103 protein-coding genes and 2 pseudogenes (1 of these 105 running past the window's edge) are annotated in these 115,343 nt (G+C 38.3%); 35 read left to right on the top strand and 70 right to left on the bottom strand.

Annotated features, from left to right (window positions below):
• The 11 genes from BT1A1_RS16335 to BT1A1_RS16385 all read right to left on the bottom strand — a co-directional run.
• Positions 1-525 (bottom strand): Rho termination factor N-terminal domain-containing protein (locus BT1A1_RS16335; RefSeq protein WP_034773435.1); only part of this gene is annotated, 525 nt, incomplete at its 3' end.
• A 573-nt stretch (positions 526-1,098) separates the two neighbouring features.
• Positions 1,099-2,061 (bottom strand): class II fructose-bisphosphatase, encoded by a 963-nt coding sequence (glpX, locus tag BT1A1_RS16340; RefSeq protein WP_034773232.1) that lies wholly within the window; start codon positions 2,059-2,061, stop codon positions 1,099-1,101.
• 353 nt (positions 2,062-2,414) lie between these two features.
• Complete coding sequence (locus tag BT1A1_RS16345) at positions 2,415-3,701, bottom strand: UDP-N-acetylglucosamine 1-carboxyvinyltransferase (RefSeq protein WP_034773233.1); 1,287 nt, start codon at positions 3,699-3,701, stop codon at positions 2,415-2,417.
• 357 nt (positions 3,702-4,058) lie between these two features.
• On the bottom strand, positions 4,059-4,916 hold the full coding sequence (locus BT1A1_RS16350; RefSeq protein ID WP_034773236.1) for a class II fructose-bisphosphate aldolase: 858 nt from the start codon (positions 4,914-4,916) through the stop codon (positions 4,059-4,061).
• Positions 4,917-5,090: 174 nt separating this feature from the next.
• Positions 5,091-5,474, bottom strand: coding sequence for a response regulator (locus tag BT1A1_RS16355; RefSeq protein ID WP_034773437.1), 384 nt, complete (start codon positions 5,472-5,474; stop codon positions 5,091-5,093).
• 505 nt (positions 5,475-5,979) lie between these two features.
• Entirely contained in the window at positions 5,980-6,426 is a 447-nt protein-coding gene (locus tag BT1A1_RS16360; RefSeq protein ID WP_034773237.1) for a NisI/SpaI family lantibiotic immunity lipoprotein, read from the bottom strand.
• 35 nt (positions 6,427-6,461) lie between these two features.
• Positions 6,462-7,250: a lantibiotic immunity ABC transporter MutG family permease subunit gene (locus tag BT1A1_RS16365; protein ID WP_034773239.1), complete on the bottom strand. Its 789-nt coding sequence runs from the start codon at positions 7,248-7,250 to the stop codon at positions 6,462-6,464.
• Position 7,251: 1 nt separating this feature from the next.
• The gene (locus BT1A1_RS16370) at positions 7,252-7,998 is read right to left on the bottom strand and encodes a lantibiotic immunity ABC transporter MutE/EpiE family permease subunit (RefSeq protein WP_034773241.1); all 747 of its coding nucleotides are present in this window, start codon (positions 7,996-7,998) and stop codon (positions 7,252-7,254) included.
• A 15-nt stretch (positions 7,999-8,013) separates the two neighbouring features.
• A complete protein-coding gene (locus tag BT1A1_RS16375) occupies positions 8,014-8,706 on the bottom strand; it encodes a lantibiotic protection ABC transporter ATP-binding protein (RefSeq protein WP_034773243.1) in 693 nt (230 codons plus the stop codon).
• A gap of 446 nt (positions 8,707-9,152) precedes the next feature.
• Complete coding sequence (locus tag BT1A1_RS16380; RefSeq protein WP_034773246.1) at positions 9,153-10,604, bottom strand: HAMP domain-containing sensor histidine kinase; 1,452 nt, start codon at positions 10,602-10,604, stop codon at positions 9,153-9,155.
• Entirely contained in the window at positions 10,591-11,289 is a 699-nt protein-coding gene (locus BT1A1_RS16385) for a response regulator transcription factor (RefSeq protein ID WP_034773250.1), read from the bottom strand. Before BT1A1_RS16385 ends, BT1A1_RS16380 begins: the two co-directional genes overlap by 14 nt.
• A gap of 1,618 nt (positions 11,290-12,907) precedes the next feature.
• Here BT1A1_RS16385 and BT1A1_RS16390 point away from each other — a divergent pair.
• Complete coding sequence (locus BT1A1_RS16390) at positions 12,908-13,441, top strand: DUF2529 family protein (RefSeq protein WP_034773253.1); 534 nt, start codon at positions 12,908-12,910, stop codon at positions 13,439-13,441.
• A 214-nt stretch (positions 13,442-13,655) separates the two neighbouring features.
• On the opposite strand, the gene BT1A1_RS16395 is transcribed toward BT1A1_RS16390, so the two are convergent.
• The 9 genes from BT1A1_RS16395 to BT1A1_RS16435 form a co-directional block, all read right to left on the bottom strand.
• Positions 13,656-15,263 (bottom strand): CTP synthase, encoded by a 1,608-nt coding sequence (locus BT1A1_RS16395; protein WP_034773256.1) that lies wholly within the window; start codon positions 15,261-15,263, stop codon positions 13,656-13,658.
• 202 nt (positions 15,264-15,465) lie between these two features.
• A complete protein-coding gene (gene rpoE, locus BT1A1_RS16400) occupies positions 15,466-16,047 on the bottom strand; it encodes a DNA-directed RNA polymerase subunit delta (protein WP_034773260.1) in 582 nt (193 codons plus the stop codon).
• A gap of 653 nt (positions 16,048-16,700) precedes the next feature.
• Positions 16,701-19,979, bottom strand: a complete 3,279-nt coding sequence (gene icmF / locus BT1A1_RS16405; protein ID WP_034773263.1) for a fused isobutyryl-CoA mutase/GTPase IcmF — start codon at positions 19,977-19,979, stop codon at positions 16,701-16,703.
• 148 nt (positions 19,980-20,127) lie between these two features.
• Positions 20,128-20,790, bottom strand: coding sequence for a TetR/AcrR family transcriptional regulator (locus BT1A1_RS16410; protein ID WP_034773265.1), 663 nt, complete (start codon positions 20,788-20,790; stop codon positions 20,128-20,130).
• 33 nt (positions 20,791-20,823) lie between these two features.
• Positions 20,824-21,957: an acyl-CoA dehydrogenase gene (locus tag BT1A1_RS16415; RefSeq protein WP_034773267.1), complete on the bottom strand. Its 1,134-nt coding sequence runs from the start codon at positions 21,955-21,957 to the stop codon at positions 20,824-20,826.
• Between the two features lie 47 nt (positions 21,958-22,004).
• Positions 22,005-23,135: an acyl-CoA dehydrogenase gene (locus BT1A1_RS16420; RefSeq protein WP_034773269.1), complete on the bottom strand. Its 1,131-nt coding sequence runs from the start codon at positions 23,133-23,135 to the stop codon at positions 22,005-22,007.
• Positions 23,136-23,189: 54 nt separating this feature from the next.
• Entirely contained in the window at positions 23,190-24,041 is an 852-nt protein-coding gene (locus BT1A1_RS16425; protein ID WP_034773271.1) for a 3-hydroxybutyryl-CoA dehydrogenase, read from the bottom strand.
• A 223-nt stretch (positions 24,042-24,264) separates the two neighbouring features.
• The gene (locus BT1A1_RS16430; RefSeq protein WP_034773273.1) at positions 24,265-25,452 is read right to left on the bottom strand and encodes an acetyl-CoA C-acetyltransferase; all 1,188 of its coding nucleotides are present in this window, start codon (positions 25,450-25,452) and stop codon (positions 24,265-24,267) included.
• Positions 25,453-25,866: 414 nt separating this feature from the next.
• On the bottom strand, positions 25,867-27,981 hold the full coding sequence (locus BT1A1_RS16435; RefSeq protein WP_034773275.1) for a (Fe-S)-binding protein: 2,115 nt from the start codon (positions 27,979-27,981) through the stop codon (positions 25,867-25,869).
• A gap of 371 nt (positions 27,982-28,352) precedes the next feature.
• On the opposite strand from BT1A1_RS16435, the gene BT1A1_RS18290 reads away from it, so the two are divergent.
• The 3 genes from BT1A1_RS18290 (at position 28,353) to BT1A1_RS17565 (ending at position 29,445) form a co-directional block, all read left to right on the top strand.
• Positions 28,353-28,709, top strand: coding sequence for a hypothetical protein (locus BT1A1_RS18290; RefSeq protein WP_034773277.1), 357 nt, complete (start codon positions 28,353-28,355; stop codon positions 28,707-28,709).
• Positions 28,637-28,870 carry a phospholipase D-like domain-containing protein gene (locus BT1A1_RS18295; RefSeq protein ID WP_231553356.1) on the top strand — a complete coding sequence of 78 codons (234 nt, stop codon included), beginning with the start codon at positions 28,637-28,639 and terminating at the stop codon, positions 28,868-28,870. Before BT1A1_RS18290 ends, BT1A1_RS18295 begins: the two co-directional genes overlap by 73 nt.
• Positions 28,871-28,977: 107 nt before the next feature.
• Positions 28,978-29,445, top strand: coding sequence for a hypothetical protein (locus BT1A1_RS17565; RefSeq protein ID WP_051989204.1), 468 nt, complete (start codon positions 28,978-28,980; stop codon positions 29,443-29,445).
• A gap of 120 nt (positions 29,446-29,565) precedes the next feature.
• On the opposite strand, the gene argS is transcribed toward BT1A1_RS17565, so the two are convergent.
• Positions 29,566-31,239 carry an arginine--tRNA ligase gene (gene argS, locus BT1A1_RS16450; protein WP_034773279.1) on the bottom strand — a complete coding sequence of 558 codons (1,674 nt, stop codon included), beginning with the start codon at positions 31,237-31,239 and terminating at the stop codon, positions 29,566-29,568.
• Entirely contained in the window at positions 31,236-31,682 is a 447-nt protein-coding gene (locus tag BT1A1_RS16455) for a YwiB family protein (protein ID WP_034773281.1), read from the bottom strand. Before BT1A1_RS16455 ends, argS begins: the two co-directional genes overlap by 4 nt.
• Positions 31,683-31,964: 282 nt before the next feature.
• On the opposite strand from BT1A1_RS16455, the gene BT1A1_RS16460 reads away from it, so the two are divergent.
• A complete protein-coding gene (locus tag BT1A1_RS16460) occupies positions 31,965-34,034 on the top strand; it encodes a transglycosylase domain-containing protein (protein ID WP_034773283.1) in 2,070 nt (689 codons plus the stop codon).
• Between the two features lie 225 nt (positions 34,035-34,259).
• Here the strand turns inward: BT1A1_RS16460 and BT1A1_RS16465 are convergent, their stop codons facing one another.
• Complete coding sequence (locus BT1A1_RS16465) at positions 34,260-34,778, bottom strand: YwhD family protein (protein WP_034773287.1); 519 nt, start codon at positions 34,776-34,778, stop codon at positions 34,260-34,262.
• A 94-nt stretch (positions 34,779-34,872) separates the two neighbouring features.
• Positions 34,873-35,526, bottom strand: coding sequence for a site-2 protease family protein (locus tag BT1A1_RS16470; protein WP_034773290.1), 654 nt, complete (start codon positions 35,524-35,526; stop codon positions 34,873-34,875).
• Between the two features lie 147 nt (positions 35,527-35,673).
• Here BT1A1_RS16470 and BT1A1_RS16475 point away from each other — a divergent pair, with 147 nt between their 5' ends.
• A complete protein-coding gene (locus BT1A1_RS16475) occupies positions 35,674-35,859 on the top strand; it encodes a 2-hydroxymuconate tautomerase (protein WP_034773292.1) in 186 nt (61 codons plus the stop codon).
• Positions 35,860-35,956: 97 nt separating this feature from the next.
• Here the strand turns inward: BT1A1_RS16475 and BT1A1_RS16480 are convergent, their stop codons facing one another.
• From BT1A1_RS16480 to BT1A1_RS16495, 3 genes are all read right to left on the bottom strand, one after another.
• Positions 35,957-36,478 carry a YwgA family protein gene (locus BT1A1_RS16480; RefSeq protein WP_034773294.1) on the bottom strand — a complete coding sequence of 174 codons (522 nt, stop codon included), beginning with the start codon at positions 36,476-36,478 and terminating at the stop codon, positions 35,957-35,959.
• A gap of 69 nt (positions 36,479-36,547) precedes the next feature.
• Positions 36,548-37,852: an HD domain-containing protein gene (locus tag BT1A1_RS16485; RefSeq protein WP_034773297.1), complete on the bottom strand. Its 1,305-nt coding sequence runs from the start codon at positions 37,850-37,852 to the stop codon at positions 36,548-36,550.
• Positions 37,853-38,918: 1,066 nt separating this feature from the next.
• Positions 38,919-39,143 carry a YuzB family protein gene (locus BT1A1_RS16495; protein WP_034773301.1) on the bottom strand — a complete coding sequence of 75 codons (225 nt, stop codon included), beginning with the start codon at positions 39,141-39,143 and terminating at the stop codon, positions 38,919-38,921.
• 253 nt (positions 39,144-39,396) lie between these two features.
• On the opposite strand from BT1A1_RS16495, the gene BT1A1_RS16500 reads away from it, so the two are divergent.
• Entirely contained in the window at positions 39,397-40,122 is a 726-nt protein-coding gene (locus BT1A1_RS16500) for an RsfA family transcriptional regulator (RefSeq protein WP_034773303.1), read from the top strand.
• A gap of 71 nt (positions 40,123-40,193) precedes the next feature.
• Here the strand turns inward: BT1A1_RS16500 and BT1A1_RS16505 are convergent, their stop codons facing one another.
• Together BT1A1_RS16505 and pta are read right to left on the bottom strand one after the other, a co-directional pair.
• A complete protein-coding gene (locus tag BT1A1_RS16505) occupies positions 40,194-41,033 on the bottom strand; it encodes an octanoyl-[GcvH]:protein N-octanoyltransferase (protein ID WP_034773305.1) in 840 nt (279 codons plus the stop codon).
• Between the two features lie 149 nt (positions 41,034-41,182).
• Entirely contained in the window at positions 41,183-42,154 is a 972-nt protein-coding gene (gene pta / locus BT1A1_RS16510) for a phosphate acetyltransferase (protein ID WP_034773307.1), read from the bottom strand.
• Positions 42,155-42,401: 247 nt separating this feature from the next.
• Here pta and hemQ point away from each other — a divergent pair, with 247 nt between their 5' ends.
• The 3 genes from hemQ to gerQ all read left to right on the top strand — a co-directional run bounded on the left by hemQ (position 42,402) and on the right by gerQ (position 44,947).
• Positions 42,402-43,151 (top strand): hydrogen peroxide-dependent heme synthase, encoded by a 750-nt coding sequence (gene hemQ / locus BT1A1_RS16515; protein WP_034773310.1) that lies wholly within the window; start codon positions 42,402-42,404, stop codon positions 43,149-43,151.
• Between the two features lie 636 nt (positions 43,152-43,787).
• Positions 43,788-44,210, top strand: coding sequence for a cell wall hydrolase (locus BT1A1_RS16520; protein WP_034773313.1), 423 nt, complete (start codon positions 43,788-43,790; stop codon positions 44,208-44,210).
• A gap of 215 nt (positions 44,211-44,425) precedes the next feature.
• On the top strand, positions 44,426-44,947 hold the full coding sequence (gene gerQ, locus BT1A1_RS16525; protein ID WP_034773316.1) for a spore coat protein GerQ: 522 nt from the start codon (positions 44,426-44,428) through the stop codon (positions 44,945-44,947).
• Positions 44,948-45,082: 135 nt separating this feature from the next.
• Here gerQ and BT1A1_RS16530 read toward each other — a convergent pair whose 3' ends face one another.
• Both BT1A1_RS16530 and BT1A1_RS16535 read right to left on the bottom strand, forming a co-directional pair.
• Positions 45,083-45,454, bottom strand: coding sequence for a DUF423 domain-containing protein (locus BT1A1_RS16530; RefSeq protein WP_034773318.1), 372 nt, complete (start codon positions 45,452-45,454; stop codon positions 45,083-45,085).
• A 170-nt stretch (positions 45,455-45,624) separates the two neighbouring features.
• The gene (locus BT1A1_RS16535; RefSeq protein ID WP_034773320.1) at positions 45,625-45,912 is read right to left on the bottom strand and encodes a YwdI family protein; all 288 of its coding nucleotides are present in this window, start codon (positions 45,910-45,912) and stop codon (positions 45,625-45,627) included.
• A gap of 187 nt (positions 45,913-46,099) precedes the next feature.
• On the opposite strand from BT1A1_RS16535, the gene speE reads away from it, so the two are divergent.
• The gene (gene speE / locus BT1A1_RS16540; protein ID WP_156103286.1) at positions 46,100-46,966 is read left to right on the top strand and encodes a polyamine aminopropyltransferase; all 867 of its coding nucleotides are present in this window, start codon (positions 46,100-46,102) and stop codon (positions 46,964-46,966) included.
• A gap of 56 nt (positions 46,967-47,022) precedes the next feature.
• Here speE and BT1A1_RS16545 read toward each other — a convergent pair whose 3' ends face one another.
• The 6 genes from BT1A1_RS16545 to BT1A1_RS16570 form a co-directional block, all read right to left on the bottom strand.
• Positions 47,023-47,763 (bottom strand): DUF4230 domain-containing protein, encoded by a 741-nt coding sequence (locus tag BT1A1_RS16545; RefSeq protein WP_034773325.1) that lies wholly within the window; start codon positions 47,761-47,763, stop codon positions 47,023-47,025.
• A gap of 153 nt (positions 47,764-47,916) precedes the next feature.
• Positions 47,917-48,594: a YesL family protein gene (locus BT1A1_RS16550; protein ID WP_051989205.1), complete on the bottom strand. Its 678-nt coding sequence runs from the start codon at positions 48,592-48,594 to the stop codon at positions 47,917-47,919.
• Positions 48,595-48,868: 274 nt separating this feature from the next.
• Positions 48,869-49,702 carry a carbohydrate ABC transporter permease gene (locus BT1A1_RS16555; protein WP_034773327.1) on the bottom strand — a complete coding sequence of 278 codons (834 nt, stop codon included), beginning with the start codon at positions 49,700-49,702 and terminating at the stop codon, positions 48,869-48,871.
• Positions 49,702-50,577: a carbohydrate ABC transporter permease gene (locus tag BT1A1_RS16560; RefSeq protein ID WP_034773329.1), complete on the bottom strand. Its 876-nt coding sequence runs from the start codon at positions 50,575-50,577 to the stop codon at positions 49,702-49,704. Before BT1A1_RS16560 ends, BT1A1_RS16555 begins: the two co-directional genes overlap by 1 nt.
• Before the next feature lie 287 nt (positions 50,578-50,864).
• Positions 50,865-52,124 (bottom strand): sugar ABC transporter substrate-binding protein, encoded by a 1,260-nt coding sequence (locus tag BT1A1_RS16565; RefSeq protein WP_034773331.1) that lies wholly within the window; start codon positions 52,122-52,124, stop codon positions 50,865-50,867.
• A 55-nt stretch (positions 52,125-52,179) separates the two neighbouring features.
• The gene (locus BT1A1_RS16570; RefSeq protein WP_051989206.1) at positions 52,180-54,480 is read right to left on the bottom strand and encodes a glycoside hydrolase family 65 protein; all 2,301 of its coding nucleotides are present in this window, start codon (positions 54,478-54,480) and stop codon (positions 52,180-52,182) included.
• 155 nt (positions 54,481-54,635) lie between these two features.
• Here BT1A1_RS16570 and BT1A1_RS16575 point away from each other — a divergent pair, with 155 nt between their 5' ends.
• The 3 genes from BT1A1_RS16575 (at position 54,636) to bshB2 (ending at position 57,121) form a co-directional block, all read left to right on the top strand.
• The gene (locus BT1A1_RS16575) at positions 54,636-55,382 is read left to right on the top strand and encodes an AraC family transcriptional regulator (RefSeq protein WP_231553355.1); all 747 of its coding nucleotides are present in this window, start codon (positions 54,636-54,638) and stop codon (positions 55,380-55,382) included.
• 560 nt (positions 55,383-55,942) lie between these two features.
• Entirely contained in the window at positions 55,943-56,290 is a 348-nt protein-coding gene (locus BT1A1_RS16580; RefSeq protein WP_034773334.1) for a YojF family protein, read from the top strand.
• 159 nt (positions 56,291-56,449) lie between these two features.
• Positions 56,450-57,121 (top strand): bacillithiol biosynthesis deacetylase BshB2, encoded by a 672-nt coding sequence (bshB2, locus tag BT1A1_RS16585; RefSeq protein WP_034773457.1) that lies wholly within the window; start codon positions 56,450-56,452, stop codon positions 57,119-57,121.
• A gap of 253 nt (positions 57,122-57,374) precedes the next feature.
• Here the strand turns inward: bshB2 and BT1A1_RS18910 are convergent, their stop codons facing one another.
• From BT1A1_RS18910 to BT1A1_RS16610, 8 genes are all read right to left on the bottom strand, one after another.
• The gene (locus BT1A1_RS18910; protein WP_156103287.1) at positions 57,375-57,557 is read right to left on the bottom strand and encodes a hypothetical protein; all 183 of its coding nucleotides are present in this window, start codon (positions 57,555-57,557) and stop codon (positions 57,375-57,377) included.
• Between the two features lie 3 nt (positions 57,558-57,560).
• Positions 57,561-57,713: a hypothetical protein gene (locus tag BT1A1_RS18915; protein WP_156103288.1), complete on the bottom strand. Its 153-nt coding sequence runs from the start codon at positions 57,711-57,713 to the stop codon at positions 57,561-57,563.
• Between the two features lie 8 nt (positions 57,714-57,721).
• A complete protein-coding gene (locus BT1A1_RS18920) occupies positions 57,722-57,901 on the bottom strand; it encodes a hypothetical protein (RefSeq protein ID WP_156103289.1) in 180 nt (59 codons plus the stop codon).
• 45 nt (positions 57,902-57,946) lie between these two features.
• Positions 57,947-59,626: an acyl-CoA dehydrogenase family protein gene (locus BT1A1_RS16590; RefSeq protein WP_034773336.1), complete on the bottom strand. Its 1,680-nt coding sequence runs from the start codon at positions 59,624-59,626 to the stop codon at positions 57,947-57,949.
• Positions 59,626-61,140, bottom strand: coding sequence for a class I adenylate-forming enzyme family protein (locus tag BT1A1_RS16595; RefSeq protein WP_034773338.1), 1,515 nt, complete (start codon positions 61,138-61,140; stop codon positions 59,626-59,628). Before BT1A1_RS16595 ends, BT1A1_RS16590 begins: the two co-directional genes overlap by 1 nt.
• A gap of 1 nt (position 61,141) precedes the next feature.
• Positions 61,142-61,531 (bottom strand): MerR family transcriptional regulator, encoded by a 390-nt coding sequence (locus tag BT1A1_RS16600; RefSeq protein ID WP_034773341.1) that lies wholly within the window; start codon positions 61,529-61,531, stop codon positions 61,142-61,144.
• Positions 61,532-62,041: 510 nt separating this feature from the next.
• Positions 62,042-63,718 carry a glycoside hydrolase family 13 protein gene (locus tag BT1A1_RS16605; RefSeq protein WP_034773344.1) on the bottom strand — a complete coding sequence of 559 codons (1,677 nt, stop codon included), beginning with the start codon at positions 63,716-63,718 and terminating at the stop codon, positions 62,042-62,044.
• Between the two features lie 236 nt (positions 63,719-63,954).
• A complete protein-coding gene (locus BT1A1_RS16610) occupies positions 63,955-64,980 on the bottom strand; it encodes a LacI family DNA-binding transcriptional regulator (RefSeq protein WP_034773459.1) in 1,026 nt (341 codons plus the stop codon).
• A 452-nt stretch (positions 64,981-65,432) separates the two neighbouring features.
• Between BT1A1_RS16610 and BT1A1_RS16615 the strand changes: the two genes are divergently transcribed.
• From BT1A1_RS16615 to BT1A1_RS16625, 3 genes are all read left to right on the top strand, one after another.
• Complete coding sequence (locus BT1A1_RS16615) at positions 65,433-66,785, top strand: ABC transporter substrate-binding protein (protein ID WP_034773346.1); 1,353 nt, start codon at positions 65,433-65,435, stop codon at positions 66,783-66,785.
• A gap of 246 nt (positions 66,786-67,031) precedes the next feature.
• On the top strand, positions 67,032-67,877 hold the full coding sequence (locus BT1A1_RS16620; protein WP_034773348.1) for a carbohydrate ABC transporter permease: 846 nt from the start codon (positions 67,032-67,034) through the stop codon (positions 67,875-67,877).
• The gene (locus BT1A1_RS16625; protein ID WP_034773350.1) at positions 67,877-68,716 is read left to right on the top strand and encodes a carbohydrate ABC transporter permease; all 840 of its coding nucleotides are present in this window, start codon (positions 67,877-67,879) and stop codon (positions 68,714-68,716) included. The genes BT1A1_RS16620 and BT1A1_RS16625 overlap by 1 nt, the downstream gene beginning before the upstream one ends.
• A 163-nt stretch (positions 68,717-68,879) precedes the next feature.
• Here the strand turns inward: BT1A1_RS16625 and BT1A1_RS16630 are convergent, their stop codons facing one another.
• The 3 genes from BT1A1_RS16630 to BT1A1_RS16645 form a co-directional block, all read right to left on the bottom strand.
• Positions 68,880-69,197: a DUF3784 domain-containing protein gene (locus BT1A1_RS16630; protein ID WP_034773352.1), complete on the bottom strand. Its 318-nt coding sequence runs from the start codon at positions 69,195-69,197 to the stop codon at positions 68,880-68,882.
• A 555-nt stretch (positions 69,198-69,752) separates the two neighbouring features.
• Positions 69,753-70,541: an NAD(P)/FAD-dependent oxidoreductase gene (locus BT1A1_RS16635; RefSeq protein ID WP_051989207.1), complete on the bottom strand. Its 789-nt coding sequence runs from the start codon at positions 70,539-70,541 to the stop codon at positions 69,753-69,755.
• A 1,283-nt stretch (positions 70,542-71,824) separates the two neighbouring features.
• Positions 71,825-72,592 (bottom strand): trypsin-like serine peptidase, encoded by a 768-nt coding sequence (locus BT1A1_RS16645; RefSeq protein WP_051989208.1) that lies wholly within the window; start codon positions 72,590-72,592, stop codon positions 71,825-71,827.
• A gap of 276 nt (positions 72,593-72,868) precedes the next feature.
• On the opposite strand from BT1A1_RS16645, the gene BT1A1_RS18925 reads away from it, so the two are divergent.
• Together BT1A1_RS18925 and BT1A1_RS16655 are read left to right on the top strand one after the other, a co-directional pair.
• Positions 72,869-73,123 carry a hypothetical protein gene (locus BT1A1_RS18925; RefSeq protein ID WP_041845918.1) on the top strand — a complete coding sequence of 85 codons (255 nt, stop codon included), beginning with the start codon at positions 72,869-72,871 and terminating at the stop codon, positions 73,121-73,123.
• 110 nt (positions 73,124-73,233) lie between these two features.
• Positions 73,234-73,905, top strand: coding sequence for an ABC transporter ATP-binding protein (locus BT1A1_RS16655; RefSeq protein ID WP_034773360.1), 672 nt, complete (start codon positions 73,234-73,236; stop codon positions 73,903-73,905).
• A gap of 140 nt (positions 73,906-74,045) precedes the next feature.
• Here the strand turns inward: BT1A1_RS16655 and BT1A1_RS16660 are convergent, their stop codons facing one another.
• The 4 genes from BT1A1_RS16660 to BT1A1_RS16675 are packed head-to-tail and all read right to left on the bottom strand — an operon-like array spanning position 74,046 to position 77,771.
• Entirely contained in the window at positions 74,046-75,047 is a 1,002-nt protein-coding gene (locus BT1A1_RS16660; protein ID WP_034773362.1) for a FecCD family ABC transporter permease, read from the bottom strand.
• Positions 75,037-76,044, bottom strand: a complete 1,008-nt coding sequence (locus BT1A1_RS16665) for a FecCD family ABC transporter permease (RefSeq protein ID WP_034773364.1) — start codon at positions 76,042-76,044, stop codon at positions 75,037-75,039. The genes BT1A1_RS16660 and BT1A1_RS16665 overlap by 11 nt, the downstream gene beginning before the upstream one ends.
• Before the next feature lie 19 nt (positions 76,045-76,063).
• Positions 76,064-76,975, bottom strand: a complete 912-nt coding sequence (locus tag BT1A1_RS16670) for an iron-hydroxamate ABC transporter substrate-binding protein (RefSeq protein ID WP_034773366.1) — start codon at positions 76,973-76,975, stop codon at positions 76,064-76,066.
• On the bottom strand, positions 76,926-77,771 hold the full coding sequence (locus tag BT1A1_RS16675) for an ABC transporter ATP-binding protein (protein ID WP_034773368.1): 846 nt from the start codon (positions 77,769-77,771) through the stop codon (positions 76,926-76,928). The genes BT1A1_RS16670 and BT1A1_RS16675 overlap by 50 nt, the downstream gene beginning before the upstream one ends.
• Before the next feature lie 379 nt (positions 77,772-78,150).
• Here BT1A1_RS16675 and BT1A1_RS16680 point away from each other — a divergent pair, with 379 nt between their 5' ends.
• Together BT1A1_RS16680 and BT1A1_RS16685 are read left to right on the top strand one after the other, a co-directional pair.
• Positions 78,151-79,197, top strand: a complete 1,047-nt coding sequence (locus BT1A1_RS16680) for an NAD(P)/FAD-dependent oxidoreductase (protein WP_034773370.1) — start codon at positions 78,151-78,153, stop codon at positions 79,195-79,197.
• A gap of 130 nt (positions 79,198-79,327) precedes the next feature.
• Positions 79,328-80,206, top strand: a complete 879-nt coding sequence (locus BT1A1_RS16685) for a fumarylacetoacetate hydrolase family protein (RefSeq protein WP_034773373.1) — start codon at positions 79,328-79,330, stop codon at positions 80,204-80,206.
• A gap of 86 nt (positions 80,207-80,292) precedes the next feature.
• Here BT1A1_RS16685 and BT1A1_RS16690 read toward each other — a convergent pair whose 3' ends face one another.
• Positions 80,293-81,348: a M42 family metallopeptidase gene (locus tag BT1A1_RS16690; RefSeq protein ID WP_034773376.1), complete on the bottom strand. Its 1,056-nt coding sequence runs from the start codon at positions 81,346-81,348 to the stop codon at positions 80,293-80,295.
• 213 nt (positions 81,349-81,561) lie between these two features.
• Here BT1A1_RS16690 and BT1A1_RS16695 point away from each other — a divergent pair, with 213 nt between their 5' ends.
• Positions 81,562-81,777, top strand: a complete 216-nt coding sequence (locus tag BT1A1_RS16695; RefSeq protein WP_034773377.1) for a hypothetical protein — start codon at positions 81,562-81,564, stop codon at positions 81,775-81,777.
• A gap of 90 nt (positions 81,778-81,867) precedes the next feature.
• On the opposite strand, the gene BT1A1_RS16700 is transcribed toward BT1A1_RS16695, so the two are convergent.
• From BT1A1_RS16700 to BT1A1_RS16710, 3 genes are read right to left on the bottom strand one after another with little or no spacing between them, the layout of a single operon-like run.
• The gene (locus BT1A1_RS16700) at positions 81,868-82,635 is read right to left on the bottom strand and encodes a CPBP family intramembrane glutamic endopeptidase (protein WP_034773379.1); all 768 of its coding nucleotides are present in this window, start codon (positions 82,633-82,635) and stop codon (positions 81,868-81,870) included.
• Between the two features lie 15 nt (positions 82,636-82,650).
• Positions 82,651-83,742, bottom strand: coding sequence for a DUF1648 domain-containing protein (locus BT1A1_RS16705; RefSeq protein WP_034773381.1), 1,092 nt, complete (start codon positions 83,740-83,742; stop codon positions 82,651-82,653).
• On the bottom strand, positions 83,729-84,133 hold the full coding sequence (locus BT1A1_RS16710) for a GntR family transcriptional regulator (protein ID WP_034773383.1): 405 nt from the start codon (positions 84,131-84,133) through the stop codon (positions 83,729-83,731). Before BT1A1_RS16710 ends, BT1A1_RS16705 begins: the two co-directional genes overlap by 14 nt.
• Positions 84,134-84,612: 479 nt before the next feature.
• On the opposite strand from BT1A1_RS16710, the gene BT1A1_RS16715 reads away from it, so the two are divergent.
• From BT1A1_RS16715 to BT1A1_RS16735, 5 genes and pseudogenes are all read left to right on the top strand, one after another.
• A complete protein-coding gene (locus tag BT1A1_RS16715; protein WP_034773466.1) occupies positions 84,613-85,269 on the top strand; it encodes a LytTR family DNA-binding domain-containing protein in 657 nt (218 codons plus the stop codon).
• 139 nt (positions 85,270-85,408) lie between these two features.
• Positions 85,409-86,923: an acetyl-CoA hydrolase/transferase family protein gene (locus tag BT1A1_RS16720; RefSeq protein ID WP_034773386.1), complete on the top strand. Its 1,515-nt coding sequence runs from the start codon at positions 85,409-85,411 to the stop codon at positions 86,921-86,923.
• 328 nt (positions 86,924-87,251) lie between these two features.
• Positions 87,252-87,664 (top strand): annotated as a pseudogene (locus tag BT1A1_RS18300) (hypothetical protein).
• 185 nt (positions 87,665-87,849) lie between these two features.
• Positions 87,850-88,035, top strand: a complete 186-nt coding sequence (locus BT1A1_RS16730; RefSeq protein WP_034773391.1) for an SE1832 family protein — start codon at positions 87,850-87,852, stop codon at positions 88,033-88,035.
• A 95-nt stretch (positions 88,036-88,130) separates the two neighbouring features.
• Positions 88,131-89,375 (top strand): MFS transporter, encoded by a 1,245-nt coding sequence (locus BT1A1_RS16735; protein WP_034773393.1) that lies wholly within the window; start codon positions 88,131-88,133, stop codon positions 89,373-89,375.
• 464 nt (positions 89,376-89,839) lie between these two features.
• On the opposite strand, the gene BT1A1_RS16740 is transcribed toward BT1A1_RS16735, so the two are convergent.
• Together BT1A1_RS16740 and BT1A1_RS16745 are read right to left on the bottom strand one after the other, a co-directional pair.
• Positions 89,840-91,504: a peptide ABC transporter substrate-binding protein gene (locus BT1A1_RS16740; RefSeq protein WP_034773395.1), complete on the bottom strand. Its 1,665-nt coding sequence runs from the start codon at positions 91,502-91,504 to the stop codon at positions 89,840-89,842.
• 451 nt (positions 91,505-91,955) lie between these two features.
• The gene (locus tag BT1A1_RS16745) at positions 91,956-93,287 is read right to left on the bottom strand and encodes a hemolysin family protein (protein ID WP_162835731.1); all 1,332 of its coding nucleotides are present in this window, start codon (positions 93,285-93,287) and stop codon (positions 91,956-91,958) included.
• 241 nt (positions 93,288-93,528) lie between these two features.
• Here BT1A1_RS16745 and BT1A1_RS16750 point away from each other — a divergent pair, with 241 nt between their 5' ends.
• The 5 genes from BT1A1_RS16750 (at position 93,529) to BT1A1_RS16770 (ending at position 98,540) form a co-directional block, all read left to right on the top strand.
• Positions 93,529-93,954, top strand: a complete 426-nt coding sequence (locus BT1A1_RS16750) for a universal stress protein (protein WP_034773398.1) — start codon at positions 93,529-93,531, stop codon at positions 93,952-93,954.
• A 97-nt stretch (positions 93,955-94,051) separates the two neighbouring features.
• Entirely contained in the window at positions 94,052-94,237 is a 186-nt protein-coding gene (locus tag BT1A1_RS16755; protein ID WP_034773400.1) for a hypothetical protein, read from the top strand.
• Positions 94,238-94,271: 34 nt separating this feature from the next.
• The gene (locus BT1A1_RS16760; RefSeq protein ID WP_051989209.1) at positions 94,272-95,978 is read left to right on the top strand and encodes a DUF6044 family protein; all 1,707 of its coding nucleotides are present in this window, start codon (positions 94,272-94,274) and stop codon (positions 95,976-95,978) included.
• Position 95,979: 1 nt separating this feature from the next.
• Positions 95,980-96,987 (top strand): glycosyltransferase family 2 protein, encoded by a 1,008-nt coding sequence (locus BT1A1_RS16765; RefSeq protein ID WP_034773402.1) that lies wholly within the window; start codon positions 95,980-95,982, stop codon positions 96,985-96,987.
• 161 nt (positions 96,988-97,148) lie between these two features.
• Entirely contained in the window at positions 97,149-98,540 is a 1,392-nt protein-coding gene (locus tag BT1A1_RS16770; RefSeq protein WP_034773405.1) for an L-cystine transporter, read from the top strand.
• Between the two features lie 126 nt (positions 98,541-98,666).
• Here BT1A1_RS16770 and BT1A1_RS16775 read toward each other — a convergent pair whose 3' ends face one another.
• The 10 genes and pseudogenes from BT1A1_RS16775 to BT1A1_RS19390 all read right to left on the bottom strand — a co-directional run.
• A complete protein-coding gene (locus tag BT1A1_RS16775) occupies positions 98,667-100,196 on the bottom strand; it encodes an acyl-CoA carboxylase subunit beta (RefSeq protein ID WP_034773407.1) in 1,530 nt (509 codons plus the stop codon).
• A 76-nt stretch (positions 100,197-100,272) separates the two neighbouring features.
• Positions 100,273-101,055, bottom strand: coding sequence for an enoyl-CoA hydratase (locus BT1A1_RS16780; protein ID WP_034773409.1), 783 nt, complete (start codon positions 101,053-101,055; stop codon positions 100,273-100,275).
• Positions 101,033-101,968, bottom strand: a complete 936-nt coding sequence (locus tag BT1A1_RS16785) for a hydroxymethylglutaryl-CoA lyase (protein ID WP_034773410.1) — start codon at positions 101,966-101,968, stop codon at positions 101,033-101,035. Before BT1A1_RS16785 ends, BT1A1_RS16780 begins: the two co-directional genes overlap by 23 nt.
• Before the next feature lie 11 nt (positions 101,969-101,979).
• The gene (locus tag BT1A1_RS16790) at positions 101,980-102,192 is read right to left on the bottom strand and encodes an acetyl-CoA carboxylase biotin carboxyl carrier protein subunit (protein ID WP_034773412.1); all 213 of its coding nucleotides are present in this window, start codon (positions 102,190-102,192) and stop codon (positions 101,980-101,982) included.
• A 150-nt stretch (positions 102,193-102,342) separates the two neighbouring features.
• Entirely contained in the window at positions 102,343-103,707 is a 1,365-nt protein-coding gene (locus tag BT1A1_RS16795; protein ID WP_034773414.1) for an acetyl-CoA carboxylase biotin carboxylase subunit, read from the bottom strand.
• Positions 103,708-103,728: 21 nt separating this feature from the next.
• Positions 103,729-105,363 carry an AMP-binding protein gene (locus BT1A1_RS16800; RefSeq protein ID WP_072012717.1) on the bottom strand — a complete coding sequence of 545 codons (1,635 nt, stop codon included), beginning with the start codon at positions 105,361-105,363 and terminating at the stop codon, positions 103,729-103,731.
• Positions 105,364-105,523: 160 nt separating this feature from the next.
• Positions 105,524-106,666 (bottom strand): acyl-CoA dehydrogenase family protein, encoded by a 1,143-nt coding sequence (locus BT1A1_RS16805; RefSeq protein ID WP_034773416.1) that lies wholly within the window; start codon positions 106,664-106,666, stop codon positions 105,524-105,526.
• Positions 106,667-106,773: 107 nt separating this feature from the next.
• The gene (locus BT1A1_RS16810; RefSeq protein ID WP_034773418.1) at positions 106,774-107,418 is read right to left on the bottom strand and encodes a TetR/AcrR family transcriptional regulator; all 645 of its coding nucleotides are present in this window, start codon (positions 107,416-107,418) and stop codon (positions 106,774-106,776) included.
• A 286-nt stretch (positions 107,419-107,704) separates the two neighbouring features.
• On the bottom strand, positions 107,705-108,604 hold the full coding sequence (locus BT1A1_RS16815; RefSeq protein WP_034773420.1) for a LysR family transcriptional regulator: 900 nt from the start codon (positions 108,602-108,604) through the stop codon (positions 107,705-107,707).
• A 235-nt stretch (positions 108,605-108,839) separates the two neighbouring features.
• Positions 108,840-109,052 (bottom strand): annotated as a pseudogene (locus BT1A1_RS19390) (multidrug ABC transporter ATP-binding protein); the annotation flags it as partial.
• A gap of 149 nt (positions 109,053-109,201) precedes the next feature.
• Between BT1A1_RS19390 and BT1A1_RS16820 the strand changes: the two are divergent.
• Together BT1A1_RS16820 and pepT are read left to right on the top strand one after the other, a co-directional pair.
• Positions 109,202-110,011 (top strand): glycosyltransferase family 8 protein, encoded by an 810-nt coding sequence (locus BT1A1_RS16820; RefSeq protein ID WP_034773423.1) that lies wholly within the window; start codon positions 109,202-109,204, stop codon positions 110,009-110,011.
• A 149-nt stretch (positions 110,012-110,160) separates the two neighbouring features.
• Positions 110,161-111,396, top strand: coding sequence for a peptidase T (pepT, locus tag BT1A1_RS16825; protein WP_034773425.1), 1,236 nt, complete (start codon positions 110,161-110,163; stop codon positions 111,394-111,396).
• 175 nt (positions 111,397-111,571) lie between these two features.
• On the opposite strand, the gene BT1A1_RS16830 is transcribed toward pepT, so the two are convergent.
• Both BT1A1_RS16830 and BT1A1_RS16835 read right to left on the bottom strand, forming a co-directional pair.
• A complete protein-coding gene (locus BT1A1_RS16830; protein ID WP_034773427.1) occupies positions 111,572-113,104 on the bottom strand; it encodes a solute symporter family protein in 1,533 nt (510 codons plus the stop codon).
• Positions 113,101-113,442: a DUF485 domain-containing protein gene (locus BT1A1_RS16835; protein ID WP_034773430.1), complete on the bottom strand. Its 342-nt coding sequence runs from the start codon at positions 113,440-113,442 to the stop codon at positions 113,101-113,103. Before BT1A1_RS16835 ends, BT1A1_RS16830 begins: the two co-directional genes overlap by 4 nt.
• A 624-nt stretch (positions 113,443-114,066) precedes the next feature.
• Between BT1A1_RS16835 and uraA the strand changes: the two genes are divergently transcribed.
• Positions 114,067-115,343, top strand: partial view of a uracil permease gene (gene uraA, locus BT1A1_RS16840; RefSeq protein ID WP_034773433.1) — the 5' portion only. Its footprint extends 7 nt past the window's final position; 1,277 of the gene's 1,284 nt are visible here — the first part of the coding sequence; it begins with the start codon at positions 114,067-114,069; its stop codon lies beyond the right edge, outside the window.

The following is a 115,343-nucleotide window of genomic DNA, read 5'->3' on the forward strand; positions in this document are numbered from 1 at the left end:
TAGAACGGTTTTCCCTGCTTTAGGCGGAGCAACAATCAAACCCCGTTGTCCAAAACCAACCGGTGTAACTAAGTCCATAATCCGTGTCGACAAGATATGAGGTTCGGTTTCTAACTTGATTTGCCGGTCCGGATATAGCGGAGTAAGTGCCGGGAAATGAACACGTTCTTTCGCAGTTTCAGGGTTTTCACCGTTTACCGCTTCTACATGTAAAAGTCCGAAATACCGTTCATTTTCCTTTGGCGGCCGTACTTTTCCGGATACTTTATCCCCGTTTCTGAGATCAAAACGGCGAATTTGCGAGGCTGAAATATATATGTCTTCTGAGCTTGGCGTATAATTGATCGGACGTAAAAAACCGAAGCCCTCTGACTGGATAATGTCCAAAACGCCTTCCATGAAAAAGAAACCTTCTTGCTCTGCACGTGCCTTAAGAATTGAAAAAATCAGTTCTTTTTTGGTCAATTTACTGTAATAAGAAACTTGATATTTCCGTGCAAGCTCGTACAACTCTTTCAGTTTCATATTCTCCAACTGAGCAATATTTACATTTACATTTACTTCTTCCAAAATCTACACCACGCTTTTCAAATTTACATAGAATGTTTATTTATTTCTGTTTGTTAATAAATTGGGTTGTTCTTTTGAAGGGAATAAAGAAGTGATGATTTGGTAAGCTGTTGGGGCAGCTTGTTTACTTCTTCATAGAATTATTGGTATTCAAAGGGAAATTATTTTCTCTACTGTTTGGCAAATAGTCCAAAACTATATTACCATATTCTTTTAAGAAGCTAAAGTAGTAATATGCCTTAAGTCGAGAAAATTTTTTTACTTTTTTTGACAAAATTCTTAAAAATACCCAATCATGGGTTGATTTACATGATTGGGGTTTATCACAGACTGGATTAACGCAAGCTAAAATGAGTTTTATTCGTGCTTTTCCAACCGAAAAAAGTTCAACACGCATTTTGTCGTCCAAGTTTTTTTCGCAACAAGCATTTACGTCTTTTATTACTGAAAAGGTTTCAAAATCGCTTCACACCCTGATTAATCAACTACCGAAAAAAGTTTCAAAGTCGTATAGACGCCCAATTTTCTTTATTGCATAACAAGGTCCGGTTTTTTCTTAAAGCTATGTCTTCCGTCAATAAAACGAACGGTTCCTGATTTTGCCCTCATAACGACAGAATGAGTTAATCCGTAAGCACCTTTTAATTGAACACCTTTGAGCAATTCTCCATCGGTAATTCCTGTTGCCGCAAAAATTGCATCATCCCCGCAAACTAAATCATCCATTAGTAATGTCTTGTTATAATCGACACCCATTTGTTTACATCTCTCAACTTCTGAATCATTTTGCGGCTGGAGTCGACCTTGTAACTCTCCGCCCAGACATTTCAAAGCAACCGCAGCAATAACTCCTTCCGGTGCGCCGCCAATTCCAAACAGGATATCGACACCGGTATGATCAAACGCGGTGTTAATCGCTGCGGCAACATCTCCCTCATTAATAAGTTTAATTCGTGCACCGGCTTCCCTGATTTCGTGGATAATTTTTTCGTGACGCGGTCGATTCAAAATTGTTGCAACAACGTCTTCAATATCTTTATTTTTTGCTTTTGCTACCGCACGTAAATTATCGATAACCGGTGCATTAATATCGATTTGTCCGACAGCTTCGGGACCGACGGCAATTTTATCCATATACATGTCAGGCGCATGTAACAAATTCCCTTCATCGGCAATGGCAAGAACTGCAAGCGCATTCCAGCTCCCGGAGGCTACGATATTTGTTCCTTCAATCGGATCAACGGCAATATCAACACACGGGCCATTTCCTGTACCAAGTTTCTCACCTATATAAAGCATTGGGGCCTCATCCATTTCCCCCTCGCCAATGACTACGGTTCCTTTCATAGGGACTGTGTTTAAAACTTGTCGCATTGCTTGAGTTGCAGCATCATCCGCTTCATTTTTCTTTCCCCGTCCCATCCATCTGGCTGATGCTAATGCGGCGGCTTCCGTCACTCGAACTAATTCCATTGACAAACTTCTTTCCATCCGGTAATCCCCCTGAAAAACTATTTTTTAACGAATAACATAGATCCAATATATTATAACACATTTTTTTATTTTGTAGGACACAATTGAAACAAAATAATGGAAAAGATTGTTATGTCTGTCAGCGAAGGTTAATAAAATGTTAAAAAAACCGTGTAAGCGGATTTTTGACGCACACTATCTTACGGATTGAGGTTAAAGAAAAGTCGCTTGATTGGACGGGTCATGATGTCAAGCGACTGCTGAGTGAAGGGAGAACCGGGATTCAATCGACCTTATTTATGAATTTTTTGAGAGGCATGTGGTCAGACATTTTTTCATATGCCTCGGTCAACCCCTAGCTATGACAAACATCAGGAGTTTTTCACCTGCTCCATTTCTTCTTCCGTCAGCGTTTCCCTCCAAACGTTGGCCCCTAAACCTTGAAGCTTTTCGACAACATGACTGTATCCGCGATCAATATGTTCGACACCGGTTATTTCCGTTAACCCCCGTGCCATTAAACCGGCTATTAAAAGTGATGCACCGGCCCGTAAATCAGTTGCTTTTACTTTCGCTCCGTTTAATTGGACGGGACCGGTAATAATGGCTGATCTGCCCTCCACTTTAATATTTGCATTCATTCTTCTTAATTCGTCAATATGTTTGAATCGGGCAGAATAGATCGTATCTGTCACCACACTAGTTCCTTCCGCATTAGTTAGTAATGCTGTCATCGGCTGCTGAAGATCGGTAGGAAATCCGGGATATACCAATGTCTTTATATCAGCGGCAACGAGCTTTTTCGCCTTTGAGATATAGACTTGATCATCTGATGTTTCAACAGACACACCCATTTCTCTTAATTTTGCAATGAGCGACTCCAGATGGTAGGGAATAACATTGTCGACAAGAACTCCTCTACCCATTGCCGAGGCTAAAATCATATATGTACCCGCCTCAATACGATCGGGAATGATCGTATGTCGGCATCCGTGTAAATGGTCTACTCCTTCAATCCGGATAATATCGGTACCGGCACCTTTAATTTTTGCCCCCATATTGGTTAACAATGTAGCAACATCAATAATTTCCGGTTCTTTTGCAGCATTTTCAATTACTGTCTTTCCTTTTGCCCGAACTGCTGCCAACATAATATTGATCGTCGCCCCGACACTGACTACATCAAGATAAATGCGTGCTCCTTTCAATTCATCGGCACGTAAATAGATGGCGCCCTGTTCATTCGTTACTTTTGCACCAAGCGCTTCGAAGCCTTTAATATGTTGATCAATTGGACGGGGACCTAAATGACAGCCGCCCGGCAAACCAATGACAGCTTTTTTGAAACGTCCGAGCATGGCACCCATTAAATAATAGGAAGCGCGCAGTTTTTTCACCTTGCCATTCGGGAGCGGCATTGATGTCATCATTGATGGATCGATTGTTATATCTTGATCTTCTAAGTGTACAACACCACCGATTTCTTCTAACAATTTTTTCAAGATTTCAACATCTGAAATTTCCGGTAATCCTTCGATGGTTACAGGAGATTCAGCGAGAATACTTGCCGGGATTAATGCAACGGCACTATTTTTTGCACCGCTTATTTTGACAGATCCTTTTAATGTTTTTCCACCAATGACTTTTATTTTATCCATGGTTATCTCCCTTCCTACTATAGGTATGACAGATTCATTTATAATCAAGTAATCGTTTTCTCCACTGCTTCTATTTTATCAATTAATTACATATTATCCAAATTAGGATTTATTAACACAGTTCTGTCTACGTTATAACATTTCTGCATGACTAGTTCAACTATATTATTTTTTTGATATTAAATATATATAAATAGAGTAGATAAGTATTAATTATACACGCAACTACTAGCAGCTTTCAAAATATTTGCCAGTACTATAAAAAAGGCTATCCTGATCGGGACGTTGTACTCCCGTTATACGGATAGCCTTAAAATTTATGATTCGATTGGTCAGTGCTAAAGCCAATTCAACAACTTAAGCTTTACCGACAGAGCCAAATTCTTTCATTTTACCTTTTACCGTGTCTTTAATGGTTTCTCTTGCCGGTCCAAGATATTTTCTTGGGTCGTAAAGATCAGCGTTTTTCGCTAGTACTTCACGAACTGTTTTTGCAGAAGCGATTTGGTTTTCTGTGTTCACATTGATTTTTGCAGTTCCAAGTGAGATAGCTTTTTGGATATCATGTGTTGGAATACCGGTTCCGCCATGAAGAACAAGTGGTTTTCCAGTTAATTTTGCAATTTCTTCCATTTCCTTGAAACCTAAGTTTGGTTCACCATGGTAAGGACCGTGTACAGAACCTAAAGCCGGTGCTAGAGCATCAATACCGGTACGATTAACCAGTTCAACACATTCGTTCGGATCCGCATAGATAATTCCTTCGCCAACAACATCATCTTCTTGACCGCCGACAGTTCCTAATTCAGCTTCAACAGATATCCCGTGCAAATGAGCCAATTCAACAACTTTTGAAGTGATTTGAATATTTTCTTCAAATGGGTGATGACTTGCATCGATCATTACCGATGTGAAACCTGCGTGAATTGCTCTTGCGCATGATTCAAAGCTGGAACCATGGTCAAGATGGATGGCAACAGGAACCGTAATTTTATACTCTTCCATTAAAGCTTTTACCATTGCTGTTACTAGCTTGAATCCGCCCATATAACGTGCGGCACCTTCAGAAACACCCAGAATAACCGGGGATTTTTCTTCTTCAGCAGCCTGTAGAATTGCTTGTGTATATTCCAGATTATTGATATTGAATTGACCTACAGCATATTTGCCTGCTTTTGCTTTTTCCAACATTTCGGTCATTGATACTAACGGCATAATGCAATCTCCTCCTACATCAAATTACCAATTTCCACACCCATGAAAAAATATGTAAATGTTCAATAGAAAATGGCTCTTATTTCACACAATTATTATGATACCAAAATCACAAACATTTTACCATGTGATTAAAACTACAAAATAAAAAATTTAGTGAACACCATTTATATTTTACATCTTTTCTAATATTTTATCCGATAAAATTTCCTTAACTGTTTTAGCCAATTCTTCTATATCAAAAGGCTTTGCAATATGGGTAAGTGCCCCTAATTCCTTTGCCTTATGAATCATTTTCAGATCTCCGTCTGCGGTCATAATAATTACACGAATGGATGGATCTATTTCTTTCATTCGTTTCAAAATTTCAATTCCATCCATTCCCGGAATTTTTATATCCAAAACAACTAGGTCAGGTGAATGCATACCCGCAAGTTCCAAAGCAATTTGGCCGTTTTCCGCTTGATAAGTTTGATAACCTTCCTTTTTAAATACCTCATTAAGTAATAAGCGAATGCCAAACTGATCATCCACGATTAAAATTTTTCCATTATCCATTTTCGCTTCTCCCCTATCCTTTAAAATTCCCTTTATCCCAACGGATTCCCCTTCATTTATATTCGACAAAAACTTAACTATTCCTTCTTCGTTATAGAAGGAATAGCGATGTTATAGATTGCTTGTAGCCCAAGGACTTGGAAAGGAGAGATTAAAAACTTGCCCCCTAATGCCAATGCAATAAAATGCAATAAGTTTTTATATAATCTCCTTGTCCCATATTCAGTAAAGTTTGAGTGGAATTATTTCAAGAAATATTTACTCTTCGGGCTGGAAAATATATCGATTCGTTCCTATAAAAATAGTTTTGTCTACCCTTGTTCATGAATTTACAGGATGGCGTTAAGACGATTTTCGGTTGAGTAATCGGTTGTCTTTCTAGTATGTACGGATCAAACGCTGGAAGCAACAGACATCAGCCGCCTATATGATGAGCACCGCTTTCAGATAGTAATGAGTGGCTTAATGATCCCTTTTTGTTTATCAGGATTAGAACTATTGAAAATTATTCATCTACAAGTTTTATTTTTGCTACACGAAATTGATTGTTTATAACTACCGCAACTTCTTCATCCGGACTTACATCTTTTATGCTGTATACCCAACCATAGTTTAAATGCGTTCGTTTCTCATCTTTTCCCTTTGGAACCACTTCAACTTTTTTAAGCTCTTTTTTGCTTAGTATCTCATTATTTTCATTAATCGTGATCGTTTCCGTAACCTTTCCAATCGGTTCATCCAAATCTTCTTTCGTAACTTCCGCTTCTTGAATCACATAGGTTTTACCCTCATAGCTGATTTCCTTAAAATTTTCCATATTCAACTTATATTTCGGCAACTTTTTATCAATCTCCATATTCTCGGAGGCGGTATGTTTCAAATCTTTTAATAGGGAACATCCTCCCAAAAGAATGACCCCGGCAACAGCCATAAGCAGGATGGAATTTTTCACTTTTCTTTTCTCCTCCTTCCCCTGTATTTTTTCCTTTATTCATAGGACTTGCCCCCTTCCCAACGATTAAACCAAACGAAGCCTAGTAATGTTACGAGAATAAAACATATACTTGCGGGTATGATCCCTTTCATCAACTCTTGAAAATACAAGTCCGACAACTCCATTCCGAATGCATGTTTGACCTTAAGCATCAATAACATAGGAACTTGCGAAAGGCGAACGGTCCAAGCCCACGGAATATATGGCCAAATATGATCGCCCACAACCGTTGCCCCAATAATTGCTGAAACAAGGAATCCTCCGCCACCGATCGCAATAGACGCACCCATCCCGAATGCAAAACTGATCAGCAAATGCAAGGAAAAAAGAATAAGTGATCCGACCAAGGACAAAAGCGCTCCTTGCAAAAATAAATCGTAATGCACATTTTCTATGTTCAAAATATATCTCATCCCTAACAACATAAGGAAAGTTGCCAAGAATATATCCGCAATGGCGGCAAAAATAAGTAAAGAAAGTTTTCCAAAGTAAAATTTCGCTCTTGAAACAGGACCCGTCAACACATTCATGAAACTTCCCGACTTTTCTTCTTGATAGGCCATCAAACCGGTAAGTAAAGAAATCACAATCGGTAACGAAACGCTCAATACCTCAAAAAATCCTCCATATATTTTCACTTGCCAAAAAGATGGATCCTTATATCTGGAAAAATACCATAACATAAAAATTGGATAAATAATCGGCATCACAAACACGATCAGCCTAATGGTTGTACGCCTTGTCTTTAGCCATTCGGATGACAAAACATGCAAAAAAGACAATTCAGTTCACCTCTTTTCTCGAAAACCAAAACGCGGTAACAAGAGATAATAAAACAAAAATAACAATGGAGGCAAGAATGCCTATTGGAATAACAGAAGGATCCAACAAAGGATTCCCTTCTTTCAACGGTACACCGTTCGGATGAACACCGACTATCGGTGACATCAATCTCATCCCCCAACTCCACGGAATAAACATCCAGTATGATTCCGGAGCCATGACTACCCCCAAAACAATCCCGATCAAACTGACAATTATGGAAATAACGGTTCCGAATCGGTCAGCAAAAAACAACCCGATTGGGATGTATGCCAACGATGTGATCCATATGGTAAGACTGGCCATTACAACGACAGCAGCTGATGAAATGCTGTTGGGTAAAAATAATTTTAACAGGATCAACAAAATCATCAATTCAATGGATGAAAGCAATGTATAATAGGCAATCACAATGATTTTACTGAACCACATTCGCGGAATGCTGATATCGTGACAACGTAAAGCTCTGTAATTTCCTGACTTTTTTTCTCGCATGGCGGCCAGTGACGCGATCAATGCCGTCCCCAAAGGAAGAAATAGTAACGGCCACCAATTAAATACCGTGTATTCGAAATAATTATATTTGGATTGGATCGTAGGCATGGTAATAATGGCGTATAGTACAAAGAAAAGAGGTGCAATATATACAAGCTTTTTCGCAAAAGTCCGCTTATATTTTAAACGTTCAGATTGTATCATATTCAGCATGATTTACAGCCTCCCTCATAATCCGCTGACTACATCGATAAAGAATTTTTCCAGATCTTGATCTTCCTTTATTTCTCCTTGATATTTAAGTTTTCCGTTTTGGATGATGCCAATGTGATCGGCCAATTGTTTTACTTCCGGCAAAATATGACTGGATAAAATGACCGTCATTCCTTGTTTCGGGAAAGATCTGATAAGTTTTCGTAATTCTTGAATACCAAGCGGGTCCAGTCCATTGGTTGGTTCATCGAGAATCAGAAGCTTCGGATCATTTAAAAGTGCTTTGGCAATCCCTAATCGTTGCTTCATCCCGAAGGAAAACTGCGAGGCTTTCTTTTTCCCTGTATTTTCCAAATCCACGATTTTCAGCACTTCTTTAATTCTTGAATCCGGAAGATTTAATAATTTTGCATGAACCAGCAAATTTTCATAAGCCGTTAAATTGCCGTAAAGGGCCGGTGACTCAATAAGCGCGCCGATCTCCTTAAGATCTTTTCTGCTCCACAGATGCCCATTAAAGAGAATTTCGCCTTTTGTCGGCCGCAAAAGACCCGTTAACATTTTTAAAATGGTTGATTTCCCGGCTCCGTTCGGTCCAAGCAATCCGTAAATCGTTTTTTCCTTGACCCTGATTGATACATGGTCAACGGCAAGTTGTTTGCCGAAAGCTTTGGTTAATTGTTTCGTTTCCAAAAAATACGCTGACATGGTTCTTCTCCTTTCACTTTAAAAAATGAAGTTTTAACTTTTATTCGGTCTTGAATTCTCTCCCTTCCAAATCTTGCACAGTTTGATAAAAGTGAGAATTGATTTTACTTCAGACCTTCAAACAAAAAGCAACTCGTAATGTGATGAAAGTGGCATTTGTCGTGCAATTGAAAAACTCCCATTTCAAGTGCGAGCGTTCTCAAATTTCATACTACCTCTTCAATATAAAGTTTTTATAATGATTTTGATTTAAATTTGACACACTCTACGCATAAGAAACTGAATAATCAGATAAATTTGGAACGTAAACGCCAAATGATCCTCGCCTTAACTAGGTAGGAACGCATTTGGCGCTTGCCAACTTTTTGAAACTTAAAAATAGGGGGAGATACCTCTTTTTATAACAGCTGGAATCTGTCAACATCCTTATTATAAAAATCCTTCTATCAAAAAGATGATTTTTCACTCAATTGATAACAAATAATGGATTGTTCCTTGATATAAAACTCAACGGTTGCACCACCGTTTTCGTTATTGTACGCCTGAATCTGTCCATCAAAATTATTGACAATTTTTTTCGAAATATAAAGACCTAAGCCGACATGGTCTTTATATTGCACATCTTGATAAAATGCTTTAAATAACTGAGAAGTGTCTTTCTCCTTAAATCCAGTCCCCGTATCCGAACATTTAAAATAAATTTTGCTTGAATGACCGTCGGATTCATCATGTACTTCAAGTTTAATTTCCCCGCTGGTTGTAAATCTCAGACTGTTATACAAAATATTATCCAAAACCCTCATTAACATGGCTTCATCAAGAAAATAATATCGTTTGCTTAAGTGGACATCAAAATGAATATGAACGTTTTTTTTATAATGAGCCATGGTTGATATTTCTTGTTTTTTCTCATGAAGCATTTTACCCAAATCAACTCTTTTAATATTCAACAAAAAGTCGACGTTTTCCACTTTATAAAGAAGCGACAAATTGTCCGTAAGCATGCTCATTTTGCTGCAATTTTTCCGAATAATATCCAAATGCGGGGTAATATCAAATTTTTCTATGTCTTTCAAATCGTTAATTAAATCCATTTGCCCTTGAATAACAGTTAACGGCGTTCGTATGTCGTGGGCAATCGACGACACCATGATTTTTCGTTCATCATCGATCTTGGATATGCTTTCAATCATCTCTTTCAAAGCGTCGATCATCGTATTAAACGAATCTTGGATCCTCATAAACTCTTTTCTTTTCAATCCCGAGATCTTAAAATCAAAATCTCCTTTGGAAATTTTATCCGAAGCCTGAAGCAACACTTTAATATTATTAAACAAGGATTTATACAGCTTGGACGTATAAAAAATTAAATAAATCACAAAAAATATTAACGGAGAAATCAACAACACAACATAAATAAACACGATTCCGAGGCGATCCTGATTATTAATGATAAACCCGAAAGGAGCTTTCAGCACATACACCGCTTGAATGGCATTATCATGTTTAATGGGGATAAATCTGTAAACGTAGCTTCCTTTTACAATCTCACGATTAATTACTTCACCGACTTTCACTTTATATCCCGCAACATCCTGATCGCCGTAAAGATGATTGCCATTGATATCCAATACTTCCCCTTCAATTTTTTCACTGTACTGATCTAGATTAATTAGCTCCCCGTTTAAAATGTCCGGAGCGCTTTCTTCAATCTTTTTTTCAATAACATCCAAATATTTCACAAAATAATCCGTCGGTTTAATCGTATTATTTTCGGCAAACATAAAGATAAAATAGATTAAACATAAATAAGTAACTGCCGAAGACAAAATCGTTGATAAAAAGACCTTTACAACCAATAAATAAAAATCTCTTTTTATTGTTTTATCCTTTTTCATTTGTAACATCCCATTTATAGCCTAATCCGTATAATGTTTTAATATAGGAGTTTTCCTTATCCAAAGACCGGATTTTCTTCCGAATGTTTTTAATGCTTTCCGTCACCGTTTCTAATTGACTTTCCGAATCCAATCCCCATACCCGTTCAAAAATTCTATCCTTAGAAAAGACCATATTTTTATTCAACATTAACAATTTAATAATCTCATATTCCTTTTTTGTTAAATGCAATTGAACCCCTTTACAAAAGACTTCATTGGCCAAAAGATCGATGGTAATATTTTTAGAACTTAACAAATGCCTGTCATTCGAACGGATCCGCTCTTCCCGTCTTAAATGGGAATCAATTCTTGCTTTCAACTCTTTTAAACTGAAAGGTTTGGTCATGTAGTCGTCCCCGCCGATGGATAGAGCTTGAACTTTGTCTTCCTCCAACGTTTTTGCGCTGACAAAAATAATCGGACAATTCACTTTGTCACGGATAATCCCACACAATTCCATTCCATCAAGGCCTTCCATCATAATGTCCAAGATAATCAAATCAAAATCATTGTTAATGATTTGCAATGCCTCGGTGCCGTTATGTACATATTCCACCGTGTAATGATAAAGTTCCAAATATTGCTTGATTGTAAGACAAATATCTTCATTATCATCTACAACTAAAATTTTCTTCAAATGCATGCTTCCAGATCCCACCTTATCGTTCATTGAAGTTGGAACACGCTTGTCAAGTCATTCACTATTCATGCAGAACAGATACCCTCTTAAAATATCAGAAAGAATACTCTTATCCATATATAATCTTTTGATAATAGCTTATCCACGTTCTCAAGTTGTTTTCTTTCGTTTTGGATCTAATAACGTTATCAAAATTCCTACGCTCCGTCTAGAATCCAATCACAATGTTTTTTCCTTCGCTGCTCACAATATTTAGAACCAAGTATATTTCTTATTGTAATCTTTCATCATATCCTTAGGAAGTGTAAGATTTGGTTTGTTGAAAATCAATGCTTTGTAATCGATTGCAGATGTATGCCACACTGCCCAAACCTTTGCAAAGGGAGAGAGTAAAAATGTCATAAAGCTACTTGCTTGCCCGTTCCATTCCGCTTTAAGGCTGAGTTCCCATCTGCTAGACAAACGAATACGTTTGCACGAACGAAGTCTGACACTGTCCGCAAGGCTGCACACCGTCAAAAACCATAAACAGACGATTTGATTCCAATCTTTGATCATATACCATTGCGATCTTTCCGTCGCTTGCTTTCATTTTTTGACTTGTTCTATGCGAATAATATGATCAAGTTCACTAATTTTCCTTAAGTTAAACTCCTTTTTCATAAATATTGGAACAGCGCTGCAATTTTTTCTTCATTGAACTTTACTTTCATCATTCTTGATATCAATTAGTAACTACAAATAAAGAAAACTCGGGCGTCCGAGGCTTTAGGCAACCAAGAGCCGTCGCAAGCCAACATTTTCGCTTGCGAGGTCATGCGACCGAAGCTTCTCTATTCACCGAAAAAAAGAGAACCTTTTTCGGCTGCGATTGTATACCGGGAAGCTTTCCTTATACACTTATACGTAACTCTTAACATTTCCCATCACGTCAAATTCGATTCTTTGCTGGATATTTATCCTTTCTTAACGTGTACCAAAAGGTTTATGATTCATCCTCTCATCAAGTAGTTCACAACGAAACGGAAACATCTTTTTATATTACATTAAATAGCAAACCTAATATTTTTCTAATGTTTTTTGGTTATTTTAGCAAATAGGAAAGTATTTCTTTGGCGTTCACTTAAATGCTATTGAATGTAGATTTTCAAAAAAACATTTGTGATCATGGCATAACTGAAAATTCGTACAGCTTCTGGTTATGATAAATCATTTGGAAGAAGCCCCTTGCTTCTAATTATTCAGTAACCCAAAATAAAAAGAGAAGGCGTATGAATTTATTTCATGCGCCTCCTTACAAATCGACATGCACAACATGAAAACCACACACTTCCACCATGCACAGTTGCTCATTTGTCAAATCTGCTGTCAAGTGCTCCCATAATCAACAAAAAGAGGTTGGTCAATCACAGGGTGCGTAAATTATTTCTGATTTTTTCAAAAATAATTTATAAAATTCAACGCGTCGTTGGTTGATTTTTAAAAAAAATCAGATGGGATAAGCCGCCACCTTTTTCTTGAAACAAGATAAAAATTTTTACATTGCAAAAAGCTTAGTATAGATTTATTCTTTTTTAGAGAAGGTGTTTTTGTTAAAATGGGGTGAAAGGAGTGAAGCGGTTTGTCGAAAATATTTACTACGCAATTGATTGGGCGTTTACAAAAAATTAGTGAACAAGAACTTGATATAGAGGATGCAGCCAGATTGTTGGCTCAGGCATTAGTTGGTGAAGGTTCGATTTATATTTTTGGTGAAAATGATTTGAGAAGTGTTTTTTTGGAGGCTAAATATGGACAAGAGCCTTTGCAAAGAGTGCAAGAATGGACCGGTGATACATTTGAACAGCTATCGACGGCGGATCGTGTGTTAATTTTTTCACGAAATATTGCTAATGAGCAAGTTGTGGTGCTGGCTAAAAAACTGCGTTCGCTTCAGGTGCCGTTTGTTGTTGTCGGTTCAATATCTGTGAAAGACGTAAATCCAGTAGAAAATTTAGCTGATGTATGTATCAATCTCCATATTGACACCGGCCTTGTTCCGGATGAGCGGGGTGGCAGAACGATGTATCCGCATGCGATAGCCGCATTATATGTTTATCATTCGTTAAAATTCCGAATTGATGAAATAATGGAAGATTATGCATTTGGTTCTTAACATAATAACCGGTTTATTGGACAGTTTTCGCTTGATGATTTCGCATTTTGTCCATAATAGCCCCTCTATTAAAAAACACCCAAAAAGGCTTAAAGAAAAATTTCACTAAATGTAGTGAATAAGCTTTTTGGGTGCGAACCTATGGTAGTTTCATTATTTTTTGAACAATTCTCTTTCTAATTTAGCGTTGGCGAAGGATGCCAAATGAACAAACTTATTTTCCTTCCCGATTATTTAAAGATGAACGGATAAACTCTCTGAACAATGGATGTGGTTTTGTCGGTCTCGATTTAAACTCCGGATGAAATTGCGATGCGACGAACCATGGATGATCTTTTAACTCAATAATTTCAACTAAACGGCCGTCCGGACTAACTCCTGAAAAAACAAAACCTTTTTCTTCCATTATTTGACGGTATTGGTTATTAAACTCATAGCGATGACGATGACGTTCATAAATGAGTTCATCTTCATACGCATTAAATGCCTTCGTTCCTTCTACAATTTTACATGGGTAAAGGCCAAGGCGTAATGTTCCTCCCATATCTTCTACATCTTCTTGTTCCGGTAAAAGTGCTATAATCGGATGTTTTGTGTCCGGATTAATTTCAGAACTATGAGCACCGTTTAATCGAACGACATGACGAGCAAATTCAATGGAAGCTAATTGCATTCCTAAGCATATCCCAAGGAAAGGAACTTTGTTTTCACGAGCGTATTGAATTGCTGTAATCTTCCCTTCAATTCCGCGATCACCAAAACCGCCCGGTACCAAAATACCGTCTGCATCACCAAGTAATTCCGCCACGTTTTCTTCAGTCACATGTTCAGCATTAATCCAATGAATATCTATATCCGAGTCAAATACATAACCGGCATGCTTTAATGACTCTACAACCGATATATAGGCATCTTGTAATTCGACATATTTACCGACCAAGGCAATTTTGACCGTCTTGGACAAGTTTCGAACTTTATTTACCAATGCTTCCCATTCGGACATATTCGGTTCATGGCTGACGATTTTTAAATAATTGCAAACAATGGTATCCAAACCTTGGGACTGCATAGAAAGGGGAATTTCATATAAAGTATCCGCATCCCTTGATTCAATTACTGCTTGCGAATCGATGTCACAGAATAAAGCGATTTTATCTTTCATCTCTTGGGAAATTGGCATTTCTGTTCGTACAACGATGACATTTGGTTGAATCCCGAGACTGCGTAACTCTTTTACACTATGTTGTGTTGGTTTTGTTTTCATTTCACCGGCTGCTTTAATATATGGAACAAGCGTGCAGTGAATATACATAACATTAGATGAACCAAGATCGCTCTTTAACTGGCGAATGGCTTCCAAAAATGGTAATGATTCAATATCTCCGACGGTCCCGCCAATTTCTGTAATGACAACATCAGCATTTGTTTCTTTTCCGGCACGATAAACTTGGTCTTTGATTTCATTCGTAATATGCGGAATGACTTGAACAGTAGCCCCAAGATAATCCCCGCGACGTTCCTTTTTTATTACCCGTGAATAAATTTTTCCTGTCGTAACATTGGAATATTTATTTAAATTAATATCGATAAAACGTTCATAATGGCCTAAATCGAGGTCTGTTTCTGCACCATCATCGGTAACAAACACTTCACCATGTTGATACGGACTCATGGTTCCCGGGTCCACATTGATATATGGATCAAATTTTTGAATGGTTACTTTTAAACCGCGATTTTTTAGTAAGCGGCCGAGTGATGCTGCAACAATCCCTTTTCCTAAAGATGAAACAACCCCGCCTGTGACAAATACATATTTTGTCATAATGAAATCTCTCCTTACTATTTTTTCTAATCATAGTTTACAAAACCAGTGGTTACTTTATAAAAAAAAGAAAAAACAAAAAAGCCCCACTTACTGATGTAAGGGAGCTATTTGCTTTTTTAAAATGAACAAATATATTTTTATTTTTTATTGAGCCCAAATAGAATAATACATAGGAAAAGTTAAAATGTCAAGAATGTGCTCACGATTCTTCGTCTTCTTCAATATATTCGTCTTCATCTATATCTTCTTCATCGTCCAACTCTTCCTCAAATTCCTCATCGATGATTAGTTCCTCATCTTCTTCCTCAACAATATCTTCGTCATCTTCAAATACATCATCAACATCTTCAAGGTCATCTTCTTCTATAAATTCATCCTCATCTTCATCCTCATCGATGAATTCATCTAAATCTTCTTCGTATTCAACAAGATCCTCTTCCAATTCCTCAAAATCGTCTTCCACTTCATCAACTTTTGCCTTTTTCTTTTTCGAACGGACTGTCGGAACAAAATCATCTTCATATTGTTCAACCGGATACCATCCTTTATATCCCCAAATATTACCGCCGACATTTAAAAACCGACCGTCAATGTTCAAATCCGTATAAAATTGAGCAATATTTTCCTGGACTTCTTCCTTTGTTGCACCCAATAATTTAGCAACCTCATCTACTAAATCATTTAGGTGCATAGGTTGTTTTCTGTCATACAAAAGTTCATATGCAATTTCGATTAATGACATTTCCTGTAATTGTTCTTGGGTTAAATTTTCTAAACTCACTTGTGCACGTCCTTTCTCTCTTAACAAAAACAGAAAAGATTTCTTTATGGAATGATTGCTATAAAAACTGGATACCCACTCTTCATGCATATTATTCATTATAAACAAAAGTTATCTGTTTATGCTAGTCTGTGTCATTCGTCAAATAATGATATTTTATGGCGTGGAATTAGTCACCTTTTTTATATTCTTGCCAGGCAATATAGATAAAAAATATAGAGAGAATTAAAAATGGAATAGCACCCAGCTGCATATCATAGAAAAAAGATATTCCATATATAGAGAGAATAATTATAACGACGATTAGAAGATATTTCAAGTTCATTTCACTTCCCAATAACGACATCTTGGGGTAGAGATAATCTTATTTATAAAATCCCTATTTCCTTCTTTCCTACCAATTTTATTATAAAACAATTTATTGTCAATTTTTAGATGTCCGGCGAAAATATTTTTATTCGTATGGTGAAACATTAAAGTTAGTTTTAAAGTTCACTTCTTTAATTATACCCGGCTAAACTGACTCTGAAAAGCGTTGGCTTCACACCTGAAAAACTGAAAAATGAAAGCAGGGGATTCCGACTTTGCATCATATGAGTCGGTACTCCCCTTTTAATATCTTATTTTAGTTATCATTTTTTGCCGTATCCGGTTTATACATTCCTTCGATACTGACCGCCGACTTCGTACAGGGCATTGGTAATTTGCCCGAGGCTGGCGACTTTTACCGTTTCCATCAATTCTTCAAAAATATTCCCCCCGGAAAGAGCCACCTGTTTTAGTTTCCGCAATGCATCTTCCACTTTATCTTGATTTCGTTCTTTAAATTTCATTAAGTTTTTAATTTGAGTTTCTTTTTCCTCTTTTGATGCCCGGGCTACTTGGATATTATCTATTTCTTCTTCTTTTGGCGGATTCGGATTTAAATATGTGTTCACGCCAATGATCGGCAGTTCCCCTGAATGCTTTTTCGTCTCATAGTATAGTGATTCATCTTGAATTTTTCCGCGTTGATATTGACTCTCCATCGCACCGAGAACACCACCGCGATCATTCAGTCGCTCAAATTCCTGTAATACTGCTTCTTCAACAAGATCTGTTAATTCCTCAATGATGAAGGAACCTTGCAACGGGTTTTCATTTTTAGCTAGCCCATATTCTTTTGTAATAATCATTTGAATGGCCATCGCCCGACGTACCGATTCTTCTGTCGGCGTTGTAATTGCTTCATCATAGGCGTTTGTATGGAGCGAATTGCAATTATCATAAATCGCCATTAATGCCTGTAAAGTGGTGCGAATATCATTAAAATCAATCTCTTGAGCATGAAGGGACCGACCGGATGTTTGAACATGATATTTCAATTTTTGACTCCGTTCATTGGCCCCATATTTTTCTTTCATGACAATCGCCCAAATTCTCCTTGCTACACGGCCGATAACACTATATTCCGGATCGAGCCCGTTTGAGAAAAAGAATGACAAGTTTGGAGCAAAGTCATCAATATGCATGCCACGGCTTAAATAATATTCTACATACGTAAAGCCGTTCGCCAAGGTGAAGGCCAATTGGGTGATCGGATTGGCACCGGCCTCGGCTATATGGTAACCGGAAATGGATACCGAGTAATAGTTTCGAATTTGATGATCGATAAAATATTGTTGAATATCCCCCATCATACGTAAGGCAAATTCAGTCGAAAAAATACATGTATTTTGTCCTTGGTCTTCTTTTAAAATATCCGCTTGTACCGTACCCCGAACGGTTGACAATGTGTAGGCTTTAACTTTTTCATATTCTTCTTCGGTTAATGGTCGCCCTAATTCTTTTTCCTTAAGTTCAACTTGCTGTTCAATGGCGGTATTCATGAACATAGCAAGAATAATCGGTGCCGGTCCATTAATGGTCATCGAAACGGATGTTAACGGATGGCATAAGTCAAATCCTTGATACAATTTTTTCATATCATCTAAGGTACAAACACTGACACCGCTCTCGCCAACCTTTCCATAAATGTCAGGTCGATAATCCGGATCCTCACCGTACAATGTAACGGAATCAAACGCCGTACTTAGTCGTTTGGCCGGGTCATCTTTTGACAAATAATGGAAGCGCCTGTTGGTTCGCTCCGGTGTCCCTTCTCCGGCAAATTGACGTTTCGGGTCTTCTTCTTTCCGCTTAAACGGGAACACTCCAGCCGTAAAAGGAAATGCACCCGGAACATTTTCTTTATATACCCAACGTAAAATTTCCCCATAATCCTTGTATTTTGGTAAAGCGACTTTCGGAATCCATAAACCTGAAAGACTTTTTGTTCGTAATTCAGTCGTTATTTCTTTATCACGGACTTTAGTTACGAGCCGGTCTTTTGCGTATGTTTCTTTTGTTTGATCCCAGTTTTCAATAATTTTTTTCGAAGTATCGTTCAGCTTGTCGGCCATCTTGTTTTTCCAAGCTTCTAATAAATCAATGAGCGCCCCTTCTGTTTCATTTCCTTTAGTTAGCTCGATGGTACCTTCGATTTGGAAAAGTTTTCGGGCATATTCAACTTGTTCTTCAACCCTTTTATGATAATTTCTGACAGTATCAGCAATCTCCCGTAAATAATACCGTCTACTGTTTGGGATGATAATATCATGTTTTTCAACAACCTCTTTTTTAGAATAGGAGGTTGACCAGCCCAAGTGCAGCACCTCATTAAATTTCTCAATGATAGCTGCAAATAATGCGTTTGTTCCCGGATCGTTGAATTGACTGGCGATGGTCCCATAAACAGGCATTTTTTCGGGCGATACATGGAAAAGTTCATGACTGCGTTGATACTGTTTTTGTACTTGCCTTCTTGCATCCTCTGATCCTGTTTTTTCAAATTTGTTAATGGCGATAAGATCAGCATAGTCAATCATATCGATCTTTTCTAATTGGGACGGTGCTCCGAACTCACTGGTCATAACATAGAGGGCGACATCGCTAATTGCGCGAATTTCGGCATCACCTTGGCCGATCCCGCTCGTTTCAACAATGATAAAATCAAATCCGGATGCTTTTGTAATTGCTAAAGCATCTCGAATGGCGAGTGACAATTCACTTTTGGAGTTACGGGTAGCCAAAGAACGCATAAATACACGCGGTGAAAAAATGGCGTTCATTCGAATGCGGTCACCAAGAAGCGCACCGCCGGTTTTTTGTTTCGTTGGATCAACCGACAAAATGGCCAATTTTTTTTCGGGAAATTCACTTAAAAAACGAAGGACCAATTCATCTATTAGGGAACTCTTTCCGGCCCCGCCTGTACCGGTAATACCAAGAACCGGTACCGCTTTTTCCGCTTCCTTGACCTTTTCTAAAATCGTTTCAAGTCCTGGAGCCAATTCACCAACATTTGTTGCGATCCGTTTGTCTGATAAATATTCCGCCAATGTAATCATTTTGGCAATTGCGTATTGGTTTTGGTTTTGTAAATTCACAACTTGGTTGGCTACTTCCTCATTGATTGTTGGAAAATCGCATTGTTCGAGCATGAGGTTAATCATTCCCTGCAACCCGAGCACACGTCCATCTTCCGGTGAAAAAATGTGAGCGATTCCATATTCATGTAATTCTTTTATTTCTTTTGGCAGAATTACACCGCCACCACCGCCAAAAATCCGGATTTGTCCGGCACCCTTTTCATGAAGGAGATCATACATATATTTAAAAAATTCCATGTGTCCACCCTGATAAGAAGTAACCGCAATTCCTTGAACATCTTCTTGGATGGCGGCGTTAACAATTTCCTCAACAGAGCGGTTATGTCCCAGATGGATGACCTCGGCTCCACTCGCTTGAAGAATCCGCCGCATAATATTAATGGTCGCATCATGACCATCAAACAGACTGGATGCTGTCACAAAGCGAATCGGATGTTTTGCTTGGTAAACCTTTGTCTCCATGCTTTCTCCCCCTATCCCCTTATATGAAAAAATGTTCTTAATTAAAACCCGTAACTCGTAGTAACGAATACTTTTTGAACTACGTGTCAAAAATTGTTTTCTGGTCAGATTTATACCCGCAACACGAAAAATGCTTTTTGCCTTGCGTTTAAGCTGGCTTAAATGGATGATCTCTCTTTTTCCCGGAGAAAGTTTGCACCCCTTGGATAAACAGTTCAACCTGCATATTGGTATATTCATCTAGTGTGTATATTTTTTGTAATGCCCACCGGCGGAAGCTCCACATTTGCCCATGAACAAAAATATTATGAGCCAACAATTTTATTTCTTTATCATTTAAAAGCAGCCCGTAGTTTTCACTAAACAATTGAATCAACTGTTCAAACATAGCCACCATTTGCATTTCCTTTTTCAAAACATATGGCAACGATTCTTTTGTCAATGATTTCGCCTCTTGATATAACACCAAAACCTCATCCTGCATTTCATCAATCACCAGGAAATATGAAGTAATTCCTTCCCGAATCGTTTCAATGGTGACTTTTTTCAAATCAAGTGCGTCCTGAATTTTCGACTGAACTTCATCATATATTTGATCACAAACTAAATATAAAATATCTTCCTTTGAACGAATGTATTCATAAAGGGTTCCAATACTGAAACCGGCTTTGCGGGCAATCTCCCTTGTCGTCGTACGATGAAATCCCTTCTCCTTAAAAAGAGAGATGGCCCCTTTAACCATTTGCTCCCGGCGAATATTAATCAATCGCTCATCTTTTACGGAAGCGTAGACTTTTTGTTTTTCTGCCAAAGGACCACCTGCTTTCCGTTAAGACTTTCTTAATTAGAGCATCCGGGAAATGACTAAACGCTGAATTTCTTGGGTACCTTCATAAATTTGAGTTATTTTTGCATCACGCATAAATCTTTCCACTGGATATTCTTTTGTATATCCATAACCGCCGAAAACTTGAACAGCTTCGGTCGTTACCTTCATGGCTGTATCTCCGGCAAATAATTTAGCCATGGCAGACGCTTTTCCATAAGGCAGTCCGGCCGATTCCAACCAAGCTGCTTGATATGTTAATAGTCTTGCCGCTTCAATATTTGTTGCCATATCTGCTAATTTAAACGATATCCCTTGATTGGCGATAATCGGTTTCCCAAATTGGACCCGTTCTTTTGCATAACTAACGGCAGCATCTAATGCACCTTGGGCAATACCGACTGCTTGAGCCGCAATCCCGTTTCTTCCTCCATCTAATGTCATCATTGCAATTTTAAAGCCTTGACCTTCTTCACCTAAAACATTTTCTTGCGGCACGATACAATCTTCAAAAATGATTTCCGTTGTCGGGGATGAACGAATACCCATTTTCTTTTCTTTTTTCCCTACTTTAAATCCGGAAAAGTTGCTTTCTACAATAAATGCAGTCGTCCCTTTATGTTTTGACTCAGGGTCCGTGGTGGCAAAAACGACATAAATTTCAGCAACTCCGCCATTGGTAATAAATATTTTCGAACCGTTTAAAACGTAATGATCCCCTTCTTTTCTTGCCATTGTTTTCATCCCGCCTGCATCTGACCCCGAGCCGGATTCCGTCAGACAGTAAGCTCCGATTTTCTTCCCTTGCGCCATCGGTTTTAAATATTTTTGTTTCTGTTCTTCTGTTCCAAATTTAAAAATCGGCCAACCGGCAAGCGATGTATGTGCAGATAATGTAACGCCCGTCGAAGCACAAACCCGGGATAATTCCTCTACCGCAATGGCATAGGCTAAAAAGTCGCTGCCAATACCGCCGTATTCTTCCGGCCATGGAATTCCGGTTAAACCAAGCTCGGCCATTTGATCAAATATTTCCCGATCAAATCGTTCCTCTTCATCCCGTTCACTGGCGGTAGGTGCTACTTCATTGATGGCAAAATCACGGACAATTTTTCGAATCATTTCATGTTCTTCAGATAATGTAAATTGCATAGATATCCCCCTTTTTTTTAAAAACTGATACGATTATGAATGGAAAATTATAAATATTTTGTAATCACGACTTTTTGAATTTCATTTGTTCCTTCGTATATTTGGGTTATTTTTGCATCACGAAAATAGCGCTCCACATCATACTCTTTTATATACCCATAGCCGCCAAAAATTTGGATCGCTTCGGTCGTTACCTCCATTGCCGTATTGGAAGCAAACATTTTCGCCATGGAAGCTTCTTTTGAACAGTTTATTCCTGTCCCTTTCAAGTAGGCAGCTCGATAAACGAGTAATTTCGCCGCTTCAATCTGTGTCGCCATCTCAGCTAATTTAAAACTAATGCCTTGGTTTTCAATAATCGGAACCCCGAATTGCCTCCGCTCTTTTGCATAAGCGTTGGCTTGTAAAAATGCCCCTTCTGCAATACCTAAAGCTTGGGCGGCAATTCCAATTCGTCCCGCATCAAGGTTGGCCATGGAAATTTTATAGCCTTCTCCTTCTTTGCCGAGCCGTTGACTTTCATGGACACGAAGATGATCAAACATAATTTGGACTGTTTTGGAACCATGCAAGCCCATCTTTTGCTCATTTTTACCGATGATAAAACCCGGTGTATTTTTTTCGACAATAAATGCGGTAATTCCTTTAGAACCGAGGGCGGGATTTGTTTTTACGAAGACAATATATACATCCGCTTCCCCGCCGTTTGTTATAAATATCTTACTGCCGTTAATGACATAATGATCGCCATCTTTAACCGCCCTTGTTGAAAGACTGCCTACATCCGAGCCGGCATTCGGTTCAGTTAAGCAAAAGGCACCTAGGTACTTTCCGCTTGCCAATTTTGGGATATATTGCTGCTTTTGCTCTTCTGTCCCAAAGTTCAAAATCGGATAGGTACCGACCGAGGTATGCACGGATAAAATAACTGCAAGTGTCGGACTCACTTTCGCTATTTCATGAATTGCCATCATATAGGCGGTGAAATCCATTCCGGTACCGCCATATTCGATTGGAATCGGGATTCCCATTAAACCGAGTTCCCCCATTTTTTTTATGAGATGTCGGGGAAACTGTCCCGCTTCCATGTTTGAAACAAAGGGCGCAATCTCTTTTTCAGCAAAATCTCGAACCATTTTCTGGAGCAACAATTGTTCTTCGGTAAATTGCAGATGCATATATGTTTGCCCCTTTCTGTGTTGTCTTTGAAAAGTAGAAAATATTTGTTTCGTTTACTTATATACGTAAAACCCGCGGCCGGTTTTTCTGCCTAACCAACCGGCACTTACATATTTCCGTAATAATGGACATGGCCGGTACTTATCATCACCTAAACCTTCAAACAATGTCTCCATTATAAACAGACATGTATCCAGCCCGATCATATCCGCCAATGTTAGCGGACCCATCGGATGGTTCATACCGAGTTTCATGACACTGTCAATGGCTTCTTTTGAGGCAACACCCTCATATAATGCATAAATGGCTTCATTGATCATCGGAATTAAAATGCGGTTTGAGACAAAACCGGGAAAATCATTTACCTCAACCGGTTCTTTATTCAAATTTCTTACAATCGTATAAATTATTTTATATGTTTCATCACTCGTTGCCAGCCCGCGGATAACTTCAACCAGTTTCATAACTGGCACCGGATTCATAAAATGCATACCGATTACCTTTTCCGGCCGACTTGTTACCGATGCGATTTCTGTTATCGGCAAGGATGATGTATTTGTAGCTAAAATCGTTTCTTTTGGAGTGATTTCATCCAGCTGTCGGAAAATACTTTTTTTCGTCTCCATATTTTCTATGACGGCTTCAATGACGACATCGCATGTTGAGCCGTCCTCAAGATTGGTTGATGAACTCATCCGGTTAATGATAGCTGTCTTTTCCTCTTCGGTCATTTTTCCTTTCGCTACCTGTTTTGTAAGTCGCCCGTATATACCAGCCATCCCTTTGTCCACTGCCTCTTGATTGATGTCCTGTAATATGACTTCATAGCCTGCTTGTGCACAAACTTGGGCAATCCCTGAACCCATTTGGCCACTACCTACAACCATAATTTTTTGTACATCCATCTGTTCTACCTCCCGTTGAAAAATTTTTCTATATTAAGTCCCATTTGGTATTTAAATCCACCGGCAATATCGCTCATTGTTACCGGTTGGCTTTCAAAATATGAAATTTCGATTTCGATAATGAATGGTCATATGCCACTAGTATTTGATAAAACCCAACTGTCAGCATGTTTTAGAAATGACTCGTGCCTCGATGTTCGTTTTTAAAATAGCACCCTTCCACTTATTGTTTCGGGACTTCAATTAAAATAGCATCCCCTTGACCGCCGCCGGAACAAATAGCTGCTATTCCAAGGCCACCGCCTCTTCTTCTCAATTCATAGGCTAATGTTAAAATAATTCTCGCCCCGCTTGCTCCGATTGGATGTCCTAAAGCAACGGCACCGCCATTTACATTCACCTTTTCCAAATCCAATCCGGCAATTTGTGCGGACGCAAGTGTAACCGCTGAAAATGCCTCATTAATTTCAAACAGATCAATGTCTTTCGCAGTTTTACCGACTTTTTCCAACAATAGATTAATAACCAGTCCTGGAGTCTTCGGGAAATCTTTTGCCTCTACCGCTACCGTCGCATTGGCAAGAATTTTTGCCAGCGGTTTTTTCCCTTGTTTTTCCGCTTTTTCTTCACTCATTAAAACTAATGCACAAGCACCATCGTTAACCCCCGGTGCATTTCCTGCGGTGATGGTTCCATTTTTATCAAAGGCAGGTTTGAGATTGGCTAATTTTTCTAATGACGTATCTTTCCTTGGTGCTTCATCTGTTGATACAACAATCGGCTGCCCCTTCCTCTGCATAATTTCAACCGGAACAATTTCTTCTTGAAGCGTTCCGGACTCGATTGCGGCACATGCCCGCTCATGACTGCGTAATGCCCATTGATCCTGTGCTTCCCGGGTCAGTCCCAATTCCTCGGCAGTACTGTTTCCGTATGTTCCCATATGAACACCGGTAAAACTGCAGGTGAGACCGTCATAAATCATTAAGTCGATAAGCTGTCCATGGCCCATCCGGTAACCGGTTCTTGCCTTTGGTAAAATATACGGGGCATTGGACATCGATTCCATTCCACCGGCAACAATTGTCTCTTTTTCGCCGGCACGAATAAGCAAATCAGCCAAAGCAACACTTCTCATCCCTGAAGCACAAACTTTATTAATCGTCTCTGTACTTGTTTGCCACGGGATATTGGCGTTCCGTGCTGCCTGCCTTGATGGTAATTGACCTTGACCGCCTTGTAAAACCGTACCAAGTAAAACATGTTCCACTTCTTCCGGTTGAACGTTTGCTCTTTCTAGCGCCCCTTTAATGGCTACTCCGCCCAATTCCGTTGCGGATAAACCGCTTAAACTGCCGTTTAATTTCCCAAACGGTGTTCTTGCCCCTTCTAAAATAACCGTTTTTCCCATAAAAATCCCCCTTATAAAATATAAGTATCTTAAAAACTATGTATATAGTTTTTTTAATACGTTAAGAAAGTATAAATTTCCAGCAAAGAAGCGAATTCGACGTAGTTGGAAATTTTAAGAATTAAGTATAAGTGCTCTTGCGGCTTTGCCATCGCCTAAAGGCTCGGACGCCCGAGTTTTCTTTAAAATTGAACAAATTTCCTTTCTACCCAGCTTCTTGTACTTCTAAAACAATTCCAAAGCCCGTTCACCCCTATTGTTAACGGTTACAAAATTATGCAGATGATAGAAAAGCTCTTGAAACACATTGACTGAACGCTCGCTCGATGATGTATCTAAAGGTAGAGGGGAAATCTAATCCATCCCCTCCACTATCTATTAATATAATAAATTTATTTTTTGCTCATGACAAATTTACGAAACTAATTCTTTTCTTTCACCGCAAACGGCTTTTTCCAATATTTCAGCCACATCGTATGTTTTTACGGTTTCTTCTACTTCTTTTGCCTTCGTTCCGTCTGATAACATTGTTAAGCAATACGGGCAGCCGGAACTGATAATATTCGGATTTACTTTTAACGCTTGTTCGGTTCTGGCAACATTAATCCGATGACCGGTATCTTCTTCCGTCCACATGAGACCACCGCCTGCACCACAGCACATGCCTGTTTCACGGTTTCTTTCCATTTCCACCAATTTCACCCCTTTGATGGCTTTCAAAATTTCCCGCGGCGGATCATACACTTCATTGTAACGACCGAGATAACATGAGTCATGGAAGGTAATCGTTTCATTAACTTCATAAATTGGTTTTAATTTTCCTTTTTTCACGAGATCAAACAAAATTTCGGTATGGTGGTAAACTTCAGCTTTTAAACCAAAGTCCGGATACTCATTTTTAAAAATATTGTATGCGTGCGGGTCAATCGTGATAATTTTCTTTACATCATTTTTCTCAAATTCCTCAATATTTTTTGTTGCCAGTTCTTGGAAGAGAAATTCGTTACCGAGACGACGAGCCGTATCCCCGGAATTTCTTTCTTTATTTCCTAAAATCGCAAATTTCACGCCTGCTTCATTTAGCAATCTGGCAAAGGATAGGGCAATTTTTTGGCTTCGGTTATCATAGGACCCCATGGAACCAACCCAGAATAAGTATTCGAATTCTTCCCCTTTTTTCTTCAGTTCTTTTACCGTTGGGATTTCCACATCATCACGAAGGTCACGCCAATTTTCCCGATCTTTCTTGTTCAAGCCCCACGGATTGCCTTGTTTTTCAATATTTTGAATGGCACGCTGGGCATCAGGTTTCATTTTTCCTTCCGTTAAAACAAGATAACGACGAAGGTCAATAATTTTATCCACATGTTCATTCATAACCGGACATTGATCTTCACAGTTCCGACAAGTTGTACAAGCCCAAATTTCTTCTTCGGTAATAATATCACCGATTAAATTTTTATCATAAATTGATGTTGCTGCCGATTCTTGTGCCCCGAGGCCTCTTGCTTGCAGGGCCAATTGATTGCCTACTGAATTCGAAAATAGGAATCCGGGTACCCAAGGTGTTTTCGATGTGACGGCCGCTCCATAATTGGTCAAATGGTCACGCATTTTTACAATTAAGTCCATCGGCGACAACATTTTCCCCGTACCAGTTGCCGGGCACATATTGGTACAGCGCCCGCACTCAACGCATGCATATAGATCCACCAATTCGTATTGGGTGAAATCCGTTATTTTCCCGGCACCAAAGGATTCTTGTGTTTCATCTTCAAAATCAATCGGCCGGAGTTTACCGGGATTCTCTAACCGATTTAAGAACACGTTAGCCGGACCTGCAATTAAGTGCGCATGCTTGGATTGCGGTACATAAACTAAGAATGTTAGTAAAACGAGTAAGTGAATCCACCAAGCTATGTAAAATACAACAATACTTGCTGTTTTACCAATCCAAGAAAATCCAGTAGCAATTAATGAAGCTATCGGTTCTGTCCAAGTAGGTTCATGGCCGTGCCAAATTTGCGCCATTCCGTTTCCGACTAAAACGGATATCATCAAACTTCCAATAAATATAAGAACGAGTCCGTTTTTTAGACCGCGTTTCAAACGAACCAGTTTCTCAATATACCGCCGATAAAATGCCCAAACAACCGCAACTAAAATAATGAATGTAACAATTTCTTGGAAGAAGGTGAATCCCGGATACAATGGTCCAAAAGGCAAGTGGACGCCGGGAATTAACCCCTTCGCAATGAAATCGATGGCACCAAATTGGACAAGAATGAATCCATAGAAAAACATGACATGAATGGCACCACTTTTTTTATCTTTCAGCAATTTCTTTTGACCAAATACATAAACCCATATTTTCTGAAAGCGTTCTTTAAATTTACGGTCAAATTCTTCTTTTTTCCCTAATTTAATATAGGAGAGTCTTGTTTTTATGAGATAGATAAATAAATATACCCCGTAAGCGATTACAGCAATTGTTGCAATCCAGTTAACCGCCAGCAATGATTGGCTCATTATGTTTCCCCCTTTTTCGTAATCCCAATCCCCATGATGATTTTTTTAAACAACAGTCCTTATTCACTTACTTCTATTATATAATGAATGAGCATTCAGTCAATAATTTTGTTTGTTTTTTTAAAAAATTATTTATACGAACTGCTATGTAATTGACTTGTTAAGGACCAAAAAAGGTTTTTTGAAGATTTTACACAAAAAATAGTATGATTTTTATTTATAATACCACAATTCTTTTAGTTTTGGCATTTGTTTTTTAGGAAAACTTCTTAAGGCTCACCCTTGATTGTATAACCTAATGCGGTTTGGGGAAACTATCCTTTTAGTTCAAAAGTTCAATTTAAATTGTTCGTTACGGGAGGGTGCCCCCCTTGCATATAATCTTTCTGTTTTTTATCATTCCTTTCCTAGTGATTGTTTTGCTTTTTGTTGACTTTTATTTTGGAAGGAAGCAACACTTACAGAATATGCATATATACCAATTTCCAATACGCCACAGTAATATTGATATTTTTATCAATGGGACAGAGCTTTTTAGACAAATGGTTCAAGATATGAAAACAGCCCGGCATCATATTCATGTACTGTTTTATATTTTTCGTGATGACCCGTTTGGCAGCCTTGTTCTCGATTTTATCACGCCAAAGTTTTTATTATTGATGATGATATTTGTTCAATCGGGACAGCAAATTTTGATAAAAGAAGTTTTTATTATAATTATGAAATGAACAGCGTTTTTTACGATCGAGAATTGGTTTTGCGCATGTTGGAAATTGCTGAAATTGATTTATCGAAATCAACCCCGCTTCATTTTCGAAAACTCGAAAGGCAAAAATTTCATGTTGTGTTAAAAGAATGGATTGCCTTTGTTCTTTCACCTTTGTTGTAAACAGCCCTTATTACTTGAAGCGGAATCCATAAAATACATCTGTAATTTTTGCTGAAAATAGTAACTCTATTTGGTATAATTATTAAAAACTGCTGGGAGATGGTGTCGTGGAAGAACTCTTGAATCAAATTTTACACGAGGTAAAAGAAATTAAGCAGGGACAAGTCCGACTCGAAACAAGGATGGACAAGCTTGAGCAAAACCAAGAACAGTTAGTTTTAAGAATGGACAAACTTGAATCCCGGATGGACAAGCTTGAATCCCGAATGGACAAGCTTGAATCCCGAATGGACAAGCTTGAATCCCGAATGGACAAGCTTGAATCCCGAATGGATAAGCTTGAACATAATCAGGAACAGTTGGCAATGAATATGAATAAGCTGGGAACCCGGATGGGCAATCTCGAAAAAAATCAAAGTGAACTTGAAGTTAAAATTAACAATCTCGGTACAGAACTTCGGAGTAACTTTAGTTATACGAACAGCAAACTGGATGAACATCGACAAGTGTTTAATATTGTCTCCGAAAAGTTTAAAAAAGTAGAGATGGACATTGACGCAATCATGAGTAGATAATCAAATAATCCAATGTTATTTCTATTCAAAGGGCTCGCCCTTGTTTTTTTTGAAAAAAAGAAGTGAAACCACATCCGGTCCCACTCCTTCAAGTTTTTTGGTATAGTCATTTTTGCTCCATCACATTTTCTCCGGTGCATGAACACCAATTAAAGTTAGAGCGTTTTTCAACGTTAACTGAACGGCCTTTACTAGGGCTAACCGAGCTTTCGTCTGTTCCAAGTTATCCTGATCAAGTACCTTTACTGCATTGTAAAAACTATGGAAGGTCGACGCCAAGTCATGAATATAATTCGTAACTCGATGTGGTGCCCGCTTTTCCGCAGCCTCAATAATGACTTGCGGGAACTCTCCTAATTTTTTTAGTACATCATATTCCTTTTCTTCAGTAATCAGTGATAAGTCTATGTTATCCGCACTGAACGAGATTCCCATTTCTTCACTTTGACGTAAAATACTGCAAATCCGAGCATGCGCATATTGAACATAATAAACCGGATTTTCATTCGATTGGGATACGGCTAAGTCCAAATCAAAATCAAGATGCGTATCCGAGCTTCTCATGGCAAAAAAGTAACGGGTTGCGTCCAAGCCGACTTCTTCCACAAGCTCCCGCATCGTGACTGCTTTTCCGGTTCTTTTACTCATTTTCATTTTTTCGCCGTTTTTATATAATTGCACCATTTGAATAATTTCTACTTCCAATGCATTACGGTCGAATCCAAGTGCTTCCATGGCTGCTTTCATCCGCGGAATATAGCCATGATGGTCGGCTCCCCAAATATTAATCACTTTAGAAAAGCCTCGTTCAAATTTATCTTTATGGTAAGCAAGGTCAGGGGTAAAATAGGTATAACTTCCGTCCGATTTCCTTAATACACGGTCTTTATCATCGCCCAGTGCCTCGGTTTTCAGCCAAATGGCACCATCCTTTTCGTAAATCTGCCCTTTTTCTTGCAAAGCCTTTAAAGCCTCGTCAATTTTTCCGTTTTTATACAAAGAAGTTTCACTGTACCAAACATCGAATTTCACACGGAAATCTTCCAAGTCCTTTTTCAACTTCTCCATTTCTTTATTCAAAGCATAGGTCCTGAAAAATTCATAACGTTCTTCTTCAGGGGCATGGACAAATTTGTCACCATATTCGTTGGCAAGACTTTTCCCGATTTCAATGATATCTTGACCGTGGTATCCGTCAGCCGGCATTTCCTTTTCTAATCCGAGTGCCTGGAAATAGCGGGCTTCAACGGACAATGCCAAGTTATGGATTTGATTCCCTGCATCATTAATGTAATATTCTCGAGTCACATCGTATCCTGCAGCAGCTAAAATATTGCATAACGAATCACCGACAGCCGCTCCCCGCGCATGCCCGAGATGGAGGTCACCGGTCGGATTAGCCGAAACAAATTCTACTTGAATTTTCTCACCTTTACCAAAATCGGACTTCCCATAATTTTCCCCTTCATGAATAATGGTCGGGATCAATTGCGTTAAATAATGATTGTCCATAAAAAAGTTAATAAATCCGGGACCGGCAATATCAATTTTTTGAACCGATACATTTTCCTTATTCACATGATGGATGATTTCCTCTGCAATCTGCCGCGGAGCTTTTTTGGCAATCCGTGCTAACTGCATGGCAATATTTGTTGAATAATCACCATGTGCCTTTTCCTTTGGTTTTTCAAGAATGATAGCAGGTAATTGGTTTTCTTCGGCTAATCCCGCCCGGAGAACAGCATGTTTGATTTCTTCCTTCAGATTTTGTTGAACCTGCGATACGATGCTCATAATCCTTTTTCCTCCTTAAATGTAAATTGAAGTTGATATGTACCCACTTCAATTTGTTCAATAAAAAAATGATAATTTATGTTCATCTTTCCTTGTTTCATTTGTTCATCCCAATCATATTCAAGGTCTTTTGTACTTGTTTCAACTTTAAACGTACCGATATTTGTTTTATATGAACCTTTCATGACTTCATTTTCTTTAAAAAAGAGTCTCATGTTCAAAGTCCCTGTTCGTAATATTTGTATCTCAGGGACTTTGCCATCGATATATTTGACAATCGTATGCGTTTTTCCATTTTCCCAAACTTCATCATAAATGTAATAAGAGGTCGCATTTCTTTTATAATAATGACCAAATACAATAAATTCAAAATCCTCATGATGACCATCTCGATTGATATGTATATCCAATGTAATTTTCACTGGTGTTCCAGATGTTTTCACATTTCCACATCCTTAACCGGAGCCGACATACCGGTAATCTGTCCTCATCCGTTACTACTTCACAATAATATTTTATCTGTTTTACTGCATGAATTCAATCTCAACAATTATAATGACAGAGGCTTTATCCGGTATGTATGCAACCCTATTCGTTTGGCTCTGCAAATTTTCCCATTCTATTATGATCGGTTTTTGAAAAATCAGGTTTAAAGTATAAAAGGAATTTCCATAATAATAACAGGGTATTGTGCAAGATTCTAGTGTTAAAGGGGGGTTAAATTATTGGAACTGAAAACAAACCCGTATTTCCGCAAAACAGTGAAATATATTCATCTATTATTATTGATCGGTGCATGTTCGGTTATCATCGGGTTTTTCACAATTTTTACGACATATATGATTGCAAAACTGTCAGGTCCTCCACCGATTGAAATCCCCCAGTCTACCATTTATTATGCGGAGGACGGGACCGTTATCGGTGAATCGCATAACGGACAAAAGCGATATTGGGTAAATCTTGATGAAATCTCACCTGACTTAATTAACGCAACATTGGCGATTGAAGATCAACGCTTTTATTCCCATATTGGATTTGACCCAAAGCGGATTGCCGGCGCTTTAATTGCCGATTTCAAAGCAATGGCAAAAGTACAAGGGGCTAGTACCATCTCACAGCAATATGCCCGCAATTTGTTTTTAAGTCATGAAAAAACTTTGGTGCGAAAAATAAAAGAAGCTTTTTATACAATTCGTTTAGAAGCGAATTACTCAAAAAAAGAAATTTTAGAAGGCTATTTAAATACAATTTATTATGGTCACGGGACTTACGGAATTGAGGCTGCCAGTCGTTATTATTTTAATAAAAATGCCAAGGATTTGAACCTGCATGAAGCTGCCTTGTTGGCCGGGATTCCAAAAGGTCCGAATAGCTTTTCACCATTTATTTCCTATGACAAAGCAAAAGCAAGACAAGAACTCATTTTATCCGAGATGGCAAAACAAGGGTTCATTTCGAATGAAGAAGCACAAAAGGCAAAAAGCGCAAACATTGATTTTGCCGGAAATCTCGGTGATAAACAAGGAACGACGGCACCCTATTTTCAAGATGTTGTTAATACGCAATTAAAATCGAAAATTGGTTTAGATGAGCGAACCATTGAACTTGGCGGATTAAAAGTTTTTACAACCTTGGATTCGAAACTGCAAAAAGTTGTGGAGGAACAAGTAAAGAAGACGATACCGGAAAATTCATTAATTCAAACAGCGGTCGTCGTGATGGAACCGAAAACCGGGTATGTTCAAGCGCTTATCGGTGGCCGTGATTACCAGGAATCCAGCTTCAACCGGGCAACTCAAGCGATGAGACAGCCGGGCTCCACAATAAAACCGATTCTTTATTACGCCGCCCTGGAAAGAGGATTTACACCGGTATCCACGTTTCGCAGTGAATTAACGACATTTACTTCTGATGACGGCAGGGAGAAATATACACCGGAAAATTTCAATCACAAATATGCCGATGATGATATTACACTTATGCAAGCACTCGCTCTATCCGATAATGTTTATGCCGTTAAAACACATCTTTTCTTAGGAATGGAAACCTTAGTTGAAACAGCGAAAAAGTTTGGGATCGAATCGGACCTTGATGAAGTTCCGTCATTGGCATTGGGAACATCCAATGTCCGGCTTATTGAAATGGCCAATGCCTATAGCTTACTTGCCAATGGAGGCAAAAGTGTCGAACCGGTGTTTATTACAAAAGTTGTGGATTCTAAAGGCAAGGTAATTTATGAGCAGGAAAAAGAAGCGGTTCAAGTACTGGATCCAGATATAACTTTTGTTATGAACCATATGTTGACCGGGATTTTTGATGAAAAACTGAATGGCTACACAAATGTAACCGGGCAAAGCATTCTCTCAAAAACAACGAAAACCTATGCCGGAAAATCCGGATCAACGAACATGGACAGTTGGATGATCGGTTTTACCCCGAAATTAGTAACCGCCGTCTGGACCGGTTATGATCAAGGGAAATCGATTAATCGAACGGATGAAAGGCAATTTGCTAAAAATATTTGGGTTGACATAATGGAAAATGCTCTGGAGGGTAAGCCCGATCAAATATTCAAACCGACTCCGGGAGTCATCGGGGTAAATATCAATCCGGAAACCGGCCTTCTTGCAACGAAGGATTGCCCAGTAAAGCGGTATACGTATTTTATCAAAGGAACTGAACCGACCGAATATTGTTCGGAACCGAAAGCAAATTCCTCGGATGACGAACAACCGTTGACAAAGGATCCGGAAAAGTCACTGTGGTACCGGAAATGGTTTAAGTGGATTGACTGACTTTCCTGATTTATTTAGGACGGATGTACGGGAAGTCAATTATTCATATCCGGGGTCAACTAGTTAATTTCGCATTTCATCCCATCTTAACGGGCAAGTAAGACCCCACCTCAAGATTCTGAGTTTAAAAAGAAGGTAGGTGGGGGATAAAAAAAACTCCATTAATGGAAGTTTCATTTTATACGAAAAACTCCTTACCACTTATTGCCGGCAAGGAGTTTTTCATTAATCCAAACAACCGAGGTCCTTTTTCAACTTGTCACTGGAACGTTCCCAAAGTCCGCCTTCTTGTTGTTTTAAAAATTCCGCTAAAACACGTTTTGACGGTTCATCCATATGATCCACAATCACATGCCCTTTCATTGATTTATCCATGCGATTCACATGTTCAGGTAATGATTTGTAGCCACGGCGAATCGATCGGTCGACAATTAATTCACAAGCAGCAACGCCATAATAATACGGACCTTCTTCATTCCTTTCAATCGTTACCCAGACGAGCCAATACGGTTTCCCGTTTGGCACTACCTCTTTCTCTTTAAAAAATTTTATTCCTTTTTCCACTTTACTTTTTGCATGCATGGCACCGATATCAACAAAAGCCGTTTTTTCCTCTACATCGACAAAAACAGGGGTAACATTTTCCAAATTCAAAACACCGGTACCGAATCCTTTATGCCCATCAGTCGGATCATTTTTAATGATATTGAATTGGACTGTTTTCTTTTCTTTATTTTCTTCCAACGCAAACCCTCCCCTTTCATTTCGTACAATGGATAAAAACAGTAGCCATGGTGATTTATTTCTCCGGCTGAACATCTAATAGTGATTAAAAATTTTAAAAGAATCCACCTACAAAATCAAGGATTCCGTAAAAAATATTTGGGATAATTTTTTGTAGCACCGGTCCGATCGTTATATTATATAGCGGATCGACAACAATCAAGACTAAAAAGATTAACATTCCATACATTTCAAACTGAGACAATTTCGCCCGCGTACCTGGTGAAACAACGTCTTGAATAATTCGATAACCGTCAAGTGGCGGGAGCGGAAGCAGATTAAAAACAAACAAAACTACATTTAAATACGTAAACCAATAACACAGTTCATAGAGAAACTTTCCCCCGGTTCCCTCCAATCCGAATCCTATCGTCAGTGCCAAGAGAAGTCCGCCAATAAAAGCAAGCAATAAGTTACTTAACGGACCGGCAAGGGAAACAAGGACACCTGCCAGTCTCGGCTTTTTAAAATGGAACCGATTGACCGGAACCGGCCTTGCCCAACCAAAACCGGCAATCAACAACACGATAGTACCGATCGGATCCAAATGGGACGCCGGATTCAACGTCAGCCTGCCTTGATTTTTTGCCGTCGGGTCACCAAATTTATAAGCAACAAAGGCATGGGCATATTCATGCACTGTAAACGCAATAATCAACGTAATGATAATATAGGGCAAAACATTTAGAGGAAAGGCTAAAAAACTCATAAATTCGCTCCTTTTTTTGATCTTTTAAACTTTATTTTACCATCTAATGGCACAGAACACACTTTTTAAACTTTTATGCACATTTTCTTTTCTTGATATACAAGATATAATAAATAGGTAGTATTCACATAGTTGGAGGAATGCAAAATGCCGTATGTTACAGTCAAAATGTTAGAAGGTCGTACAGACGAACAAAAGAAAGCGTTAGTTGATAAAGTAACCGAAGCTGTCGTAGAAACAACCGGTGCCAGTGTTGATAAAGTTGTTGTCTTTATTGAAGAAATGAAGAAAAATCATTATGCGGTAGCGGGAAAACTTGAAAGTGAAAAATAAATTAGTTCTTTAACGAAACAGGGAGGGACATAGCAAATCGTCCTCCCTGTTTCGTTTATACAAATAGTGCCTGACGTTTATCATCCGGGTGAACAACTTACTCCATTTGTTGGTTATTTACCATTGATTTTAATGATTCGATATATTGAAAGGCTTCATCAATCTCTTCTTTTGTGTACCTTTGTTTGCTTTTCACTTGGCTGATTTTTTTATAAATATCTTCCCGTGGTAGGGCATCAAAATAAAGAACGGTCGAGACCAGCTCTAAAAACCTCGAACTTTTCTTGTTCATATCATTTATACATTCGTCCAATGTCGATGGCAGTTTTTGCTCAAATAACTCAAGAAACTCCCCGCCATTTTTTGTCAGTTGATAACGGTACTGAAAATAACCGCCCTTTTTTTCCTTTACTTCATCAAGAAAGCCCATATTAACGAGTTCTTCCACTTGTAATGTCAATTCCTCTGAATACGGTCCATAAAAGTGAAAGTCGAACTTTTCTTGATATGGAAAGGATAGTCTTTTGGCTATGTAAATCATTTTTTGCAATTTCTTGCGCCCGACTACCTCTTTTGCCGTCCGGATGGCATGGAGTATTTTGGCATGTTCAAAAAGCATTCATTTCATCTCCTACAATAGCTTCTACTGTTTTGATTTTTGCTGCAATCAAGAGCGGATATCTATTTTTTATCCATTTATCCCAAGCAATTCCTTAATTTGTCTTTTCTCATTTTTCTTGGTCGATTCATCCTTCAAGAGATCAAGAGGAAAGTATAACTTATGGTCGGTTCTTCGTTTCCCGCTGATTGCTTCAACAATTTCCGATTGTCGGGACAGTTCCCGAATTTCTCCATTCGACATCGATAACTGGATCGGCAGTCTCTCTTCCTCTTCCCCCGGTCTGTAAAAATCATAGGGGAGATCCGAGGAAGAGTCCAGAACTAAATAATATTCAGGATTTATCCCTGCATCTGTAAACAATGTTACCAGTTTCATATACTTTTTATATTCAGTTGCAGGGTCAAATTCGATATATTTGAATAAGTGCCTGTTTAAAAAGCGATAGCATAAGTCTTTCAAAATCGGGTCGTCCTCTTCTTGCCATACATGGAAATAATAAAGAACGACGGATTCATCCAATTCGAGATAATCTTTTAATTTCGGTTTTCCTTCAAACAATGTAACAAAATGTTTCGGTTCGTGTTTGAAATGATAAAATTGCTCATGTAATTCTTTGGCACGGTGAAGAATTTTTTGTAAAATGACTTCACCGGAACGCGAAACCGGGTGAAAATACACTTGCCAATACATTTGATAGCGGCTCATAATATAGTCTTCAACCGCATGCATGCCGCTCTTTTTAAAGACAACTTGATCCTCTTTTGGTCGCATCACCCTAAGGATTCGCTCCATGTCGAAATGACCATAGCTAACACCGGTAAAATAGGCATCTCTTAATAAGTAATCCATTCGATCTGCGTCAATTTGACTGGAAATCAGGCTAATGACCAATTTCTTTTCCGATGTTTTTGCAATCACTTCCGCCACCTTTTTGGGGAAATCTGCCGAAACCAATCTGAGAACTTGATTTACTTCCGTATCCCCCATAATGATCGCCTGGGTAAAATATTCATGATCAAACTGGAAAACTTTCTCAAATGCATGAGAAAACGGACCGTGTCCTAAATCATGTAAAAGAGCTGCACAAAGGGACAAAAGCCGATCGGATTCATCCCACTCCTGCCTCCCCTTAAAAACATCATCAACAATGCGGCGAACAATTTCATACACACCGAGGGAATGGCTGAAACGGCTATGTTCGGCGCCGTGGAAGGTCAGAAATGTTGTCCCGAGCTGCTTGATTCTTCTTAAACGTTGAAATTCCTTTGTCCCGACCAAATCCCAAATGACCCGGTCACGAACATGAATATAGCGATGAACAGGGTCTTTGAACACTTTCTCTTCTCTTAATTTTTCCATTGCATAACTCATATGGAACCCTCTTCCTTTATTTCATGTTTCCATTATATCGACTTTTCGTGCTCGTTTCATCATAAGAAAGAAATTTTTTAAAACTGTCGACACGTCGTACAAATATTGCTTTTTAATGCACATATCATACGATAACAATTTTTCTCTTTTTTCACCCCTGGTAAAATTGGTTTACTATAAAGAAAACTTGATTAGGGCGAACCAATGTTGTCTTACTACATGGGTGACTATTGGACAAAATCAGCAAAAGTTGAAGCAAAATTGGCTCATAGAACGGCACTATGAGACAAAATTTGTTGAAAATCAAGCCAAAATGTCCCATAGAAATTGCCCGGATCCCCTGCTATGGGACAAAATTAGCGATAGTTGAAGCAAAATTGGCTCATAGAACGGCTATATGAGACAGAATTAGTTGATAATCAAGCCAAAATGTCCCATAGAATTGCCTGGATCCCCTGCTATGGGACAAAATCAGTGGAAATCGAAGCAAAAGTGTCTCATAGAACGGCACTATGAGACAGAATTAGTTGATAATCAAGCCAAAATGTCCCATAGAATTACCCGGATCCCCTGCTATGGGACAAAACCAGCGGTAGCTGAAGCAAAAATGGCTCATAGAACGGCTATATGAGACAAAATTAGTTGAAAAGCAAGCCAAAATGTCCCATAGAATTGCCCGGATCCCCTGCTATGGGACAAAACCAGCGGTAGCTGAAGCAAAAATGGCTCATAGAACGGCCCTATGAGACAAAATTTGTGGAAAATCAAGTCAAAGTGTCCCATAGAATTGCCCGGATCCCCTGCTATGGGACAAAATCAGCGGAATTCGAAGCAAAAATGGCTCATAGAACGGCCCTATGAGACAAAATTTGTGGAAAATCAAGTCAAAGTGTCCCATAGAATTGTCCGTATCTCACTCTATGGCCTTCCTTGCACAACGAAGTTTTCCTTTTGCACTATTCCTAAAAATTTCCCGCTGAGTCGAATTCACTTCCCTGCTGGAAATTTATATGCTTAATGTATAAAAAAGAGGCTGACGATTACGCCAACCCGTACCCACGCCTACTTACATTTTCAATTTTTGTTTTACTTTCTCCATTAATTCATCTTCAGTCAGTGCCGCTACCGGTCGGTTATTGACAAAAGTGAATGTTTTTTTTCGCCCTGGTCCGCAATAAGATTGACAACCAATTTTTATAGTTGCATCGGGATCGAGTTCTTTCAATTTTAGAATCAATGTTTTTAAATTTACAGCTTGACAATCATCGCAAACCCGAAATTCGTTTGCCATTTTACGTACAATCCTTTCAAATAAAATATCAGTCAACCCTAGTGGGGATAGCTAATTCGTCACTAAATGGTATTGTACAACCAAAAAATACATATATCAAGTGAATCAAAACGACATCCGGGTTGTTATACGCAAAAAAATATTAAAAAACTATTATCCTTTTATCTTTTATTGTATAAATTATAAAAATACTGTCCATGATAATAGTAAACCAATCAATAATAAAATTTTGCATAATTGGGAGTTGAGAATGATGAAAGTACGTCAAGATGCATGGACAGAAGAAAATGATTTATTACTAGCTGAAACTGTATTACGACATGTAAGAGAAGGAAGTACACAATTGAATGCTTTCGAAGAGGTAGGTGACAAATTAAATCGGACGAGTGCTGCGTGCGGCTTTCGTTGGAATGCGGTCGTCCGTCATAAATATGAAAAAGCCCTACAACTGGCAAAGAAACAAAGAAAACAAAAGCAAAGATTGTTAGGAAAGGATCACGGTGGCAAGAAAAAATTACTTTACCAGCCGCCAATTCCTACTCCGGAAGAATTGGAATTATCAACTGAAATAGCAACAATTGAAACGGGTGTAATGGATCAGCCTGTTGAAGCAGGAATGGCAGAAAATCAAGTGCCTGTATCAACTGCAAGTACATCTGTCCATCCGCAAAACTTAACGATGGATATGGTCATTCGCTTTTTACAAAACTTGAACAATTCCAATCTACAAGCAAGTATTTATAAAAATGAGAATGAAAGTTTGAAACGAGAGATCGCTGATTTACGCAAACAAAACCAGGAATTAGAAGAAAAGGTCAAAGAGTTGGAAGAAAACTCAACAACAATGCAGGAAGACTATGAAACATTAGTAAAAATTATGAACCGGGCCCGTAAACTGGTGCTGTTTGAAGAAGAGGAGAAGCCATCCACTACCTTTAAGATGGATCGTAATGGAAATTTGGAAAAAGTTGCTGAATAAGGTAGTCTTGGCAACAACAGAAAACATATCATAGGGAAGGCTTGCTCATTTTCAGCAAGCCTTCCGTATTCTTACGGCAACCATTTCTCATTTCGTTCAACTACTCTCTTATAGTAATGCTCATATAAGTCGCTTTCTTCAGCGGATAGTTGACTCGTGTAAAATTTCCCGCCGCTCACTTTTTTCAATACTTGGAGAAAGCGTAACATACACTGTTCAATGGTGATGTCTATTCCAAGTAATTCGGATAAGGAAGCCATTACTTCCGGCTTAATTTGCGGATATGCAAATTTTGTTACCGCACCCTTCAGTGATTTTTCATAAAACTGACGAATAACCTCAGCTCTTTTGCTGCCACTGCCTGTTACACATAAATAAATTTGGACGGCAACACCTTTTTTTACCCGCCGCTGAGAAATACCTGCAAACTTTTTTCCATTTATGCTTAAATCATAACTGCCGGGACAATAAGATCCGTGGATCTCGCCCGCCTTAATCTGATCTGTGAGGTCGGCAAACATCAATTGAACAAAACGGTACATCGCTTCGTACCCACGGTTAATCTCAATCCCCTTTTCCTTTTCGGGGAACACCAATGTAATATTAAGCACCCCTTCATCTAAGTAGACGGCAAGCCCTCCGGATGTTCGCACAATATAGCGGTAGCCGGATTCTTCTAAAAATTTTAGACCATCCACTAAATAAGGTAAGCGAATATCTTGAATCCCTAAAATAACGGAATGATGATGAACCCATGTTCTGGCGACGGCGTTTGATAGACCAGTTCCGACCGATTCACATAATGTATCGTCCATTGCAAAAGACTGAAGCGGATGGAACATTGGACCTAAACTGGATTGGTCAATAATTCTCCATTCATCTTGTTCAAGAAGTTTAAGAACATCATCCATTCTTTTTTCTCCTTTTTATACGTCTCTTAAGTAGTTTTTCCTTCGTTATTATAACATAAAGAAAGTTGACTCATGCGCTTCCCTTATTTGAGAAGTGCCTAAATAAGCCAACTTTCCCCATCCTCAGTATAGATCTTTTAACAAATGCTTTATTGTAATGCTTGTGCAGCAGTGATCAAAGCTAATTTATAAACATCCTCTTCATTGCAACCGCGAGACAAATCGTTTACCGGTGCATTTAATCCTTGTAAAATTGGTCCTACCGCTTCAAAATTTCCGAGCCGTTGAGCGATTTTGTAACCGATGTTGCCCGCCTCTAAACTCGGGAAGATAAAGACGGTCGCATCCCCGTTAATTATCGAACCGGGCGCTTTTTTCTCCGCCACAGCTGGAACAAAGGCGGCATCAAATTGAAATTCTCCGTCAATCATCAATTCCGGATTCATTTCTTTAGCAAGTTTTACAGCTTCAGCTACTTTTTCCGTTTCTTCTGATTTAGCCGATCCTTTTGTTGAGAAACTTAACATAGCAATTTTTGGATCAATATCAAACATTTTAGCCGTCTGTTCACTTACCACTGCTACCTCTGCCAAACCTTGGGCGTCCAGGGTAATATTGATTGCACAATCAGCAAATACATATTTTTCATCGCCGCGTACCATGATAAAAGCACCGGAAGTTCTTTTGATACCCGGTTTTGTTTTTATAATTTGCAAAGCGGGTCTTACAGTGTCTGCAGTTGAATGAGCGGCACCACTTACAAGACCATCAGCTTTTTTCAAGTAAACAAGCATTGTACCAAAATAATTTTCATCCTTTAATAATTCACGTGCTTGTTCTTCCGTTGCTTTCCCTTTGCGACGTTCAACAAATTCTGTCACCATTTTTTCCATTTCGGGATATGTATGTGGATTTAATACTTCAATGCCTTCAATGGATACACCAAGGTCTTTTGCCTTCTGTTCCAACTCGGCTCGGTTTCCGATCAAAACAGGTTCCAACACATGTTCTGAAGCAAGTCGAGTAGCTGCTTTTAAAATCCGTTCATCATAGCCCTCCGGAAAAACAATACGTAAATTTTTCCCGTTCACTTTTTCTTTTATCGATGTAAATAAATCCATATTGAAATCCTCCTTTAACTCCTTCATTTTTAAGGATACTATTTGTGAAAAAAATTGCAAGCTATATTAATAAATCAACAAAGATCAGGACAAGTTGTATTAGTATTGTTCGATTTTTTCCATAAACTATACCGGACAATCCTATTTTCATCATGAGAACGTTCACAAAGTTGTCAAATGCGTTTGAGGAGAATTCGCTATTCGTCATATGGTATAGTAAAGAAAAATGGACGAGGAGTGTTGTTGAATGAGTGAAGCAGTGCAAACATTGGACGGTTGGTATTGTTTACATGATTTCCGCAAAATTGATTGGACTTCTTGGAAACAATTATCAGAAGCAGAAAGAAACGAAGCGGTTCAAGAATTTGAACATATGTTAAATAATTGGCATGTTGTTGAAGAAGGAGAAAAAGGTAGCCATGCTTTTTACTCAATTGTCGGACAAAAGGCGGATTTGATGTTTATGATTTTACGGCCAACGATGGATGAGTTAAATGAAGTTGAAACAGAATTAAATAAAACAACATTGGCAGACTTTTTCATACCTGCCTATTCTTATGTATCGGTTGTGGAGTTAAGCAGTTACTTAGGGAAAGATGATGGCAGTGATCCGTACGAAAATCCGTATGTCCGTTCCAGATTATATCCAAACCTGCCTAAGTCAAAATATTTTTGTTTCTACCCGATGGATAAACGCCGGCAAGGAAACGATAACTGGTATATGTTATCAATGGAAGAACGAAGAGATTTCATGAGAAGTCACGGTGAAATTGGCAGAAAATACGCCGGCAAAGTAAAACAAATTATTACCGGTTCTGTTGGTTTTGACGATTGGGAATGGGGCGTTTCCCTTTTTTCTGACGATGTTTTACAGTTCAAAAAATTGGTCTATGAAATGCGCTTTGATGAAGTAAGTGCCCGGTTTGGAGAATTTGGTTCATTCTTTGTCGGGAACTTACTTGACAATGATAAATTTGAAAAAATGATGGAAATCTGATTGTGTGAGGCCAAGAATGTCCCCTGAAAATCAACATTCTTGGTCTTTTTTGCAAAATTGTTCTTATTAAGGACACTCAAACCACTAACATCTCCTAAAGTTTTCATCCTACTTTATTGGGACATCAGGCATTGGGCAGACATGCTTGCAACCGGGCTTGTGCTTTTTAACCGTTCAGTATATATATCAGCGGGGCGCTCGGTTTTTATTTAGGTACATAGTTTTTAGACAGCCACTTTTCTAATATCTTTTCAGTAATACCGAAAAAATACTTGCATATATATACAATGTGGGTTTTTTCGGGACCCAAATACAATTATTGATCCGTTTGTGTATTCCAGCCAATTCCTCCCAACACGGTTTCCCGGTTAATTCTATCAACTGATGCAAACCATTCCTTCATTGCAGCAATCATTCCTACTTTTTGAGGATGTAAAAAAGCGACTGTATTTTACACAGACTTCATCATAGCATAGTCTGTAAACTTGCCTATTGCATTGGTGAAAAAAAGCCCTACGGATTGAAATTTCGTTTAACCCTTTCCAGTTTATTTGTTGCAAAATATGAACATTGGCCAACGATCTTTCATATATTGAAAATTAGAGCCTAACTCTATTTTGAAATGGGGGATTGTTTTTGGCAGTCATTCAATATAATGATGCAGACGTCCGGCTACTCGCCAGATTAATTCGGGCAGAGGCTGAAGGAGAGGGTAATCTTGGCATGCTAATGGTCGGTAACGTCGGTGTTAACCGTGTCCGTGCCGATTGCTTAGACTTTAAAGATGTCCGTTCGGTAAAACAAATGGTATTTCAATCACCCGGCGGCTTCGAGGCAACACAAAAGGGGTATTTTTATCAACCAGCTAGAGAAAATGAACTACGCCTAGCAAGAAGGGTTATTAGAGGGGAACGATTTCATCCCGCCACGAATTCACTTTGGTTTTTCATGCCGACGGGTTCTTGTCCCGCGCAATGGTTCAATCAATGGAATTCCGGCCGATATAAGTCACACTGTTTCTATTCCCCCTCTCAATCTGCATGCCCTACTGTCTTTTAGTTTAAAAAAATTGCATTGTAATACTGTCTTTTCACTTAGAAAAATTACGACCACCCCTGATTCTAGTAAAAGACATTATGCAGACCCGGCGGAAATCAAGTGTTTATAAAAAAATATACACCGTTTTTCCTAGTTTATAAAGTTAGCCGGAATGACAAATCAAGTGTCCATTAAAAATTATATACGCTTGAAATTTTTCATGAGGAGGATTTACCATGAGTGCGAATTCAGGAAATTTTACAGGATATCAATATTATCGGCAAACGAATCCGTATCAACAAGCAGCAGGAGGTTTTCAATACGGGCAACCCGTACAAACCGGGCAACAAGCTGGCGCATATATACCTGGCTATCCACAAATGCCTACCTTTCCGCAAATGCCTGCGGGTACAGCGGTACAAACACCCGGCATTGCCACGACCGGTGTTCAAGTTCCGGGAATGTTGCCAATTGAACAATCCTATATTGAAAACATACTGCGGCTAAATAAAGGAAAGCTTGTAACCGTGTATATGGCCTTTGAAGGAAGCCAAGAGTGGAATTCAAAAGTATTCCGCGGTATTGTTGAAGCAGCCGGACGAGATCACCTTATCTTAAGCGATCCTGAAACCGGTTATCGTTATTTACTGCCAATGGTTTACTTTAATTATGCTGTTTTTGAAGAAGAAATTCAGTACGATTATCCTTTCCCCGGCACAGGATTTCAACAAGGGGTTACTACTTATCAGCCGAGATGATCAGCTAACCGGATAAAGTGAGACTGCCCTTCGTTTCAAATAGCAGTCTCTTTTTCTTGACTTTTACAGTTTCATACTTGAAGTTGGCTTCACATCTGTATTTTTTGTACGTTATATAAGACAAACAAGTTCCTATTAAAATAATTTACTTGCCGCCACCATAAGCAATATCCAGGCAATCAGGAAAGATACGCCACCGATTGGTGTAATTGCCCCAAGAACCTTCACACCGGTAAGACTTAAAATATATAAACTTCCCGAAAACAACACAATTCCGGCAAAAAACAGCCAACCTGACCAGGATATAAGTGAACTTGCCGGGAATTTTGACATTAACAGACCTACCGCCAATAAAGCAAGCGCATGAAACATTTGATATTGAACGCCGGTTTGCCATGTTGATAAATAGTGATCACTCAGTTTTCCTTCTAATATATGGGCACCAAACGCCCCCAGTGCAACAGATAAAAACCCATTTAACGCACCTAAAAATAAAAATAGATTCATTTATTTCACCGCTTTCCTTTCTATAAATTTTGAAATACTTTTACGGAAACATCTATGAAAATCGCCAAAGCACTCCAAGTCCCTTTCCTTCAACTTTTAAAAATCCTCAAGTTGCTTTTTGCCCATGTTACTTCTTGAAAATTTCCAAGTCCCTTTATCCATGCAATTACTTAAAAATCAAATAAAGAGTCGCCGTTTGCCCCGTCATCTGTTTCCAGTTTCTTTTCCATCAACGTGTTCGTCGCTGTCACGGCTTTGGGTGTAGAAACAGAAATCGGCTGAACAGGTCTGGAGTATGCTTGCTCACTACCAACTGAACTTGATTCCTCCAGCATCACTTCACATAATGTTTTAATTGCTTGTATATGTTCACGAATTTTGGTATCTGATGTTTCCCTTTTTGCTTCATTCACCTTTTCCCCCATCTTGTTCAATAAAACTTGATAGGATATTTGCATGTCATCACCTTTTCTAACTCTTTTTTCAAACTCTTGAGCTATCCTTATTTTACAAAAAATGAATGGAATAAGCTAATGGAAGACTGTTTACAATTCCACAATTTGATAATTGCTTCTTTTTTTAGAATAGAAGACTCTTTTTTGATAAACTAAATGGTAGAAAAAGACGATAAAGGAGTTTGTGCAAATGGCTAATTATCCTTCTTGGATTGAAGAAAAAGACGAGGTCTTGTGGCTTACAGAGGACGACCGGGAACATTTACAAATCAGCTACCGGTTAAAAAAAGTTATTTTTTCAGAACAGTCGCCGATTCAACATGTTATGATTGTCGAGTCGGATGATTTCGGTCGAATGCTTGTCTTGGATGGGGTCGTTCAAACTACAGCGATGGATGGCTATATTTATAACGAAATGATTACCCATGTTCCGCTCCAACTGCACCCCAATCCGAAAAATGTGCTGATCATCGGTGGCGGTGATTGCGGGGCGGCACGAGAAGCAACGAAATACCCAAGTCTCACACAAATCGATATGGTGGAAATTGATGAACTGGTTGTGAAAGCGTGCAAGGAGCATTTACAAGAGGTTTCCGGAAATTTACATGATCCGCGGGTGAATTTTATTTTTACCGATGGACTTGCCTTCGTACAGGAAAAAGAGGATGCATATGATGTGATAATCGTGGACTCCTCCGATCCGGTCGGTCCTGCCGAGGCATTATTTGAATACGACTTTTATCAAAATTTACATAAGGCTCTAAAGAAAGATGGTATTCTTGTTTGTCAAAGCCAGTCACCCATTTTCCAACAAGCAATTGTCAAACAAACACGAACCCATTTTGAAAAATTATTCACTGACACAAAAACCTATACCGCCATTGTCCCTACTTATCCCGGCGGCATGTGGAGTTTCACGATCGGTACAAAAGGCAATCCGATTGAACCTGGTCGTGTCCATTTTAAAAATGTAGATACAAACTATTTTAATCAAGGCGTTTTCGAAAGCTGCTTTACCTTGCCGGAGTTTCTGAAAAGGCTAGTGCCAAATCATTAATAGCTGATAAAAACAACGGACGAACCATCTTTGTTCTTGTTCGTCCGTTTCCTACTTCAATTATCCTTATATTCTATTGTTGCTTTATATCCCATCCGGTTCATGAATGTTTCAATTACTTTTGTCGCTTGCTCTTCAGCGGAAGTCAGCAATCCCTGTTCAGTTGCCTCCGCTACAATTTGATCTTGGGCCAATTCAGCAAAAGCATATCCTTCATCAATGGAAGCCTCACTCCGAAACAAGCCTTCCGATGAAAAAATTTGTGCTTGATCAAAATAAAGCGTCGGTTTCTGAATAATTTCCGCTTTCGGTAAAATAAGGTGAATCGTTTTATGATCTTCATTTATCTCTAAATCACTTTTCGTTACCTTTGACAAATCAACACCCGCAATTACTTCACCGGGAATAATGATTAAAATTTTCCGCTTCGTACCCGGAAGATTTGCGTCAATTTTTTGACCAAAAAGTTGATTATCTTCTTGTTCAACAACTGCCTTCATATAAGCTTTCGATGTCGCAAGCGTGGACAAATCTTGAATTTGCTCAACAAAACCGGCAACCTTTTGAGTCTCTCCCTCTCTCACAAATATCGAACGAATGCCAAGAAAGACGGTCAAAAGTAGGAGAAGAAGGAGGGAGAACATGATCATTCGGCTTTTTATATTTGAAAACAGTCGTCGATAGACCGTGTGTTGCCGGACTGCTGCCGTTGCACCGATTTCTGCTTTTGTCTGTTTTAATTCATTTATCATTTTCTTTATCTCTTCCAAGGTTTCTGTATCTTCCTGATGAGCCATCAATCTTCCCCACCGTTTCCATTTAGATACATCTAGTTTAGCAAAATTACCTGAACAATACTATTTACAGATTCCACCAGTATTATAGATTGTTTTTACTTCACTATTCTTGAAAACTATTTACACAACATTGCCCATTGCAACCGGTCGCAGTTATTCATGCTTGATTCGTAAATACATCCGATAAAAAATAAAAAATGACAAGTAAGCAATGATGGAACCGGTGAAAAAAGGAAGCAAAAACCATAACTTTGCTATACTCACATAAATAAGAAAGGTCGTTATGAAAAAGATAAGTAAAGAATAGATCGGTTTTCTAAAGGTGAAATAAAAGGCATTTTTTAATAATGTTTTTACATCCATTTCAAAATGCACAGATAGTGAAATGAATTGTATCGTATAAACAAGCAGCCCTGCACCGAATATAAGAAAAATCATGGAAAATACTGCATTACCAACACTTTGTAAATAATAAACATCGCCAACAATAATTAACCACAAAAACATAAAGATCAAACCGGAGATAACACTTTTTTTATAATTATCCTTAAAATATTTAAAAAATACCGTTGCATGAGACGCTGTTTCTCTTTTCAAAACCCAGTCACGGGCAACGGCAAACAAAGCTGTTGTGCCGGGGAAAAACAGTAGAGGGACGAGAATAAAGAAACAAAGAAGATAATACAATAGCCCAATTTTCACTGGGCTAAATATCATAGTAAAAATAACAAATGCGAATGGCAGATTTAAAATAAACCAGTAAATATTTGTCATGGTCATCTTAATAAACCATTCGACAGCTTCATTGAAAGTTTCCCAAAAACGAGCCATATTATCATCACTGCCTTCTTTATGACAATTTATTATCGATCTGAAAAGTGCCTGTTACCACACTTTACTTGACCTCGACCATATAGTCAATGGGGACAGTGTATATCGCACCAACCTGAAAACGCCATTGTCTCACTCTACTTAATCCCGATAATTTAAACCGGTCTATTCGCACCAAACGAAAACGCAGATTGCCTCACTCTATTTGATCCTGATTATTTAGTCAATTAAGATCGATATATCCTTCCGAACGAAAAACGCAGATTGCCTCACCCTACTTGACCGCTCCTTCTGCTATCCCTTTAATTATATATTTTTGGGCAAATACATAGAAGACGACAACCGGTATAATTGTCAATACAAGTCCGGCCATTGCCTGGTTCCATTGGATCGTGAATTCGCCAAAGAAATAGAAGGTGGACAACGGAATCGTTCTTAACTCTTTTTGTGTCAACACTAAGGAGGGCAGCAAATAGTCGTTCCAAATACTAATAACATTTAAAATCATAACTGTCACGGTAATTGGTTTCAACATCGGGAAAATAATCCGCCAAAAAATACCGAATTTTGAAGCTCCGTCTATCATTGCCGCCTCTTCCAATGAAAGCGGGATCGACTTAATAAATCCGTGATAAAGAAAAACGGCCATACTTGTATTAAAACCGATATTCATAAAAATCAGACCGCCGCGGGTATTTAACATCGGAATTCCGGTAGTTTTCATAATCCAGTTCATTTCCTGCATTAGCGGCATCATGATGGTTTGGAAAGGAATAAGCATCGTTGCAATAAAAGTCATAAAAATAATTTTGCTTATTCGATTATTCGTTCTTGCCAACATCCATGCAGTCATCGATGATAAAATGACGATAAAAATAACAGAAACGACAGTAATAAATAGTGAATTTCCAAAGGCATTTAAAAAATTCATTTTTTCAATCGCCGCTATATAATATTGGAATGAGAAATCTTTCGGCAAAGCCAAGACATTCTCATATAATTCCTGCCGGTTTTTAAACGAATTGACGAGCATGATATAGATAGGAGAAAGGTAGAAAATCGCCACAATTAAAAGCAGTATTTCTTTAATGACTTTGCTTTTTTTCATTACATTTCTACCTCCCGTTTTTTTGTAAAATATACTTGTGTTAATGAAATAACTGCGACAATTAAGAAGAAGACGATTGCCTTTGCTTGCCCGTATCCGTAATTACTGTAACCGAAAATTTCATTATAAATATTCAGAGCAAACATTTCTGTAGAATTGATCGGACCTCCACCTGTTAAAGAAAGGTTGACATCATAAATTTTAAACGCAAAGGATAAAGTCAGGAACAGACAGATCGTGATGGAAGGCATGAGCAGTGGCAGCACAATTTTCCTTAACCGTTGCCAATAGTTAGCCCCGTCAATTTTTGCAGCCTCCATTAATTCATACGGAATATTTTCAATCCCTGCTATATAGACAATCATCATATATCCGGCCATTTGCCAAGTAAATACAAGGACAATTGCGTATAAAGCATAATCCGGACTCATCAGCCAATTGTAAAAGACAGATTCGAACCCGGTTACTTTGCCAATAATAGAAAAAGCATCGGAGAAAATAAAGCTCCAAATGTAACCTAAAATTAATCCGCCGATTAAATTCGGCATAAAAACCATCGTTCGGGCCGATTTCGCTGTTCGTAAAGTTGACGTAACAATTAAAGCAAACGTTAATCCAAGAACATTAACTGAAATAAGTGCTAAAAAGGTAAACTTTATTGTCACCCACGCTGAGTGACGAAACCGTTCATCTTCCATTAGTTTAAGAAAGTTATCAAAACCGACAAATTCTTTTGCATTTGCAGCAATGCCATCCCAATCGAAAAAGGCATAATAGATACCACTAATAAAGGGAATAATCACAACAATGGTAAAAATAAAGATTGTGGGAAAGGTAAATAATGCAAACCAAAATCGGTTTTTTGTTTTTGACACAATCTATTCCCCTCTTCCATACTTATTTGAACATCATTATCATTTAAAAAGTTGGATATTTTGGACGAGTAGCCTGTTCGGTAGCTCATCCGTCTTATTTATATATTATCATTATAAATTTGGACGCATTGGATAAGTTGCATATTGGGTAGATCATCCAATTTATTGAACAAGTAGCAATTGCTAGCTCATCCATCCTATTTGAACATCATTACCATTCATTAAAAAGTCGGACGCGCCGATCAAATGAAATCGGCGAGTCCCAAAGTATTTATTCATTACTGCACTTATTTAATTGCATTTTGGAACGCATTATCCAAACTCTTAATAAACTGATCCCCGGTTATATCTTTATTTAAGAAAAATTGTTGTGTCGCCGGTGTGAAATCATTAACGATCAAGTTTGGCGGATAATAGCTATGTGACCACGGAATTGTTTCACCGCTATTGGAAGCTTCCAACACCGCTTGCGATAACGGATCAAGATTGTTAGCTTCAATATTGGTCATGGCCGGAACAAAACCAAATTCTTCAACAATATATTTTTGACCTGTTTCGCTGGAGACCATCCAATTTAAGAAGTCGACAGCTGCCTGTACTTCTGCATCATCCTTCGTTCCATTTACAGCCCAATAAGCACCGACACCAACCGCTAATTTATCATTTCCGGCTAACGGGAACGGCATCATCCCAACTTCAAAATCCAAATCATAATCAGCAAGCATAGTTGCTGCCCAGTTTCCTTGATGAATCATAGCCGTTTTACCGCTTGCAAAATCACCTATTTCTTCATCATATGTTACATCCAATGGACTATTGGAATATTCACGAATTGCTTCCATAAATTTACCGAATTCTTTAAACTCAGGTGTTTCAGCCATTGTAACATCGCCGGCTTCCATTTTATCAATAAAAGCATAATTATCTTCTTGAAGTGAGAATGGATAGTTACTCATATGCCCAATTAAGAAATATGCTTCTTGTGACAGCCCGAATGGATTAATTCCTTGTTTTTTCAAATTTTGTAAAGTACTTACAAAGGAATCGTAATCTTTTACATCCTCAGGTTTCACTAAATCTTTATTGTACACAATTCCAAACCCTTCAACGCCATATGGAAGACCAACAACTTTATCATCCATCTTCAATTCCATTTTCGGTGCAATATTTGGTACAAACTCAGCATCACTTAAATCAGCCACATATGATTTTAGTTTTTGCGCCTGTCTGAGACCTTCCAAAGTAAAAATTGACGGACCTTGATCGCTGTTCAATTTAATTTGTAATTGTTGAAAATAATCATCACCGGTCGTTCCCCAAATTTCCACTTTTACACCGGTTTCTTTTTCGTATTCTTTTGCGAGTGCTTCCAGTTGATCTGAAATTTCTACTTTACTTTGGAAAATGGTGATCTTTTTCCCTCCGCCATCATCCCCTGAATTTTCTTTCTTTGCTTTTCCATCGTTTCCACCACCACAAGCTGTTAAGACCAGCGATATAACAACCATTAACAAAAAGGCAAGCCAAGATTTCTTTCTGAATTTCATTATTGGTTCCCCCTCTTTTTTATCAGTTTATTTATTAAAACCATTTATGAAATGGTTATAACCTGACTCCACTTTCTTTCTTCGTCATTGGAACGATTAAACTTGATTGTTCACTTACCTGATATGTTTTACTGTAAACAGAAACTTTCAATGGATTTCCACTGATTTCAATGACGATACGCTCTTTTTCAACTTTCAAATGAATCGCCCTTCCACAATATTGGAGTGAACATTCGTATCCTTCCCACTTATTGGGTAAAGCCGGGTTAAAATGAAGACCATCTTCTTTTATTCTAATACCTGCAAAGCCAAATACGATGGCTAACCACGTACCGCCCATATTAGCCAGATGAAGACCGTCTTTTGTGTTTCCATGAGTGTTGTCCAAATCAAGTCGGGCCGTTTCAATAAAGTATTGATAGGCTTTTTCAATGTCACCTATTTTCGCTCCCATAATGCTAAAGATACAAGATGAAAGCGAAGAATCATGGGTCGTTATTCCTTCATAGTAAAAATATGAATTTGTCATTGTTTCTTCGGTTACTTCATCTTCTAAAAGAAAATGGGCTAAAACCGTATCCGCCTGTTTGCATACTTGATACCGATATAAAGTTAACGGATGATAATGCAGCAGTAACGGATAATGATCCTTTGGTGTATGTTCAAAATCCCAAACCGCCTTTTGTAAAAACGTGTCGTCTTGCGGATTGATTTTTAATTGCTCATCATAAGGTAAAAACATTTTTTTTGCCGCTTCTTGCCACATGTCCGGCTCATCGTTCTCTAACTGAATTTTTTCTTTTAGTTCTGCCAGTAACTCCGGCGCATCTTTTTCCAGCTTTTTAAATGCCTTTACCGCCCATTTCAAATTGTACTTAGCCATCACATTCGTATAGTAATTGTTATTGACAATGGCCGTATATTCATCCGGACCGGTAACCGCATCGATTTTAAACTGCCCCCCGGTAAAATGACCGACTTCCAACCAAAGTCTGGCTGTTTCAAATAACAATTCGGCAGCGTACGAACGAAAGAACGCTTCATCCTTTGTCGCTAAGTAATATTGCACAAATCCGTAGGCGATATCGGCACTTATATGGTATTGGGCAGTTCCGGCGGGAAAATAGGATGAACATTCTCCACCGGCAATCGTCCGCCACGGAAATAAAGCGCCTTTTCGATGACCCATTTCTTTTGCACGCTTTCTCGCATGATCCAAAATGGAATAACGATACAAGAGCAACTGCTTGGCAATTTCCGGTTTGGTCATAATAAAGACGGGAAGCATATAAATTTCTGTATCCCAGAAATAATGACCTTCATACCCTTCTCCGGACAAACCTTTCGCGGCAATATTTGAAAGCGGATCTCGCCCGGCCGACTGAAGCAGATGATAAAGATTAAAGCGGATTCCTTCCTGGACTTTATCATCCCCATGAATAACGATATCGGCATGGTTCCAAAATTTTTGTACATAATCAATTTGTTCGCTAAGTAATTCTTCAAAAGTTACGGTCTTTAATTGATTTTGAAGATCTATGCCCTTTTCGCTAAGATTTTCACCATGTCTGCGTGTGTCAACATAAATATTTCGTTTTTCCACTGTTCTTGGTTTGTCAAGGAAAAATTCAATTGTTGTTTCAACGGATTGGTCCCTCACCTGATCGGTTCGTGTTCCCTCAACATATTGATAAGATGTAATACAGGCTGTTTGTAACCCGGAATTTGTTGTTTGATTGACAACAACCGCATACTCTCCAACCATTTTCGATTCGATTGTAGTCAGTAATTTTCCATGCCCGGACCCTACACGAGGATCATTTTCATTGACATAATTTTTGACATCCCCATTGACAGTAGAGACTATTTTTACCTTACCAAAAAAATTAATCGGTTCAATTTTTATTTGTATAGAAAACAGCTCTTTCTTCTCGAAGGAGACAAATCTACGAAAATATAATTTCAGCTCTTTTCCTTTGGGCGAGCACCAATGAATCAAACGTTCCGTATAGCCTTTGTCAAGTTGCAGCTTTCGTTCATATGCCTTTACTTCACCGGTAAACAGATTGAAAGGTTCTTCATCTGTACCTAACAAAATATTCACTTGCCCGGCATCGATCACATTGACAATTTTTTGCTGGGATGAGGGAAAGCCATACAGTTTTTCCCCGTAAGGAATCTCAGTAATATCATAGAAAGCATTGATATAAGTTCCTTTGATCGTAGGGTCCGTTTCCCGATAACCTTCTTCAAAATTTCCCCTGACGCCTAAATATCCATTGGCTAATGAAAATAAACTTTCTTCAACTATTAACCGTTCGGGATTAATTGATTGACTCTTTATTGTCCAAGTCATGCCAAAACACTCCGATGTTCATTTTTGTTAAGAATTTATATACTGCAATCTGTTACATTTTCTGTGATTCTATTTGTATTCTAGGATGAAATCGTTTACAATTATATTAAGTTTTTTAGGATTTTGTTAATATTTTTAGGAAATTAGGTGGTATGATGGATGCCTCCCTACAAAAGAAAATTGTCAAACAATATTACAAAGCAAGAATTGAAAACCAAAAAAACGAATACTTACATCCCTCCTATCAACTTGAACAAAAACTAATTACTGCGATTAAGTTGGGGAATGAGAAGGAAGCCATCAGTACATTAAAGGAAATTAACAAACAAAAACGTGCAAAATTGGCGAATAACACCCTCCGATCGTTAAAAAATTCTTTAATCGGTTCTTGTACAATTTTTACACGAGCTGCCATCCAGGGCGGGCTTCATCCGGAAAGTGCCTACAATTTAAGTGATGTTCTCATTCAAGAAATCGAGAGTATGGATGATCCTGCTAAGCTTGAAGAGTTTGAAATAAATATGATCTATACTTTTATTCGGGAATTAAAAAATGAACAATTACCAAAGTACACCAATATTGTTATGCAGACAATTTCGTATATTCATGAACATATTCTTCATGAGCTTTCTTTAGAAAAAATTGCAAAGGATTTATATATTCATCCAAGCTACCTTTCTAATATTTTTAAGAAGGAGACCGGGACAACAGTTAGCAATTATATTAATCAAAAGAAAATTGAGGAATCCAAATACTTCCTGTTGCATTCCGAACTATCAATCTCTGATATTTCAAACCTTTTCCGTTTTTGCAATCAAAGTTATTACACCGCCTTATTTAAAAAATATACCGGTGTCACCCCAAAAGACTTTCGTGAGCTTAATCATCAAAATGAATCGTAATTAAAGGGTTTGGACTTGTCTGGCTATCCGACATCGGCAAGCTGTTGACTTGATCGGTGCAACTGACTATCGATCCGAAATCTACCGGGAATTCTAATAGAGAGCAAGTGTTTTTACTTGATAACCTACTCGATACCGGCAGCCTATTCAGTTGACCGGTGCAACTGACAACCGATCCGAACACTACAGGGAATTCTAATAGAGAGCAAGTGTTTTTACTTGATAACCAACTCGATATCGGCAGCCTATTCAGTTGACCGGTGCAACTGTAACGGGTTTTGACTTGACAGACGATTCGACATTTAAGGGCTTGGCGTTAAGCGAATAAGATAGGCAGAACAGTTCATATAACTTGTTGAAAATATGAGCTCCGCCGGCGATTAAATAAAGTGGGAAAACGCCCTGCTACTGCAGACGCATGTTTTCGTTTGCACATCATTGAGCATTTTTATAGAAATGCATTATCGGCACTTGACTCTATGAAACATGTATCATGCTTTTTTTCACTTCTTTTTGTAAAATAAATATATTATAGTGGTTCTTATAGGAGGTTTATCGGAATGCAAGCCATTGAAAAATCGGAAGTACAAAAACTTATCGATCAATTTTTGAATGAAGATGTTTATATCCATATAGAAACGACAAATGGCGCTTATGCCACCCATAATGATCCATCCTTTTTCAATGCAAGTGCGTTTATCCGAAATGCACGAATTCGTTATGAGCGGGGGAATATTACTGGTGACGGGCCGTTCCGAGTTGGTTTGAAAATGGAACTTGGCTGGATTTACGGGGAAGGTCTGACCCATTATGAATTAGATGAACAAGGTCGGCTGTTGATGGCAGGACTTGACCATACCGGAAAATTAGCGATTGCGTTTGAAATTAGCCGGACACCTTTTGAGTAAAAAATGTTGCGCTAAATTTTTGAAACAGGCGTACAAACTTATTGAAAGAAGGATTTTGATTTTTTAAAAAAAGAGCATTAAATTTTTGAAAGAAAGGTTTTGACTTTTTGAAGGGGAACGCTAACCTGCTCTAACTTCTTGAAAGGAGAATGATCGATGATTGAAAATGAAAGACATGTCCTAGTCGTATTCCCTCATCCGGACGATGAAGCATTTGGCGTATCAGGTACGATTGCTTCTTTTGTCAAGCAAGGGACACCGGTAACGTATGCTTGTTTAACGCTGGGTGAAATGGGGCGAAACCTTGGAAACCCTCCCTTTGCCACCAGGGAATCATTGCCAAAAATTAGGAAAACCGAATTACAAAACTCGGCAAAAGCAATGGGTGTAAAAGATCTCCGAATGCTTGGTTTGCGTGATAAAACCGTTGAATTTGAAGATGAGGAAAAACTGGCTGACCTGATTTCCGAAATGATTGACGAATTAAACCCAAGCTTAATCATAACTTTTTATCCGGGTTATTCGGTTCATCCGGATCATGAGGCAACCGGTCGGGCCGTCGTTCGTGCTGTGAGCCGCATTGCGAAAGAGGAACGCCCGAAACTTTACTGTGTCGCTTTTTCCAATAATTGTGAGGAAGAGTTAGGCAAACCGGATATTATCCATGATGTCTCGCAAGCAGCTAAGGAAAAACTGGGCGCTATCCAAGCACACAAAACTCAAACAGCTTTCTTTTACGATAATATGGCAAAAAGATTGGAAGCAAAAGACCCGGATGCTTTAAAATGGTTGCAATATGAACGGTTTTGGACTTATAAGTGGAATGATTGAATTTCTAACGGATTTCATGGGAGTTTGTTTTGCAATGCGAAACAAACCACACTCGTCGGCAAAGTTGTGCTTTTCTCGGCCCAAGATGGTGACGAGATTGATTCTCGTCGCCAAAATCGGGCATTTTTCACTTCAAAAAGGTGACGAGATTAGGTTTCGTCGCCAAAATTGAGAGGTTTTCGACCAAAAACGGTGACGAGAACAAGCCTCGACGCCAAAAATGAGCATTTTTCGCCTCAAAACGGTGACGAGATTAGGTTTCGTCGCTAAAATTATGCGTTTCTTGCCTTAAAATAGCGACGAGAAAGGGTCTCGTCGCCAAAATCGGGCATTTTTTACCGCAAAATGGTGACGAGATTGATTCTCGTCGCCAAAATCGGGCATTTTTTACTTCAAAACGGTGACGAGAAAGGGTCTCGTCGCCAAAATCGGGCATTTTTTACTTCAAAACGGTGACGAGAAAGGGTCTCGTCGTCAAAATAGTGCGTTTTTCACTGGAAAATGGTGACGAGAATAGGTTTCGTCGCCAAAATAGGATGTTTTTCGCCCAAAAAAGGTGACGAGATTGATTCTCGTCGCCAAAATCGGACATTTTTTACCTCAAAATAGCGACGAGAAAGGGTCTCGTCGCCAAAATAGAGCCTTTTTCACTTCAAAAAGGTGACGAGATCGGATTTCGTCGTCAAAAAAAGGAGTTTCCCGGCTCAAAATGACGGCGAGAACAGACTTTGTCGCCAAAATAGACCGCTGCTCGGACATTTCCTCCCCAATTTTATCCAAAACTCCCTCTTGGTTCGTTTTAAGTGATTCACCCCATGCTCATTCTCAATGATTGTTTACCTTATACAAAATTTCCTTCACCTCACGAACAATCTCAAAAAAATGCTTGTGCGGTAACATTTCCTGATCCAGCCCGTGATCAACGTAAATATGGTCAATAAAAATTTTCGCAATTACCTCATCCCGGTCATTTTCCACTCGCTCAATCGCATGGACGGTAAGCAGCAAATCGGTCATTTCACTGGCTAACCTTTTTGCATGATAAGTTAGAACAGGTTCATCCGCCGTAGCAAGGACAACCAACATTCGCTTTAATTTTGTCAATCGTTCCTGAATGATTGCCAACCTGCCATTTTCAAAAGACAGCTTCTCTAATTTTCCCCCGATCTGTTTCAAGAAAATATTATCCACCCGATATTTCTTTATTAAACGGAGGACTTCAAGCCCGAGAATATTGGCGGTACCTTCCCAGACGGTCAATACCTGGGCATCGCGCAAAAGCCTCGGCGTGACAAAATCTTCAATATACCCGTTTCCGCCGTGAGTTTCGATGGCGGTATGGGTAAAAGCAATTGCTTCGTCTGCAGTCCTTGCTTTTAACAAGGCAATATACAAACGATTCAAGGCGATTTGTTCCTCGGTTGCCATCTCCGGGTTTTGCATAACATAATCAAACAACTCAATTGCTTCAAACAATGCAGACAGCTCGACTTCATAGCGGGCTTGTAATGTTGCCAATGTTTCTTGCACCATCGGATATTGAATGATAGGATTTCCAAAAGCCGAGCGCCAATCGGCATATTCCACCGACTCTTTCAAAGCCCGCTTCATAATGCCTAGCGAGGCAATTGCATTACAAACACGCGATAAATTTAATGCTTCCATCATATAATAGAACCCTTTTTTCTCATCACCAACAAGATAAGCTTTTGCCCCGTCAAACTCAATTTCCGCAGATGGTACCGCCCGGACACCCAATTTATCTTTTAATCTCCTAACTTGAATATGATTTAGCGAACCATTCTCTTTTCGCCACGGAACTAAAAACAAGCTCAATCCTTTGGTACCCGGACCGTTCCCATCAATCCTGGCCAATACCGCCGCTACACCACATTGACCGGCATTGGAGGCAAAATATTTCTCCCCGTAAATTCGGAAATGGTCGCTTTCTCGAATTGCCCTCACCTCATTAGCACCCACATCGGATCCGCCCTGCCGCTCGGTCAAAAAGGTAGCCCCTTCATACAATTCCACCTCACCCGTTGATAACACATGGGGCAAGAAGCGCGCCTTCAGTTCATCGTCCGCATAATGTTCGATCAAATAAGCAACCGCCATCGTCAATGTTACCGGACAATAAAACCCCGGCTCCACTTGAGATAACAAATAACCTTGGGCATAACTATACAGATAATTTCCTTTTTGGCCCAGCTCAGGTATTTCCTTATGAACATAGCCGACAATCCCCGTATTATATGTGTCTGCTACCGTCTTTTTATAACCTTCATTCACCCAAATCTCGGAAACTTCTTCCCCAAATTTATTATATTTTATTAGTTTCGGCTGCCCCTCCCGATCGGTATGAACCGCATGTATATCAAATTCCCGGTAACACTTATCATAAAACTTCTCCAACTCACCGACAGCATATTCATACAAAGCCGGGTTCAATTTTTTCTTTAAAATTCGTAACAAAACCTGTTCTTGTAAAAAAAACTCACGCATTACCGTTTCACTCCTTCACGCAATGGTTGTTTTAAAATTTTTCCTGTGGTATTCCGCGGCAGTTCATCAATTTGTTCATATAAACGCGGGATTTTGAAACCAGCAACTTTGTCTTTTAAAAATTCTTTACAAACGGTATCCAAATTCTGAATTGGTTTATTCGCAACTATGAAGGCTTTGACCGTCTCGCCCCACTCCGGATGAGGAACACCGATGATGGCCACATCAACAATATCCGGATGGGTTTTCAATATGTTTTCAATTTCTGCCGGGTAAATATTGACACCGCCGGAAATAATCATGTCCTTTTTCCGGTCAACAATCCAGATATACCCATCTTCATCAAATTTGGCCATATCTCCTGTATAAATCCAGCCGTCTTTCAATGTTTCCTTTGTTGCTTTTTCATTTTTGTAATAACCAACCATATTCCCTTCACCACGTAACAAGATCTCACCAATTTCACCCGGCTTAACATCTTCCCCGTTTTCATCAACAATGCGAATTTCACAATTAAGTGCAGCCCTTTTCCCCACACTGCCGGCCTTATGCGCATGGTCTTCCGGACTTAAATACGTACCGTTCGGACCCGCTTCCGTTAATCCGTATACACACATTAATTGATTGGTTTTAAACTTTTTTTGAATCAGTTGAACTTCTGTTGCGGATAACGGGGCAGCTCCATACACCCAACGTTTGACACTTGATAAATCATAATCATCAATGTCAGGTTGATTGGCAGTTGCCAAATAAGCAATAGGTGCTCCGAAGAAATGCGTAATTTTTTCACTGGAAACAAGTTTCAACAGTAAATCCGGCGTAAAGGTAGGTGCTAAAACATGAGTAGCGCCGACGTAAGTACCTGCTATAAAAAATAAGTGCAACGGCGCAGAATGACTGAGCGGCATCATGTGCAAAAGCCGGGATTCATTATTTATTCCGGTTTCAATACACATCATCGTTGCAACCGTTAAAATGTTGCGATTGGAAAATAAAACACCTTTTGGCTGACCGGTTGTACCGGATGTATAGAGAATCGTAGACAAATCATCTTCTTTAAGATGGCAATCAACCAAATTAGTGGAATCGCTTCCAATCAAATCGTAAATATTCTCTGCTCCACCCACTCCATCCGCAGTTGAAATCCCAGTGACAAGATAGTCATTCGTGAGCGGAGCAACTTGGGTCCAAAGCAGGTGATGCCCGATAAATGCTTTTGCCTCACTATGTTCGATGATATATTTCAATTCTCCTGTAGACAGTTTTGCGTTGATCGGTACAATGATTGCCCCCAGTCGTTGTACAGCAAAATAACTATAGACAAATTCTATTGTATTTGGAGAAAATAAAATGACTTTATCTCCCGGCATTATACCGTATGTTTTTAATGCGTGGGCGAGCCGGGTAACGTTTTCATCAACCTCCTTGTAAGTGAGTCGATCCGGTCCGGAAATGAAGCCGACCTTGTTTGGAAACTTTCTGGCATTGCGAGCCAATAATTCTGAAATATTCATGCTATTCCTCCCCTTTGATTTTATGTAATCGGTTTTGAAAATCGTTCAATAACTCTTCCATTTGACTTTTTAACTCCATCATATCCTGAATTTTTTCCTCCACCTCCTTAATCTTTTTCTTACCGTATTGTATTGTTGCTTCCAGTTGTTTTTCCCCGGTTCGGTCCTCGTCAAAAAGCGTAATCATCTCATGAATTTCTTCTAGCGAAAAACCAAATCGTTTTCCGCGCAAAATTAACCGAAGACGCGCCCGATCCCTTCTTGAATAAACTCTCTGCCCGCCATCTGTCCTTTTTGGGTGAATTAAACCAATTTCTTCATAATAACGAATCGTCCGCGTACTAATATCAAATTCCTCAGCTAAATTTGAAATTGTGTAATGGTCTGCCATAATACATCACAACTTTCCGAATACTTTTTCCTTATCCATAATATAGTTTACGTTAACGTTAATGTCAATATTTTTTAATAAAGAAAACTCGGCGACTGCCAAGCCTTCAGGCGACGGCAGAGCCGTAGTTGCGCTTATACTTAATTCTTAAAATTTCCCACTACGTCGAATTCGCTTCTTTGCTGGAAATTTATACATTCTTAACGTATAAGAAAAGCTTGGGCTACGACTGTGAAAGGGAAGAACTGCTTCAACAGTAAAGTCAAAAGTTCCGGCAGTACAACTCATGATTTCAGCAGATTAAAAATAACAGCATGGCACCGGGAATCACAAGCCACTTCAAAATTCATGGAAAAAAACCTGACAGGAACCCGGCCCGATGATATTAAAAAAATCCATGGGAACCGCCCCCACGGATTTACGTGAATCATATTACCTGCTCGATTCATACGGGTTTAATAGATACACACCCGCTCCTTACTGGTTTAAGTACCACACCTACAAACCGTCTCATACGATTTTAAGTTCATACACACGTGTTTCATACGGGTTTAATACCGTTTCATCCGGCAACTTGTTTTCTGCTTCCGGGTAGTTTTTCAATAATAGTGTAGACTCTTTCTCTCTCAATTCGGCCGGACATGTAAATACCGTTTTTTCCTCACTGAAATTACAAATAATTATTGCTTGTTTTTCTCCCAATGTCCGGGTGTATACAAACAATTTCGGGTCTTCCGGATACAGTAAATCATATGTCCCATACATAAACAATTCATTTTCTTTTCTAATGCGAATCATTTGCTTATAAAAGTTCAAAATCGAATCCGGATCGTTTTCTTGTTGCTCGACATTGATATAAACATAGTTTTCATTTAAACCGAGCCACGATTTCCCAGCCGTTGTAAATCCGGCCATCGGTCCAGCGTTCCATTGCATAGGTGTCCTCGAATTGTCGCGTGACCGATTCCACACCACTTCCATTATTTCTTCATGGGGACGACCTTTTGCACGTTCTGCCTTGTAAAAATTCCGCATACTAATATCATCATAATCTTCAATGTTCGCAAACTTGACATTCGTCATACCAATTTCTTGTCCTTGATAAATAAAAGGCGTCCCTTGCATAAGGAAATAGAGGGCACCGAGCATTTTCGCACTTTCCTTCCAATACACGCGGTCATTCCCAATATTGGAAACACTGCGGGGTTGATCATGATTTTCTAAAAATAATGCATTCCAGCCTATATTTTCCAAGCCTTTTTGCCATTTACTTAAGATTTTTTTCAAAGCTACCACATCTAGCGGCTTCTTTACCTCTTTATCCCAGAGACTTAAATGTTCAAATTGAAAAATCATATTCATATACCCGTTTTCTTCGCCAACCCAGCGGTCCGCATCTTCAATCGTAACACCGTTTGCCTCACCGACTGTCATAATATCATATTTTTTAAACGTATCTTTAGAAAAATCGCTTAACCACTCATCGATTCCTTCCACGTTTCGGGTATAATCCATTGCATCCACATAATCTAAATGATCCGGATTGGGCATATCAGGGAATCCGGGCTGTTTTTTAATATGGGAAATTGCGTCAATCCGAAAGCCGTCAATACCTTTGTCAAGCCACCAGCATACCATCTCTTTTAAAGTATCACGGACTTCTTTATTTTCCCAATTTAAATCAGGCTGTTTTTTTGAGAAGAGATGAAAATAATATTGCCCAGTCTTTTCATCATATTCCCAAGTAGACCCTTCAAAAATCGATTTCCAGTTGTTCGGTTCCTTTCCATCTTTTCCATCACGCCAAATGTACCAATCCCGCTTCGGATTTTCACGGGAGGAACGGGATTCAATAAACCATGGATGTTCATCGCTTGTATGGTTAATGACAAGGTCCATAATTACTTTGATCCCTTGTTTATGGGCTTCATCTAATAATTTTTCAAAATCCTCCATTGTACCGAATTCATTCAATATATCTTGGTAATCGGATATATCATAGCCGTTATCATCATTTGGCGATTTATAGATAGGACAGAGCCAGATTACATCGATTCCTAGTCTTTTCAAATAATCAAGCTTTTCAACAACACCTTGTAAATCCCCTATCCCATCGCCGTTACTGTCTTTAAAACTGCGTGGATATATTTGATAGACAACGCTTTCTTTCCACCACTTTTTCTTCATATAATTTCGTCTCCTTCTTTGACGTATATCAAAATCCTTAATAAAGCGAAACTTCCATCAGGGGGTTCGTCGCCTCTGATGGTTAGCCATTCGAACCTTTACGAGCACCCCGTCCCCACCTATCGTCTTTGTAAACGTAGAATCTTTGTGATGGGGGGATAACTTCTACCGTTAAACGAAAATGGATACAAACGATTCAAATGATACCCTTCATTTTTCGGTAAAGTTGCCAATGTTCATGGAATCATTTTTTTACAAGAATCCCTTTCTACTATCTTCGTTGGAATAATTAAACTTTTCTTCAGCGCATTTGGTTCATTGATTTGCTCAATGACCGTTTTAGCAGCTTCATATCCTAATTGAAAAATTTGTATATCCACTGAAGTTAATCTAGGGTTTGAGACTCTTGATATGGTTGAATTATTAAAACAAATAACACTTACATCTTCCGGCACTTTTAAGCCGATTTTAGATAAGGCGGACAATACAATTAATGCATTTAAATCATCCGTAAGAACCATTGCTGTAGGAGGCACAGGTAAAGACATTAGTTCATGAATCACTTGCACGCCTTCATCATAGTTGTAATTAATATTTTTGATATACTCATCGCAAATTTCTAACTGGTTTGCCAGTAAAGATTGTTGAAACCCGGCCAATCTCGCATTCGTTACTTCATATTTTTTATCGTCCCCTATAAAAGCAATTCGCTTATGACCAAGTTTGATTAAGTATTGTGTCGCATCCATTGCGGCGTGGATATTATCATTATCAACATAAGCAATTTTATTGACATCTTTTGTCGGCTTACCTAATATGACAAAAGGAATTTGACTTTGAATTAAATAATCGACAACCGGGTCATCTTTTTTTGAATATAAGACTAAGACGCCATCCACTTGTTTTCCATTCACCATTTTTAAGACATCTTGGAATAAATCTTCCTCAGACTCCCCTGTAGAAAGCCGAATACTGTATTCATATTTGTTGCATACATAACTGATTCCTCGAAGTACTTCCGGAATGAACGTTGTGTGAACCGCTTCACTAGCAGAATGTTTCATAATCACTCCAATGGTTTTGGTTGTTTGTTGGACCAAAGATCTGGCATTCAAATTTGCGTGATATCCGAGTTCTTCAATGACCTTCCTCACATGCTTCTTTGTTTTTTCACTGATTTTCGGACTATCTGACAATACTCTTGATACAGTTGAAATAGAGACATTTGCCTTTTTTGCTACATCTTTTATCGTTACCGCCACGTATTTTCCACCGACCTTCTCATTTCCGAAATGAATATTTCTTATCTTATTATATTTACTAATTTGGACTGGGTTAAGTAGCGTAAAAAATTTTCTTCCGCTTTGCAAAATTTTTACAAGTTTCCTGATGTGAGCAAATATTTACTTTCATATAGGGATAACGTTTGCACAATGTAATCTCATATTACCATTTATCATTGTACAAATCAATCGCAATAAAGGAGACCCGATTTCTAATATTTCTACATAAAACTCCACATTTGACTATTTTAGACAAGTGAATTTCTTGACCAATATTTTTATCTGTGCTATATTTAACCTATGAAAACGTTTGCCCTTTGACGCGGGTTACTCTATCATCTGGTACACGTTTATAAGAATTTAAGCTTGTGTTGTATATGACACGGGTTTTCGGCAAATGGTTTCACATTTACAAAGGGAGGTCTTATTTAATGAACAAGAAATGGTTCATGGTGTTATTCTCAATTGTACTTTCTATCGGAGTTCTTGCAGGATGTTCAGGCGGTTCTGATGAAAAAGCTTCCGGTGGTAAGGATGATAAAGGCTCTGTATACTATTTAAATTTCAAGCCGGAAATTGCTGATCAAATTAAACAAATGGCAAAAGATTTCACAAAAGAAACCGGCATTAAAGTTACGATGACTACAGCTGCAGGCGGTACATATGAATCCACATTGAAAGCTGAAATCTCAAAATCTGAAGCTCCAACCATTTTCTTTATTAACGGACCTATTGGTTATTCGAACTGGAAAGATTATACATTAGATTTATCAGATTCCGATATTTATAGCTGGTTGTTAGATAAAGATATGGCTATTAAAGGAGACGATGGCGGCGTTTATGGTGTTCCAATCGCTGTTGAAGGCTATGGAATTATCTATAACAAATCGATTATGAATAAATATTTTTCATCCGCTAATAAATCGACTGAATACACATCAATGGATGAAATTAAAAACTTTGATGCGTTAAAAGCCGTTGTTGAAGATATGACAAAATTAAAAGACGAATTAGGGATTGAAGGGGTCTTTTCTTCTACATCTTTAGCATCCGGCGAACAATGGAGATGGACCACTCATTTAGCTAACTTACCAATATACTATGAATACAAGGATAAAAAAGCAAACTCTTTAGATAAAATTGACTTTACTTATGGGGATAATTTTAAAAATATCTTTGACTTGTACTTAAACAACTCAGCAGTAAAACCGACTTTACTTGGTAGTAAAACAACTGACGACTCCATGGCTGAATTTGCACTCGGAAAAACCGCCATGGTACAAAACGGGAACTGGGCTTGGAATCAAATTGCGGATGTTGACGGTAACGTTGTAAAAGCTGAAGATATCGGGTTCCTTCCAATATATACCGGAGTTGAAGGTGAAGAACATCAAGGTCTTGCCATCGGTACGGAAAACTACTTAGCGATTAATGCAAAAGCTTCCAAGAAAGATATTGAAGCTTCCAAGAAATTTATTGACTGGATGTTCAACTCTGAAAAAGGAAAAGACTATGTGGTAAACAAATTTGGCTTTATCCCGACATTCAACACATTTGGTGAAAATGAAATTCCAACCGATCCATTGGCACAAGCTGTTATTGCCGATATGGGAAACAAGGAAACAACACCTGTTGATTGGGTATTTACAACATTCCCAAGCGAGAATTTCAAAAATGAAGTTGGGAACTCGTTATTGCTTTACGCACAAGACCAAGCAAAATGGGAAGACGTGGTAAAAACATTTAAGAAATCGTGGGAATCAGAAATGTCATTAAAACAATAAAATCCCCCTCACATTCATATAGGTCTTTCCGGGCAATTGAACCGGGAAGACCATTTTACAAGGATTTTACGCAGTCACTGGAAAAAGTGCGAAATATTCTTGCTAAACATCATATTTAGATGTATTTTCAGGTTTTAGCATATTATACATTGTGTTAGTAAATCTATTTCAGTGGCGTCGGATTTTACAAATTTCGTGTTTACCAATTTTGGGATTTATCCTTTTAGAAGAGTGTGGTGAAAGATTATGAATAAATCATTAAAGAAATATTTCCCGATCTTTGCATTACCGACCATTGTCGCATTTGTCATCTCTTTTGTAATACCGTTTATCATGGGACTTTATTTATCTTTTACCAAATTTAATACGGTAACAGATGCGGAATGGATTGGTTTAAAAAACTATATAACGGCATTTGCCAATGACACTACCTTTTTACAATCTTTATGGTTCACCGTAAAATTTACGGTTGTATCCGTTATTACCATTAATGTCATTGCTTTTATACTGGCCTTGCTGTTAACCGGTACCCTTAAGGGAACAAACCTTTTTCGAACGGTATTTTTTATGCCGAACTTAATCGGCGGGATTGTACTCGGATATATTTGGTTATCCATCATTAACTCATTCCTTTATAATTTTGATTTGACAATTACTTATGATGCCAAATACGGTTTCTGGGGCCTGGTCATCATGATGAACTGGCAATTAATCGGCTATATGATGATTATTTATATTGCCGGCATTCAAAATGTACCGATGGAGCTCATTGAAGCGGCAAAAATTGACGGAGCAAGCAGATTCCAAATTTTAAGGAAAGTAACACTGCCTCTTGTTATGCCTTCAGCAACAATCTGTTTATTCCTTACTTTGACGAACTCCTTTAAATTATTTGATCAAAACTTAGCCTTAACGAACGGGGCACCGGGCGAATCCACAACAATGGTTGCCTTGGATATTTACAAAACATTTTACAGCAGGATGGGCTGGGAAGGTGTTGGTCAAGCGAAGGCGGTTATTTTCTTCCTTATTGTCGGGATCATTGCGATTACCCAAGTTGTATTAACTAGACGCAAGGAGGTCGAAAGCTGATGAATGCAACAAAGAAAAGAACCAATAGTCTTGTTATTACCATTGTTTTATTCATCCTTGCTCTAGCCTTTTTAGCACCAATTTTTTTGATTTTTATTAACTCTTTTAAAGGGAAACTTTTTATTAGTGAAGACGTATTTTCCTTTCCGAATTCAAAGACCTTTGTCGGGTTGGAAAACTATATTCGCGGAATTGATACGGTTAATTTCTGGAACAGTTTTGGACTATCATTATTTATTACCGTATTTTCAGTGGCAGTTATCGTCCTCTGTACAGCGATGACAGCTTGGTATATTGTTCGCGTAAAAAATAAATTTACAAACTTCTTATATTATATGTTCGTCTTTTCAATGATTGTCCCGTTCCAAATGGTGATGTTTACGTTAACTTGGTTTGCCAATCGTTTGCATTTAGATAACCCGGTTGGGATTATTATCGTTTATCTCGGATTCGGCGCCGGTCTTTCGGTATTCATGTTCACCGGATTTGTTAAGGCCATCCCGCTTGAAATTGAAGAAGCAGCGATTATTGACGGTTGCGGTCCAATCCGGACATTTTTCTTAATCGTTCTGCCAATGCTAAAACCAACCGCAGTAACAGTGGCGATTTTGAATGCCATGTGGATTTGGAATGACTACTTACTTCCATATCTATTACTTGGAACGAATTACAAAACGATTCCGATTTCTATTCAATATTTGCAAGGCTCTTACGGCAACACCGATTACGGCTCACTGATGGCATTACTTGTATTATCCATTGTGCCGGTCATCATCTTCTACTTAGCTTGTCAAAAACATGTTATAAAAAGTATTACGGCCGGCTCGGTAAAAGGATAATAGTTTCACATCATATAAACCGGAATAAACGATGGAACAGTCTTTATTCCGGTTTATTTTTATTTTTTAAAAATCTCTATGTTTGAAGTTTCATTTTACTAAGGAGTGGAAAAATATCTATATTTTGTATAGATGGCGATCCCGCTTGTGAAAATTCACTGTTTTATTTTTTAAATCTATCGTCTGTATACACGTACCACGTACCAAAAATAACAATGGCTATTAATAAAATAAGCCCAACATTAAATAAAATTTTCATTTCAAAAAGACTGCTTAAAGCAAATAAAAGAAAGCTTAAACAAATCCCATACATCATTTTTCCCATAAATTTACATAAAGCTACTTCGTCATATTGTTCTTTTTCACTTTCGGGGAAGTTATTGTAACTTGCAAGCAAAAAACCGCCTTTTCCCCTTGATAGAATGATAGCAAAAATCAAAAAAGGGATCATTATTATTAGATGTGCAATCGCCATCGCCATATTGTTCAGCTCCTTCGAGTAAACTTTTTTGCTCTTTCGTTGTTTAAAATTAAACCAATTGTCACACTAATTGTAAAATGACTTCTGGCAAAAAATACACCATGAACCAAAATTTAATATTAAGTGCTATTTTGTTTCGGTGTTTTTTGGGACACTATTCTTTGAAGCATAGGTCTTCTTTACCCTTAAGAATGAAAACTTATTAAGCTATCCTTTCCAATCAATTTTATACACCATTACCAAATCTAAATCATCACGAAAAGCAAACTCTATGTTTACCTTTTTAGTTTTATCAAAATACCCAATAATTTCTTCCCCAGTGTCTTCCCTTTCAAAGTAATTTTCTCCATATACATCAATGACTTTCTTTTTTGAGTTGCCTATTTAAATTACTTTTTGTGTTATGTATTTTTCTTTGAATATGACTAAACTTAATAGCCTTGTACATTTCCGATAAAATTTATGCATAAACAAATCTCCTTTAAAAAAGACCGACAAGGGGATTTGGTCTTCAAATAATAGTACCAATATCCTTCTGCAGATAGATTGTTTACACTATAATTGAATAGAACTTGCAAATTGCAGCGAATCTTCCCTGTCAAAACCGTGACTGACAATCAGATGATCGGTGTCAATTGCATTTGTTTCCTCGGTTACCACATTTTTAACAACAACTTGTTTTATTTTATTTTGATGGTCATGGGGAATCAATGCCTCAATTGTTGAATTCAGTAAAATGGTGGCATTCCTTTTTCGCAACAGTTCAACTTGGGCTTCGTGTGCGGGAAAATCCCCTTGTCTATAGACTACGATTACATGTTTGGCAATATCTAACAGTTCAACCGCCCAGTCAATAGCCCCATTTCCCCCGCCGGAGACAACCACTGTTTTTTGATAAAAGAGTTTTAATGATGGCACAGTATAATGCAAAGTTTCCCCTTCAAATTTCTCTGCCCCGGGACAATCTAACCGTTTTGGATAAATAATCCCGCCACCGACAGCCAAAATAATCGATTTCGTCTCGTGTATTTCTCCATGATTTGTTGTAATGAGGAAGTGTTTGTCTGCAGTTTTTTCAACATATTCCACTTTTGTGTCCAGACAAACAGTTGGTTCAAACGTGAGAGCTTGGACTACCAATTGTTTCACGAAAGTATGACCTGGTACAGGTGGCTGTCCCCCAACATCCCAAATCATTTTTTCCGGATAAAGTAAAACTTTCCCGCCGAGCTTTGATTGAGATTCAATTAATTTTGTTTTCATCCCCCGTAATCCGCTATAAAAGGCCGAATACAAGCCGGCAGGTCCACCGCCGATTATCGTCACATCAAACATTTCCGTCATTGCCAATCCCCCTGTTCTTTTATTTTATGTAAAAAGCATATGAATTTCTTGATTATTTAAGCTCTATTCTTAAAACTGCCGCATTTCTCGGTAAAAAGGTTTTCTTCAATTTCAATAAAGCAACGGGTGGCTCGCTCAATTGCAACTAATTTGTCCCACCTTAAGAAAACCCACTGCCTCCGTATCTTATAAAAACAAAGTTGAAGAAAACCGTCTTCATATATGTTTTTGGTTGAAGACATAAAAATGATGATGATTTTATTAAAAAAGGCAAAAATAATTACTAATAGTAGAATACACGATAATGATAATGATAATCATTTTCAATTATAAATTAAATTTTTTTAAAAGGGAATAAAATGGAGGGGTAAGTGTAGGGTAAAAAACCAAACAACTGTCCAGGGGAAGGGATTAAGTTTTCAAATTGCTCAAAGATTATTGGAGCTAATAGTTGCGGGAAAATCAAATCTGGTAAAAGCAATTATGGGGTCATAAAATACCACGCTTTAATTTTTGCCAAAAAAAAGCAGGGCAAAGTGCGGGTTGGCCTGCAGAAACATAATTTTTTAGTTAAGTAAAGAGAAATTTAAAGACAAGAAATATTCCAATCATATAAAGTAGTTGAATTGTAACAAAGAGGATATATCCTTTATTCCGGCTTTTTTGTTCATGCTTTTGATAATACTTAATGACAAGATATTCATTGGTAAAACTTGTAAGATTGACGAGCAATAAGAATAGAAAGGTTGTCATTATTGGATTTGAATAATTTAAAAAACTGAACGAAAAAAGTATAAGAGTACTACCTAAAAAAATGTACGAAAAATAAAAATCCTTTAACCTCACCGCCATTTTTCATTCCTCCTTAAATAGGAATATACTTATTTTGACAAAACCAACCTATTCATTAAACAATGATACAGTTGCCTTTATTTGACTATATTCATTATATAAATATTATATCAGTTTATTCAAAAAACTTCAACATCCTTACCAAACCATTACTTGAAACTTTCGGATACTTGAAGTACCAAAAAGCGCACAAATTTAGTGGTACTCCTTATCCGCTCCCGCTTTCATCCCAACTACAAAGAAGTAGTTTTCTCATTGGAAAATTTGTAATTGAAATATGCTTTATTTTTCTTTTGTAATCGAGTTAATCACTTTTCCGCGATCCAACTCATGTACGGTGTCACAGAGGATTTCAAAATATAATTTACAAATTAGCTTGTCAGGATTCATTAATGCTTTAATCTCTACCGACATTAGTCTTGTAAAAGCATTTATTTTTCCAAAGCCCTTCTTATAAAGTTTTCCATTACTTTATTTACTTTAATTCCTCCATTCAAGCCATTAGTTCTGTACCTTCCTATATGTATTCCTATTATTTCATTTTTATTATTTAAAATTGGGGCTCCCGATTGTCCTATTGACGTATCTATATCATAATAAAGATTAAAGTGATCCTCGCTTAATGCCCTTCCTTCCATTTCATATTGTGAGACTTTACCTGTTTCTTCAAGTTTATCAACACGTGGATAACCAATTACTTTAATAGGATTCCCTAAGGTATATTTAATGTTTTTAAAGTTCAGCCTCTCTATGTTATGTCCAATGGGTTTATTTAATTTTATTATGGCATAATCAAATTTAGGGTTCCCTGAATGAATATATTGCACTGGAACGATATATTCAATGGAATTTGCAGAACCAAAAGGAAATTCATCCTTATTTACTCCGGGATAAATTGTACTATTTCTATAATACTGTTTTGTGCCTGGATTATATACACTGTGGGCAGCTGTTAAAACCTTATCATCGTCAATAATCGTTCCCGTACACATTGAATCAAGAGAGAATAAGAAGGAAATAGATGAGTATGGCATTATTTCTGAATTTACTACTTCAGTCCTTCCATCTTCTCCAATAATTGAAAAAGGAGTAATAAATGTATTACTCCTTCCTTCAAAAGCACTTACATTAGTACTATTAGGTAAAATAAAAAGGGCCATAGTAAATATTAAAATAAAAAAATATCGACTATTTTTCACTTTATATATTCCTTTCACTTATTTTATTTTGAAGATTGATCATCATCTTTTTTTATCAATTCTCCAATTTTTGCAATTCCAAAAAAGACAAAATACATAATTGTGAAAAAAATTATTTCTGTATTAGAATTGAATTTGACAATATCCATACGTGGGATTGTAAATTCCATATAAAAAATAAATAATGATAATTGGATTATGTGAATGATGAAGTTTCCACCATATTTATTGAACCCCGTATAATTAACGATCGTTTCCAATAAAATACTAAAAGGGATGAGTAAGAGAAATCCAGCAAGTACATTCAAAGATAATAAAATTGGCTTCCTCGCTATTACCGATTATTATGAACTTTACCGTTTTTCCCCCGTCTCCTGGAGCAGTATTGACCGGATCGATATTGAAGGATTAACACAAATGCCATCCATTACTTATATTTACATTGCCTTTGCTGTTCTTATTATCGGGTTAATTCTATCTGCCATACTTATTAATCGGAAACAATCGATTAATGTGTTGCCGCCTATTTAGGTAAATAGTACTTTGGCTAGTGCCGAGCTTAAGCAGCGTAGGAATTCATAGTTTTTTAAATATTACTACTACATCGAATTCGTAACGTATAAGAAAGGAGCTTAATAAAAATGGAAGCCGCCATTAAGGTTGAAAATATAACAAAGAAGTTTGGCGAGACTACGGTTTTGGATGGTATCTCCCTCACATTTGATAAAAATAAAATCCACGGGTTAATCGGTAGAAATGGCTCAGGCAAAACCATGTTACTAAAATGTATCTGTGGGTTTGTCATACCAACTACCGGAACTATTTACGTAAATGGCATGCAAATCGGTAAAGACCTGGATGTCCCGGAAAGTGTTGGAATTATCATCGAAGCACCTAGCTTTTTGCCCAATTATGACGGATATACAAATTTAAAATTTTTGGCTGCTATCAATAATATCATTTCAAAAGAACAGATCTATGCGGTAATTGAAAAAGTTGGACTGGATCCGAAGAGTAAACGACCTGTCGGTAAATATTCATTAGGGATGCGTCAAAGACTTGGAATCGCACAGGCTTTAATGGAAGACCCGGATATACTTATCCTCGATGAACCAATGAATGGTTTGGATAATCAAGGTGTTGCTGATATTCGCAAGCTACTACTTGAGCTTCGAAATCAGGGAAAAACGATTATTCTAGCCAGTCATGGAAAGGAAGATATTGAAATCCTCTGTGACACCGTGCATGAGTTGGATCGGGGAAAAGTGATTAACTCGATCATAAAAGAAAGAAAAGACATATTGTTTAATTAACAGAGGAGAATAAAATTACCATAATTAAGGACCTTTCATTGCCTATTTTAAACGTTGCAGTATAAAAGTATAAACCGGAAGATCGATGAACCACTTCTTCCGGTTTTTTTATTTTTCATCAAAATACAGCTTAATTCTTCTTATTTTCTCAGTAAGTATAAAAAGTAAGGGGCGCCAATGATCGCTACAACTATACCGGTTGGAACGGCTGCTGAGCTAAAGATAATTTGTGCAAGAATATCAGCCAACACAAGCAGAATCGCTCCAATAAAAGGTGTAATTACTAAAAATGATTGATGTTTCGGCCCGACTAGCCTTTTGGCAAAATGGGGGCCCATTAAACCGATAAAACCAATCCTGCCGGTAACGGATACGGCCGCAGCTGCCAAAGCAACTGCCACAACTAATAAAATTGACCGCTCCTTGTTTATATTCACACCTAAACCGATTGCAGTCGGTTCAGATAAAGTTAATAGATTCAACACATTAGCCTTAAAATAAATAATGGGAATACAAATCATGAGCCACGGGAATAGAGCAACAATAAACGGCCAATCGGTTCCCCAAACACTGCCGGCTAACCATTGAGATATAAATGCCACATCCTGTCTTTCCGCAGAAGAAATCATAAGAATCATGAGTCCCGACAAAGCGGAAGCAAAACCGACTCCGATTAAAACTAATTTAACCGGCTGAATGCCTTTTCCCTTTTCAAAAGAAAAAAAGTAAATACAGATGGCTGTAAGTAATCCACCGATAAATGCAATGACAGGCAGGACATAGTTAAAGTGCTGGATTTTACTTCCGGCGAATAAGTAGAAAACGGTGATTCCCACTCCTGCCCCTGAATTGATCCCGATGATTCCCGGATCGGCCAAGTCATTCCTTGTTACGCTTTGTAGCACTGCCCCCGCCATCGCTAATGCTGCACCGGCAAGAGTCAATATTAGTATTCTCGGCAAGCGAATTGAAAATAAAATAAATTCTTCCTTAAACGTCCCTTGACCGAAAAGCACAGGGATCAACCTGTCGATGGATAAAGTGGAAGCACCGAAAGATAAACCTACCACAAACAGAACCAGATAAATACCCATACTAAGGAACAGCCATTTTCTTGAAGTTCGTAATTTCTCATGCGACAAAGGCTTTTCCCCCTTTGCGTACGAGAATTAAGAAAAATGGTAATCCAATAACGGATACAATAGATACTACCGGCGTTTCAAATGGCGCATTCATGATTCTCCCGGTAAAATCAGCCAACACCATGAAGGAACCGCCAAAGCTCATACACATCGGAATCACATAACGATAGTCGGTTCCTACAAATGCCCGTACCATATGGGGAATCATAAGCCCAACAAAGGCAAGATTTCCGACCAATGCCACACTTGCCCCGGCCAGCAAAACAACAACAAACATGAGTATCCATTTCACCAGGGCAATATTTTGACCTAAGCCGATAGCAACATCTTCATTTAAACTAAGAATAGTCAATTGCCGACTCATTATCATCGCTAAAATAAGTCCAATTACAATGAATGGGACAACACCGATTAAGGCCTGCCATGTTGTTCCGATTAATCCCCCGGACGTCCACATGGAAACGTCTTTTGATATATTAAAGAGGATTCCGACTCCATCTGCAATCGCTTGTAAAAAACCTGTTACTGCAGCCCCGGCCAAAACAAGTTTCATTGGAGATAATCCCCCTTTTACAGTAGCACTTATACCATAAACAAGGATCATCCCTATCCCGGCTCCGATAAAACAGGATACAATAATCACATAATATGAAGCTGCCGGTGTAAAGACAAGTGTTCCGGCAAGAGCTGCATTTGCCCCGGCGGTAACACCCAACAGCCCGGGATCGGCTAACGGATTACGGGTTACACCTTGCATAACGGCACCGGCTACAGCGAGAGCACTCCCAACAAAAAAGGCCGCAATTACCCTGGGAAAGCGTAGTTCCAGCAAAACTGACCGGTATTGGCCACCTTTCTGTTGAAAAATTGCTTCAAATACATCTTTTAATGTTGTATCCGCAGCTCCATACCAAATGGCAAACAACATGATAATCAATAAAAACAAAATGGAGACTGGTAATTGCATATAAAAAGGTACTTTTCGAATCACTTTCATTAGTCTTTCACCATATCACTTAATGACTTCCTAAAAAGGCTTTTTCAAAAAAGTCTAATTGATAATCTAACGATAATGCATCATTAAAATAAAAAGTAGCTGCATCAGCAGTATACACATGACCGTTTTTCACTGCTTCGATTTCGTTATACCAGTCTGCTTTTAAAAAAGTTGTATCTTTCTCTTTTGTTAAACTTAATATGAGATAATCACCGACATAATCACCCAGCACTTCTTGGGAAATCGCATAGTAGCCCGGTTTAAGCGCTACTTCTTTTACCTTTTCAGGCATTTTCAGGCCCATTTCTTGATAAAGGATTTCTGTTCCGCGAGCCCAGTTGTCACCAAATAAATAAAATTGTTTTTCATCGTTTTCAACAACCGTAACGGTCGCATCTTCACCAATTTTTTCTTTTATTTTCTTACCGATTTGGGCTGCACGTTCTTTAAAATCATTCACCCACTCAGTTGCCTCTTTTTCTTTATTAACGACCTTGCCGATTTCAATATGCTGTTGCAAGTAATCTTTTCTTCCATATGTAAATAATACGGTTGGAGCAATTTCTTGCAGTTTGTCTGCGTTCTCGATATTGTTTAAGCCAATAATTAAATCCGGTTCAAGTTCAATAATTTTCTCCAAATCTTCATTGGAAACAACCTCGGCATTTTTTAAACCTTCTTTAAAGTTTGGGTTCCCTTTTGACCAAGAATCAACACCGACAATATTGACGCCTAGTTGAATTAAGTCCCCGGCATAACTGGATAAAACAACGACCCGCTTTGGATTTGCCGGTACTTCTACCGGACCTGTTTCTGATTCATAAACGATAGTATCTTTCTTTTCTGTTTTATCGGCATTTTGTTTACTTTCCTCATTACTGTTACATGCTGCCAACAAGAGTACGAGCAAAATCATCAGCCATTTCTTCATCTCTTTCCTCTCCCTTTATCAAATCATATGTGATACAAATTGGTTTTTTCGTTCGTGGATCATTGCCAATTACTGCATCAATATTGAATACTTTTCGTAGAAGTGCCGGGGTCATGATTTGTTCCGGCGTTCCATGTCCTGCCAGTTGCCCTTTTGTTAAAGCGATGATTTCATGGGAGAAGCGCGATGCCTGGTTCACATCATGGAGTACCATAACAATCGTCCTGCCTTCATCTTTGTTTAATCTTTCCAGAAGCTCCAAAACTTCTAATTGATGGGCCATATCAAGATACGTTGTCGGTTCATCAAGGAAAATCATTTCCGTTCCCTGTGCTAACGCCATGGCAATCCAAACCCGTTGCCTTTGACCGCCTGATAAGGAGTCGACAGGTTCATCGCAAAATTCAGTTAACCGCGTTACTTCTAACGCCCACTCAATCATTTCTTTATCTTTTTTTGACAAACTTCCAAGTCCTTTTTGATAAGGAAAACGACCATAAGAAACTAATTCTTGCACGAGCAGCCCTTGAGCACTTTCCGGATTTTGCGGCAAGATGGCAAGTTTCTTAGCTAATGCTTTCGTGTTCATTTTTGCAATACTTTTTCCATCAATAATGACATTACCGCCTTGGTAAGGTATCACCCGCGTAATCGCCTTTAACAAAGTTGATTTTCCGCAACCATTGGCTCCAATAATGGTCGTAATCTTGCCCTCTGCAATTTGTAAACTCATCTCTCGGACAATTGTTTGCTTTTCATATCCTACACTTAACCCCTCAATTTGTACCTTCATCATAACCCCTCGCTTTCATTCACATTAAAAAAAATTAAATTTATAATTGAAAATGATTATCATTATCATATATTATATATATTAGAAACAGTTAAACTCTTTGTCAACAGAAATTTTGGAAGCTTAATATTAATTGTATGTAATTTTATGAAAGATTAAAACGTCAGCTTTGTTGCTATGAGATACAGAGGATGGTTTTTATCAAACTTGTGGGTTTTCTTAAGGTGGGACAAATTAGTTGCAATTGAGCGAGCCACCCGTTGCTTTATTGAAATTGAAGAAAACCTTTTTACCGAGAAATGCGACAGTTTTTAATAATAGAGCCTAAATAATCAAGAAATTCATATGCTTTTTACATAAATAGAAGAACAGGGGGATTGGCATGACGGAAATGTTTGATGTAACGATAATTGGCGGTGGACCTGCCGGCTTGTATTCGGCCTTTTATAGCGGATTACGGGGGATGAAAACAAAATTAATTGAATCTCAACGAAAGCTTGGCGGGAAAGTTTTACTTTATCCGGAAAAAATGATTTGGGATGTTGGGGGACAGCCGCCTGTACCAGGTCATACTTTCGTGAAACAATTGGTAGACCAAGCGCTCACGTTTGAACCAACTGTTTGTCTGGACACAAAAGTGGAATATGTTGAAAAAACTGCAGACAAACACTTCCTCATTACAACAAATCATGGAGAAATACACGAGACGAAATCGATTATTTTGGCTGTCGGTGGTGGGATTATTCATCCAAAACGGTTAGATTGTCCCGGGGCAGAGAAGTTTGAAGGGGAAACTTTGCATTATACTGTGCCATCATTAAAACTCTTTTATCAAAAAACAGTGGTAGTCTCCGGTGGGGGAAATGGGGCTATTGATTGGGCGGTTGAACTGTTAGATATTGCCAAACATGTAATCGTAGTCTATAGACAAGGGGATTTTCCCGCACATGAAGCCCAAGTTGAACTGTTGCGAAAAAGGAATGCCACCATTTTACTGAATTCAACAATTGAGACATTGATTCCCCATAATCATCGAAATAAAATAAAACAAGTTGTTGTTAAAAATGTGGTATCCGAGGAAACAAATGCAATTGACACCGATCATCTGATTGTCAGTCACGGCTTTGACCGGGAAGATTCGCTGCAATTTGCAAGTTCTATTCAATTACGAAAGAAGGATGAGTATTTTTATGAAGCTTCTCCCACTTGTTCCACGTCCGAACCGGGAATTTTTGCCGCAGGAGATATTATTAACTATGACGGGAAAGTTTATTTACTCGTCGGCGCTTTCCAAGATGCCATCAATGCAGTGAATAGTGCAAAACAATATATTGACCCGCTCGCTGAAAAAATCGCAATGGTGTCATCCCATAATGAAAAGTTCCGAGAAAAAAATAAACAATTACTTGAAACCGAGTTGAAATTGTAAAATATATAGAAGAAGGGCCGGGATCAGGTCCCTAGCCCTTCTTCTAAACCTTTAAATTAGGAAGCATAATAATGTAAAATAAGTGTGCTAATCATTATTCTATCATTCATCAAAAGGGTGAGGTCAAATTATGAAACTATTACAATTCTTCAAAGAAAGTAAAGTACGTTTAGGTGTGGCGACAGAATTAGGGATTTTAGACGTTATTGAGGCGGAGAAAAAATATAATGTATCCGTACCGGGCAGTCTTCAAGAATTACTTTCAGCTGAAGATGGTATGAAAACAGTGGAAACGGTAACGAGTCGTGCATTAGAGGGGAAAACGACCGAATTATTCCTTTCTAAAGAAGAAATTCACTATGCACCGGTCGTGACGAATCCGGAAAAAATTGTCTGTGTCGGCTTAAATTATATTGACCATGCAAAAGAATCAAAGATGGACATCCCAACCTCACCAGTGATCTTTAGTAAATTTAACAACGCATTGTCTGCGCATTTAGATTACATCCCTATTCCTGAGGGAGCAAAGCAAATAGACTATGAGGCAGAACTCGTTGTAGTTATCGGTAAGGAAGCAAAAAATGTATCTAAAGAGGAAGCGCTGTCTTATGTATTTGGCTACACGATTGGAAATGATGTCTCCGCTCGCGACTTACAATTTCGAACAGGGCAATGGTTATTGGGAAAAAGTCCGGACGGCTTTGCCCCTGTTGGTCCATTTGTCGTGACAAGTGATGAAATGGATCCATACAATCTCAATATTGAATGTCGTATTAATGGAGAGATCCGCCAAAAAGCAAAGACAAGAGATATGATTTTTGATTGTGCAACATTAGTAAGTTATCTTTCAACATATATGACATTGAAACCGGGTGATCTTATTTTTACCGGAACTCCGGATGGTGTCATTCTTGGATATGCGAAAGATCAGCAAGTATGGCTGAAACCAGGAGATGAAATGGTTGTATCCATTGAGAAATTAGGGGAATTAAAAAATGTCTTAAAGTAAACTTTCATCGTGGGGGTTTCTTATTCCCCCACGGATGTATTTTTGCCACAGAATAGCGAATATCGCAAGCACCTCGATAAAAAATTTTATCCTGTTATATTTTCCGATAATAAATACGCATACACAAGTTTTTCTGTATTTTGTATCGATGAAATATGGGTTCGTTCAAAGGCATGAGAAGAATCAATACCCGGACCAATTAAACCATGAACAATATCAAACCCGCTCCGGATAGCGGCTGATGCATCGGAACCGTAATACGGGTAAATATCTAACTGATAATCAATTTGATGTTGTTTCGCCAGTTCAACAAGATGTTTCCGTAATTTCATATTGTATGGTCCACTCGCATCTTTCACACAGATGGAAACCGTATATTCATCTGTCGACTGTCCGTCACCCATGGCACCCATATCAACCGCCAAGTATTCCACTGTTTCCGGTGTAATATTGGAGTTGCCGCCATAGCCGATTTCTTCGTTATTTGAAATCAAGAAATGGGTCGTATACGGCAACTTGATTTGATTTTTCACTATGTATTCAATTGTCTTCATTAAAATTGCGACACTTGCTTTATCATCTAAGTGACGGGATTTAATATAGCCGGATTCCGTTATTTGAACCCGCGGATCGAATGAAACAAAGTCACCCACTTCAATACCAAGCGCCCGAACTTCATCGGCATTGGTCACTTTTTCATCGATGCGAACTTCTATATTTTGCTGATTACGCTCTGCTGTTTTCGCTTCTTTATAAACATGAACAGATTGTTGATGCATTAAAATCGTCCCGGTATAAATTTTTCCGGAAGCTGTTTCAATTTCGCAATATTCCCCTTCAATCGAATTCCACGCAAAGCCGCCGATCAAGTCTAAGCGAAGTCGGCCATTGCTTTTAATTTCCTTTACCATCTCACCTAATGTATCGACATGGGCGGTTAACATACGGTGCTTCGTGTTATTTTTCCCTTTTAACGTCGCAATAAGACCGCCTTTCCGATTCCTGCATGTATCAACCCCTAAATTTTTGAAAAAGTCTTCCACAAATTCGATTACTTTCTCTGTATTACCGGACGGGCTCGGGATGGAGACAAGCTTTTGAATCAGTTCCATGGTTTCTTTACTGTTTGGTTCATAGGACATAACAAAGACTTCCTTTCATTTCTGGCTTATAATTATATCTTGAGTTTCGCACCTGATAAAGTCAATAAATATCCCTGCAGAACAAATAAAATCCTAAAAACAGTTGTAGATAATCAAACAAAATATTATGATAAAAGAAAAAAGTTGTGTGGTATTGTTTTAAAAATATTCATTTAATAGAATATGTAAAAAATAATTTAGGGGGGCATTTTCATGAGAAAAGAATCGGCATTTACTTTAGCGATTATAGGTTATATTGTACCAATTGCTTTTTGTATATATATTCTTTTTAATGAAAAATTGTTAATTCCAAAAGGCTATGAGTTATCAGTGGACGGTGTAGTAATTTCGAGGACATTGTTCTTGATATTTTTATTATACCTTTTGTCGAAACTTGGTGTGTTTATTTATAAAGGGGTAGAAAAATAATTTAGCATCTTAAAAGTAGGCGTACATTAGGTTTATTATGTTCTATATAAAAATACCCTTGATTGATTTCGCAACCAAGGGCAGATTCTTTTATAAAAATATAGATAAAACAAGAGTTATCACATTCATCGCCACGTGGGTCATCATATGGGCAATCATTGCTGTTTCCAAATTGTCCTTCCAGTATAGCCAACCAAAAACAATACCGCCTAATCCATTAAGCACAAGCATACGAATCCAAACAATAGGTGTCATGTCGGTAACCGCAGCAGTGGCACCATAGTGACCGAGGGCAAATACCAATGCACTGATAACGATGGCAATAATATAAACACCATTACTCGGCTGATGCTTAGCTCTTTGAAACACCTTCCACAAAAGGAAAGTGACCAAACTCATAAAACCAAACCGCATTAACAATTCCTCGACGACACCACCATATAGAATGGCTGATATGAACGGTACAAATGAAGGCGGTTGTATCGGTCCCGTAAAAACGTCCGGTAAAAAAGGACGGAGCAAAAGGTCAAACCCGATAAATATCACACCCAGTAATCCACCACTAACCAATGCAGGTTTCCATGCTATTTTTGAATGGACATGACGATGAAGAACGATGGAAACAAAACTTACTTTATCGGCAATAAAATAACCAATGATTAAGGCAATCAATAATAATATGAACGGATTTAATAATGCTATGATAGCTAACGTTTCTACCGGCATCTCCGGATCAACCGGTAATTTATCCATTTGTGTTTCGATTGTTGCTTTCTGTACAGGATAAATAGTTAAAATGGCCACAATCCCAATGAACAAATAACCAAATAGCCCATATAGCCGTTTTGATTTTTCCATTTTTCCACTCCCCTTTTACGATGCAAACACTGCAATAAGAATCGGAATAAGAAGAATTAAAATTAGAAAGATCCATGAAGTTGGTCGGGCAAAATTATTTGTCCAGCCGCTCCCAAACCGCTTTTCGACCCAAACAGCCGGATCATCCGGATTAAAGTAAAAGACACCAAGCTTCCAATATCGGTCATCGTCGCGGTTCATTATCTCCCCGGTTTTACGATTCGTTACGTTTACGCGGCTGCCTCCTTGCCCCGTCACAATTGACAATACACCTGCACCAATGACAATCACGCCAACAACAACCATCGTAATTATAAAGGAAATGAACGGATCAATTGGATAAACAAAGGAAACTTGCGGCAAGGTGAATAACAAAACCATCATCGTACCGCTAATGATGATAAATAATGACCAACGCCGGCGAAAAATAATATTTTGTTTAATCAATTCTTCCGGATTGGCCGGGTCCATTTGTTGTTTGCTGCGGGCAATGATAATATTGATAAAAACAAATAACCCGAGCATAAACAGTTGAATGAACGGAAACAGAAGGACTGTCCGATATGATTTGTCCGCCCAATCGGTAACCACGCCATCTAATGTATAATGCATAGGTAGTTTTTCGGGCATCCGATCATAATTCCAAAACGTCCAAAGAAGACTAAAAACTGTAATGATGAACGGTAGTAAAAACCAACCGTTTGAATAGGTTAATTTTTTATTATAAAACGAAAGATCAACGGCAACGACTTCTTTTTTCTTACTCTTCCAGTTTTCTTTTTCCTTCAATTGCATCATTTTTTTGTGAAATTGAAAATATATAATGAAAGCCACTAAAATATAAACAAATATTCCCACCGTGTATAAAATGGTCCATAAAAAATTTGTTGTAAAACTAGCAGCAATCCCAAGAATCACGAGAATAAGAACACCGGCTAATCCGGACTGAAATGCATACTTTTTTCGGAATTCGGCAATGGTCGGATGTTGGTACACGTCTGATGGAATTGTGATACCGAAGCTCTCTGTTTTTCTTGTAATATAAGGTGTGATCGCTGTAATTAGGACGAGCGGTAAAAAAATCAGCAACATACTAATGTAAATCATCATGTTCTCCTCCTTTTTGGATTTCTTCATAAACTTCTTGGATAAGCTTCATAAGTTCTTCCTTGTTCATCCCCCGACAAACTGACTCACTGATGACAGGTCTCAAGTTTTCCCGCACATTTGCCAAGTAATTCCCATCAACAGAGGGCATTCCATCGGGATTAATGACAACCCCTTTTTGCCGATGAATTTGAATAAAGCCATCTTGTTTTAAAAGTTGGTACGCCTTGTTAACGGTATGCATATTCACGCCAAGATCTTGGGCAAATGTACGAACGGACGGCAACGGATCACCCGGTCTCAGCTGTTTCGAGGCAATCCCTTCTATTATTTTGTTCCTCAGCTGGATATAGATAGGTGATTCTGATTGTAAATCTAATGAGATAATCACCACTTTCACTTCCTCTGTTTTATTTGTTTTATCTGTTATATTAATTATAGAACAGTTATATAAAAAATACAATAAATTTTTTAGTGCAAAAACGAAAAGGAGCCGGCACAAAATCGAAACAGTAGGTAAGGTTTTCCCGCTTATTCTTTCCTGCTCCATATTGTTTTAAAGCGCTAAAATTCTTTCATGCGCTGAATAGCTTATTAATGTAATTTTTTTCTGCGGTATTGTATAATATAGTGGACTTCCTAGTCTATTTCTTATTTTCTAATTTCTTACCATATGTTTTAGAGAACCACACCTATAAATCAGGCAAAGGGGCATTTTATTTGTCATGTAAGGAGGTCACTGAAAAACTTACACAATATGATCGTAGGGGAAATGTAGTTTAGGTTTTTTAACAAGTTGGCTTATGGATTTGCGCTTTTCAGTGGGTACTTTCCAGCATGGTTTTAAAAAATTTTAAATTAATGGGGGAAATGAACGTGAATCAAATTTCAACAACACATTTGTTGGATACGTTTTCGGAAGTTTTTCCGGAAGATACCTCGATTGCCATTGCCGATTCGCGTACTTTTATTTATTATAAGCCGAGTCCTGTCATTGATTTGCAAATTAAACCGGGGGATCAAGTAAAGCAAGGCAGTGCGACGTATAAGGCATTTTCTTTAAGAAGAAGTATATTTTCATATATTGATAGCAGCGTATTTGGCGTTTCATACTTTGGATTGTCGGTGCCCATTTTTAATAACGGAAAACCGGTAAATTGTGTTACTGCCATTTTTCCGATGCGGAAAAATTATTCATTACCTGCATTTTTTACCGTGAAAAATGAGGATTGCTGGTATCCGGTTGCCGTATCCGATATTCTTTATTTAGAGGCGGAAAATCGAAAAGCAAAAATTGTCACAGAACAGATTCAAGGGTACCATAAGTTTAACCTTTCAGAAATTGAATATTTATTACCAAGTGAATATTTCATTCGATGCCATCGGTCTTTTATTGTGAATGTGCGGGCTATCGCAGAAATTCAACCGGATTTTCATTCAACGTTTTTACTCATTATGAATAACGGAGATCGCATTCCTGTCAGCCAATCTTATGCCAGTTACTTCCGAAAACAATTTATGTTCTAGAGATAGAGAAAGCACTTTCACCTTTCCACGCCAAATAATACTGTTTTAATAATGAATATAGTTGTTTTATTCAAGTGATAAGGAAAAACCCCTCTCATCCAAATAAAATATATTCAAACTATGCAAAGAGGGGATACAAATGGAGAAAGGTTATCGTGCGGTTCCTGAGTTTCTCCAAGATCGGGTTGTTTCTGCGGAAGAAGCGGCTACTTGGATTGAAAACGGGATGACTTTGGGGTTAAGTGGGTTTACTCGTGCCGGTGATGCTAAAGCGGTTCCACACGCCTTGGTTGAAAGAGCTAAACAGGAGCCGCTTAAAGTAAACGTTTACACCGGTGCTTCATTGGGTTCTGATGTTGATACATTGATGGCGGAAAACGGAATGATTTTAAAAAGATTGCCGTTCCAAGCCGATAAAATGATGCGAACCAAGATTAATCAAGGGGAATTATTGTTTGTTGACCAACATTTATCTCATACAGCCGAACTGATACGGTCTGATGTTTTACCAAAAGTCGATTATGCAATTATTGAAGCCGTCGCGATTACCGGTGACGGGATGATTATACCGACAACATCGGTTGGTAACTCAACGATTTTTGCAGAAAAAGCAGATCATGTGATTGTTGAGTTAAATGAAACCGCACCCAAGGAATTAATTGGTGTCCATGACATATACAGTGTCGGAAAACAGGGGGAAAGATTGCCAATTCCGTTGACAAAAGCAACTGACCGAATTGGTTCGATCGGCATACGGGTGGATTTGTCCAAAATTAAGGGGATTGTGGTAACAAAGCTTGCTGACTCCCCATCTACCATTGTTCCGCCTGATGAAGAAACAAAAATCATGGCCAATCACTTATTAATATTTTTACGGAAAGAAATTGAAGCAGGACGTTTGACAAAAAAATTGGCACCGCTTCAATCGGGCATCGGTTCGGTAGCTAACGCAGTTCTGCACGGCATGTTAGATTCAGAATTCACTGATCTTGAAGTTTACTCGGAAGTATTACAGGACGCTGTATTTGACTTGATCGATGCGGGCAAGGTTACATTTGCCTCAGCTTGTTCCATTACATTATCTGAAGAAAAGGGCAAAAAGGTTTTTCAAAATTTTGATAAATACCGAGATAAATTGATATTACGCCCACAGGAAATTTCTAATCATCCGGAAATTATTCGCAGACTCGGGCTCATTTCTGTTAATACGGCTCTGGAAGTCGATATTTATGGGAATGTCAATTCAACCCATGTATCGGGTTCAAAAATGATGAACGGGATTGGCGGTTCCGGAGACTTTGCCCGTAATGCAAGACTGGCTATTTTTGTCACCAAGTCGATTGCAAAAGGTGGAAACATATCCAGTATTGTTCCGTTTGTTTCTCATGTAGACCATACGGAACATGATGTTGATGTCATCATTACCGAACAAGGTTATGCTGACTTGCGTGGGCTGGCACCGACTGAACGGGCACCGCTTATTATTGAGAATTGTGCGCATCCAATGTATAAACAACAGTTACTTGATTATTATCATGAGGCACTGGCTAATGGTGGTCAAACACCGCATATTTTGGAAAAAGCCTTCTCATGGCACGTCAATCTAGCAAAAACCGGAACCATGTTGGAAAAGATACCACAAGAACAATATTAGAATAGCCACCTATACAATTTAAATGTAGCCCCGGTACCAATTACAAACTTCCATACGCACAAAAAATAAAAAGGTGCCTAGCCATACCCTTCCTTCAACCTCTCATCCATATTGAAGGAAGGTTTTTTTATACGTTCAGAAATTATAATTTCCTACTTGATGCGGTGAATTTTATATTTTAAGCATACGTATGTTCTAAAAACATTCTTTTTTTACTTCAAGGATCATCAAAAATAAAATGTGGACATTTAAAGGTTTTTAATAGCAATGGCAGAAAAAGAATAATGGTATAATATACGAAAAGTAAAGGACGTACAGGGGTGATGGTATGGACTTTGTTCGAGTGTATGAATTGAAAAAGAAATTGGATGAACATGGACCACTTGACCCTGCACTTGCTGAAAAATTGCGTGAGGTTTATCGGGTGGAGTGGACCTATCATTCCAATGCGATTGAAGGAAAATACGTTAACCTTATTAGAAACGAAAATTGTTCTTGAAGGTTTAACTGTCGGACATTGATGGGAATGGTCGGACAGCTCGGTTGTTAATGAATTTTATTTTAATGCAGAACGGGTATCCACCGGCTATCATCAAATCAAAACCGGAAAATCGGTTGGTGTATTATGAAACTTTAGAAGAAGCTAGTGTTCATAGACGAACAAAGCCATTTGTAACATTCGTTGCAAAATGTGTGGAAGAAAGTTTATATGACTACCTTCATGCATTGGGAGTTGAATAATTGTAGTTAGTGATTTTTGGTATGGATTTTTATAAAAAATAGTAAAAAGGCGTTCAAGGTTAACGTGAATCCAGAAGCAAATTTTTTACAGCTCTGCTCTCGCCTAAAAGTTCGTCCCTCGAAATTTTTTATAAATTTTGATCGTTGTGTTATTATGGTTTTCAAATGGTGAAAGGTGGATGGCAATGAATAGAAACGAAATAGAAAGAAGAATTGAAGAATTGAAAAGTGATTATATCCGTATTCAAGGGGATATGGAAAAACTGGAGTCGCTCGGCAAAAACGGCAATGTCGCCTATTCGGAAAAACTGCTTGAAGAAATTGAATTAGAATTAAAGCAGCTAAGGGAGATGCTAAATTCAGCAGGATAGAAAACAAATAGTAAATGACACAAAAAGAAAATATACTGCGTTCCCCTCGTTAATGCGCGGGCTAAATCACTTCTATAATAGATTAAGGTGAGCCAATGAAAAAGTTATCCTTAAACAAGATTCTGGATAATAGGAACTTATTAATAAGCAGTATTGGCGTTTCATCAATTGGTGATACAGTATTTAATATCACGATCATGTGGTTTATTTATCAAGAAACTCAATCAGCCATAAGTACATCAATCATTGGTGTGCTTTGGCATTTAACATCTATCTTTATTAGTCCATTTGCAGGGACTTTCGTGGATCGCCATACTCCAAATAGGGTATTGTTATGGTCTTATTTCGCATCGGGACTAATATGTATATTATTCGTTCTTGGTTATATAATTCTTGAATATAGGGATTTCGTTATATATAGTTCCGTTTTCCTGTTAAATTCTATCAACACATTTATTATGCCAGCCAAGAATCGAACTTTAGGAAAAATAGTTCAAAAAGAAAAAATACCACAGGTCAATGGTTTAATCGTTTCAGTAAACCAAATATCTGATATTATTGGAAATTCAATAAGTGGTTTGCTAATTGGAATATTGGGGTTTGCTGGAAGTATTTTATTTGATTCAATCACATTTTTTATTGCTTCCCTGCTCATCAGTCATTTAAAAATAAAAAGATTAGATAAAGATCAAAATATAACAGGCTTTGTAGAAACTAATCAATATAAAGGGAACTATAAAAAAGATTTAATTGATGGTATCAAATTTATTTTACGACATAGAACAATGGGTAAACTTGTTCTATTAGTATTACTTATAAATATATCTTCTTTAGTAGGTCCACTATATATTATACTTGTTAATGAGCAATTTAAAGGGGGACCTACTGAGTATGGAATATTACAAATATTCGGTGCCCTGGGAAGCATAATAGGGGGATTATCCATAAAATATTTTAATAAACTAATTTCCCCTGGAAAGGGTCTTTTTGTTTCTTGGATAATAGCAGGAATCTTAATGGCGTTTCTCTCCGTAACTTCATTAATGATTGTAGGTTATATAATATTCTTTTTTTACTGTTTCTTTTTAGTATTGGGTAATATCATCTTCTCATCACTAAAGATAGTTCTGGTTGAGGACAAGTACAGAGGAAGAATAGAAGGTGTTACTTACAGTTTATCCTCTATATTAATTCCTTTGTCCACATTATTAGGAGGAATCCTAGCTGAATATACTAATGTTTCAATTGTTTTTACATTTTCTGGACTATGGATCGTATTCGTTGGAATTATTTTCTTTTTTGATAAAGAGCTTAAACAACTAAAACATTTTAAAAATTAAATTTTTTAAACCCATCAAATAAAATGAGATAGTGCTCTCCTTTTGAAAAGTTTTGAGTCTTAGTCTCTTTTTTATATTTTTAACATTTTATAAGATAGTATAAACTATCAAATAGGGTATGAAAAAATTATATATTAAATTAGGGAATTCTACAGTTCACCACGCAAATTCAACAACTACCCCCCGTTATTCAACGGTGACTCCTCGTAATTCAACAGTAAATAGAAAAAATTCTACAGTAAACCGGCATGAATTCATCAGTAAAATTGGAAAATTCTACAATACACCCATCTTATTCAACAGTAAAATCAGGTAATTCAACAGTACACCCCGCGGATTCAACAGCAACCTCCCGTTATTCAACAGCAAGAGCCCATTATTAAAACTCCAGACCCGATTTTGCCGCAGTGCCGGGCACAAAAAAGGTTTCTAAGCACATGGCTTAGAAACCTTTTTTCACAATTTTATTCGGCTACATCTGCCCATTTGTATTCATATGTGGCACCAAATGGATTGATGAAAACGCCTTTTACTCGCGGTGAAATTAATTGTGCTCTTGAAGCTTGATAGATTGGTGCAATTGCTGCATCTTCAAATAGAATTTTTTCAGCTTCCAAGAAATTTTGATAGCGGGCATCATTGTCAGTTGCCAGCGTTGTTACGGTCGCTTTAACCAGTTCATCATATTTTGGATTTGAATAACCCATCCAGTTATTACCGCTATCTGTTGTCCATAAATTCATATATGTGTACGGATCAAGGAAGTCCGGACCCCATCTGGAAACTTGCATTTGATAATCCATATTTGTATCTAAATCAAGCCGTTGTTCTTTCGGTACTTGCTTAATTTTAACCGTTAAGCCTTCCAAATTTGTTTCTAGCTGATTGGCAATATATTCCACCATAATTTTTGTTGTTGCATCATCATCTGCCAACAATTCTAATTCCACTTTGTCTGTTCCGAGTTCCTCTAAACCTTTTGCCCAGAATTGTTTTGCGGCATCCAAATCATATTTCATCAAGTCGCCGCTCACTTCCCGGAAATCTTTACCGGAATCCGGCATTGGTGTGAAGTCTTTTGGAACAAGTCCGTTAGCAACAATGGATCCATTGTTAAGGATTTCTTCAACCAGCGCTTTTTTATCAAATGCTCTGCTGATTGCTGCACGAATATTTGTATTGGCTAAGGCTTCACTTTTTGTTTGGTTGAACTTAATAAAATAGACAAATGTATCCGGCGTTACTGTATAGTCATCATTTGAAGTATATTGGTCAACGAGGTCGGATGTTAAGTCTACCCGGTCAACGGAATTTTCTTCATATAGATTTACTGCCGTTTGCGGATCTTTCACAACCTTGAATGTAAGTTTATCCATTTTTACAGTTTTCGCATCCCAATATTTATCATTTTTTACTAGATTCCATGAGTTGCTTGTGCTTTTCCAATCTTTAATTGTATATGGACCATTTGCCAGTAAAGTATCAGAGCTTGTTGCAAATTTATCGCCTTGTTCTTCAACAAATTTTTGATTTAGTGGCAAGAATGTTCCAAAAGTCGTTAATGATTCAAAATAAGGTGTCGGATTTTCTAATTCTACAATTAATGTATAATCGTCTTCTGCTCTTACACCTAACTGATCAGGCGCCATTTCTCCTTTACTGATTGCAGTCGCATTTTTGATAACCCCGTTCATCATATATGGACCATATTCAGAACCGGTCGCAGGATCAACGGCACGTCTCCAAGCGTATACGAAATCATTTGCTGTTACCGGATCTCCATTTTCCCAAACAGCATCATCTCGGAGTTTGAACGTCCAAGTTAAACCGTCCGGACTAACCTCATGATCAATGGCAATCCCGGGTACCGGTTTCGTGTCCTTATCCAAGCGGTATAAACCTTCCATTGTTGCTGCTAAATAAACAAATGAAGATTCATCCGTAGCAAGTGCCGGGTCCATAGATGGAATGGCTTCCGGATTGATGAAATTAAGAACTTTTTCGGACCCGCTATTTGATTTATTGTCTGCCGTTCCTTTTGTCTCTTCTGCCTTATCACCGGAACATGCCGCAAGAAAAGCAACCAACATACCGGCCAAAAATAGTAGAGACCATTTTTTGATTTTCATTATAGATCCCCCTTTTATCTCAATATAATATTGTTAAAACAACTGGGCCAAAATTAATCAAAACATATACAGTATTCAGATTTCCTAGTCTGTTATTAAGCTATATTAATATAATTTTGGCTGCAGGTTATGTTTAAATATTATAAACTATTATACTATTACTTGTAAACTGCTTTAACAATTAATTTATTTTATTATATTGGTTGTGAATTTAAATAATGTTATATTTATGAGGACTTGAAAATGATTTTTGAATTTTTTGTGAGCAACAATTTTTATGATTGTCATGCAAAATTATTCTTACATAACAAATAAACCCATTCCGCTTGTTTTGGAATGGGTTTTATCTCATTAAGAAGGGTTTAAATCGACCTAGTTAAATATTCAGTTTAGGCACAAGGGAATCCGAGTCACGAGTCCCTATAGACCCGAGCACCCAAGTTCCTTTTATTTAAAAATCGTCTTCTTCTTCATCTTCATCTTTCTCGACTCTGGTAACTAGTACTTTATCGACACGTACATGGTCCATATCGACAACTTCCAAAATTAAATCTTCAATTTCTACTGTATCTTTTATTTTTGGAATGTCCCCGAGGCTCATCGTTATAAACCCGCCGAGTGTATGGAAATTGTTACCGCCACGCAAACTTGGCTCGTCCTCCAAGTCAAAGTAGCGCCGAAATTGATCTATGGAAATTAACCCGTCCGCCAACCATGTATTTTCACTTCTTTGGACAATTTGCGGTTCTTCCTCATCTTCATTTTGCGGTAAGTCCCCGACAATATTTTCCATAAAATCATAAATGGTTACATAGCCTTCGATTCCGCCATATTCATCAATAACAATCGCTTCATGCTGACCAGATTTTTTCAACGCTTCTAATGCTTGGAAAACTTTCATCGGTTCAGGCAATACGATGGTATCTTTGATGCACTCTGACAGGTCGAACGGTTTATTTTCTGATAACTTGGCAAATACATCCTTTGTATGAATAATTCCAAGGAAATTATCCAAACTCCCCTTCCCCACAGGAAAGCGGGAATGATTACTTTCATTCATTCTCTTAATATTTTCTTCAAACGGTTTTTCAATATCAATCCATACAATTTGTGTCCGTGGTGTTAAAATATCGCCGAGCCGTTTATCACCCAAATAAAAAATCTGTTCAACCATATCCTGTTCGATTTCCTCAACTACACCGCTGTATACACCTTGTTCGATTAGTTGGGTAATTTCCTCCTCCGTAACATCCGGTTGGTTTTTCGGCTTTACCCCTAATACTTTTAATACAAATTCGGTAGATTTACTTAAGGTCCATATAAGCGGTTTGCCAATTTTCGCAAAATAATACATCGGTTTGGCAACAAGCAATGCCACCTTTTCCGGATTTGACATTCCTAATCTTTTTGGAACAAGTTCACCGATGATCAACGACAAATAGGTAGTTAACCCAATCACAAGGATAAAACTTAATTGATAACTATAAGGATGTAAAAATGCAACTTTATCCACATAAACAGATAATTGTTCTGCAATTGTTGCACCACCAAAAGCACCTGTAACGACGCCGATTAAGGTAATTCCGATTTGAATGGTCGACAGTAACTGATTCGGATTTTCGGCTAATTTTAAAGCATATTTCGCTTTCCTGTTTCCGTCCTCTTCCAGTTTCTCCAGTCTAGCTTTTCTTGATGTTACAATAGCAATCTCCGTCATGGAAAATATTCCATTAGCAAGGATTAATATAAGAATAATAATAATTGAAACCCACAGACTGTCCAAAAGTACAATCACTTCTCCTTTAGTCGATACTATATGTATAAATTTTAACCTATTCTTCAATATTTTATCATATTCATTTATTGTAATAAAACATTTTGCTACTGTGGAAATTTCGATGATTTTGTGAAATTTTAGAGAAATAAAAGGGTTTACAGCAGAATTTGTTGAATATTGTCAGTAGGGAGCAACTTTTTGCCCTTAATTTACTTGATGGGAGGGAGAAGGGCTAGTCCCCGACAAAATGAGTAAAAAAATAATTGTTCCGATTGATGATTCCATTCATTCACATCACGCGCTTCAATTTGCCTTAAAGATTGCCAAAGAAATGGATGGGGAAATTGTAATCGTAAATGTCCAACCAAATTTGTTTACTCCAAATATTCAACGGTTTATTGCAAAGGGGGAAATTCAACAATATCTTCAACAAATGGCTGACGAAATTTTGGAAAAGGCCTCCGAATTGATAAGTGAGGAAGATGTGCAAGTAGAGAAAATTGTTCGCATTGGCATTCCAAAAGTCGAAATCACCAAACTGGCAAAAGAACTAAATGCGCATCAGATTGTCATGGGCTCTCGCGGTATGGGGCCGGTAAAAAGCGCCGTCCTCGGCAGTGTGAGTATTGGTGTTTTGCAACTAACACCATGCCCGGTAACGATTGTGCCTTAGTTTTCCCTTAAAACGGCAAAATTCCTTTCGTTTCTTTAAGGTTTTATTCTGATTGTCCCTCCCCAATTTAGGGAGCTCTAAGGGGCAATCTTTTTTTATGGGCTTTGAAAAAATAAATTCAAAGTATAACGGCACAAGGAAAGCTTCCGAAAATGGGCCACAACAAGAAAATTTTTTTGGCGAACATCAAGAAGCGAAAAAAGGCTTTCTCACCCGTTCTACTCTTAAACCATATTTATCCTGTATAGGAAAAAGCCGGTTGGGAATAGTAAAAGGGGATTGATTTCACGAATACGCTTTTCAGGAAGGGATTTACAATGGATTTTAACTACGCCTTGGAAAAGAGAGGACTTTTCATCGCCTATCTTTGTATTTTTCTCTTTGTTGCTCCACTGTTTCTACTTGGTGAACATGCACACATTCGTGTTCATGATAATCTCGATTCCAATCTTGCTTGGTATAAAGTACTTGTAAACAGCGGGGAAATGTTTGGACCGGTTAATGCCGTTATTCCACAAGTGATTAACGGTTTGCCCCGCTACGCCTTTGGTTCAGAATGGAGCGGAATTGTCTGGCTCCACGCACTTTTTCCAACAATGACCGCCTATGCCCTTAGTCAAACAATCACCAGAGTTTTTGCCTTTCTCGGGATGTATTTGTTGCTCAAAGAATTTTTCATCAAATCAGACGACGGGCGCATGATTCGAATCGGTGTTTCCCTTGCTTTTGCCCTAACACCGTTTTGGCCATCCGGGATGTTATGTACATTGGGGCACCCGCTCGCTTTATGGGCTTTTTTAAAAATTCGCTCGGGTAAAGACACATGGAAAGAGTGGTTAACGCTTGGTTTACTCCCTTTTTACTCCGGCCTTGTGCTCGGTTTTTTCTTTTTTTTGGTTGCGGTAAGTTTTTTATGGTTATACGACTTATTCAAAACAAGACAAATAAACTGGCGATTTCTTGGTAGCATTGCTTTCATGGGTTCTGTTTTTCTTTTCGTTGAGTACCGACTTGTCTATTCAACAATTTTCAGTGAAGATATCAGTCATCGCGTCGAATTTATTTCTTCTCGTCATGATTTTTTTCGGTCTCTGCGATTGTCCTTAAAAAATTTTTTGCTTGGTCACACCCATGTAATGACCGTACATACAATCGTCATAATACCGATTCTGTTCATTGCACTTATCCTAATGATTTATCGAAAAGAGTGGCGTAAAGAAAAATTATTTATTTTTTTACTTGTACTAAACTATTTGCTTTCTCTTTGGTACGCTCTTTGGTTTAACAATTTATGGATTCCGTTGAAGCAAAGGTATGATATTTTCAACACGTTTAATTTTGCCCGATTTCATTTTTTGCGGCCATTGATCATTTATTTATCTTTTGCCATCGGGTGTTCATATTTATGGAAAATTGGTTTGCGGCGGCTTGTGAAGATAGCTGTAGTTGCACAAATTATTGTTCTCGTTCCTTTCAATGAAGAAATTCATTATCGTTTTATTCACCATACACCGACATTCGAGGAATTTTATGCCGAAAAGCTTTTTTCTGACATCGATCAATATATCGGTAAACCTAAATCTTCTTACCGTGTGGCCAGCATCGGACTCCATCCGGCGGTCGCTCAGTACAACGGCTTTTACACCCTTGATACATATAATAATTTTTACCCGCTTACATATAAATATCAGTTTAGAAAAATAATAAGATATGAACTGGAAAAAAATAAAACCTTACAACGCTATTTTGATGAGTGGGGCAGCCGGTGCTACATTTTTGTCGATGAACTAGGGAAAAAATTTGATTATAAGAAAAGCTCAAAAAAGCGGATTACAAATTTACACTTGGACACAGCGGTGTTTTATGAAATGGGCGGACGCTACCTTTTTTCAAGTGTTCCGATTGACAATGCTGCAGAAAATCATTTAGCTTTGGTAAAAAGTTTTGAGGACGATTTATCGTATTGGAAAATTTATTTATATGCCGTAACATTACCGGAAGAAACAGCTAAGGAGGACATCTAAAGTGGATAAACGGTTACCAATGCTGACAATCATCGTACCTTGTTTTAATGAAGAGGAAGTTTTGCCGGAAACAATTAAACAATTAACCGGATTAATGAATGAGCTATGTGAGGAAAAATTGATCGGAAAACATAGTCGAATTCTTTTTGTCGATGATGGCAGTACAGATCGGACCTGGATGATGATTGCCATGGAAAGTGTGCGGAACCAGTTTGTGACAGGGATTAAATTAGCCCGCAATGTCGGTCATCAAAAGGCGCTCTTGGCCGGTTATTTAAAAGCAAGGGAAAAATGTGATTGTGCCATTTCCATTGATGCCGATTTGCAAGATGATGTCGGTGTTATCAAAGAGTTTATGAAAAATTACCATGAAGGCTACGAAATTGTTTATGGTGTTCGGAAACGGCGGGACACAGATTCCTTTTTTAAACGAACAACCGCCCAAGGATTTTATCGCATGATGAAAAAGTTAGGTATTGACCTTGTTTATAACCATGCCGATTTCCGCTTATTAAGTAAACGTGCATTAGATGAGTTAGCCCGTTATCCGGAGAATAATCTCTTTTTAAGGGGGATTCTCCCTTTACTTGGTTTCCGATCCACAAAAGTATTTTACGACCGGAAAGAACGGCTGGCCGGGAAGACAAAATATCCTTTGAGAAAAATGATTTCCTTTGCTTTAGACGGACTTACTTCATTTAGTGTACGCCCCATCCGATTTATAACGATACTTGGAATCATCTTATTTTCTGTCAGTATACTTTTAGGCAGCTTTACTATTTTCAACCATGCTATATTTGGTTTGAATGGCACTGTCCTTTCCCTTTGGGTACTCGGTTCTCTTCAACTCATTGCCCTTGGAACTGTCGGTGAATATATTGGGAAAATTTTTATTGAAGTGAAAAACCGACCAAAGTATGCCGTTGAAATTGATTTATTTACGAAATCAATGGTGGAGCGACTGGATCGAAAAATGGATGAAAGCTATTTTTTAAAGTATAAAAGTTAATTGATAACCTTTTTGCCAAAAATGAAAAAATGCATCCCCGTCTTTGTTGTAATTTTTTATCTCTTACTTTACCAATCGGATTTAAGGTATTATAATATATGTACCTTAAAAAGGAAAAACTACTGATCATTTATTAATGAGTCAGTATAGAGGGGGCTATCATGGATACTTTACTTGTTATTATAAATATTATCGCTCTTTTTGCCTTAATTGCTCTTTTATTCACGATGCAAAAGAAGCATGTATCTTTTTCAAAACGTGTTTTTACCGGGCTTGGGCTTGGAATTGTTTTCGGATTTATTATTCACTTGCTTTACGGAACAACATCGAATATTACGACGCAAACAATTGACTGGTTTAATATTGTCGGATCCGGTTATGTAAAATTATTGCAAATGATCGTTATGCCGCTCGTTTTTATTTCTATTGTTGGGGCATTTACGAAAGTGCAATTGACGAAAAATCTTGGCAAAATCAGTTTCTTGGGTATTGGGATTTTACTCGTTACAACCGGGATTGCTGCAGCCATCGGGATTGCCTCAGCCCTCGGTTTCGGTTTACAAGGGACTGAACTGACTGCCGGAGAAGCTGAAAATGCACGGAATGAAGCTTTGACTGAAAATGTAAAAATGGTTCAAGATATGACCATTCCACAACAAATTCTTTCATTTATTCCGGCAAATCCTTTTGATGATTTGACTGGTTCACGACCGACATCAACAATCGCTGTCGTTATTTTTGCATCCTTTGTAGGAATTGCTTATTTAGGTGTAAGAAGAAAACAACCGGAGCCAGCTGAACTTTTCAGAAAAATTGTTGAAGCTTTATATGCCATTACCATGCGGATTGTCACATTAATTTTACGGTTAACACCATATGGCGTTTTGGCTTTAATGACAAAAATGACGGCTACAAGTGACTATGGGGCAATCGTAAAACTCGGTAAATTTGTCGTCGCTTCTTATGTTGCCATTATTGTCATGTTCCTTGTTCATTTATTATTGATTAGTCTGGTAAAATTAAGTCCGGTTACCTATATGAAAAAGGCGTTTCCGACTTTGACATTTGCCTTTACATCCCGCTCCAGTGCCGGGACTTTGCCATTGAACATAAAAACACAGACAGACAGTTTCGGTGTTTCTGAAGCTATTGCCAATTTCGTCGGACCGTTTAGTTTATCAATCGGGCAAAACGGGTGTGCCGGCATTTATCCGGCGATGCTTGCCATTATGGTTGCACCGACTGCAGGAATCGACCCGTTTAATCCGGCTTTCATTTTATCGGTCATTGCCGTTGTTGTCATTAGCTCTTTTGGTGTCGCCGGTGTCGGTGGCGGGGCAACATTTGCATCGTTAATTGTTTTATCTGTATTGAATCTTCCTATTGCGATTGTCGGTTTATTGATCTCGGTTGAACCGCTGATTGACATGGGGCGTACCGCTTTAAACGTAAGCGGCAGTATGACGTCCGGTATTTTGACAAGTAAAATAACCGGTGAATTAAATAAAGATATCTACAATGATAAAAGCCGCAATGACTTTGTAGAAGCTTAATATTGAAAGACCAGATCCGCTAAAATAGGGATCTGGTTTTTTCTTTTTACGAAAAATTTACCCGATAATCATATTTTGTACGGGACAAGTATGCTCTCGTTAACATGTTCTTTTTGGATGTTATTATTAAACCGGACTAACTCCATGTTTTCGTTCCGTAAATACTTGATACTTCGACATATAAGCATGTAATCGTGATATTAACGCGGATCGCAATTCATTTGGTTCAATTACATCATCAACGACTAACTCGGAAGCAAGGCGATAAATATCAATTTCTTCACGATATTCTTCCCGTTTTTGGTTAATAAATGCAGCTTGTTCTACTTTTGGAAGTTGCGCGATTTTATTGGCATATACCGCATTGACCGCCGCTTCCGGACCCATTACCGCTATTTGCGCAGTTGTTAAGGCAATACAGCAATCGGGTTCAAAAGCGGGACCTGCCATGGCATATAACCCGGCACCATATGCTTTTCTAACAATAACCGTTATCTTTGGAACGGTTGCTTCACTCATGGCAAAAATCATTTTCGCACCATGGCGAATGATGCCTGCTTTTTCTACTTGTGTGCCAATCATAAATCCCGGTACATCTGCAAAAAAAATCAAGGGAATATTGAAAGCATCGCATAGGCTAATGAATTTTGCCGCTTTATCTGCTGAATCGTGGAACAAAACCCCGCCTTTTACACGCGGCTGGTTCGCAATGATGCCAACCGGCTGACCGTCCATACGTGCCAAACCGGTAATGATTTCAGGTGCAAATAGTTTCTTTATCTCACAGAAAGAGTCTTCATCAATCATACAGTCAATCAAATCGTACATATTAAATGGCGTGTTTTGATTTTTTGGTATCAGTTCATCTATTTCTTTTTTAAAATTAGCCGGCGGTTTTGGCGCTTCTGCTTTTGGTTTTTCCCGATAGTTGTTTGGGAAGTAACGGATATAATTTCGAGCATAACGAATGGCTTCTTCTTCGGTTTTCGCTAAGACGTCTCCACATCCGGATATCGTACAATGCATTTTTGCCCCGCCCATTGTCTCTAAATCTACTTTTTCTCCAATGACCATTTCCGCCATACGGGGGGAACCTAAGTACATGGAGGCATTGCCCTCTACCATAATCACAATATCGCAGAATGCCGGGATGTAGGCACCGCCCGCCGCGGATGGGCCGAATAAAATACAAATTTGCGGAATCTTTCCGGATAGTTTAACTTGATTATAAAAAATACGCCCTGCCCCGCGTCTGCCCGGAAACATTTCTATTTGATCGGTAATCCGAGCACCTGCTGAATCAACTAAATAAAACAACGGGCAATTTAGTTTGTCTGCTGTTTCTTGAATACGAATAATTTTTTCAACTGTTCTTTTCCCCCAGGAACCTGCCTTTACTGTTGAGTCATTAGCCATAACACAAACCGTGCGGCCGTGGATTTTACCAATTCCTGTTACTACGCCATCTGCAGGTAGGTCGCCTGCCAAACAATTTGCGTATAAACCGTCTTCAAATTCAATATTGTCATCGAACAATAGTTTTAGTCGTTCCCGGACAAATAATTTCCCTTGTTCTTTGTTTTTTTCGTGATACTTTGGATGACCGCCTTTTAAAATTTCCTCCTTTAAATTTTTTGTTGTGATAACGTCATTCATTTCACTTCCCCCTTTGTCTGCAACTGCCTGCAAAATTAAACTTAATACAGCGTTAATTTCCGGTCATATGAAGTAGCTACTTACCTACATATTGCGGCTGGCGTTTTTCTTGAAATGCTTGTAATCCTTCGAGCCTGTCCGCTGTACGTAGAAGCTCGTTATAAGCAAGTGCCTCAATTTTTAAACCCGTTTTCAAGTCGGCATCCATACCATGATTAATGGCCGTTTTTGCCTGTATTAGTGATAATGGAGCATTTTTGGCAATCTCGAGCGCCAGTTCATGGGCTTTTTCCATTAATTGCTCAGGTTCATAAACATACTCCACAATGCCAAGCCGGTAAGCCTCATCTGCTGAAATCCTTCTAGCCGTATAAATCAATTCCTTCGCACGACCCATTCCGATTAAACGCGGCAATCTTTGTGTTCCACCCGCACCGGGAATAATGCCCAGCGATGTTTCTGTTAAACCGATTTTGGCATTTTTACCGGCTATCCGAAGATCACATGCAAGTGCTAACTCAAGTCCGCCGCCAAATGCGACCCCGTTCAAAACCGCAATAACCGGCTGCGGTAAATCTTCTACTTGTTGAATGGTTGAGCCAATAAGTGAGACCGTTTGCTTTACTTGATGCTCATCCATCCCTTTCCGCTCTTTCAAATCAGCACCTGCGCAAAATGCTTTTTCCCCTTCACCGATAATTAGCACGACACGTATATCGCGATTATAATGAAGTGCTTTCAGTGTATCGCTCAATTCTGTTAATAACTGAATCGACATGGCATTGGCAGCTTCGGGTCTTGTTAATGTAATGACACCGACCCAGTTTTTATAAATGTCAAACCGTATGTTTACTGTCACTGTGGGCTAACCCCCTTTTACCCCTGGCAATTTCTAGTTGTTTTGATCCTAATTTTCGACCAATTTTTTCTTCTATAAAAAATGCACTTGCTAAGATTGCATCCATGTTCACCCCTGTTTCAATGCCCATTTCAGTTAATAAATATAGCAAGTCTTCTGTCGCTACATTTCCTGTTGCTCCTTTTGCATAAGGACAACCGCCAAGACCACCAACTGAACTGTCAAAAATTGTTATCCCCATTTCAAGTGATTTTACGATATTGGCGAGTGCCGTACCCCTTGTATCATGAAAATGCATGGCAAAAACATTCGGTGGATACTCGTTGAATAAACGCGCTAATAATTTCTCTACCTGCGTTGGTACAGCTACACCAATCGTATCCCCGAGCGATACCTCTGTGACACCCATGTTAAATAGGGCATCGACAACTTTTAACACTTGCTCCGGTTCAATATATCCTTCATAAGGGCAACCGATTACCGTTGAAACATATCCCCGGACAGATCGGTTGGCTTTTAACCCTTCTTGAACAACTTCTTTCAAAATAGGGATTGTTTCATCTATCGTTTTATTTATATTGTTTTTATTATGAGTTTCAGAAGCCGATAAAAAGACACTTACCTCATCCACTTCCGCTTCAAGAGCACGAATAAGCCCTCGCATATTCGGGACCAGTGCGGCATATGTGATTGTTTGATTACGCTTAATCGATTGAAGAACATCCTTTGCATCAGCAAGTTGCGGAATCCATTCCGGGTGAACAAAAGATGTCACTTCGATATATTTTAGCCCCGATTCACTTAACTGATTAATGAATGAGATTTTATCTTCAGTTAAAATTTTTTGTTTTTCATTTTGAAGTCCATCTCTCGGTCCTACTTCTTTCATGACAACTTGACGTGGAAGGTTCACTCGCATCCCCCCTACTCAATTTCTAAAAGGTCATCTTCTTCATTGACGAACATGCCTTCTTGGACAATAATTCTTTTCACGACTCCATCACTTTCCGCTGAAATTGGGATCTCCATTTTCATTGACTCTAAAATGACCACATCTTGGCCTGCTTTTACCTCTTCCCCTTCTGAAACGACGATTTTCCAAACGGTTCCTGCCATACTTGCCTTTATTTTTGTCATTTCTATCCCCTCCAAATAATAAGAACTACGCGATTGCCTGGCTTTTGCGTGTCGTGAATAGTTCTCCGCCGGCATCTTTGCATGAATCTAGCGTATAAAGGAAAACAGGGAGAAGGCTCCCGTTTATATTTTTATAATGGAATCCTTCTCTTACTTACTCTTGATTTCTTGAATTTTTGGCAAATAATAGTTTTCTACAAAACTCGTAGTTGGATATCCTTTTAAAAACAGTTCATGGCTTACTGTTTCAATCAACATAGGTATATTTGTTTTAATCCCTCCTACTTTGTAATGATGGAGAGCGTCTAGCAAGCGCTTACAAGCCTCGTCCCGGTCTTTACCCCAAGCAATTAGTTTTGCTATCATCGGATCATAGAATGGTGTAACCACAGTTCCCGCTTCAATGGCGCATTCATGCCTGATACCCGGTCCTTGTGGTAATTGCAAACCCGTTATTTTACCCGGTGATGGGAAAAATGTTTTTGGATCCTCTGCATAAATTCTTACTTCAATGGCATGCCCTTTTCTCTCAATATCTTCTCGTTGAAATGAAAGAGACTCTCCTGCTGCGATTTTTATCTGCTCAGCAACTAAATCTAATCCTAAAATTTCTTCTGTTACCGGATGTTCAACTTGCAATCTTGTATTTACCTCTAAAAAATAGAAGTTTTGCTTTGAATCAACTAAAAATTCAATTGTGCCGGCATTTGTATAACCAATATATTTTGCAGCACGGACAGCAGCTTCTTGCATTTTTGCCCTTGTTGCTTCCGAGATAAATGGTGATGGTGCTTCTTCCACTACTTTTTGGTTACGCCTTTGAATTGAACATTCCCTTTCAAATAGTGGGACAACATTTCCATAGGAATCTGCAATTATTTGAATTTCCACATGGTGAGGATCTTCAATAAGTTTTTCTATATACATTGTGCCGTCGCCGAAAAATGATTCTGCCCGCTTCTTATTCCCTTCGTAAGCCTTTACAAGTTGATCCGAATTATCAATCCGCTGCATGCCAATTCCGCCACCCCCGGCAGATGCTTTTAACATGATTGGATAACCGATTTTTTCAGCAGCTTGACATGCCGCTTCCGTATTTTCAAGGGCAATATCCATCCCTTCAATAATGGGAATACCAGCTTCTTTCATTTTTTTCCGCGCTTCTAATTTACTCCCCATTGAAGCAATTACTTCCGGTGAAGGTCCGATAAAAGTGAGTCCGGCATCTAAACAACTTTGAGCAAACGTTGCATTCTCCGACAGTAGCCCGTAACCCGGATGAATCGCCTCTGCATGAGATTCCTTGGCAATTTCAATAATTTTTTCAATATTTAAATAGCTTTGGGCAACTGGAGGTTTTCCGACTAAGTATGCTTCATCTGCCTCCTTGACATATAGCGACTGAGCATCGGCCTCTGAATAGATGGCAACGGTTTGAATATTTAATTTTCGGCACGTGCAAATAATTCGCCGTGCAATTTCACCACGGTTGGCAATTAAGATTTTTTTAAACAATGACGACTCCCTCCTTATCACTTATTTTATGAAACGGTTCACTTGTTCTCTCAATCTAAACTTTTGAATTTTCCCGGAAGCTGTCATTGGGTAGCTGTCTGTAAAAATAATGTACTTTGGAATTTTATTGCGGGCTATTTTATTTCTACAGTAATTTTTTATTTCTTCTTCTGATGCTGATTCTCCTTCACGTAAAATAATAAAAGCGGCTACCTCTTCACCATACTTGTCATCAGGCACACCAACGACTTGCACATCGAGAATTTTCGGATGTGTATATAAAAACTCTTCAATTTCACGCGGATATATGTTTTCACCACCGCGAATAATCATATCTTTCAAGCGACCGGTAATACGGACGTAGCCGTTTTCATCCATCGTTGCTAAATCACCCGTATGTAACCAATGCTCTGCATCAATAACTTCCCCGGTTGCTTCGGGATTGTTATAATATCCTTTCATTACGTGGTAACCGCGTGTGCAAAGTTCCCCTTGCGCACCGGGCGGTACTTCGGTATCTGTTCCCGGTTCAACAATTTTTACTTCAACATTTGGTAATGCGCAGCCGACTGTTTCAACCCGTAATTCCAAAGGGTCATTCGTACGCGTTTGCGTGATCACCGGTGAAGATTCCGTTTGGCCGTAACAAATGGTAATGTCGGTCATTCCCATTTTCTGAATAACGGCCTTCATCACTTCAACCGGACAGTTGGAACCGGCCATTACCCCTGTTCGTAACGATGAAAGATCAAAATCGTCAAAATTAGGTAAATTTAACTCACTGATAAACATTGTTGGCACACCGTGAAGTGCTGTACATTTCTCTTTTTCTACCGTTCTTAACACTTCTTCAGGATTAAATTCTTGTACAGGTACCATCGTTCCTCCACAGGTTGTTATGGCCAATGTACCAATCACACAACCGAAACAATGGAAGAAAGGTACCGGAATGCATAAGCGGTCATCCTTTGTTAATTTCATACATTCGGCGATGTTCACTGCATTGTTAATTAAGTTATAGTGGGTTAACATGACCCCTTTTGGAAAACCTGTTGTCCCTGATGTATATTGAATATTAATGACATCATCATAGTGTAATGTTGCTTTTCTTTCCGCCAATTGTTCGTCCGTAATCTGTTCTGCAGCATTGAGGATGTCGGACCAGTTAAAGGTTCCATCATAACGGTTTTCGCCTAAAACAATGACATTTTTTAGCTTTGGTAACCGTTTGGATTGCAATTGACCAGGCTCAGATGTTTTTAACTCGGGACATATTTCATAAACAGTATCAATAAAGCGATGATCACGATATTGTTCAATGAGAATCAGTGTTGTCGAATCCGACTGTTTTAATAAATATTCCAGCTCACGGGCTCTATAATTCGTGTTTACAGTTACGAGAGGCGCACCCATTTTCCCTGTTGCAAATTGGAGACTTACCCACTCGGGAACGTTTGTTGTCCATACAGCCAGATGGTCGCCTTTTTCAATACCGAGGGCCATCAAGCCTTTTGCCACTTTGTCTGAGAGATTATCAAGTTGCTGATAAGTTAAGCGCAAATCACGATCAGTATAAACAAGCGCTTCTTGGTTTGGATGTTGATTCGCTTTTTCTTCAATCAATTGGCCGATTGTTGAAAAAATCAGATCTGCCATTGTATCCCCCCTAATATACTTTTCATTCGTCTACTAACATGCTATTGTTCTTGTCGGTAACTTCTTCTGCTTGAGCTACTAAAATACTTTTTTTACTAACATCTAAAGGTCGCCGGTAACTTCTTCTTTTCGGGCCACCATTATCTTGTTCGTTTTTCTACTAACATCCAATTAATCTGGAAATAACCACTCTTTGAATCTCTGATGTTCCTTCTCCAATTTCCATTAACTTAATGTCACGTAAATGTCTTTCCACATCGTATTCAGCCATGTACCCGTAGCCGCCATGGATTTGAATCGCTTGGTTACAAACTCTAAAACCCATTTCGGAAGCAAATAATTTTGCATATGCCGCTTCTTTGCTAAATGGTTTGTTGTTATCCTTGAGCCACGCTGCTTTGTACAACATATTTCTCGCTAATTCAATTTCCATAGCCATATCAGCAAGTTTAAATTGAATGGCTTGGAACTTTGAAATTGAACGACCAAATTGGACTCTTTCCTTTGCGTATGCAAGCGCTTTCTCGAAGGCTGCTTGAGCAATACCGACTGATAAGGCAGCTATTGAAATTCGTCCGCCATCCAATGTATTTAAAAATTGACTAAATCCTCTTTGCGGGTCTCCAAGTACATTTTCTTTCGGTACACGAACATTTTCTAACACGATTTGAGAGGTGTTTGATGCCCGAACACCCATTTTTTGATAATCAGATGTAATCGTCATACCGGGAGCATCTGTCGGTACAATAAGTGCAGTTATAATCTTCTTCCCATCTTCCCTTTCACCGGTTACCGCAGTAATAATTACTTGCCGAGCATAACTTGCATTGGTAATCCAACATTTTTCTCCGTTAATCACATATTCATCCCCATCAAGAACGGCTTTTGTTCTCGCCCCGCCGGCATCAGAACCGGCATTAGGTTCCGTTAACCCGAATGATCCTAATGCTTTTCCTTGCGCCATAGGTACCAGCCATTCTTGTTTTTGCTCCTCTGTCCCAAAGTTATAAATGGGGGATGCACCTAAGCTAACGGCCGCCGCATAACTTAATCCTGTACCTCCGCAAGCTTTACCGATCTCTTCAACGGCAATTACATATGAAATGGTATCCCCACCGGAACCCCCATATTTTTCCGGAAAAGGAATCCCCATTAAACCCAATTTACCCATTTTCTGAAACGTGTCGAGTCTGAAGGAATGTGTTTCATCCAGTTCTCTCGCATATGGTTTTACTTCCTTTTCCGCGAAGTCTCTTACCATATCTCGAATCATTAGCTGTTCTTTCGTTAATTCAAAATTCATTCTCTCCCAACCCCTTTTTCAGTGATCGACCAGGCGGTATTCTTAAAGAAAGGTTATTGCTAAGACCGACCAGTCGGTTTGTTCAACAGTTAAAAACAAAAAAATATTTACTTTTCGCTGACAATTTCCTTCTTCCCTAATAATTGGTTTTGCTCACTTGCTTCTGTAAGGCCTTCTTCTGTGGCTATAGAATGTAAGATGAGATCTCTGAAAACATCGCCAATTTGCTCTATCGACAACGGACCATCACGTTTATACCATTTATACGACCAGTTTATCATCCCGATAATGGACATCGTTGCAATATTGGCAGGCACTTCTCTTCTGAAGTCTCCTCTTTCTTGCCCTTCTTTTATCACCCTTTCGATAAGTTTCCGATACTGATCACGTTTTTCGTTAATCACTTCTTTATACGCAGCTTGTAAATAGGCACTTTCTTGATAGAAAACCGTGATATAAGGATTATAGACATCAAATACTTTAATAAAGGAATGTAACATGCCGCATAATCTTAAAATAGGTGTTTCATATTCATCGTATGTTTCCTGTGCTTTTTTTATGACGTACGAAATAAATACATCATGAATTTCATATAACAGTTCATCCTTTGATTTAAAGTAATGATAAAATCCCCCTTTTGAAGTATTGGCCTTTTCCACTATTTGTTCAACTGTTACACCATGATATCCATTTTTTTGAAACAGTTCTAGTGAGCTTTCCAGTATGCGCTGCTTCAAAGCCTTTTTTTCCATAGTTTGTTTACCTTTCTTATAAAAACAAATAAGTTTTACTGACATTTTCCAAAGATTTACCGGTAAACTTTTTACACATGATGTATGAAACTTCTACTTTGACCATGTTTATTTTCCCGGCATTGCATTATTGGATTAAAATTATGCATATTCACTCTCTACTTTGCTTTTTAATCAGCCCCTTTTTCCTATACTTAAGGCAATCTTACCGAAAATTTTTTTATTAGTGAAATATCTATTTCGAATATTATTCATTCAATTTTCGAATAAATCCGCATTTATTATTTTAAAATATTTTTTGCCAAGACCAAATTTCTGTTTGAATAACGGTTAATAATTCTTTTAATGCGTAAGATTGATAACTGTCTTTGAGGGTGACAATTCCTAATTGCCACATTAATTGATTTGTTTCAAACGGGATAATTTTTACGTTTTTATTTGTTTGTTTTGCATAGATTGCTTTTGGTAAAATTGTTATTCCTAAGTTTAATGCTATTAATTCAAAAATTAAATCCCACTGTGAACTTTTATAAGCGATTTGTGGTTGGAATCCTTCGCTTTGACATGCACGAATGACAAAATCATGCAGGGCAAACTCGGCTGTAAATGTAATAAACTGCTCATTTTTTAATTCCGGAAGAGTCACAGCTGAACGGCTCGCTAATGGGTGTTCTGCATTTACATAGACTACAAATTCATTTTCAAAAAAAGGCAAAATGGTAAATTGTTCGTTTTCAACCGGTAATACAACAATTGCTAAATCAACTTCCCCGGATAGTACAAGTTCTCCGATTAACTTTGCCCCTTTCTCAACCAGTTCCAGCGTGATGTTAGGATATTTTTCATGGAATTTACGGGCAATTTCAGGGAAAAATAATGTGCCTATTAAAGGCGGGATGCCAAATTTGATCTTCCCAGACTTTACGTTTCTTACATCTTGAATGGAGCGTTCCAATTCTAACACAGAATGTAAAATTTTTTGGGCATGTTCGTATACGACTCCCCCGATATCAGTAAGTTGGAGTTGTCTCGTTGTTCGACAAAGAAGATCAGCTTTCAAGGATGCCTCCAGTTTTTGAATACTTTTACTTAATGTTGGCTGGGAAATGTAAAGGGCCTCTGCAGCTCTCGTAAAATTCCCATATTGAACAACCGCAACGAATGCCTGTAAATCCCTAAGTTCCATTCCGTTACCCCCTCATACAAGTAAGCGAACAAGTTTTATAATTGGCAGGAAGATGTCCTTTCAACTTGTGAGACGTGCCTTTTTCCCGGCCCACCCTTTGATTCATAAACAACGCATGTCACCCCGTGGCGATTGCCCGGCCGGTGCTCGACTGGTAAATGTCCATCAACCGGTGATTCATACACAAGGCAAGAATTCCCACAAACGCCCCCCTTCAACCGACAATCCATAAAGCTTTCATTTTAGTGTTAATTACAAATAAAACGAATAAAGCAATGCTAACCGAAAGAATAGTGGACCAATTCCCCTTTGGCAACAGCGAATCAATGAACCATTGAACAGCTAAAGGGAAGGCAAGCTCGAGAATGGCAACAACAACCGCACTACTGAAGTCAATCAAAAATAATTTTTTATGGGGTTTATAGTATGATAGAAAACGACGAATTATGTTTTTCTCCTTTTTTTATGCTTACGTTTTTATTCTTATTTTATCGTATAATACGATCATTGACTATTCCTGTACTCTCCTTCTATATGTTAGAATGAATGAGTAAGCGTAAATAAGGAAAATGTTGGATGAAGTGAGGTTCTACTCCAATGATTAATATTCTTGTTACATTAAACGCAAATTATCTTCACCCTTTGAAAGTTTTACTGAAGTCATTATTTCATCATAACCCCAAAGAAAAGTTCTCTATCTATTTGATGCATTCTAATCTCAACCAATATGATCTGGATGGATTACATCAGTTTATTACCGAACACCAACACCAGTTCTATCCAATTTTTATTGATCGGGATTATTTTAAAGAGGCACCCGTGTTCCGCCATTACTCAACAGAAATGTACTATCGATTAGCAGCCCATGAATTTCTTCCTAAAACTATTGACCGGGTTCTATACTTAGACCCTGATATTGTCACCATCAATCCGATTGGTTCTTTTTATCGGACTAATTTTGAAAACAATCTATTTATTGCGTCTGAGCATGAGTTTCCGACAAAAATAGTTCAACCAATCAATAAAATTCGTTTAAAAACGCCTTTAACAAAAGGATACTTCAATACCGGGGTACTATTAATGAATGTCGCCTTAATGCGCGATCTTGTTCACTTGGATGAAATATATCAGTATATTGAAAAGAACAAATTTAAATTGGTTTTACCGGATCAAGATGTTTTAAATGCTCTCTATTGGGATAAAATTAAGCCCGTTGACAGTTATCGATATAATTATGATGCCCGCTACTTTGAGTTTGCAAAGTTTTACCAATCCGATAAAAATAATCTTGAATGGATTAAAAAACATACATTATTTATCCATTACTGCGGCAAGGATAAACCTTGGCATGATGATTATAAGGGAAAATTGGGCGTATTTTATCAAAAATTTGAACAAATGATATAATAAGGATTACAATAAAATGGAACTTCCATCAGGGGAACTTATCTTCCTCCTTTATATTTTTGTTTTCCCTTAGACGACATGACCGTTTGTGCGGGGCAATTAATTGTACATAATATGACTTATATTACCTGTTTAGGAGATGAAAAAAATTGAAAGATGAATTGATTACACGCTTTACCACTTATGTCAAGATTGACACACAATCAAATGAAGATAGCCAAACTTGTCCATCCACACCGGGACAATGGGATTTGTTGAACCTTTTGGTAGATGAATTAAAGGAAATTGGCATGGAAGAAGTAACCATCGATGAAAATGGGTATGTGTTTGCAACTCTTCCAGCCAATACGAATAAGCAGGTTCCGACAATCGGTTTCTTAGCACATGTCGATACGGCGACAGATTTTACCGGAAAAAACGTCAAACCGCAAATTGTCGAAAATTATGATGGTGGAGATGTGATTTTAAACAAAGAGCTAGGAATTGTTTTATCACCGGAAGCCTTCCCTTCTTTAAAAAATTACAAAGGGCAAACCTTAATCACAACCGATGGAACGACCTTACTTGGAGCGGATGATAAGGCAGGCGTCGCTGAAATTATGACGGCCATGAATTACCTCATTCAACATCCGGAAATTAAACACGGGAAAATTCGGGTTGCTTTTACACCTGATGAGGAGATTGGACGCGGGCCGCATAAATTTGATGTTAACCGTTTTGGTGCAAAGTATGCTTATACAATGGACGGCGGGCCACTTGGGGAATTACAATATGAAAGTTTCAATGCAGCCGCTGCTAAAATTACGATAAAAGGAAACAACATTCACCCGGGTTCTGCCAAAGGAAAAATGGTGAACTCAATAAAGATCGGTATGGAGCTAAATCAACAATTACCGGTTAGAGAAGCCCCCGAGTATACGGAGGGATATGAAGGATTTTACCATCTTCTTTCTTTCCATGGCGATGTTGAAAAAACTGAGCTTTACTATATCATACGTGATCATGATCGGCAAAAGTTTGAAGCAAAAAAAGAGAATTTAGTAAAAATCGTTGACCAATTGCGCCAAAAATATGGAGAAGACACGATTGGTTTAAAGTTAGAAGATCAATACTACAATATGCGGGAAAAAATTGAGCCGGTTAAAGAAGTTTTTGAGAACGCCAAAGAAGCGATGGAGAGATTGGATATTACCCCTGTCATTGAACCGATCCGTGGCGGTACGGATGGCTCCCAATTATCTTATATGGGTTTGCCGACACCGAATATTTTTGCCGGTGGAGAAAATATGCATGGGAAATATGAATTTGTCTCCATAGAAACAATGATGAAGGCAACTGAAGTGATTGTTGAAATTGCGAAAATTTTTGAAGAAAAGGCAAAATAACTTGCTTGTATAAAACGGTGAGGAAAAAAACATCTTCATCTGCTCGTATTGAAACAATAGTGGAGAAAACTCGGTAATTGCCGAGTTTTCTCTTTATATCAACGTTTCTTCGTTTTTTTTGCGATTATGCGAATGCTTCACCTAGATCGATAGAACCTGAATAGATTTTATTCGTTTATTTATCGCGATAACCGGTATTAGCCCGGAACTTCACTTCTGCATAACGAACGAAATCAGTTTTTCCTGATAACACCGTCCCCAAATATCCGCCCAAAAATCCAAGCGGAACAGAAATAATGGCCGGATTGGTTAGCGGGAAGATTGGGTTGCCAACAAAAATAGCTGCTCCTTCAGTCGGTGAAAATACACTTGGACTGATACTTACTAATACTAATGCTGAAGTGAGACCCGATAACATAGCGGAAATTGCCCCCGCTGTATTAAACCGCTTCCAAAAAATTGTATAAACGATAACCGGCAAATTGGCACTTCCTGCAATACAAAAAGCAAGTGACACAAGGAAGGCAACATTCATATTTTGTGCAAATAATGCCAATAAAATGGAGAGCACTGCTACACCTAATGAAGCATATTTTGCTGCGAGAACTTGTTGTCTTTCTGTTATCTTACCCTTTTTAATAATTTGTCCATAAATATCATGAGCAAATGCCGATGCACCACTTAATACAAGACCGGATACAACGGCTAAAATGGTTGCAAAGGCAACTGCTGATACAAAGGACATTAAAAAGTCTCCGCCTAATACTTGAGCAAGTAATGGAGCTGCCATATTCCCCGCTTCGTTTGCTTCAACGATTTTTTCTGAACCGACAAAAGCCGCTGCTCCAAATCCCAAGAAAACCGTTAAAATATAGAAGATTCCAACAATCCATGTTGCCCACATCACTGAACTGCGTGCCGTTTGTGCATCTTTAACCGTAAAGAAACGCATTAATATATGCGGAAGTCCTGCCGTGCCTAATACGAGCGCCGTCATTAATGAAATTGTATCGAGTGGATTTTTATATTTTACACCCGGATTTAAGAAGTCCTCTCCAAGCGGTGTTGCAGTTTTCATTTTGGTAAACATCGTAGCTATATTAAAATTGAATTTAGACAAGACAATAAAGGAAATAACGACGGTAGCTGCCATCAACAGAACAGCCTTGATAATTTGTACCCAACTGGTTGCTGTCATTCCGCCAAATAATACATAAATGGTCATCATAACACCAACGATTAATACAGCCAACCAGTAATCAATATTGAATAATAATTGAATAAGTGCGCCTGCACCGACCAACTGAGCAATCATATAAAATATGACAATGGTAATCGTACTTAATGCAGCAACCCCGCGAACTTTTTTTGCATCGAATCGTGCATTAATCATATCCGCTAACGTATATTTTCCTAGATTCCGAAGCGGTTCAGCAACAATAAATAAAACAACGAGATATGCAACGAGATAACCGATACTGAAGAAGAAACCATCAAACCCTGTTAAAGCAATGGATCCGGCAATCCCAAGAAAGGATGCTGCCGATAAATAGTCACCGGCTATAGCCAAACCATTTTGCCATCCCGTTAGACCTCCGCCTGCCGTATAAAATTCATTGGCCGTTCTTGTGCGTTTAGCAGCAAAATACGTTATGATTAGCGTACTAGCGACGATCAGTAAAAATAATATAACAACTGTCGTATTCATTTACTCTCCCCCTTCTTAACGAATTCTTCTGTAACATCGGCTGCTAATTTGTCAAACTTTGATGACTTTTTCATATATATAGTAACTAATGTCCAAGTCATTATGAACTGAGCAAACGCAAAGATCCACGCCCAATTGATGTCGCCAAATGCCGGTTGATGTAGCAATTTTGTATAAGAAGTCATAATCGGTAAGGCAAAGTAAAATAACAGGAAAAACACAGTACACGGGACAAGAAATTTTTTCTTTTGATCCATTAATTCCTTAAATTTTCCCGTCTCAATGATTCTTTCAAACTTTGTTTTTTCTACTTCCACTTTTTGCTCGGCATGATTCATAAATGATTCCTCCTCAGTACATTTTTAAGCGTTTACATTTTGAAAATTAAGATACTTTAAGAAATAATTCTTCCTGTTTCCTAAGGTTTATTACACCACCATTTCTAACTAAAATTCTTATATTTTAAAATATACATTTTTTAATTAAAATGGGCAACATATTTTTTATCTTTTTAAAATTTTTCTAAAATAATATTGCTTTTTTATGTTTGGACCGTCTTTTTGGCTTACTACATTTTACCAAAAATAATATTCTAAATTGAATTGAATTGAAGGTTGCTTTTTTCATATATAATAGGGGAGTTTTTTATAAAAAACAGGGGAAATCTTTGCCCAGTACCATAAATAAATCATTGAAAAAGGGACTTCTTATGGATAAAGTGATGTGAGAAAATAATTTATTGACTTTCTTTTCTTTTCCTGCCATAATATTTTTGACAAGTAAATGAGTACCTTTAAATTCAGTCCTGTGAGGCTGGCAAGGTTGGCGGAATACAACGTTATACTGTTTCTGTATCCTTTTGTGTTGGATGGACGGATATAGCACCTTGCCCTTGTACAGGCAAGGTGCTTTTTTATATATAAAAATTTTTTCGAATCGTATTTAAGAAGGAGAGAATGATGATGGAAAAAAATGTCATCCAAGTTCATGAAAAATTACCCTTTTGGGAAAGTCTCCCACTAAGTTTACAACATTTATTTGCAATGTTTGGGTCAACTGTTTTAGTCCCTGTGTTATTCGGCGTCGATCCCGGGACAATTTTATTAATGAACGGAATTGGTACACTCATTTACATCTTTATTACAAAAGGAAAAATTCCCGCATACCTTGGATCAAGTTTTGCCTTTATTTCACCGGTTTTCGTTGTGTTGGGCCGCTATTCCGGTTTGGAAGGGTATAGTTATGCTCTTGGTGGATTTTTTGCTGTTGGTGTCATTCTGGTCATCATTGGTTTAATCATTAAGGCTGTCGGTACCGGATGGCTGGATCTCATTTTTCCCCCGGCTGCAATGGGCGCTATTGTTGCCGTTATCGGGCTTGAATTAATACCAACTGCTGCCCAAATGGCCGGATTTATTGCGCCGGCAGATGCAACCACAGACTGGGCCATGGATCCAAAGACCGTGACTGTATCACTTTTGACTTTGGCCATTACTATCGTTTGCTGGGTAACATTACGCGGCTTTTTGAAAATTATCCCGATATTAATTGGGATTATCAGTGGGTATATCATCGCTTTCTTTGCCGGTCTTGTTGACTTTACAACGGTAAAAGAAGCATCATTCATTGCCTTACCAACCTTCTACTCTATTAAATTTAACTGGTCTGATATTTTGGCAATTATTCCGGCCGCTCTTGTCCTAGTTCCGGAGCATATCGGGCATACAATGGTTACCGGAAACATTGTCGGAAAAGATTTAACAAAGGACCCCGGGTTGGACCGCTCATTTTTAGGGAACGGGATTTCAACAATTCTGTCCAGTTTGGTTGGCTCAACACCTAATACAACTTATGGGGAAAACATTGGTGTCTTGGCCATAACAAAAGTGTATTCAACATGGATCATTGGCGGAGCAGCAGTCATTGCCATTTTCCTTTCCTTCTTTGGTAAATTTGCAGCATTAATTTCTTCTATTCCAACGGCCGTCATGGGCGGAATTTCCTTGTTGCTGTTCGGAATGATTGCTGTGAGCGGTCTCCGTACACTTGTGGAAGCAAAAGTTGACTATGATAAATCACGAAACTTAATCTTAACTTGTGTTGTTTTAGTTGTCGGCCTAAGCGGCGCTACAATTCAACTCGGCTCGGTACCGCTAAAAGGTATGGGCTTAGCCACCATTGTTGCCATTATTCTGAGCTTATTCTTCAAACTCCTTGATGTTTTGAAATTATCGAATGA

The sequence above is a fragment of the Caldibacillus thermoamylovorans genome, from assembly GCF_000751775.1.
Lineage (GTDB): Bacteria > Bacillota > Bacilli > Bacillales > Caldibacillaceae > Caldifermentibacillus > Caldifermentibacillus hisashii.

Excerpts from the sequence above, each read along its gene's own strand:
- BT1A1_RS16550 (WP_051989205.1), bottom strand. The coding sequence starts at position 48,594 with ATGGCTCGTTTTTGGGAAACTTTCAATGAAGCTGTCGAATGGTTTATT.
- BT1A1_RS16555 (WP_034773327.1), bottom strand. The coding sequence starts at position 49,702 with ATGAAAAAAAGCAAAGTCATTAAAGAAATACTGCTTTTAATTGTGGCG.
- BT1A1_RS16805 (WP_034773416.1), bottom strand. The coding sequence starts at position 106,666 with ATGAATTTTGAATTAACGAAAGAACAGCTAATGATTCGAGATATGGTA.
- BT1A1_RS16630 (WP_034773352.1), bottom strand. The coding sequence starts at position 69,197 with ATGGCGATGGCGATTGCACATCTAATAATAATGATCCCTTTTTTGATT.
- BT1A1_RS16575 (WP_231553355.1), top strand. The coding sequence starts at position 54,636 with ATGGATGCCTCCCTACAAAAGAAAATTGTCAAACAATATTACAAAGCA.
- BT1A1_RS16625 (WP_034773350.1), top strand. The coding sequence starts at position 67,877 with ATGAATGCAACAAAGAAAAGAACCAATAGTCTTGTTATTACCATTGTT.
- BT1A1_RS16655 (WP_034773360.1), top strand. The coding sequence starts at position 73,234 with ATGGAAGCCGCCATTAAGGTTGAAAATATAACAAAGAAGTTTGGCGAG.
- BT1A1_RS16770 (WP_034773405.1), top strand. The coding sequence starts at position 97,149 with ATGGATACTTTACTTGTTATTATAAATATTATCGCTCTTTTTGCCTTA.
- BT1A1_RS16425 (WP_034773271.1), bottom strand. The coding sequence starts at position 24,041 with ATGGATGTACAAAAAATTATGGTTGTAGGTAGTGGCCAAATGGGTTCA.
- gerQ (WP_034773316.1), top strand. The coding sequence starts at position 44,426 with ATGAGTGCGAATTCAGGAAATTTTACAGGATATCAATATTATCGGCAA.
- BT1A1_RS16545 (WP_034773325.1), bottom strand. The coding sequence starts at position 47,763 with ATGGCTCATCAGGAAGATACAGAAACCTTGGAAGAGATAAAGAAAATG.
- BT1A1_RS16620 (WP_034773348.1), top strand. The coding sequence starts at position 67,032 with ATGAATAAATCATTAAAGAAATATTTCCCGATCTTTGCATTACCGACC.
- BT1A1_RS16355 (WP_034773437.1), bottom strand. The coding sequence starts at position 5,474 with ATGGATAATGGAAAAATTTTAATCGTGGATGATCAGTTTGGCATTCGC.
- BT1A1_RS16500 (WP_034773303.1), top strand. The coding sequence starts at position 39,397 with ATGAAAGTACGTCAAGATGCATGGACAGAAGAAAATGATTTATTACTA.
- BT1A1_RS16430 (WP_034773273.1), bottom strand. The coding sequence starts at position 25,452 with ATGGGAAAAACGGTTATTTTAGAAGGGGCAAGAACACCGTTTGGGAAA.
- BT1A1_RS18925 (WP_041845918.1), top strand. The coding sequence starts at position 72,869 with ATGAGTAAGAGAAATCCAGCAAGTACATTCAAAGATAATAAAATTGGC.
- BT1A1_RS16345 (WP_034773233.1), bottom strand. The coding sequence starts at position 3,701 with ATGGATAAAATAAAAGTCATTGGTGGAAAAACATTAAAAGGATCTGTC.
- BT1A1_RS16810 (WP_034773418.1), bottom strand. The coding sequence starts at position 107,418 with ATGGAAAAAAAGGCTTTGAAGCAGCGCATACTGGAAAGCTCACTAGAA.
- BT1A1_RS16570 (WP_051989206.1), bottom strand. The coding sequence starts at position 54,480 with ATGACTTGGACAATAAAGAGTCAATCAATTAATCCCGAACGGTTAATA.
- BT1A1_RS16475 (WP_034773292.1), top strand. The coding sequence starts at position 35,674 with ATGCCGTATGTTACAGTCAAAATGTTAGAAGGTCGTACAGACGAACAA.
- BT1A1_RS16755 (WP_034773400.1), top strand. The coding sequence starts at position 94,052 with ATGGGCTTTGAAAAAATAAATTCAAAGTATAACGGCACAAGGAAAGCT.
- BT1A1_RS16705 (WP_034773381.1), bottom strand. The coding sequence starts at position 83,742 with ATGATTTACATTAGTATGTTGCTGATTTTTTTACCGCTCGTCCTAATT.
- BT1A1_RS16675 (WP_034773368.1), bottom strand. The coding sequence starts at position 77,771 with ATGATGAAGGTACAAATTGAGGGGTTAAGTGTAGGATATGAAAAGCAA.
- BT1A1_RS16435 (WP_034773275.1), bottom strand. The coding sequence starts at position 27,981 with ATGAGCCAATCATTGCTGGCGGTTAACTGGATTGCAACAATTGCTGTA.
- BT1A1_RS16595 (WP_034773338.1), bottom strand. The coding sequence starts at position 61,140 with ATGAATATTTCAGAATTATTGGCTCGCAATGCCAGAAAGTTTCCAAAC.
- BT1A1_RS16690 (WP_034773376.1), bottom strand. The coding sequence starts at position 81,348 with ATGTCCTATGAACCAAACAGTAAAGAAACCATGGAACTGATTCAAAAG.
- BT1A1_RS16505 (WP_034773305.1), bottom strand. The coding sequence starts at position 41,033 with ATGGATGATGTTCTTAAACTTCTTGAACAAGATGAATGGAGAATTATT.
- hemQ (WP_034773310.1), top strand. The coding sequence starts at position 42,402 with ATGAGTGAAGCAGTGCAAACATTGGACGGTTGGTATTGTTTACATGAT.
- BT1A1_RS16670 (WP_034773366.1), bottom strand. The coding sequence starts at position 76,975 with ATGAAGAAATGGCTGATGATTTTGCTCGTACTCTTGTTGGCAGCATGT.
- BT1A1_RS16740 (WP_034773395.1), bottom strand. The coding sequence starts at position 91,504 with ATGAAAATCAAAAAATGGTCTCTACTATTTTTGGCCGGTATGTTGGTT.
- pta (WP_034773307.1), bottom strand. The coding sequence starts at position 42,154 with ATGGATTTATTTACATCGATAAAAGAAAAAGTGAACGGGAAAAATTTA.
- BT1A1_RS16730 (WP_034773391.1), top strand. The coding sequence starts at position 87,850 with ATGAATAGAAACGAAATAGAAAGAAGAATTGAAGAATTGAAAAGTGAT.
- BT1A1_RS16685 (WP_034773373.1), top strand. The coding sequence starts at position 79,328 with ATGAAACTATTACAATTCTTCAAAGAAAGTAAAGTACGTTTAGGTGTG.
- BT1A1_RS16370 (WP_034773241.1), bottom strand. The coding sequence starts at position 7,998 with ATGCTGAATATGATACAATCTGAACGTTTAAAATATAAGCGGACTTTT.
- BT1A1_RS16700 (WP_034773379.1), bottom strand. The coding sequence starts at position 82,635 with ATGGAAAAATCAAAACGGCTATATGGGCTATTTGGTTATTTGTTCATT.
- BT1A1_RS16600 (WP_034773341.1), bottom strand. The coding sequence starts at position 61,531 with ATGGCAGACCATTACACAATTTCAAATTTAGCTGAGGAATTTGATATT.
- BT1A1_RS16395 (WP_034773256.1), bottom strand. The coding sequence starts at position 15,263 with ATGACAAAATATGTATTTGTCACAGGCGGGGTTGTTTCATCTTTAGGA.
- BT1A1_RS16495 (WP_034773301.1), bottom strand. The coding sequence starts at position 39,143 with ATGGCAAACGAATTTCGGGTTTGCGATGATTGTCAAGCTGTAAATTTA.
- BT1A1_RS16695 (WP_034773377.1), top strand. The coding sequence starts at position 81,562 with ATGAGAAAAGAATCGGCATTTACTTTAGCGATTATAGGTTATATTGTA.
- BT1A1_RS16480 (WP_034773294.1), bottom strand. The coding sequence starts at position 36,478 with ATGCTTTTTGAACATGCCAAAATACTCCATGCCATCCGGACGGCAAAA.
- icmF (WP_034773263.1), bottom strand. The coding sequence starts at position 19,979 with ATGGAGACAAAGGTTTACCAAGCAAAACATCCGATTCGCTTTGTGACA.
- BT1A1_RS16415 (WP_034773267.1), bottom strand. The coding sequence starts at position 21,957 with ATGCAATTTACATTATCTGAAGAACATGAAATGATTCGAAAAATTGTC.
- BT1A1_RS16375 (WP_034773243.1), bottom strand. The coding sequence starts at position 8,706 with ATGTCAGCGTATTTTTTGGAAACGAAACAATTAACCAAAGCTTTCGGC.
- BT1A1_RS16775 (WP_034773407.1), bottom strand. The coding sequence starts at position 100,196 with ATGAATGACGTTATCACAACAAAAAATTTAAAGGAGGAAATTTTAAAA.
- BT1A1_RS16380 (WP_034773246.1), bottom strand. The coding sequence starts at position 10,604 with ATGAAAAAGGATAAAACAATAAAAAGAGATTTTTATTTATTGGTTGTA.
- glpX (WP_034773232.1), bottom strand. The coding sequence starts at position 2,061 with ATGGAAAGAAGTTTGTCAATGGAATTAGTTCGAGTGACGGAAGCCGCC.
- BT1A1_RS16590 (WP_034773336.1), bottom strand. The coding sequence starts at position 59,626 with ATGCGTGAGTTTTTTTTACAAGAACAGGTTTTGTTACGAATTTTAAAG.
- BT1A1_RS16615 (WP_034773346.1), top strand. The coding sequence starts at position 65,433 with ATGAACAAGAAATGGTTCATGGTGTTATTCTCAATTGTACTTTCTATC.
- BT1A1_RS16470 (WP_034773290.1), bottom strand. The coding sequence starts at position 35,526 with ATGAGTTTTTTAGCCTTTCCTCTAAATGTTTTGCCCTATATTATCATT.
- BT1A1_RS16530 (WP_034773318.1), bottom strand. The coding sequence starts at position 45,454 with ATGAATCTATTTTTATTTTTAGGTGCGTTAAATGGGTTTTTATCTGTT.
- argS (WP_034773279.1), bottom strand. The coding sequence starts at position 31,239 with ATGAGCATCGTATCGCAGGTTCAACAAAATCTGAAGGAAGAAATCAAA.
- BT1A1_RS16665 (WP_034773364.1), bottom strand. The coding sequence starts at position 76,044 with ATGAAAGTGATTCGAAAAGTACCTTTTTATATGCAATTACCAGTCTCC.
- BT1A1_RS16485 (WP_034773297.1), bottom strand. The coding sequence starts at position 37,852 with ATGAGTTATGCAATGGAAAAATTAAGAGAAGAGAAAGTGTTCAAAGAC.
- BT1A1_RS16750 (WP_034773398.1), top strand. The coding sequence starts at position 93,529 with ATGAGTAAAAAAATAATTGTTCCGATTGATGATTCCATTCATTCACAT.
- BT1A1_RS16790 (WP_034773412.1), bottom strand. The coding sequence starts at position 102,192 with ATGACAAAAATAAAGGCAAGTATGGCAGGAACCGTTTGGAAAATCGTC.
- BT1A1_RS16715 (WP_034773466.1), top strand. The coding sequence starts at position 84,613 with ATGAACGTGAATCAAATTTCAACAACACATTTGTTGGATACGTTTTCG.
- BT1A1_RS16815 (WP_034773420.1), bottom strand. The coding sequence starts at position 108,604 with ATGGAACTTAGGGATTTACAGGCATTCGTTGCGGTTGTTCAATATGGG.
- BT1A1_RS16535 (WP_034773320.1), bottom strand. The coding sequence starts at position 45,912 with ATGCAAATATCCTATCAAGTTTTATTGAACAAGATGGGGGAAAAGGTG.
- BT1A1_RS16350 (WP_034773236.1), bottom strand. The coding sequence starts at position 4,916 with ATGCCGTTAGTATCAATGACCGAAATGTTGGAAAAAGCAAAAGCAGGC.
- BT1A1_RS16735 (WP_034773393.1), top strand. The coding sequence starts at position 88,131 with ATGAAAAAGTTATCCTTAAACAAGATTCTGGATAATAGGAACTTATTA.
- BT1A1_RS16680 (WP_034773370.1), top strand. The coding sequence starts at position 78,151 with ATGACGGAAATGTTTGATGTAACGATAATTGGCGGTGGACCTGCCGGC.
- BT1A1_RS18915 (WP_156103288.1), bottom strand. The coding sequence starts at position 57,713 with ATGTCCGATTTTGGCGACGAGAATCAATCTCGTCACCTTTTTTGGGCG.
- BT1A1_RS16605 (WP_034773344.1), bottom strand. The coding sequence starts at position 63,718 with ATGAAGAAAAAGTGGTGGAAAGAAAGCGTTGTCTATCAAATATATCCA.
- BT1A1_RS16580 (WP_034773334.1), top strand. The coding sequence starts at position 55,943 with ATGCAAGCCATTGAAAAATCGGAAGTACAAAAACTTATCGATCAATTT.
- BT1A1_RS16635 (WP_051989207.1), bottom strand. The coding sequence starts at position 70,541 with ATGACGGAAATGTTTGATGTGACGATAATCGGCGGTGGACCTGCCGGC.
- BT1A1_RS18910 (WP_156103287.1), bottom strand. The coding sequence starts at position 57,557 with ATGCCCGATTTTGGCGACGAGACCCTTTCTCGTCACCGTTTTGAAGTA.
- BT1A1_RS16800 (WP_072012717.1), bottom strand. The coding sequence starts at position 105,363 with ATGGCAGATCTGATTTTTTCAACAATCGGCCAATTGATTGAAGAAAAA.
- BT1A1_RS16835 (WP_034773430.1), bottom strand. The coding sequence starts at position 113,442 with ATGAATCATGCCGAGCAAAAAGTGGAAGTAGAAAAAACAAAGTTTGAA.
- BT1A1_RS16385 (WP_034773250.1), bottom strand. The coding sequence starts at position 11,289 with ATGCATTTGAAGAAAATTTTAGTTGTAGATGATAATGAAGATATTTGT.
- BT1A1_RS16820 (WP_034773423.1), top strand. The coding sequence starts at position 109,202 with ATGATTAATATTCTTGTTACATTAAACGCAAATTATCTTCACCCTTTG.
- BT1A1_RS16830 (WP_034773427.1), bottom strand. The coding sequence starts at position 113,104 with ATGAATACGACAGTTGTTATATTATTTTTACTGATCGTCGCTAGTACG.
- BT1A1_RS16760 (WP_051989209.1), top strand. The coding sequence starts at position 94,272 with ATGGATTTTAACTACGCCTTGGAAAAGAGAGGACTTTTCATCGCCTAT.
- BT1A1_RS16420 (WP_034773269.1), bottom strand. The coding sequence starts at position 23,135 with ATGCATCTGCAATTTACCGAAGAACAATTGTTGCTCCAGAAAATGGTT.
- BT1A1_RS16720 (WP_034773386.1), top strand. The coding sequence starts at position 85,409 with ATGGAGAAAGGTTATCGTGCGGTTCCTGAGTTTCTCCAAGATCGGGTT.
- BT1A1_RS16565 (WP_034773331.1), bottom strand. The coding sequence starts at position 52,124 with ATGAAATTCAGAAAGAAATCTTGGCTTGCCTTTTTGTTAATGGTTGTT.
- speE (WP_156103286.1), top strand. The coding sequence starts at position 46,100 with ATGGCTAATTATCCTTCTTGGATTGAAGAAAAAGACGAGGTCTTGTGG.